This window comes from Sphingomicrobium sp. XHP0239, from assembly GCF_039555325.1.
In the GTDB taxonomy this organism is placed as follows: Bacteria; Pseudomonadota; Alphaproteobacteria; order Sphingomonadales; family Sphingomonadaceae; genus Sphingomicrobium; species Sphingomicrobium maritimum.
On record NZ_CP154608.1, the window covers coordinates 1,117,866 to 1,232,039 of the forward strand.

Annotated in this window: 111 protein-coding genes, 1 tRNA gene and 1 pseudogene (2 of these 113 running past the window's edge); 44 read left to right on the top strand and 69 right to left on the bottom strand. The window is 62.8% G+C overall.

The window, feature by feature from the left end:
• A protein-coding gene (locus WJT74_RS05660; RefSeq protein ID WP_343347871.1) for an ABC transporter ATP-binding protein crosses the window boundary here: on the bottom strand, positions 1-344 show its start. 529 nt of this gene lie to the left of the window's left edge; the window shows 344 of its 873 coding nt (coding positions 1-344); its start codon is at positions 342-344; the stop codon falls past the left edge of the window.
• Positions 345-509: 165 nt separating this feature from the next.
• Between WJT74_RS05660 and WJT74_RS05665 the strand changes: the two genes are divergently transcribed.
• Positions 510-1,454 carry an NAD(P)H-dependent flavin oxidoreductase gene (locus tag WJT74_RS05665; RefSeq protein WP_343347873.1) on the top strand — a complete coding sequence of 315 codons (945 nt, stop codon included), beginning with the start codon at positions 510-512 and terminating at the stop codon, positions 1,452-1,454.
• On the opposite strand, the gene WJT74_RS05670 is transcribed toward WJT74_RS05665, so the two are convergent.
• The 4 genes from WJT74_RS05670 to WJT74_RS05685 all read right to left on the bottom strand — a co-directional run bounded on the left by WJT74_RS05670 (position 1,443) and on the right by WJT74_RS05685 (position 3,811).
• Positions 1,443-1,877 carry an acyl-CoA thioesterase gene (locus tag WJT74_RS05670; RefSeq protein WP_343347876.1) on the bottom strand — a complete coding sequence of 145 codons (435 nt, stop codon included), beginning with the start codon at positions 1,875-1,877 and terminating at the stop codon, positions 1,443-1,445. The two genes, WJT74_RS05665 and WJT74_RS05670, sit on opposite strands and share 12 nt — an antisense overlap.
• Positions 1,874-3,019: an iron-containing alcohol dehydrogenase gene (locus WJT74_RS05675; protein WP_343347879.1), complete on the bottom strand. Its 1,146-nt coding sequence runs from the start codon at positions 3,017-3,019 to the stop codon at positions 1,874-1,876. The genes WJT74_RS05670 and WJT74_RS05675 overlap by 4 nt, the downstream gene beginning before the upstream one ends.
• Positions 3,020-3,029: 10 nt before the next feature.
• Entirely contained in the window at positions 3,030-3,539 is a 510-nt protein-coding gene (locus WJT74_RS05680; protein ID WP_343347881.1) for a DUF1465 family protein, read from the bottom strand.
• Between the two features lie 74 nt (positions 3,540-3,613).
• Complete coding sequence (locus WJT74_RS05685; RefSeq protein WP_343347883.1) at positions 3,614-3,811, bottom strand: DUF465 domain-containing protein; 198 nt, start codon at positions 3,809-3,811, stop codon at positions 3,614-3,616.
• Between the two features lie 136 nt (positions 3,812-3,947).
• Here WJT74_RS05685 and WJT74_RS05690 point away from each other — a divergent pair, with 136 nt between their 5' ends.
• A complete protein-coding gene (locus WJT74_RS05690) occupies positions 3,948-4,103 on the top strand; it encodes a YdcH family protein (RefSeq protein WP_343347886.1) in 156 nt (51 codons plus the stop codon).
• Between the two features lie 87 nt (positions 4,104-4,190).
• On the opposite strand, the gene dksA is transcribed toward WJT74_RS05690, so the two are convergent.
• The gene (gene dksA, locus WJT74_RS05695) at positions 4,191-4,658 is read right to left on the bottom strand and encodes an RNA polymerase-binding protein DksA (RefSeq protein WP_343347889.1); all 468 of its coding nucleotides are present in this window, start codon (positions 4,656-4,658) and stop codon (positions 4,191-4,193) included.
• Between the two features lie 264 nt (positions 4,659-4,922).
• Here dksA and surE point away from each other — a divergent pair, with 264 nt between their 5' ends.
• Positions 4,923-5,687 carry a 5'/3'-nucleotidase SurE gene (gene surE / locus WJT74_RS05700; RefSeq protein WP_343347892.1) on the top strand — a complete coding sequence of 255 codons (765 nt, stop codon included), beginning with the start codon at positions 4,923-4,925 and terminating at the stop codon, positions 5,685-5,687.
• Here the strand turns inward: surE and WJT74_RS05705 are convergent.
• On the bottom strand, positions 5,684-6,412 hold the full coding sequence (locus WJT74_RS05705) for a metallophosphoesterase family protein (protein ID WP_343347895.1): 729 nt from the start codon (positions 6,410-6,412) through the stop codon (positions 5,684-5,686). The two genes, surE and WJT74_RS05705, sit on opposite strands and share 4 nt — an antisense overlap.
• A 144-nt stretch (positions 6,413-6,556) precedes the next feature.
• Here WJT74_RS05705 and WJT74_RS05710 point away from each other — a divergent pair, with 144 nt between their 5' ends.
• Positions 6,557-7,861, top strand: coding sequence for a UDP-glucose dehydrogenase family protein (locus tag WJT74_RS05710; protein ID WP_343347898.1), 1,305 nt, complete (start codon positions 6,557-6,559; stop codon positions 7,859-7,861).
• Positions 7,862-7,873: 12 nt separating this feature from the next.
• On the opposite strand, the gene apaG is transcribed toward WJT74_RS05710, so the two are convergent.
• The 7 genes from apaG to WJT74_RS05745 form a co-directional block, all read right to left on the bottom strand.
• Positions 7,874-8,293 (bottom strand): Co2+/Mg2+ efflux protein ApaG, encoded by a 420-nt coding sequence (gene apaG, locus WJT74_RS05715; RefSeq protein ID WP_343347901.1) that lies wholly within the window; start codon positions 8,291-8,293, stop codon positions 7,874-7,876.
• 11 nt (positions 8,294-8,304) lie between these two features.
• Entirely contained in the window at positions 8,305-9,042 is a 738-nt protein-coding gene (gene recO / locus WJT74_RS05720) for a DNA repair protein RecO (protein WP_343347904.1), read from the bottom strand.
• A gap of 9 nt (positions 9,043-9,051) precedes the next feature.
• Positions 9,052-10,989: an excinuclease ABC subunit UvrC gene (uvrC, locus tag WJT74_RS05725; RefSeq protein ID WP_343347906.1), complete on the bottom strand. Its 1,938-nt coding sequence runs from the start codon at positions 10,987-10,989 to the stop codon at positions 9,052-9,054.
• A 40-nt stretch (positions 10,990-11,029) separates the two neighbouring features.
• Positions 11,030-11,926 (bottom strand): glycoside hydrolase family 16 protein, encoded by an 897-nt coding sequence (locus WJT74_RS05730; RefSeq protein WP_343347908.1) that lies wholly within the window; start codon positions 11,924-11,926, stop codon positions 11,030-11,032.
• A 77-nt stretch (positions 11,927-12,003) separates the two neighbouring features.
• Positions 12,004-12,717, bottom strand: coding sequence for an aspartate/glutamate racemase family protein (locus WJT74_RS05735; protein WP_343347910.1), 714 nt, complete (start codon positions 12,715-12,717; stop codon positions 12,004-12,006).
• Between the two features lie 83 nt (positions 12,718-12,800).
• The gene (locus WJT74_RS05740; protein WP_343348106.1) at positions 12,801-14,267 is read right to left on the bottom strand and encodes an NAD(P)(+) transhydrogenase (Re/Si-specific) subunit beta; all 1,467 of its coding nucleotides are present in this window, start codon (positions 14,265-14,267) and stop codon (positions 12,801-12,803) included.
• A gap of 173 nt (positions 14,268-14,440) precedes the next feature.
• On the bottom strand, positions 14,441-14,725 hold the full coding sequence (locus tag WJT74_RS05745; protein ID WP_343347913.1) for a proton-translocating transhydrogenase family protein: 285 nt from the start codon (positions 14,723-14,725) through the stop codon (positions 14,441-14,443).
• A 141-nt stretch (positions 14,726-14,866) separates the two neighbouring features.
• On the opposite strand from WJT74_RS05745, the gene WJT74_RS05750 reads away from it, so the two are divergent.
• Entirely contained in the window at positions 14,867-17,179 is a 2,313-nt protein-coding gene (locus WJT74_RS05750; protein ID WP_343347915.1) for an EAL domain-containing protein, read from the top strand.
• Positions 17,180-17,590: 411 nt separating this feature from the next.
• Here WJT74_RS05750 and WJT74_RS05755 read toward each other — a convergent pair whose 3' ends face one another.
• Positions 17,591-18,766 (bottom strand): NAD(P) transhydrogenase subunit alpha, encoded by a 1,176-nt coding sequence (locus WJT74_RS05755; RefSeq protein ID WP_343347918.1) that lies wholly within the window; start codon positions 18,764-18,766, stop codon positions 17,591-17,593.
• Positions 18,763-18,909: an aa3-type cytochrome c oxidase subunit IV gene (locus WJT74_RS05760; protein ID WP_343347920.1), complete on the bottom strand. Its 147-nt coding sequence runs from the start codon at positions 18,907-18,909 to the stop codon at positions 18,763-18,765. Before WJT74_RS05760 ends, WJT74_RS05755 begins: the two co-directional genes overlap by 4 nt.
• Positions 18,910-19,054: 145 nt before the next feature.
• On the opposite strand from WJT74_RS05760, the gene WJT74_RS05765 reads away from it, so the two are divergent.
• Positions 19,055-20,491: a sigma-54-dependent transcriptional regulator gene (locus WJT74_RS05765; RefSeq protein WP_343347922.1), complete on the top strand. Its 1,437-nt coding sequence runs from the start codon at positions 19,055-19,057 to the stop codon at positions 20,489-20,491.
• A 19-nt stretch (positions 20,492-20,510) separates the two neighbouring features.
• Positions 20,511-21,212 carry an SDR family NAD(P)-dependent oxidoreductase gene (locus WJT74_RS05770; RefSeq protein ID WP_343347925.1) on the top strand — a complete coding sequence of 234 codons (702 nt, stop codon included), beginning with the start codon at positions 20,511-20,513 and terminating at the stop codon, positions 21,210-21,212.
• Here the strand turns inward: WJT74_RS05770 and folP are convergent.
• The 9 genes from folP to WJT74_RS05815 all read right to left on the bottom strand — a co-directional run bounded on the left by folP (position 21,209) and on the right by WJT74_RS05815 (position 32,149).
• Positions 21,209-22,285 carry a dihydropteroate synthase gene (gene folP / locus WJT74_RS05775; protein WP_343347927.1) on the bottom strand — a complete coding sequence of 359 codons (1,077 nt, stop codon included), beginning with the start codon at positions 22,283-22,285 and terminating at the stop codon, positions 21,209-21,211. The two genes, WJT74_RS05770 and folP, sit on opposite strands and share 4 nt — an antisense overlap.
• A gap of 7 nt (positions 22,286-22,292) precedes the next feature.
• Positions 22,293-23,444 (bottom strand): site-specific DNA-methyltransferase, encoded by a 1,152-nt coding sequence (locus WJT74_RS05780; protein WP_343347929.1) that lies wholly within the window; start codon positions 23,442-23,444, stop codon positions 22,293-22,295.
• 175 nt (positions 23,445-23,619) lie between these two features.
• Positions 23,620-24,204, bottom strand: a complete 585-nt coding sequence (locus tag WJT74_RS05785) for a ribonuclease HII (RefSeq protein ID WP_343347931.1) — start codon at positions 24,202-24,204, stop codon at positions 23,620-23,622.
• A 19-nt stretch (positions 24,205-24,223) separates the two neighbouring features.
• Positions 24,224-25,429, bottom strand: coding sequence for a bifunctional hydroxymethylpyrimidine kinase/phosphomethylpyrimidine kinase (thiD, locus tag WJT74_RS05790; protein ID WP_343347934.1), 1,206 nt, complete (start codon positions 25,427-25,429; stop codon positions 24,224-24,226).
• Positions 25,426-26,763: a phosphoglucosamine mutase gene (gene glmM, locus WJT74_RS05795; protein ID WP_343347937.1), complete on the bottom strand. Its 1,338-nt coding sequence runs from the start codon at positions 26,761-26,763 to the stop codon at positions 25,426-25,428. The genes thiD and glmM overlap by 4 nt, the downstream gene beginning before the upstream one ends.
• A 22-nt stretch (positions 26,764-26,785) precedes the next feature.
• Positions 26,786-27,463 (bottom strand): NnrU family protein, encoded by a 678-nt coding sequence (locus WJT74_RS05800; protein WP_343347940.1) that lies wholly within the window; start codon positions 27,461-27,463, stop codon positions 26,786-26,788.
• A complete protein-coding gene (locus tag WJT74_RS05805) occupies positions 27,460-28,758 on the bottom strand; it encodes an amidohydrolase family protein (RefSeq protein ID WP_343347943.1) in 1,299 nt (432 codons plus the stop codon). The genes WJT74_RS05800 and WJT74_RS05805 overlap by 4 nt, the downstream gene beginning before the upstream one ends.
• A complete protein-coding gene (locus WJT74_RS05810) occupies positions 28,755-30,158 on the bottom strand; it encodes an amidohydrolase (protein WP_343347946.1) in 1,404 nt (467 codons plus the stop codon). The genes WJT74_RS05805 and WJT74_RS05810 overlap by 4 nt, the downstream gene beginning before the upstream one ends.
• 110 nt (positions 30,159-30,268) lie before the next feature.
• The gene (locus WJT74_RS05815; RefSeq protein WP_343348109.1) at positions 30,269-32,149 is read right to left on the bottom strand and encodes a peptide MFS transporter; all 1,881 of its coding nucleotides are present in this window, start codon (positions 32,147-32,149) and stop codon (positions 30,269-30,271) included.
• 148 nt (positions 32,150-32,297) lie between these two features.
• Between WJT74_RS05815 and WJT74_RS05820 the strand changes: the two genes are divergently transcribed.
• On the top strand, positions 32,298-32,873 hold the full coding sequence (locus WJT74_RS05820; RefSeq protein WP_343347949.1) for a nitroreductase family protein: 576 nt from the start codon (positions 32,298-32,300) through the stop codon (positions 32,871-32,873).
• 61 nt (positions 32,874-32,934) lie between these two features.
• A complete protein-coding gene (locus WJT74_RS05825) occupies positions 32,935-33,285 on the top strand; it encodes a GntR family transcriptional regulator (protein ID WP_343347951.1) in 351 nt (116 codons plus the stop codon).
• Here the strand turns inward: WJT74_RS05825 and WJT74_RS05830 are convergent, their stop codons facing one another.
• Positions 33,286-34,959 (bottom strand): acyl-CoA dehydrogenase, encoded by a 1,674-nt coding sequence (locus WJT74_RS05830; RefSeq protein WP_343347953.1) that lies wholly within the window; start codon positions 34,957-34,959, stop codon positions 33,286-33,288.
• A gap of 47 nt (positions 34,960-35,006) precedes the next feature.
• Between WJT74_RS05830 and WJT74_RS05835 the strand changes: the two genes are divergently transcribed.
• Positions 35,007-35,927, top strand: coding sequence for an L-threonylcarbamoyladenylate synthase (locus tag WJT74_RS05835; RefSeq protein WP_343347955.1), 921 nt, complete (start codon positions 35,007-35,009; stop codon positions 35,925-35,927).
• A gap of 33 nt (positions 35,928-35,960) precedes the next feature.
• On the opposite strand, the gene msrA is transcribed toward WJT74_RS05835, so the two are convergent.
• Both msrA and WJT74_RS05845 read right to left on the bottom strand, forming a co-directional pair.
• Positions 35,961-36,506 carry a peptide-methionine (S)-S-oxide reductase MsrA gene (gene msrA / locus WJT74_RS05840; protein WP_343347957.1) on the bottom strand — a complete coding sequence of 182 codons (546 nt, stop codon included), beginning with the start codon at positions 36,504-36,506 and terminating at the stop codon, positions 35,961-35,963.
• A gap of 75 nt (positions 36,507-36,581) precedes the next feature.
• A complete protein-coding gene (locus WJT74_RS05845) occupies positions 36,582-37,280 on the bottom strand; it encodes a PilZ domain-containing protein (RefSeq protein ID WP_343347960.1) in 699 nt (232 codons plus the stop codon).
• A 130-nt stretch (positions 37,281-37,410) separates the two neighbouring features.
• Here WJT74_RS05845 and WJT74_RS05850 point away from each other — a divergent pair, with 130 nt between their 5' ends.
• Together WJT74_RS05850 and WJT74_RS05855 are read left to right on the top strand one after the other, a co-directional pair.
• Positions 37,411-37,806: a response regulator transcription factor gene (locus tag WJT74_RS05850; protein WP_343347962.1), complete on the top strand. Its 396-nt coding sequence runs from the start codon at positions 37,411-37,413 to the stop codon at positions 37,804-37,806.
• A complete protein-coding gene (locus tag WJT74_RS05855) occupies positions 37,803-38,645 on the top strand; it encodes an EAL domain-containing protein (protein WP_343347964.1) in 843 nt (280 codons plus the stop codon). The genes WJT74_RS05850 and WJT74_RS05855 overlap by 4 nt, the downstream gene beginning before the upstream one ends.
• On the opposite strand, the gene WJT74_RS05860 is transcribed toward WJT74_RS05855, so the two are convergent.
• On the bottom strand, positions 38,603-39,760 hold the full coding sequence (locus tag WJT74_RS05860) for a CaiB/BaiF CoA transferase family protein (RefSeq protein WP_343347966.1): 1,158 nt from the start codon (positions 39,758-39,760) through the stop codon (positions 38,603-38,605). The genes WJT74_RS05855 and WJT74_RS05860 overlap by 43 nt on opposite strands.
• Positions 39,761-39,933: 173 nt before the next feature.
• Between WJT74_RS05860 and WJT74_RS05865 the strand changes: the two genes are divergently transcribed.
• The gene (locus tag WJT74_RS05865; RefSeq protein WP_343347969.1) at positions 39,934-40,518 is read left to right on the top strand and encodes a LuxR C-terminal-related transcriptional regulator; all 585 of its coding nucleotides are present in this window, start codon (positions 39,934-39,936) and stop codon (positions 40,516-40,518) included.
• Between the two features lie 108 nt (positions 40,519-40,626).
• Here the strand turns inward: WJT74_RS05865 and WJT74_RS05870 are convergent, their stop codons facing one another.
• Complete coding sequence (locus tag WJT74_RS05870) at positions 40,627-40,755, bottom strand: hypothetical protein (RefSeq protein WP_343347971.1); 129 nt, start codon at positions 40,753-40,755, stop codon at positions 40,627-40,629.
• Positions 40,756-41,418: 663 nt separating this feature from the next.
• Here WJT74_RS05870 and WJT74_RS05875 point away from each other — a divergent pair.
• Complete coding sequence (locus tag WJT74_RS05875) at positions 41,419-42,084, top strand: endonuclease/exonuclease/phosphatase family protein (RefSeq protein ID WP_343347973.1); 666 nt, start codon at positions 41,419-41,421, stop codon at positions 42,082-42,084.
• A gap of 81 nt (positions 42,085-42,165) precedes the next feature.
• On the opposite strand, the gene WJT74_RS05880 is transcribed toward WJT74_RS05875, so the two are convergent.
• The 3 genes and pseudogenes from WJT74_RS05880 to WJT74_RS05890 form a co-directional block, all read right to left on the bottom strand.
• The gene (locus WJT74_RS05880; RefSeq protein ID WP_343347974.1) at positions 42,166-42,858 is read right to left on the bottom strand and encodes a hypothetical protein; all 693 of its coding nucleotides are present in this window, start codon (positions 42,856-42,858) and stop codon (positions 42,166-42,168) included.
• 124 nt (positions 42,859-42,982) lie between these two features.
• Positions 42,983-43,699, bottom strand: a pseudogene (locus WJT74_RS05885) (M50 family metallopeptidase).
• Between the two features lie 9 nt (positions 43,700-43,708).
• Positions 43,709-44,074, bottom strand: a complete 366-nt coding sequence (locus WJT74_RS05890; protein WP_343347976.1) for a hypothetical protein — start codon at positions 44,072-44,074, stop codon at positions 43,709-43,711.
• Between WJT74_RS05890 and WJT74_RS05895 the strand changes: the two genes are divergently transcribed.
• Positions 44,075-44,530: a hypothetical protein gene (locus WJT74_RS05895; RefSeq protein WP_343347979.1), complete on the top strand. Its 456-nt coding sequence runs from the start codon at positions 44,075-44,077 to the stop codon at positions 44,528-44,530.
• A complete protein-coding gene (locus tag WJT74_RS05900; protein ID WP_343347980.1) occupies positions 44,527-45,540 on the top strand; it encodes a hypothetical protein in 1,014 nt (337 codons plus the stop codon). Before WJT74_RS05895 ends, WJT74_RS05900 begins: the two co-directional genes overlap by 4 nt.
• 29 nt (positions 45,541-45,569) lie before the next feature.
• Here the strand turns inward: WJT74_RS05900 and WJT74_RS05905 are convergent, their stop codons facing one another.
• The 10 genes from WJT74_RS05905 to WJT74_RS05950 all read right to left on the bottom strand — a co-directional run bounded on the left by WJT74_RS05905 (position 45,570) and on the right by WJT74_RS05950 (position 66,036).
• The gene (locus WJT74_RS05905) at positions 45,570-47,630 is read right to left on the bottom strand and encodes a 3'-5' exonuclease (protein ID WP_343347982.1); all 2,061 of its coding nucleotides are present in this window, start codon (positions 47,628-47,630) and stop codon (positions 45,570-45,572) included.
• Positions 47,627-47,989: a hypothetical protein gene (locus tag WJT74_RS05910; RefSeq protein ID WP_343347983.1), complete on the bottom strand. Its 363-nt coding sequence runs from the start codon at positions 47,987-47,989 to the stop codon at positions 47,627-47,629. Before WJT74_RS05910 ends, WJT74_RS05905 begins: the two co-directional genes overlap by 4 nt.
• A 5-nt stretch (positions 47,990-47,994) precedes the next feature.
• The gene (locus tag WJT74_RS05915; RefSeq protein WP_343347985.1) at positions 47,995-51,012 is read right to left on the bottom strand and encodes a site-specific DNA-methyltransferase; all 3,018 of its coding nucleotides are present in this window, start codon (positions 51,010-51,012) and stop codon (positions 47,995-47,997) included.
• The gene (locus WJT74_RS05920; protein WP_343347988.1) at positions 51,012-52,031 is read right to left on the bottom strand and encodes a hypothetical protein; all 1,020 of its coding nucleotides are present in this window, start codon (positions 52,029-52,031) and stop codon (positions 51,012-51,014) included. The genes WJT74_RS05915 and WJT74_RS05920 overlap by 1 nt, the downstream gene beginning before the upstream one ends.
• Positions 52,028-55,036: a BPTD_3080 family restriction endonuclease gene (locus WJT74_RS05925; protein WP_432215235.1), complete on the bottom strand. Its 3,009-nt coding sequence runs from the start codon at positions 55,034-55,036 to the stop codon at positions 52,028-52,030. The genes WJT74_RS05920 and WJT74_RS05925 overlap by 4 nt, the downstream gene beginning before the upstream one ends.
• Positions 55,037-55,100: 64 nt before the next feature.
• Positions 55,101-55,757 (bottom strand): uracil-DNA glycosylase family protein, encoded by a 657-nt coding sequence (locus tag WJT74_RS05930; protein ID WP_343347990.1) that lies wholly within the window; start codon positions 55,755-55,757, stop codon positions 55,101-55,103.
• A 74-nt stretch (positions 55,758-55,831) separates the two neighbouring features.
• Complete coding sequence (locus WJT74_RS05935) at positions 55,832-57,841, bottom strand: ATP-binding protein (RefSeq protein WP_343347993.1); 2,010 nt, start codon at positions 57,839-57,841, stop codon at positions 55,832-55,834.
• 85 nt (positions 57,842-57,926) lie between these two features.
• Positions 57,927-59,258 carry an McrC family protein gene (locus tag WJT74_RS05940; protein ID WP_343347996.1) on the bottom strand — a complete coding sequence of 444 codons (1,332 nt, stop codon included), beginning with the start codon at positions 59,256-59,258 and terminating at the stop codon, positions 57,927-57,929.
• Complete coding sequence (locus WJT74_RS05945; RefSeq protein ID WP_343347998.1) at positions 59,255-62,659, bottom strand: AAA family ATPase; 3,405 nt, start codon at positions 62,657-62,659, stop codon at positions 59,255-59,257. The genes WJT74_RS05940 and WJT74_RS05945 overlap by 4 nt, the downstream gene beginning before the upstream one ends.
• Positions 62,656-66,036 carry a TM0106 family RecB-like putative nuclease gene (locus WJT74_RS05950; RefSeq protein WP_343348000.1) on the bottom strand — a complete coding sequence of 1,127 codons (3,381 nt, stop codon included), beginning with the start codon at positions 66,034-66,036 and terminating at the stop codon, positions 62,656-62,658. The genes WJT74_RS05945 and WJT74_RS05950 overlap by 4 nt, the downstream gene beginning before the upstream one ends.
• A gap of 109 nt (positions 66,037-66,145) precedes the next feature.
• On the opposite strand from WJT74_RS05950, the gene WJT74_RS05955 reads away from it, so the two are divergent.
• Positions 66,146-67,141 (top strand): helix-turn-helix transcriptional regulator, encoded by a 996-nt coding sequence (locus WJT74_RS05955; protein WP_343348003.1) that lies wholly within the window; start codon positions 66,146-66,148, stop codon positions 67,139-67,141.
• Between the two features lie 446 nt (positions 67,142-67,587).
• The gene (locus tag WJT74_RS05960; RefSeq protein ID WP_343348006.1) at positions 67,588-68,835 is read left to right on the top strand and encodes a hypothetical protein; all 1,248 of its coding nucleotides are present in this window, start codon (positions 67,588-67,590) and stop codon (positions 68,833-68,835) included.
• Here WJT74_RS05960 and WJT74_RS05965 read toward each other — a convergent pair whose 3' ends face one another.
• From WJT74_RS05965 to WJT74_RS06045, 17 genes are all read right to left on the bottom strand, one after another.
• Positions 68,836-69,897, bottom strand: coding sequence for a hypothetical protein (locus WJT74_RS05965; RefSeq protein ID WP_343348008.1), 1,062 nt, complete (start codon positions 69,895-69,897; stop codon positions 68,836-68,838). It lies immediately after the preceding gene.
• Positions 69,890-70,534 carry a hypothetical protein gene (locus WJT74_RS05970; RefSeq protein WP_343348011.1) on the bottom strand — a complete coding sequence of 215 codons (645 nt, stop codon included), beginning with the start codon at positions 70,532-70,534 and terminating at the stop codon, positions 69,890-69,892. Before WJT74_RS05970 ends, WJT74_RS05965 begins: the two co-directional genes overlap by 8 nt.
• Positions 70,527-72,512: an AAA family ATPase gene (locus WJT74_RS05975; protein ID WP_343348013.1), complete on the bottom strand. Its 1,986-nt coding sequence runs from the start codon at positions 72,510-72,512 to the stop codon at positions 70,527-70,529. Before WJT74_RS05975 ends, WJT74_RS05970 begins: the two co-directional genes overlap by 8 nt.
• 447 nt (positions 72,513-72,959) lie before the next feature.
• Positions 72,960-74,684 (bottom strand): tyrosine-type recombinase/integrase, encoded by a 1,725-nt coding sequence (locus WJT74_RS05980; RefSeq protein ID WP_343348015.1) that lies wholly within the window; start codon positions 74,682-74,684, stop codon positions 72,960-72,962.
• A 340-nt stretch (positions 74,685-75,024) separates the two neighbouring features.
• Positions 75,025-75,099 (bottom strand) — tRNA-Gln (locus tag WJT74_RS05985).
• A 45-nt stretch (positions 75,100-75,144) separates the two neighbouring features.
• Positions 75,145-77,529, bottom strand: a complete 2,385-nt coding sequence (locus tag WJT74_RS05990; protein ID WP_343348018.1) for a putative bifunctional diguanylate cyclase/phosphodiesterase — start codon at positions 77,527-77,529, stop codon at positions 75,145-75,147.
• A 101-nt stretch (positions 77,530-77,630) separates the two neighbouring features.
• Positions 77,631-78,515, bottom strand: coding sequence for a branched-chain amino acid aminotransferase (locus tag WJT74_RS05995; RefSeq protein WP_343348021.1), 885 nt, complete (start codon positions 78,513-78,515; stop codon positions 77,631-77,633).
• Between the two features lie 51 nt (positions 78,516-78,566).
• Positions 78,567-79,373, bottom strand: a complete 807-nt coding sequence (locus WJT74_RS06000) for a pyrroline-5-carboxylate reductase family protein (RefSeq protein ID WP_343348023.1) — start codon at positions 79,371-79,373, stop codon at positions 78,567-78,569.
• The gene (locus WJT74_RS06005) at positions 79,370-79,867 is read right to left on the bottom strand and encodes a YbjN domain-containing protein (protein WP_343348025.1); all 498 of its coding nucleotides are present in this window, start codon (positions 79,865-79,867) and stop codon (positions 79,370-79,372) included. The genes WJT74_RS06000 and WJT74_RS06005 overlap by 4 nt, the downstream gene beginning before the upstream one ends.
• Before the next feature lie 12 nt (positions 79,868-79,879).
• Positions 79,880-80,158, bottom strand: a complete 279-nt coding sequence (locus WJT74_RS06010) for an accessory factor UbiK family protein (protein WP_343348026.1) — start codon at positions 80,156-80,158, stop codon at positions 79,880-79,882.
• 14 nt (positions 80,159-80,172) lie between these two features.
• Complete coding sequence (locus WJT74_RS06015) at positions 80,173-80,682, bottom strand: TspO/MBR family protein (protein WP_343348028.1); 510 nt, start codon at positions 80,680-80,682, stop codon at positions 80,173-80,175.
• Positions 80,679-81,422, bottom strand: coding sequence for a TlyA family RNA methyltransferase (locus WJT74_RS06020; RefSeq protein WP_343348030.1), 744 nt, complete (start codon positions 81,420-81,422; stop codon positions 80,679-80,681). The genes WJT74_RS06015 and WJT74_RS06020 overlap by 4 nt, the downstream gene beginning before the upstream one ends.
• Positions 81,406-82,536 (bottom strand): endonuclease/exonuclease/phosphatase family protein, encoded by a 1,131-nt coding sequence (locus tag WJT74_RS06025; protein WP_343348032.1) that lies wholly within the window; start codon positions 82,534-82,536, stop codon positions 81,406-81,408. The genes WJT74_RS06020 and WJT74_RS06025 overlap by 17 nt, the downstream gene beginning before the upstream one ends.
• Before the next feature lie 16 nt (positions 82,537-82,552).
• The gene (locus WJT74_RS06030) at positions 82,553-82,921 is read right to left on the bottom strand and encodes a diacylglycerol kinase (RefSeq protein WP_343348115.1); all 369 of its coding nucleotides are present in this window, start codon (positions 82,919-82,921) and stop codon (positions 82,553-82,555) included.
• Positions 82,918-84,843, bottom strand: coding sequence for a 1-deoxy-D-xylulose-5-phosphate synthase (dxs, locus tag WJT74_RS06035; RefSeq protein WP_343348035.1), 1,926 nt, complete (start codon positions 84,841-84,843; stop codon positions 82,918-82,920). Before dxs ends, WJT74_RS06030 begins: the two co-directional genes overlap by 4 nt.
• 118 nt (positions 84,844-84,961) lie before the next feature.
• The gene (locus tag WJT74_RS06040) at positions 84,962-85,426 is read right to left on the bottom strand and encodes a Fur family transcriptional regulator (RefSeq protein ID WP_343348037.1); all 465 of its coding nucleotides are present in this window, start codon (positions 85,424-85,426) and stop codon (positions 84,962-84,964) included.
• 48 nt (positions 85,427-85,474) lie between these two features.
• Entirely contained in the window at positions 85,475-85,843 is a 369-nt protein-coding gene (locus WJT74_RS06045; protein ID WP_343348039.1) for a MerC domain-containing protein, read from the bottom strand.
• A 142-nt stretch (positions 85,844-85,985) separates the two neighbouring features.
• Here WJT74_RS06045 and WJT74_RS06050 point away from each other — a divergent pair, with 142 nt between their 5' ends.
• The 14 genes from WJT74_RS06050 to WJT74_RS06115 all read left to right on the top strand — a co-directional run bounded on the left by WJT74_RS06050 (position 85,986) and on the right by WJT74_RS06115 (position 96,165).
• Entirely contained in the window at positions 85,986-87,020 is a 1,035-nt protein-coding gene (locus WJT74_RS06050) for a COX15/CtaA family protein (RefSeq protein ID WP_343348041.1), read from the top strand.
• A gap of 29 nt (positions 87,021-87,049) precedes the next feature.
• Positions 87,050-87,370 carry a divalent-cation tolerance protein CutA gene (gene cutA / locus WJT74_RS06055; protein WP_343348044.1) on the top strand — a complete coding sequence of 107 codons (321 nt, stop codon included), beginning with the start codon at positions 87,050-87,052 and terminating at the stop codon, positions 87,368-87,370.
• 119 nt (positions 87,371-87,489) lie between these two features.
• Positions 87,490-87,969: a 50S ribosomal protein L13 gene (gene rplM / locus WJT74_RS06060; protein WP_343348046.1), complete on the top strand. Its 480-nt coding sequence runs from the start codon at positions 87,490-87,492 to the stop codon at positions 87,967-87,969.
• The gene (gene rpsI, locus WJT74_RS06065) at positions 87,969-88,535 is read left to right on the top strand and encodes a 30S ribosomal protein S9 (protein WP_343348048.1); all 567 of its coding nucleotides are present in this window, start codon (positions 87,969-87,971) and stop codon (positions 88,533-88,535) included. The genes rplM and rpsI overlap by 1 nt, the downstream gene beginning before the upstream one ends.
• Before the next feature lie 152 nt (positions 88,536-88,687).
• On the top strand, positions 88,688-88,894 hold the full coding sequence (locus WJT74_RS06070; RefSeq protein WP_343348051.1) for a hypothetical protein: 207 nt from the start codon (positions 88,688-88,690) through the stop codon (positions 88,892-88,894).
• Positions 88,894-89,148, top strand: coding sequence for a hypothetical protein (locus tag WJT74_RS06075; protein ID WP_432215236.1), 255 nt, complete (start codon positions 88,894-88,896; stop codon positions 89,146-89,148). The genes WJT74_RS06070 and WJT74_RS06075 overlap by 1 nt, the downstream gene beginning before the upstream one ends.
• The gene (gene gntA / locus WJT74_RS06080; RefSeq protein WP_343348054.1) at positions 89,108-89,830 is read left to right on the top strand and encodes a guanitoxin biosynthesis heme-dependent pre-guanitoxin N-hydroxylase GntA; all 723 of its coding nucleotides are present in this window, start codon (positions 89,108-89,110) and stop codon (positions 89,828-89,830) included. Before WJT74_RS06075 ends, gntA begins: the two co-directional genes overlap by 41 nt.
• Positions 89,827-90,435, top strand: coding sequence for an urea carboxylase-associated family protein (locus tag WJT74_RS06085; protein ID WP_343348057.1), 609 nt, complete (start codon positions 89,827-89,829; stop codon positions 90,433-90,435). The genes gntA and WJT74_RS06085 overlap by 4 nt, the downstream gene beginning before the upstream one ends.
• Positions 90,436-90,488: 53 nt before the next feature.
• On the top strand, positions 90,489-90,893 hold the full coding sequence (locus WJT74_RS06090; protein ID WP_343348059.1) for a hypothetical protein: 405 nt from the start codon (positions 90,489-90,491) through the stop codon (positions 90,891-90,893).
• Between the two features lie 72 nt (positions 90,894-90,965).
• Positions 90,966-91,871: a serine hydrolase domain-containing protein gene (locus tag WJT74_RS06095; protein WP_343348061.1), complete on the top strand. Its 906-nt coding sequence runs from the start codon at positions 90,966-90,968 to the stop codon at positions 91,869-91,871.
• Between the two features lie 42 nt (positions 91,872-91,913).
• Complete coding sequence (locus WJT74_RS06100) at positions 91,914-93,365, top strand: AMP nucleosidase (RefSeq protein ID WP_343348063.1); 1,452 nt, start codon at positions 91,914-91,916, stop codon at positions 93,363-93,365.
• Between the two features lie 63 nt (positions 93,366-93,428).
• Entirely contained in the window at positions 93,429-94,460 is a 1,032-nt protein-coding gene (locus WJT74_RS06105; protein ID WP_343342790.1) for a PAS domain-containing protein, read from the top strand.
• Entirely contained in the window at positions 94,457-94,900 is a 444-nt protein-coding gene (locus WJT74_RS06110; RefSeq protein WP_343342792.1) for a cytidine deaminase, read from the top strand. The genes WJT74_RS06105 and WJT74_RS06110 overlap by 4 nt, the downstream gene beginning before the upstream one ends.
• Positions 94,901-94,983: 83 nt before the next feature.
• Entirely contained in the window at positions 94,984-96,165 is a 1,182-nt protein-coding gene (locus WJT74_RS06115; protein WP_343342794.1) for a GGDEF domain-containing protein, read from the top strand.
• Here WJT74_RS06115 and WJT74_RS06120 read toward each other — a convergent pair.
• From WJT74_RS06120 to WJT74_RS06140, 5 genes are all read right to left on the bottom strand, one after another.
• Positions 96,162-96,950 (bottom strand): thioesterase family protein, encoded by a 789-nt coding sequence (locus tag WJT74_RS06120; RefSeq protein ID WP_343342796.1) that lies wholly within the window; start codon positions 96,948-96,950, stop codon positions 96,162-96,164. The genes WJT74_RS06115 and WJT74_RS06120 overlap by 4 nt on opposite strands.
• 160 nt (positions 96,951-97,110) lie before the next feature.
• Positions 97,111-98,055 carry an isopenicillin N synthase family dioxygenase gene (locus tag WJT74_RS06125; protein WP_343342798.1) on the bottom strand — a complete coding sequence of 315 codons (945 nt, stop codon included), beginning with the start codon at positions 98,053-98,055 and terminating at the stop codon, positions 97,111-97,113.
• Between the two features lie 58 nt (positions 98,056-98,113).
• Positions 98,114-99,403, bottom strand: coding sequence for a NupC/NupG family nucleoside CNT transporter (locus WJT74_RS06130; protein WP_343342800.1), 1,290 nt, complete (start codon positions 99,401-99,403; stop codon positions 98,114-98,116).
• 20 nt (positions 99,404-99,423) lie between these two features.
• Positions 99,424-99,999 (bottom strand): TIGR00730 family Rossman fold protein, encoded by a 576-nt coding sequence (locus WJT74_RS06135; protein WP_343342802.1) that lies wholly within the window; start codon positions 99,997-99,999, stop codon positions 99,424-99,426.
• Positions 99,996-100,988, bottom strand: coding sequence for an adenosine kinase (locus tag WJT74_RS06140; protein ID WP_343342804.1), 993 nt, complete (start codon positions 100,986-100,988; stop codon positions 99,996-99,998). Before WJT74_RS06140 ends, WJT74_RS06135 begins: the two co-directional genes overlap by 4 nt.
• A gap of 115 nt (positions 100,989-101,103) precedes the next feature.
• Here WJT74_RS06140 and WJT74_RS06145 point away from each other — a divergent pair, with 115 nt between their 5' ends.
• Positions 101,104-101,799 (top strand): queuosine precursor transporter, encoded by a 696-nt coding sequence (locus WJT74_RS06145; RefSeq protein ID WP_343342806.1) that lies wholly within the window; start codon positions 101,104-101,106, stop codon positions 101,797-101,799.
• Positions 101,800-101,909: 110 nt separating this feature from the next.
• Positions 101,910-102,194 carry a GNAT family N-acetyltransferase gene (locus WJT74_RS06150; RefSeq protein ID WP_343342807.1) on the top strand — a complete coding sequence of 95 codons (285 nt, stop codon included), beginning with the start codon at positions 101,910-101,912 and terminating at the stop codon, positions 102,192-102,194.
• On the opposite strand, the gene WJT74_RS06155 is transcribed toward WJT74_RS06150, so the two are convergent.
• Complete coding sequence (locus WJT74_RS06155; RefSeq protein WP_343342809.1) at positions 102,191-102,943, bottom strand: SIMPL domain-containing protein; 753 nt, start codon at positions 102,941-102,943, stop codon at positions 102,191-102,193. The genes WJT74_RS06150 and WJT74_RS06155 overlap by 4 nt on opposite strands.
• A 135-nt stretch (positions 102,944-103,078) precedes the next feature.
• On the opposite strand from WJT74_RS06155, the gene acs reads away from it, so the two are divergent.
• From acs to WJT74_RS06195, 8 genes are all read left to right on the top strand, one after another.
• Complete coding sequence (gene acs, locus WJT74_RS06160; RefSeq protein WP_343342811.1) at positions 103,079-104,998, top strand: acetate--CoA ligase; 1,920 nt, start codon at positions 103,079-103,081, stop codon at positions 104,996-104,998.
• 10 nt (positions 104,999-105,008) lie between these two features.
• Complete coding sequence (locus tag WJT74_RS06165) at positions 105,009-105,791, top strand: sulfite exporter TauE/SafE family protein (protein WP_343342813.1); 783 nt, start codon at positions 105,009-105,011, stop codon at positions 105,789-105,791.
• Positions 105,788-106,198: a molybdenum cofactor biosynthesis protein MoaE gene (locus tag WJT74_RS06170; protein ID WP_343342815.1), complete on the top strand. Its 411-nt coding sequence runs from the start codon at positions 105,788-105,790 to the stop codon at positions 106,196-106,198. The genes WJT74_RS06165 and WJT74_RS06170 overlap by 4 nt, the downstream gene beginning before the upstream one ends.
• 70 nt (positions 106,199-106,268) lie before the next feature.
• Complete coding sequence (locus tag WJT74_RS06175; protein WP_343342817.1) at positions 106,269-107,132, top strand: cytochrome b/b6 domain-containing protein; 864 nt, start codon at positions 106,269-106,271, stop codon at positions 107,130-107,132.
• Positions 107,129-107,896 (top strand): molybdopterin-dependent oxidoreductase, encoded by a 768-nt coding sequence (locus WJT74_RS06180; protein WP_343342819.1) that lies wholly within the window; start codon positions 107,129-107,131, stop codon positions 107,894-107,896. Before WJT74_RS06175 ends, WJT74_RS06180 begins: the two co-directional genes overlap by 4 nt.
• A gap of 109 nt (positions 107,897-108,005) precedes the next feature.
• Positions 108,006-108,692, top strand: a complete 687-nt coding sequence (locus tag WJT74_RS06185; RefSeq protein WP_343342821.1) for a hypothetical protein — start codon at positions 108,006-108,008, stop codon at positions 108,690-108,692.
• On the top strand, positions 108,689-109,105 hold the full coding sequence (locus tag WJT74_RS06190; RefSeq protein ID WP_343342823.1) for a phage holin family protein: 417 nt from the start codon (positions 108,689-108,691) through the stop codon (positions 109,103-109,105). Before WJT74_RS06185 ends, WJT74_RS06190 begins: the two co-directional genes overlap by 4 nt.
• The gene (locus tag WJT74_RS06195) at positions 109,102-109,956 is read left to right on the top strand and encodes a DUF3618 domain-containing protein (protein WP_343342825.1); all 855 of its coding nucleotides are present in this window, start codon (positions 109,102-109,104) and stop codon (positions 109,954-109,956) included. Before WJT74_RS06190 ends, WJT74_RS06195 begins: the two co-directional genes overlap by 4 nt.
• A gap of 137 nt (positions 109,957-110,093) precedes the next feature.
• On the opposite strand, the gene WJT74_RS06200 is transcribed toward WJT74_RS06195, so the two are convergent.
• The 3 genes from WJT74_RS06200 to WJT74_RS06210 are packed head-to-tail and all read right to left on the bottom strand — an operon-like array spanning position 110,094 to position 112,752.
• Entirely contained in the window at positions 110,094-110,894 is an 801-nt protein-coding gene (locus tag WJT74_RS06200) for an SDR family NAD(P)-dependent oxidoreductase (RefSeq protein ID WP_343342827.1), read from the bottom strand.
• The gene (locus tag WJT74_RS06205; protein WP_343342829.1) at positions 110,891-112,078 is read right to left on the bottom strand and encodes a zinc-dependent alcohol dehydrogenase; all 1,188 of its coding nucleotides are present in this window, start codon (positions 112,076-112,078) and stop codon (positions 110,891-110,893) included. The genes WJT74_RS06200 and WJT74_RS06205 overlap by 4 nt, the downstream gene beginning before the upstream one ends.
• Positions 112,078-112,752 (bottom strand): SRPBCC family protein, encoded by a 675-nt coding sequence (locus tag WJT74_RS06210; RefSeq protein ID WP_343342831.1) that lies wholly within the window; start codon positions 112,750-112,752, stop codon positions 112,078-112,080. The genes WJT74_RS06205 and WJT74_RS06210 overlap by 1 nt, the downstream gene beginning before the upstream one ends.
• Positions 112,753-112,891: 139 nt before the next feature.
• Here WJT74_RS06210 and WJT74_RS06215 point away from each other — a divergent pair, with 139 nt between their 5' ends.
• Positions 112,892-113,149, top strand: a complete 258-nt coding sequence (locus tag WJT74_RS06215) for a hypothetical protein (protein WP_343342833.1) — start codon at positions 112,892-112,894, stop codon at positions 113,147-113,149.
• A 208-nt stretch (positions 113,150-113,357) separates the two neighbouring features.
• On the top strand, positions 113,358-114,174 hold the start of the coding sequence (locus WJT74_RS06220) for a PAS domain S-box protein (protein WP_343342835.1). 2,600 nt of this gene lie beyond the right edge of the window; only the first 817 of its 3,417 coding nucleotides appear in the window; the start codon lies at positions 113,358-113,360; the stop codon falls past the right edge of the window.

The following is a 114,174-nucleotide window of genomic DNA, read 5'->3' on the forward strand; positions in this document are numbered from 1 at the left end:
GTCTCGACGACCGCCTTGCGATCGCTGGCCGCAATGCCCTTCAGGACCGCCATATGGTCGAGCATCTGATAGGCCGATACGCGCGGATAGACCCCGAAGTCCTGCGGCAGATAGCCGAGGCGGCGGCGCAGCGCGTCGGGATCCGCGATCACGTCCAGATCGCCGAACATGATGCTGCCTTCGCTGGGCGTCTGGAGCGTCGCGATGGTGCGCATCAGCGTGGACTTGCCCGCGCCGTTGGGTCCCAGCAGACCGAACATTCCCTTGGGAATATCCAGCGTCACGTCGTCCAGTGCGCGCGTGCCGTTGGGATAGGTATGGCTGAGATTGGCGATCGACAACATGATAGGCCCCCCGTCTGAATGTCTCGACGGTTATGTGGTGCCCTATTGGGCTAGGACGCTCAAGCCGCGCTTAGACGAATGGGCGGGGGGGAGCCGCGAACGGCGCGGGGCTAGGCTTTTCGCGCCCGCCTGTTATGCGTTGCGAAACGCGACCGAGGAGCCTTCATGAGCCTGCCCCCCATCTTCGACACGCTGCGCATCCCCGTGATCGGCGCACCGCTCTTCATCATCTCGCATCCCGCGTTGGTGATCGCGCAATGCAAGGCGGGGATCGTCGGCAGCTTTCCGGCACTGAACGCCCGCCCCGCGAGCCAGCTCGACGAATGGCTGGCCGAGATCAGCGAGACGCTCGAGGCGCACAACCAGGCCAATCCCGACAATCCGGCGGCGCCCTTCGCGGTCAATCAGATCGTCCATCCGTCCAACACCCGATGGGAGGAAGACCTCAAGCTGTGCGAGAAATACAAGGTCCCGATCGTCATTACCTCGCTCGGTGCACGCGAGGAGCTGAATACGGCGGTGCACGGATGGGGCGGGATCACGCTCCACGACATCATCAACAACCGCTTCGCCAACAAGGCGCTGGAGAAGGGCGCCGACGGCCTGATCGCGGTCGCTTCCGGCGCGGGCGGTCATGCGGGCAATCTGTCGCCCTTCGCGTTGATCCAGGAGATCCGGGATTTCTTCGATGGCCCGCTCTTCCTGTCGGGCGCGATCGCACATGGCGGGGCGGTCCTCGCGGCGCAGGCGATGGGAGCCGATGGCGCCTATATCGGCTCACCCTTCATCGCCACGCACGAAGCGCGGGCGATGGACGACTATAAGCAGGAAATCGTCGACAGCGGCGCGGACGACATCGTCGGCTCGTCGCTCTTCACCGGGGTCTACGGCAATTATCTGAAAGGCTCGATCACCAAGGCCGGGATGGACCCCGACAATCTGCCGGAGAGCGATCCTTCGCAGATGAACTTCGGCGGCGCGAAGGCGTGGAAGGACATCTGGGGGTCGGGTCAGGGCATCGGTCGCGTGAAGGAAGTGATGGGCGCGGGCGACCTCGTCGCGAAACTCGCCGACGAATATGCCGACGCCAGAGCGCGGCTAGCCCGCTAGCGTCTCGTAGGCCGAACGCCAGTCGTCCGGCATCGACTTGGGGCGGCGCGTCCCGGCATCGACGATCACATGGGTGAAATGCCCCTCCGCTGCGGGCGTCGCTGCGCCCTCGGCGAACACGCCGAGATGCCACGTCAAGCTCGATCCGCCTAGACGGGCGATGCGGAGTCCGATCTCGACCTTCTGGGGATAGGCGAGCGGTGCGAAATAGCGGCACCCCGTCTCGACCACGAGCCCGATCGTCTCGCCCGCAATGTCGAGCATGCCGCGTTCGATCATCCACCCGTTCACCGCGCTGTCAAACCAGAAGTAATGAACGCTGTTGTTGACGTGGCCGTAAGGGTCGTTGTCGTTCCAGCGCGTCGCCTGAGGCGCAAAATGACGGTAATAACCGCGCGGACGCGGATCGGGCCGATCGCTCACCACGCCGCCTCGTAAAGGCGGGCGGCGTCGTCCTCATCGATAGGACAGGGATTGTTCACCAGCAGGCGTTGCTGCTTCATCGCCTCGCGCGCCAGCGTCGGGATATCCTCGCGCGGGATGTCGTGGTCGCGCAGCCGCGGCTTCAGACCGCTCGCGACGACCAGTTCCTCGAGCTTCGCGATCAGCCGCTGCGTGCGTCCCTGACTTGCCTCCCCTTCGCAGTCCGGGTCGATGATCGGGGCGAGTTCGGCGTACAGCTCGCGCGCCGCTTCGCTGTTATGCTCCAGCACCGGGCGCAGCATCAGCGCGTTCGAGAGGCCGTGCGGCAGGTGATAAAGCCCGCCAAGGGGATAGGCGAGCGCATGCACCCCCGCGACCGGTGCGTTGGCAAACGCCAGCCCCGCGAGATGCGCACCCAGCAGCATCGCCGCGCGGGCGTCCCGGTTGTCCGGCGTCTCGCACGCGGTCAGCAGATTGTCGGCGAGCAGCTTCAGCGCCTGTTTCGCCAGCATGTCGCTCAGCGGGTTCTTCGCCTTGGCCGATGTGAACGCCTCGATTGCGTGGACCATCGCGTCGATCCCCGTTGCGGCGGTCAGCGCTCGCGGTTTGCCGACCGTCAGCCCGGGATCGAGCGCCGCCCAGGTCGCACCGATCGCGCGGGCGTTGACCCCGCGCTTCTCTCCGCCCTCACAGGTGATGATCGACACGGGCGTGGCTTCCGAACCGGTCCCCGCCGTGGTCGGCACCAGTGCGAGGGGCAGCCCCTTCCCGCTCGCCTGCTCCACGCCCCAGATGTCGTCCAGATCATCTCCCGATCCGATCAGGTAGGCGGCCAGCTTGGCGACATCCATCGGGCTGCCTCCACCGAACCCGACGACGTGGGTGACCGCCGCCTCCGTGCCCATTCGCGTCGCCGCCTCGAGGGTATCGCGCGAGGGATCGGCCTCGACCGCGTCATAGACGTGAACCTCCTGACCAGCGGCCGCCATCGCATCGCGGAACGGAGCGGCCAGGCCGCTCTCGATCATGTGGGTGTCGGTGACGAACAGGCAGTCGCCCTCGGGCAGTGCCTCCGCGAGTCGCGGCGCCACATCCTCGCCGCCGAGGATGACCGGACCCGGATTGAATTGCCATTGTGCCATGGCGGCAAAGCTAGCGGTCGAGGCGTCCGTCCGACAAGTCCTGACGCAACCGCCCCATCAACTCGCGCGCCGGGCTCGGGGCCGCGCCGGGCTCGTGCGCCTGTTCGTCCAGCCGCTTGACCCGCTCGTAGAGATCGGCGCTCTCGCGTATCAGCCGTTGCGCCTGTTCGGGAAAATGTTCGACGAGGGCTTCGTCGAACGGGTTGGCATGGCCCAGGCGCCGCTCGATCACCGCGCTGCCGCCGCGGGCGATCTCCCCCGCCTCGACCGCCCGCTGGGTCAGCAGCCAGGCGACGATATGCATGATTCGCGTCGTGACCTTCAATGATTCGCAGGCGAATCCGACCCGCGCGGTGGCGACCAGCCCGTCGCGATCGACCCGCCCGGCCCCGTCGAAATAGGTCCGCGCCTCGTCGGCCAGCACCATCGCTTCGGTGTAGAGACTGTCGACCAGCCGCGGCGTCAGGCGCAATTCCTCGCCGTCACCCTTGTCGTTCGCCTGGTCCATCCGTTCGCCCATGCCTCCTTATGCCCCTTCAACGCACCGGACCCAAGGATCCGGTCCCTCCGATCCCGAAACGGGACGCCGCACCGTCACGCGATGATATCTGGCGTGGTGTCGTCGGCCAGCGCCGCAATCTCGTCCTTCAGTTTCAACTTCGCCTTCTTCAATCGCGCCAGCTCGAAAAGATCGCTGTTTCCCGCCCTTTCGGCGCGCGCGATTTCGGCATCGAGTCGCCGGTGTTCCGCGCGCATCGCGGCCAGCAGGACGAGAGGATCATCGTCGTTCATCGGACCTTCCTATCGCCAATGCACGGCGCGGTCACCGGCGCCGTTTCCGCGACGAGATTCGAGTCGGTATGGCGACTTTGCAAGTCTTCTGTGGTTTGATCGGTTCATCGACAACGACTCAGCGAAAGGACGTTCGATGGAAAATGCGCATGTCGCGGCTCTTAGCGAAAAGCATCACAAGCTGGACCACCAGATCGAAGTGGAAGAGCATCGCCCCCAGCCCGACACGGCCCTGATCCAGCGTCTGAAGCGAGAGAAATTACGACTGAAAGACGAAATCAGCGAGAGCTGACGCTTCACCGGGAGCGAATGCAAAGAAAAGGGGCCGCGCGATCCGACGATCGCGCGGCCCCTTTGATATTGGATCGGCAAGGAACGCTCAGTCGGTGCGTTCGTCGCGGCTCACGCGCTCGGTGCGCTCGTGCTTTTCCTGCGCCTCCAGGGTCATCGTCGCGATCGGGCGCGCCTCCAGACGCTGCAGCGAGATGGGATCGCCAGTCACGCTGCAATAGCCGTACTCGTCCGAATAAAGCCGACGGATTGCGGCGTCGATCTTCCCGATCAGCTTGCGCTGACGGTCGCGGGTCCGAAGCTCCAGGCTCCAGTCGGTCTCGCTCGACGCGCGGTCGGCGAGGTCGGGTTCGCGAAGGCTGTCGATCTGGAGCTGCGCGAGCGTGGCGCGGCTCTCTTCGACGATGGATTCCTTCCATTCCTTCAATTTCGCGAGGAAATAGGCGCGATGCCGGTCGCACATGAACTCTTCCTCGTTCGAGGGACGATAGTCGTCCTCGAGCGTGATTTCGTCGAATTTCGGTTCGCCGTTCAGGTCGTGAAGCGCCGTCGCCATTCAAACACCCTCCCAAGATCCAGTCCTGATCGTCCAGCGTGCGGGCCATGGCCCGCCCCTGTCGCCAGAGCGATTTTATGTCGGCATTCCCGTTACTTATGGGTGATGCCGATACCCCGCGTGCCCTGTAACTAGTTTTATATCCATTAACAAGCACTGACCTGTGGATAAGTCGGCGGTAGCGGACGACTGTTGCATCGCGGTTTCATGTTTCGCGCGGTCACAAGGCTTGCACCGCGACCCGGCGGCGGCGACAGTCGCTCCATGCGCATCCTTCTTACCAACGACGACGGCATCCACGCCCCCGGCTTTTCCGTGCTCGAGGAAATCGCCGCCCCCTTCGCGAGCGAACTGTGGGCGATCGCTCCGGCCGAGGAACAATCGGGCGCGGGGCACAGCCTCACGCTCCACTCTCCCCTCCGCATCCGCAAGCACGGGGATCGACGGTTCGCGGTCGCGGGCACCCCGACCGATGCCGTCATGCTGGCGCTCGGCCATCTGATGAAGGACAATCGGCCCGATCTCATCCTCTCAGGGGTCAACCGCGGCGCCAATCTGGGCGAAGACGTGACCTACTCGGGGACCGTCTCGGCGGCGATGGAAGGAACGCTCGCAGGCATTCCGGCCATCGCGCTCAGCCAGTGCAGCATGGCGCCGGGCACCAGCGACGGCGTCAAGTGGGACGCAGTTCGCGAATGGGCCCCCAAGGTTCTGGACCGGTTGATCGACGCCCTCCCCCCGCGCGGCACCTTGCTCAACGTGAACTTCCCCCCGCTGCCTGCCGACGAGGTGCGCGGCATCAAGGTGTGCGAACAGGGCTTTCGCGACATGTCGCGGCTGAAGGTCATCGAGCGCAAGGATCCGCGCGGGTTTCGCTACTATTGGTTCGGCACCGGCGAGACGGTCGAGACCCCCGGTCATCGCACCGACCTCGAAGTCATCGCCGACGGCTACGTCGCGGTTTCGCCGCTCCACCTCGACCTCACGCATCACGCCAGCCTCGAGAAATATCGCGGCCTATTCGCCTAGCTCGTCAGAAAATCGACCGCGTCGCCTTCGAGCCGTGCCGCGGTGAGCGTTCCGGACGCGTAGCATCCGGTGTCGAGACCGATGCGGTTCTTCTTCTTCTGGGGTTCCTCGCTGACCGTGTGGCCGTGGACGACGATCAGGCCGTGATCCTTCTTCGACGACAGGAAATCGTCGCGGATCCAGATCAGGTCACGTTCCTTTTGATCCTCCAGCGGGACGCCGGGCCGGATCCCCGCATGAACGAACAGATAGCGACCGATCTTCTTCGAGGTCTTAAGGGTGCGAAAGAAGTCGAGATGCGCGTCGGGGACGTGACGACTGATGAGCTTCTTGACCGACGGCGTATTGAACAACGCCTTCTTGTCGACGCCATAGCTTTCGAGCGTCTGGATGCCGCCATAGGCAAGCCAGCCCAGCGCCTTTCCCTCCAGTGCCTCGAGCATCGCCGCCTCGTGATTACCCTTCAGGAAAATCTGCCTGTCGCCCGGAAGATCGTCGCTCAGCAGCCGTTCGACGACACCCGCGCTGTCGGGCCCGCGGTCGATATAGTCGCCCAAAAAGACGATCGTCGATTTGCCCTCATAGCCATCGAGGTCCTTCGCGATGCGTTTCAGCAACCGCTTCAGCTCCTTGTCGCACCCATGCACGTCGCCGATCGCATACACGCGCTTGCCGGGTTTGAGCGCAGGTGTGGGATCGGGGGTCGAAGACGTGTGTTTGGCCATCGGCCCACCATGCCGACGGCGCGGGGTGCGATCAATGCGTGTGACGGAAGACGACCGACCTTGCCCGGCGATCTTGCCCGCGTGGTCGCCAGCGCGTAGGGCGGGCGCCGACTTGTGGATCGTTCGCTTCCCAGGAGAGCAAAGTTGAGAATCGTCGTTATCGGAACCGGTTACGTGGGCCTCGTTTCGGGCGCCTGTTTCGCCGATTTCGGGCACCAGGTGACCTGCGTCGACAAGGATCCCAAGAAGATCGAGATGCTCGAGGATGGCGTCATGCCGATCTGGGAACCGGGTCTGGAACGCCTGGTCGAAGCCAACGTGACCAAAGGACGGTTGACCTTCACCACCGAACTCGCGCCCGCGCTGCCGGAGGCCGATGCGGTGTTCATCGCGGTCGGCACCCCCTCGCGCCGCGGCGACGGTCATGCCGATCTCACCTATGTCTTCGCCGCGGTGGAGGAACTGGCGCAGGCGCTGAAGCACCCCGTGGTCGTCGTCACCAAGTCGACCGTTCCCGTCGGGACCGGCGACAAGATCGCCGCGATTCTGAAGGAAGAAGGCGCGCCTGAAGGCTGCACCGTTGCCTCGAATCCCGAATTCCTCCGCGAAGGCGCCGCCATCGCGGACTTCAAGCACCCCGACCGCATCCTCATCGGCGCCGATGACGATGGCGCCCGCACGGTGCTGCGCGAAATCTACCGCCCGCTCTTCCTCAACAAGGCCCCAATGCTCTTCGTTAGCCGCCGCACGGCCGAGCTGACGAAATATGCCGCGAACGCCTTCCTCGCGACCAAGATCAGCTTCATCAACGAGATGGCCGACCTGTGCGAAGCCGTCGGAGCGGACGTGCAGGACGTCGCGCGCGGCATCGGGCTCGATAACCGCATCGGTCCCAAGTTCCTCCACGCCGGCCCCGGTTATGGCGGAAGCTGCTTTCCCAAGGACACGCTGGCGCTGCTCAAGACTGCCGAGGAAGCCGGCGTCGATAGCAAGATCGTCAGTGCGGTCGTGAAGGTGAACGACGATCGCAAGAACGCCATGGCGGCGCGCGTCGAGAAAGCCCTGGGCGGCAGTGTGTCGGGCAAGACCATCGCCGTCCTCGGCCTGACCTTCAAACCCAACACCGACGACATGCGCGACGCGCCGTCGATCCCGCTCGTCAACATGCTCTGCGAGAGTGGCGCGACCGTTCGCGCCTTCGATCCGGTCGGTATCGACATGGCGAAGAAGCATATGCCCGACGGCGTGCACTATGCCGAGAATGCCGAGGCGGCGACCGACGGCGCCGACGTCTTGGTCATCGTCACCGAATGGGACGAATTCCGTGCCCTCGACCTCGCCGGCATCGCCGATCGCATGAACGGCAATCAACTGGTCGATCTGCGCAACATCTACGACGCTGCGGAGGCCGAACGGGCAGGCTTCGTCTATACCGGTATCGGTCGGTAGAAACCCGGCGGTTCAGGCGCGCGCACTGTCCAGTTCGAACAGGGGGATGGCGACCTCGAACCCCTTGCCCTCGGCATCGATGAGCTGGAAACTGCCGACCATCGAGCCTTCGGACGTGTCGAGCGGGCATCCCGAGACGTAATCGTGGCTGCCCCCCGGCGCGATCACCGGCATCTCGCCGACCACGCCTTCGCCCCGCACTTCGTGCCGCACACCCAGACCATCCTTGATGACCCAGTGCCGGCTGATCAGTTGCACCGGCTGATCGCGTCCGTTCTCGATCCGCACATGATAGGCCCAGAACCAGCGATTGTCCGCGGGCGAGGATTGCTCGGGCATGAAATTCACGCTGACCCTGACGGTGACGTCGCCCGTCGTCGCCGAATAGGGAAAAAAGGCCTCGAGCGTACCGGAGAGCGGAGTTTCGGTCATCGCCCCCGAGGCTAGGCGAGTCCGGCCGCACGGCGCAAGCGCGTAAGCAGCCGTTCTCTCGCATCGAGCGCTCGTGCCGCACGATCGGTCAGGAGATCGCGCTCGATGAAATGGCCCGAAAGGGTCAGGCCGTCGAGGATCGCGGGCCACTCTCCCGCCCCGCCTTCGAACAGGAACGCGGGCAAGGGCAGCAGCTTGTCGCCATAGGGTTCGGCCGCCCCCCGGCTCACGGCGCGGCCCGAACGGGGGCTGACCGCGACCAAGTCGTCGGCTTCACCCGTCACCGCGCACCCGGACAGGTCGAGCCCGTAGCCAAGTTCGGAGAGCAAAAGCAGTTCGAACCGCACCAGCCCGCTCGCCCATTCCCGCGCCGCGGCCGCACTGGCGACGGCATCGAGCAGCGCGGCGAAGCCGTCGGCGATCGCGGGATAGGGTTGGCGCTCGGGCAGGCTACTGGCGACCAGCGCGCAGCTCCATTCGATCGCCGCCGCAGGGAGCGGCTCGCCGAGGAGCGGCCCGCGCGACACCACCAGTTCGACGCTCGCTTGCGGCAGTTCGTTCTCGCTGCGTGCCGACAGATCGAGACGGACGATGTTTCCCGGCAGGAGAGTCGGCCCCATTCGCCGACCGTGCGCCCCGCGCACATAAGCTGCGACCAGCCCCTCGTTCCGCGACAGGCCGCGCACCACCGCACCACGTTCGCCATGATCGCGAACCGCGACGATGATCGCGTCGAGGCTCAGCCGCATCGGCTCGTCCTACCCGCGCGGATGGAAATAATCGTAGACCTGCCGCGCGACCGCCTTGCTGATTCCCGGCGCCCGCTCGAGATCCTGCAGTCCCGCCGACTTGACCGCCTTGGCCGTCCCGAAATGCATCAGCAGCGAGCGTTTGCGATTGGGGCCGACGCCCGGCACATCGTCGAGGGTCGATCCGGTGAAACTCTTCGCGCGCTTCTGGCGGTGCGATCCGATCGCGAAGCGGTGCGCCTCGTCGCGGAGCCGCTGGAGGTAGAAGAGAAGCGGCGCGTTGGTCGGAAAGGTAATTTCGCGCCCGCCCGGCAAATGGAACACCTCGCGCCCCGCGTTGCGGTCGGGGCCCTTGGCGACACCGACGACCGGCACGTCCTCGACGCCCGCTTCCTCCATGATCTGCATCACGCTCGACAACTGCCCCTTGCCCCCGTCGATCAGCAGCAGGTCGGGCCAGTCACCCTTTTCGCGCGTGGGATCTTCCTTGGCGAGGCGCGCGAAACGGCGGGTCAGAACCTCCTTCATCATCCCGAAATCATCGCCAGGCGTGATGTCGGACTTGATGTTGAACTTGCGATAATTGTTCTTCTTGAAACCCTCGGGTGTCGCCACGATCATCGCGCCGACCGCGTTCGTGCCCATGATATGGCTGTTGTCGTAGACCTCGATCCGCTCGGGCGGGTCTTCTAGTTCGAACGTATCGGCGAGGTCGCGCAGCAGCTTGGCCTGCGTCGTCGTCTCGGCCATCCGGCGGTCGAGCGCTTCCTCGGCGTTGCGGCGCGCCTGCTCGATCAGCTTGCGGCGTGGACCGCGCTGCGGCTGCGTCACCACGACCTTTCGTTCGGCGCGTTCGCTCAACGCTTCGGCGATCAGTTCGTGCTCGGCCGGCAAGTCGTCGACGAGCACGGCCTTGGGCGGCGGCACCTCCTCGTAGAACTGCATCAGGAAGTCGGCCATGACCTCGGCGGGCTCCAGCCCTTCGATATGCGTCGGGAAGAAGGCCCGGTGTCCCCAGTTCTGCCCACCGCGGATGAAGAAGGCCTGCACGCATAGCGTCCCCGCCTTGCGCGCGGCGGCGAACACGTCGGCATCACCCAGTCCCTCGGCATGAATGGTCTGCGACCCCTGGATGTAGGTGAGCGAGCGCAGCCGGTCGCGGTAGATGGCGGCGAGTTCGAAGTCCTGCTTCTCCGCCGCCGCCGCCATCTGCTTGCCGAGCTTGTCCTGGACGCCCGTCGACTTGCCCGCGAGAAACGCCTTCGCGTCGGCCACGTCGGCGGCATAATCCTCAGGACTGATCCGCCCCACGCACGGCCCAGAACAGCGCTTGATCTGATAGAGCAGGCAGGGCCGGTCGCGCCCGCGGAAGAAGCCATCCGAACAACTGCGCAGCTGGAAGATCTTCTGCAGGCCGTTCAGCGTCTTGCGCACCGATCCCGCGCTGGCGAACGGCCCGTAATATTGCCCCTTGGTCCGCCGTGCGCCGCGATGCAGACGCACCTGCGGAAAGTCATGATCCTCGCGCAGCAGGATGAAGGGGAAACTCTTATCGTCGCGGAGCAACACGTTGTACGGCGGACGGAAGCGCTTGATCAGTTGCGCTTCGAGCAGCAGCGCCTCGGCCTCGGTCTGGGTCGTGACGATGGTCATGGAGCGCGTCTGCGCGACCATCCGCTGGAGACGCTTGGAGAGCTGTTTGACCTGCGTGTAGTTGACGACCCGCGATTTCAGCGCCCGCGCCTTGCCCACGTAAAGGACGTCGCCGCGCTCATCGAGCATCCGATAGACACCCGGGCGGCCCGGCAGCGTCCGCACCGTATCGCGGATCGCCTTCACCCCCGCGTCGAGATCGGGCTTGCCCGCCCCCTTGACGGTCGCGGTAGCCTTTTCCTCGTCGAAACGCTCTTTCGCGTCCGGTCTGTCGGGTCGATCCGCCTTGCTCACCCCAGCGAAGATAGGCGGCGCGGCGTGCTTTTTCGAGGGACTATTCGCGCCCCCACACGCGAACCCAATCGACCGCCATCTCCGGTTCGCCGCGCTGGATCGCCTCCAGCGTCGACTGGGGCAGGCCGTAATAGGGTGCGTCGATATTATTGACCTTCGCCGGATAGACGCCGCCGACCGCGAAATTGAGGATGAGATATTTGGGGTTGTCGTAGGACCAGCGCCCCAACTCCTCGATCTCGGGCTTCGTGATCCGCCAGTAGGCACGGTCGTCGACCAGGAAGGTCATGTCGGTCGGTGTCCATTCGACGGCATAGCGATGCCAGCCCGTCACGTCCTCGCCGTCGGGAAAGTAGAAGCGTCTCACCGGTGCTTCCTCGCCCGCATAGCCGGGACCGTGGACGGCGACGCCGATCCAGTCCTTCTCGCCGACATATTCCAGCACGTCGATCTCGCCCGTGTCGGGCCACTGTCCGTTGCCCAGCAACCACCAGGCGGGCCACACGCCGCGGTGATCGGTCATCTTGATGCGCGCCTCGGCGCGGCCATAGGCAAAATCGAACTTGCCCTTGGAGTTGATCCGTCCGGAGACGAAATCGGCCGTTCGGCGCTCCGACTGTTCCGCCCCGGCGCGATACTCGGGCTTGAGCACCAGGACGCCGCCATCGGCGCCCGGCATGGCGGAGCGGAAGGAGATGACTCCCGGCTCATCGACATAGACCTGAAGCTCGTCGTTCACCCAGAAGTCGGGCCCTTCGACGTTCCACTTCGCCCGGTCCAGCGTGCCAGCGTCGAAATCGTCCTCGAACAGGATCGTGCGGGCACTGTCGACCGGCGCGGTCCCGATGATTTCTCCGGCCAGCGGACGCGTGTCGGTGGTGGCGGCACACCCCGCCAGCAGCAGGCTCGTCATTCCGATTGCAAGCGTCCGGATCATGCGGGCTCTCCTTCCCTTGTGAACGTTCACAAGGAATGTGCCCCACGAAATCGCCGCTGTCCAGAGACGCGCAACCCTCAGGCGGGGGCGGCGTCCTTCTCGTCCTCGAGCAGCCAGTCGACCGCCGCCGCCGCATGGATCGCGGTGCTGTCGTAGACCGGAAGCACGTTGGCCCGCGCATCGACCGCCAGCACCAGCTCGGTACAGGCGAGGACGACCCCATCGGCCTTCTGCTTGTCGAGTTCGGTGATCACACTCTTCAACTCGCGCTGGCTGTTGCGGGTCACGATCCCCTTGGCGAGCTCCTCGAAGATGATGCCGTCGACGGTGTCGATCACCGGTTCGGGCAATTCCATCACCTCGAACCCCGCGGCCTCGTAACGCTCGCGCGCGAACCCCTCGCTCATCAGGATCCGCGTCCCCAGCAGCGCGATGCGCTGTCGCTCGTCCTCCTTCAACCGCGCGGTCACGGCATCGGCGATGTGAAGGATCGGCAGATCGGTCGCTTCGGCGACGTCGTCGGCGTAGCGGTTGGTCGTGTTCGACGCGATCAGGATCGCTTCCGCCCCGCCGGCTTTCAGCGCCTCGCCCGCCGCCACGATCCGCCGCCCCGCGCGCTTCTTCTGCCCCGCACGCTGCAACTTGGCGTAGGGCGCCAGGTCGATGCTTTCGATCAGCAGCCGCGCGGAATGGAGCCCGCCCATCCGCCGCGCGACGCCCTCGTTGATGTGACGATAGTAGAGCGCGGTCGAGTTCCAGCTCGTCCCGCCGATGATCCCCAGTTTGCGCACGTGCTGCGAAGCTCCCCTTGCCCCCGCGACCGGGGCAATCCGGCTGGGGGCTTTAACCCAGTAAGCGGTTGAATGATGGCCCCTTAGTCGAGCTTTTTGACGATTTCCTCAACCATTTTCTTGGCATCGGACAGAAGCATCATCGTCTGGTCGCGAAAGAACAGCTCGTTCTCCACCCCGGCATAGCCCGCTCCGCCCATCGACCGCTTGATGAACAATGTCGTGCGCGCCTTTTCCACGTCGAGCACCGGCATGCCGTAGATCGGCGAGGATTTGTCGGTCTTGGCGCTGGGATTGGTCACGTCATTGGCACCGATGACGAAGGCGACGTCCGCCTGCGCGAATTCGCTGTTGATGTCTTCCAGCTCGAACACCTCGTCGTACGGCACGCTGGCCTCGGCGAGCAGCACGTTCATATGCCCCGGCATCCGACCGGCGACGGGATGGATCGCATATTTGACCTCGACGCCCTTCTCCTTGAGCAGATCGACCATTTCGCGCAGGGCATGCTGCGCCTGTGCCACCGCCATCCCGTATCCGGGAACGATGATGACCTTGTCGGCCTGGCCCAACATGAAAGCGGCGTCCTCGGCGCTGCCCTGCTTGTAGGGACGATCGATCGCAGGGCCCGTGTCGCCGCCGCCCCCGCTGTCCTGACCGAAGCCGCCGGCGATCACGCTGATGAAGCTGCGGTTCATCGCCTTGCACATGATGTAGGAAAGGATCGCACCCGACGATCCGACCAGCGCGCCGGTAATGATCATCGCGCTGTTGCCGAGCGTGAAACCCATCGCCGCGGCCGCCCAGCCCGAATAGCTGTTCAGCATGCTGACGACGACCGGCATGTCCGCCCCGCCGATGGGGATGATCAGCAGGAATCCGACGAGAAACGCCAGAACGGTGATCGCGATGAAGAGTTCGGGGGAGGCGAACATCGCGGTCGCGAAGATGCCAGTCAGCACGACGATCGCAACGAGCGTGCCCAGGTTGATGACATGGCGCGCGGGAAGCAGGATGGGCGAACCGCTCATCCGTCCCGACAGCTTGGCGAAGGCGATGACGCTACCGGAAAAGGTGATCGCGCCAATGGCGACGCCCAGCGCCATCTCGATCCGGCTGACCGTGCCGATGGCGAAGTCGGACGTGCCCCCGACGGGGACGAGAAGTCCGAACGCCTCGGGGTTCATGAAGGCAGCCCAGCCGACCAGGACCGCGGCAAGACCGACAAGACTGTGGAACGCGGCGACCAGCTCGGGCATCGCGGTCATCGCGATGCGCCGCGCAATGGTCAGACCGATCGCGGCGCCGATCGCGATCGCGCCCAGGATCGGGCCCAGGACGGACCAGTCGATCTCTGTCCCTTGAATCGTGATTGTGCCGTCGACGACAGGCTCTGTCATGCGACGCGGCAAGTGGGTGACCATCGTCACGACCACCGCGATCGCCATGCCGACCATGCCGTAGGTATTTCCCTTCCGACTGCTCGCCGGGCTCGAAAGGCCGCGGAGCGCAAGGATGAAGCAGACGCCCGCGATCAGATAGGCGAGCATGACCCAGCCGGGCACGGGGACATCGTGTCGCGACAGCGATTCTGCCGTGCCGTCGTACCGGTCGAGCATCGCTTCGCATTGCGCGACGGTGATGTCGGCGGAGCATTCGACCGCGAAGGCGGGTTCGGGCAACAGGATCGCGGCCGCGATGGCAAGGATCAGGAAACGCAGCATCACTTGCGCTCCTTCTTCCTGTACATAGCCAGCATCCGCTGGGTCACCGCGAAGCCGCCGAAGATGTTGATGCTCGCCAGCACGACGCCGACGAGGCCGAGCCATTTGGCGATCGCATTCCCGCTCGCCGCCGCCGCGATCAGCGCCCCGACGATGATGACGCTGGAAATCGCGTTGGTCACCGCCATCAACGGCGTGTGCAGCGCCGGGGTGACCGACCAGACCACGTAATAGCCGACGAAACAGGCCAGCACGAAGATCGACAGGATCGAGATGAAATCCACTTGGGCGCCCCTCCGATTGAACGCGCGACCATGGCAAGGCGCGTCGCACGTGTCGAGGGGCCAGCGACACCGCCGCCGGGCAAGCGGTTAACCGCATTGGGGTTTCCCTTTTGATAACCTTTCTATGGGACAAGCGTCGTCATGGCGACAAATGCCCCCACCCGCCGCGGCGTCGACGACCGCAAGTCGGCTGCCGGCAAGGCCCCCAAGCTGTTCGTATGGACGGTGCTGGCGGCGCTGTTGGTGGGACTGCTGGAACTGGGATTGCCTCTCGACGACGCCGGACGCAGCCTTCGCAACTTGATGCACAAGGAAAGCGCCAGTGGCGATATCGTACTCATCAAGGTCGACAAGGAGAGCCTTGATGCAATCGGTGCCTACAACCCTTGGCCGCGGGAGGTCTTTGCCGAGATCATCGAAGAAGCCAACGCCCTCGGCACGGAGCAGATTTTCTTCGACATGGTGTTTGCAGGAAGATCTTCTTCGGACGACGTTCTGGAAAAGGCCCTGCTTGACGCCCGAAACGTGACCATCGCCGCCACCGAAAACCGTGTCGTGGACGATAGTGTATCGTCGCTGGAGCTTCCGGAAGAACAATTCGAACGCGCGGCCGATCTCGGATCCATCAACGCCTATTTCAACTTCCAGTCCGCAGCGTGGCAACTGGCGTATACAGACCAGATAGGCTCGCGAGCCATCCCGACCTTCGCATCCAAGATGGCAGGCGTCAGAGGCGAGGTGGGGGAAAACTTTCTGATCGATTACTCGATCCAACCCCAGAGCGTCCCGTCGATCAGTGTCGTCGATCTCCTTGAAGGCCGTGTCGATCGCGCCGTGCTGGAAGGCAAGACGGCGATTGTCGGCATCGCAGTGATGCAGTTGGGCGACCAGGTGTACCTTCCGGGGACGGGACGGCGACCGGGCGTCTATGTACAGATTCTAGGGGCGGAAACTTTGAAAAAGGGTCGCCCTATTGATCTCGGCTGGCTACCGGCGGTTATCGTCGGCATTGTTGCGCTAGCAATCGCATGTTGGTCGACCAACGTGGTGACACGTTTCGTCGTTCTTGGCGCCACACCCTTCGCGCTGTTCTTCACGGCGATCGCACTTGAGATGCACCTGATATTCGTCGAGCTTTTCGCGGGTATTTTCGCCGTTCTCGTTGGCCTATCGGTGTTCACTTGGCGCTTCTTCCGCAGCCGAGGATACGTCAACGCTCTTACCAATCTGCCGAATCTCGCCGCGCTCCGCAGCGAGAAAAGCGGCAACGACAAGCCGCTGATCGCGGCGCGGGTCCACAACTTCGCCGAAATCAGCTCGACCCTCAACGCTGATGGCGAGAAGCGACTGGTCGAACAGATTGCCGCGCGTCTGGCGCTGGGGCGCCACAGCGGTTGGAAACTCTACCAGGGCGACGAGGGAATTTTTGCGTGGTTCGTCGATCCTCATACGGCTGTCGCGAACCATCTCGAGGCGCTGCACGCGCTTTTCCGTAGTCCGGTGACCGTAGAAGGACAGCCGTTCGACGTAGCGGTCAGTTTCGGCGTGGAAATGGGCTCGGGACGCAGTCTCGCCAGTCGGCTGAACAGCGCGCTCGTTGCTGCCGACGAGGCCGAGAACGACGCCATCAAGTGGAAGTATCACGACCCCGCACGTCTCGAAAGCACGCCCTGGAAGCTGTCTATGCTGTCGCAGCTCGAGGACGCAATCGAGAACGGCGAAGTCTGGATCGCACTTCAGCCCAAGGTCGAGCTCAAGAACCAGCGCGTCGTCGGCGCGGAAGCGCTCGCGCGGTGGACCCACCCCGAAAAGGGGCCGATCAGCCCGCTCGAATTCGTCGCAGCGGCGGAACAGAGCGACCGCATCGGGAAACTCACCCATTTCGTGCTTGAGGAAGCGGGCAAAGCGGCGGTGCGCCTTCGGCGGATCGAGCCCAAGTTCTCCGTAGCGGTCAATCTGTCCGCCCGTATGCTCAATGATCGCCATCTCACGGGACATGTTCTCTCGATGCTCGATCGATACGATCTCCCGCCCGAGGCCCTGACTCTGGAACTGACGGAAACCGCTGCGCTCGCCGGTACGGGCGCAGACATCGAGTTGCTCTCGCAGCTTCGCTCGATCGGCATCAATATCTCGATCGACGACTATGGTACCGGCCTGTCGACGCTCGACTACCTCAAGCGCGTGCCGGCCAACGAGCTCAAGATCGACCAGAGCTTCATTCGCGCCATGCGCGACAACCGATCCGACATGATCATGGTCCAGTCGACCATTGCCCTTGCCCACTCGCTCGGCCGCACGGTTGTGGCAGAAGGAGTGGAGGACAAGCAGGTCCTCGAGCAGCTCATTCAGCTCGACTGCGATCAGGCGCAGGGCTTTGCGGTGGGCCGCCCGATGACCCTCAAGGAACTCGATCGTCGCCTGACGCGCGAACGCGACCGTCGCGCTGCCTGACCTCTATCCCTAGCGAACACTGTTGACCGTTTCTCGCTGGTAACGACCCGGCGATACGGCAGTTCTTCGCACTCCTTCCTCTCTGCAATCCGCCAATCCGTGAGCACCACCGTGCGGAAACGATCAGCACGCTGAAGTAGGCATTATAGTAAATTCCTTGCTTACCATTCCTATTAAGGTTAATACTGTTCCTGCACTAGGGCATGTCGCCCGCAACTAGGGGACGAAAAATGGTAAAGAAGATCGAAGGCCGTAAAGGCTTCTGGGACTGGGTACTCGGCGGTGGCTGGGGTTCGACCGGCGGCGCTGGCTAAGTCCTCGCTACAATCAAAAGATTGACCCGGCTTCGGTCGGGTTTTTCTTTGCCTTCAGTCGGTTAGCCGACATTGGATCGAGCGGCACACCGCTCGATCATCCCATGGCGCGAAGGCGCTCATGGACGATCTTTCCGCCCTTCGTCAGGCGGATCCCGGCGACGATCTCGTCATCGTCGGGCAACACGAGCCACGGCGAATCACCCGCCGAATCGCTGTGCGCATCCTCTTCCGATTCGGCACTCGACTCCTCGATGAATGCGAGCAGGAAATTGGCGATGTTCCGCGAATAGAGTGCAGCGGCATCGCTCGCGAGCGCGCGCGCGGGCTGTACAGGCCCCATGATCTGGACCCCGTGGCGTTCGACCGTCGCGCCCGCCGTACATCCCTCGACGTTGCCCCCCGCTTCGGCCGCGAGATCGACCACCACGCTGCCCGCCCGCATCGTCGAAAGCTGCGCATCGCTGATCAGCCGCGGCGCCGGCCGCCCGGGAATGAGCGCGGTCGTGATGACGATGTCCTGTTTGGCGAGATGGTTCGAGACCAGTTCGGCCTGCGCCTTGCGATACTCCTCCGAGGTCTCGCCGGCATAACCGCCCTGCCCCTCGCCCTCGATCCCCTCGACATCCTCGACGAAGATCGGCTTGGCGCCGAGCGACTGGATCTGTTCCTTCGTTGCCGATCGCACGTCCGTGGCACTGACCTGCGCGCCGAGCCGCGTGGCGGTCGCGATCGCCTGCAAACCCGCCACGCCCACGCCCATGACGAACACCCGCGCGGGGCTGATCGTCCCGGCCGCGGTCATCATCATCGGAAAGGCGCGCCCGTAGAGATGCGCGGCGTCGATGACCGCCTTGTATCCCGCCAAGTTCGATTGCGAGGACAGGATATCCATCGATTGCGCGCGGGTGATGCGCGGCATCCATTCCATCGCCAACGCTTCGATCCCGGCCTTCGCATAGGCCTCGATCGTGTCGCCGCGCGTCGCTGGCGACAGTGAGCCGATCAGCAGTGCGCCGCTCTTCGCTCCCGCCAGGTCGGCGGGCGGCGGTCCCTGAACGACCAGGATCGCGTGCGCATCGGCGATGGCTTCCTCGCGCGACACGATGGTCGCGCCGGCGTCCTCGAAGGCTGCGTCGGAAAAGCCCGCTCGCTCGCCCGCGCCCCGTTCGACCGCGACCCGCGCGCCCTTGGCGACAAGCTTTCCGACGGTTTCGGGGATGGCCGCGCAGCGCGGCTCGTCCTGCGCTTCCTTGAGGACTCCGAGCTTCATCCGGCGATGATGATCATGACGACGATGACGATCGGAATCACGATATAGATCGACCATTTGAGCAGCGTCAGAAACAGCGACCAGCTCGAATTATGTTCGTCGTAATCCATTTCCGTGGCGGTCGGATATTTCTTCTCGGCCATTGAGGGTCCCTTTTCTGCTGCCCGTCGGCATTTTCGCGCTTCTTCTATCAACCGCGCGGCCCTGCCCACAAGCCCCCACGACACCGCAATCTTAACCGCCCTTTCATCGCTTTGCGTTAAGCCGACGGGAATAAAGGAGACGCCCATGCGCGACGACACGCCCCGCTCGCTGTTGCTTTTGGACTCGGACGCCGACGAACGGCGCCTGGTCTCGAAGGTCGCGCAGCGTGCCGAATGGATGGTGGTGGGCGCCGCCGACCTGTCGACCGCGATCGCGCTGCTGCAGGGGCCGCACGGGCGCGAAGTACGGGCGGCGGTCCTGTCGAGCTGGACGCTCGGCGACGGCTCCGAACGGATCGAGGCATTGCGCGACGTGGCGCCCGACCTTCCGGTCATCGTCCTGGCCGCCGGTGGCGACGTCAGCGTCGCGGTCGACGCGATGCGCGCCGGCGCGAGCGATTTCCTGACCAAGCCCGTCACCCCCGAGCGTCTTCTCGAAGCCCTCGACACCCATGCGGACCGTCGCCGACCCGCGGGCGAGCTGGCACCCATTTCCGAAAAGATCGACGCACCGCTGGAGCTCGAGCAGCTGGTCGGCTCCTCTCCGGGGCTCCGCGCTGCCCAGGCCGTCGCCGCAAAGGCCGCGCGCAACCGCCTTCCGGTGTTCATCTGCGGCGAACCCGGCACCGGCAAGGAAACCTTCGCCCGCGCCATTCACCAGGCAAGCCTTCGCGCCGCTTCTGCGCTCGTCGTACGCGACGCGAAGCTGACCAGCCCCAACGCCATCGACAGCGAACTGTTCGGCCATGCGGAAGGGGCGTTTCCCGGCGCCTTCACCGAGAAGACCGGCGCCCTCGTCGATGCGCATGAAGGCACGCTGCTCCTCAAACATGTGAACCGCCTTCCCCCACGGACGCAGAACCTGCTCGACCGTGCGCTCGCAACGGGCGAGGTGCGCCCGCTCGGCACCAACGGTTCCTCCAGCGTCGACGTGCGGCTGATCGTCACCGCCGAAGGCCCGCTGTCGCTCGACTTCGATGACCGATTGAAGGAGCGGATCGAGGCGACTGCGGTCGTCCTCCCGCCGCTGCGCGAACGTTCCAGCGACATTCCCGCGCTCGCGCGTCACTTCCTCGCCCGCATTGCCGAACAACCGGGCATGCGCCCGCTCGCGATCGACAACGACGCGCTCGCCGTCCTCATGCGCTACGGTTGGCCGGGCAATCTGCGTCAGCTCGCCAGTGTGCTGTTCCGCGCGGCGGTCGCTTGCGAGGGCGCCAGCCTCACCGCCGAGGACTTTCCCCACATCGCGATCCAGTCAAGCTTCACCAAGCGGCGCAGCGACGCGCGACCGACGCTTTCGGCCCACGGTTCCGAACAGGCCCTGCGGGGCTCGGGTCCGGTGACCGTCTTCGACGACGAAGGGCACATCCGCCAGCTGTCGGAGATCGAGGCAGACCTCATCCGCCTCGCCATCGGTCACTATCGCGGACGCATGACCGAAGTTGCCCGCCGGCTCGGCATCGGACGCTCGACCCTCTACCGCAAGCTCGGCGATCTCGGAATCGACACCGCCGCCTGACGCCGCTAGCGAAACGGGCATGACCCGCATCCTCATCACCGGCGCCGCGAGCGGCATCGGCAAGGCCTGCGCCGAACATTTCGATACGGCGGGGGCCGACCTCGTCCTCGTCGACCGCAATCGCGACGCCCTCGCCAAGGTCGCGGGCGAACATGAACATCACATCGCCGATGTCGCCGATGCCGGCTTCTGGTCCCGTCTCGATCCCGGTCCGCTCGACGGGGCGATCGTCAATGCGGGGATCGGCAGCGCCGCTCCGATTACGGACCTTACGTTCGAGGATTGGCGAAAGGTCATGGCGGTCAACCTCGACGGCGCGTTCCTTACCCTGCAGGCGGCGCTCCGGCACGCCACCGAGGAGGCGAGCATCGTCACGATCGCTTCTGCCAGCGGACTGAAAGCGATCCCGCAAACGGCCGCCTACGGAACGAGCAAGGCGGCCCTGATCCACCTGACCAAGGTCGCCGCCGCGGAGGCCGCATCGCGCCGGATCCGCGTCAACGCCATCGCGCCGGGGGGCGTCGACACGCCGATCTGGGACCCAATGGTCGACCCAGCACAGGGCAGGGAGAAATTCATGCGGGCGATGGAGGCGACCGTGCCGATCGGACGCTATGCCCAACCAGACGAAATCGCGCGTCAGGCGGCCTTCCTGATGAGCGAGGCCGCCGCGACCATTACCGGCAGCGTCCTCGTCTGCGACGGTGGGTTCACTCTCTAGACCCGCGGCGTCAGCGCCTGGTCCTTGAGGCCGCGCCAGACCTTCAGCGCCTGGACCGTTTCGGGAACGTCGTGCACGCGAACGATCTGCGCGCCCTGGTCCGCCGCCTTCAGCGCGAGCGCCAGGCTCCCTGCCAGCCGTCGGTCGGCCGGGGCCTCGTTCGACAGCGCGCCGATCATCCGCTTCCGGCTCGCTCCCAGCAGCACGGGACATCCGAGGCCGTGAAACATCGCCAGCTGGTTCATCAGGTCGAGATTGTGCGCGATCGTCTTGCCGAACCCGATCCCCGGGTCGACGATGATCCGCGACCGGTCGATCCCCGCCGCCTCCGCCCGCGCGATCCGATCCTCCAACCACAGCCACACGTCCGCTGCGACATCGTCGTAGGTCGGATTGTCCTGCATCGTCGTGGGATCGCCCTGCGCGTGCATCAGCACCACCGGCACCCCCGCCTTGGCGACCACATCAGCCGATCGTTCGTCCCAACCCAGCGCCGAAACGTCATTCACAAGGTGGACGCCCGCCTCGATCGCCGCTTCCATCACCGCGGCCTTGCGGGTGTCGATGCTGACCGCATTGCCACCGCGCGCCAGCCGCTTGATCAGCGGCACGACCCGGTCGATCTCGTCGCCTTCCCACACGGTCTGTGCCCCCGGGCGCGTGCTTTCTCCGCCGATATCGAGGATCGCCGCCCCCGCGCCCGCCATGTCGGCCCCCGCGAACGCCGCCGCGTCCAGATCTTCGTAAGCACCGCCGTCCGAAAAGCTGTCGGGCGTCGCGTTGATGATCCCCATCACCCGCGGCTGATCGAGCGGAATAGTCCGCTCGCCCAGCATCAGCGGTGGGCGCGGCGCGGTGATCCGCTGCCACTGTGCCGCCATGTCCTCGTCGAAGCGATCCTCGATCCCCTCGACCGGCACCAGATCGCTTCCCGCTCGCCGGTTGGCATCGTCGAGCGCGATCAGCTCGACGCTCGCAAACCACAACAGGCCGCCCGCCAGTCGCGCGACCTTGCCGTCATGCCCGAACGGGGCATCGACGAACCCCGTCGGCCGAAGAATCGTGCGTGTCACGGGCGGCTCAGGCCAGCGCCTTCAGATGCCGCTGCCGCAACGTGTCGAGCGCCACCCAATCGCCGCCATCCTCGACCTGCCAGAAGGTCCAGCCGTTGCAACTCGGCGCCCCCTGCACCGTCTTGCCGACTTGGTGGATGGACCCCTGCACCTCGCCGCAAATGACCGATCCGTCCATCCCGACGACCGCCCGCCAACGGGCCTTGCCGTCCTGGAGCACCGTCCCGGGAGCGATCATCCCGTTCTCGACCAGCTGGCCGAAGGCGACCCGCGGCGCGGCGCGTTTCTCGGCCATGGTGACCATCGCGCTTTCGTCGAGCGGCATCTCCGCCTCGATCCGCTCCTGCGCCGCGGCGATATAATCCTTCTCGCGCTCGATCCCGATCCAGCGTCGGCGCAGCCGCTTGGCGACCGCCCCGGTCGTCCCGGTGCCGAAAAAGGGGTCCAGCACCACGTCGCCGGGCTTCGTGCAGGCCAGAAGCACCCGATACAGAAGCGCTTCGGGCTTCTGCGTCGGATGAACCTTGTCGCCGCCATCGTCCTTCAGCCGTTCGCCGCCCGAGCAGATCGGGATCGACCAGTCCGAGCGCATCTGAAGATCGTCGTTCAACCCCTTCATCGCGCGATAGTTGAAACGATAGCGCGCCTTCTCGCTCTTGGCGCACCAGAGCAATGTCTCGTGCGCATTGGTGAAGCGGGTGCCGCGGAAATTGGGCATCGGGTTGGTCTTGCGCCAGACGATGTCGTTGAGGATCCAGTAGCCGAGGTCCTGCAGGATCGCACCGCACCGGAAGATATTGTGATAGCTGCCGATCACCCAGATCGCGCCGTCGTCCTTCAGGATCCGCCGCGCTTCGGCCAGCCAGTCGCGGGTGAAATCGTCATATTGCGCAAAACTCTCGAACCGGTCCCATTCGTCATCGCAGGCATCGACCTTCCCGCCCTCGGGTCGCAACAGGTCGCCGCCCAGCTGGAGGTTGTAGGGCGGGTCGGCGAAGATCAGGTCCACCGACTTGTCCGGCATGCGGGCCATGTGCGCGATGCAATCGCCCTGCAGGATCCGGTCGAGCGGGAGCGCCCGGGGCTTCGCCTTGCGCCGTTGCGGCTTCACCGCCAGTTCGGGAGCACACCAGGCTTCGATCGGGGTCAGGTCGGTCATGCCCACCGGCGTGAGTCATCGTGTCGCGCCGGTCAAGATTCCGACGCGAATCCAGCCAGATGACGACGCTTTCGCCTGTGGATAACTTTTGGCCGAAACCACAACATCTTGAGTCCGATGCTCCCGGCCGGACTCAACCCCTAGTGGGTGTGGCGCAAAAGACTCGGACCGAAAACTAAAGCAGATGAAGTTGCGCGACCGGCGCGAAACTGCGGCGATGAATGGGGCTCGGACCCCGGCTGCGCAGTGCCTGAAGATGTGCCGCCGTGCCGTAGCCTTTGTGCTGTCCGAACCCGTATCCGGGGTGCACGACCTCATAATTCGCCATCATCTCGTCGCGGCGATGCTTGGCGACGATCGAGGCTGCGGCGATGCACTTCTCGCGCGCGTCGCCGCCCACGATCGCCCGGGCTCCGCCCCACCGCCATTCGGATCGACGTCCGGCGGGAGTCATGTTCCCGTCGATCAGGATTTCCGCCGGATCGCAGCCCAGCGCCTCGCAGCATTGCGCGACCGCCCTGCTCATCGCCAGCATGGTCGCCTGGAAGATGTTGAGCGCGTCGATCTCTTCGACGCTGGCCAGGCCGATGCCATATTTGCATCGCTCCTCGATCCGCCCCGCCAGCACCGCCCGCCGCTCCGGCGACAGCTTCTTGCTGTCGTCCAGTCCGCGGATCGGCTTGCCGCACAGGTGGACCGCCGCCGCCACGACCGGCCCCGCAAGGGGTCCCCGCCCCGCTTCGTCGACGCCGACGATCATGGTCGGATCGCCGACTGCATCAGGCCGGCATTTCCTCCGCACCCTTGCCCATCCGCCACGGCGGATAGCGGCGGTTTTCGCCCGCCTTGTACAGAAACACCGCATTGCCCGCCGGGTCGCGCAACCGCGCCTCGCGCCACATCCACGGCTGTGCGCGCGGTCCATGCTCGAACGGCAGCCCCTCGCGCGCCAGGCGCTCGACCCGCTGGTCGAGATCGTCGCATTCGAAATAGACCGCGAAATTCTCCGCCGTCGGCGCGTCGGGGTCGCACTGCACCGACAATGTCGCGCCGCCACCGGTCTCGAACCGCGCATATTGGTTGTCGGGGCTGTCGACGATCTGCCGCAGCCCGATCTTGGAATAGAATTCGACCATCTTGTCGTAATCGGTTCCGGTCACGGTCAGCTGGTTCATCCGCGGCGGCGCCATGCGATCCGCTTCCCCGACGTCGAGCCGCACCTGGCTGATGCCCAGCGGACCCGACCCCCCGCCGAAGCCCGGCGCCTCGTGCAGCGCCATGCGCACGAACATGCGCGCCCGGTCGATCGATTCGTTCATCGAATGACCCGCGCCCATGAACGTCGCGATCGCGCTCGACAGGGTACAGCCGGTGCCGTGATCGTGGACCGTCTCGATCCGCGTGCCCTGCCAGCTGGTGATATTGTCGTCCTCGATCAGCGCGTCGGCGACCGCCTCGCCCTCCTCGTGTCCCCCCGTCAGCAACACCGGTGCGCCATGCTTGCCGACCAGTTGCAGGGCGGCGGCGATCGGCTCCTCCTCGCCCGTCAGCGCGACGACCTCGGGCGCATTGGGCGTGGCGAGCGTCGCCACTTCGAACAGCTGCGCCAGCGCCTCGATGGTCGCCTCGTCGGCCAGCGCCACGCCACTTGTCGTCACCATGACGGGGTCGAGGATGATGGGGATCTTCCTATCGAGCGACTTCAGCCGATCGGCGATCGCGCGGGTCGTGAAGGCGCTGCCGGTCAGCCCGATCTTGATCGCGTCGACGTCGAAATCGGACAGGACCGCGTCGATCTGCGCCAGCACCGTTTCGGCGGGCACCTGATGGACCGCATCAACGCTCTGCGTGTTCTGCGCGGTGATCGAGGTGATGGCGGTCAGCGGATGCGCGCCCAGCATGGTGATGGTGCGAACGTCCGCCTGGATCCCCGCGCCCCCGCCGCTGTCGCTTCCCGCGATCGTCAGAATGATCGGAATGCTCATGCCACCTCTTCGATCGCGTTGACGACATGGTCGACCCATTTCTCGACCAGCCCCGCATCTTCACCTTCGGCCATCACGCGAACGAGCGGCTCGGTGCCGGACTTGCGGATCACCATCCGCCCGTCCGATGCCAGTGCCGCCTCGGCCTCGCCGATCGCCTTCTTGACGTGCGCGTCGGCCAGCGGATCGCCGCCCGAATAGCGCACGTTCTTCAATAGCTGCGGAATGGTTTCGAACTGGTTGAGGATTTCGCTTGCCGGCCTGCCCCCCGTCACCATCGCGGCCAGTACCTGCAATCCCGCCACCAGTCCGTCGCCGGTCGTCGCATGGTCGGTCAGGATGATGTGCCCCGATTGCTCGCCGCCCACGTTGCAGCCGGTCTCGCGCATCATCTCGAGGACATAACGGTCGCCGACCTTCGCCCGGTGCAGCCCCAGCCCGTGCGCCTCCAGATGCCGCTCGAGGCCGAGGTTGCTCATCACCGTCGCGACCAGGGCATCGCCGCGCAGCTGTCCCCGGTCCTTCAGCGCCAGCGCCATCAGCGCCATCAGCTGGTCGCCGTCGATCAGCTTGCCCTTCTCGTCGCAAACGATCAGTCGGTCGGCGTCTCCGTCCAGCGCCAGGCCGATGTCCGCACCGGTCGCGACGACGGTCTCGCGCATCGTGTCGGTCGCGGTGCTGCCGACGCCCTTGTTGATGTTGGTCCCGTCGGGATTGACCCCGATGGTGACGAGGTCCGCCCCCAGCTCCCACAGCGCCAGCGGCGCGGCCCGGTAGGCAGCACCGTTGGCGCAATCCAGCACGACCTTGAGGCCGTCCAATCGCAGTTCGTCGGGAAAGGTCGACTTGGCGAAATGCACGTACCGCCCGATGGCATCGTCGATCCGCTGGGCACGGCCCACATGCACGGCATCGACCAAATCAGGTTCATCGACGATCAGCGCCTCAATCGCCGCCTCGGCCTCGTCGGACAGCTTGTAGCCGTCGGGCCCGAACAGCTTGATGCCATTGTCCTCATACGGATTGTGGCTCGCCGAGATCATCACGCCCATGTCGGCGCGCATCGAGACGGTCAGCATCGCCACCGCGGGCGTCGGCATCGGGCCCAGCAGCACCACGTCCATGCCCACGCTGGTAAAGCCCGCCACCAGCGCGCTTTCCATCATGTAGCCCGACAGGCGCGTGTCCTTGCCGATCACCACCCGGTGCCGGTGGTCGCCGCGCTGGAAATGCGCCCCCGCGGCCTGCCCGACCTTGAGCGCCAGTCGCGCAGTCATCGGATCGGCGTTGGTACGCCCGCGAATCCCGTCGGTGCCGAAGAATTTCCGTGTCATGACAACGGCGTCTAACCGCCCGCTAGAACCACGTCCACAACCCCACCGGCGCGCGGCCGAGCCAGCCGTGGGCGTAGGTCGCCACGAAGAACAGGATCGTGCCGCCGATCAGCGCGAACATCCCGGGCGCGTGAAAACCGCGCGCGAAGGGAAAGTAGGACGTGTTCGCCTCCCATTCGCTCCAGCTCTCGCCCATCAACCGGCGCTTCTTGATATCCTGCCCCCACGCGCCGCCCAGCGCGGTCACGATGATCGCCAGGCTCAGCACGATGCTCGGCCAAGTCGGATTGACGAGGATGTGCGTCACTCCCCACAGCGCGAAACCCCACATCATCGGATGCCGCGTCGTCGCGAAGACGCCGGTCGCGGGACGGGCCGCATAGGCGTCGGCATCGGGATGCGGCAACGCCGGGTTCTTCACCAAGCTGCCCACGAACGCGATCGACCCGATCCACATCAACAGGCTGCCCACACCCCACATCGGTACCGACACGCCCCACAGCCATGCGGCATCGATCTGCGCAGGCCCGTAGCTTCGCGCCGCCATCACAAGCGTAACGAGGCTGACGATCGAATAGACGGCCGAGAACCCCTTCTCGCCCAGCATCCGTACCATCGGCGTGCGCAGTGGATGGCTCATCGCCAGATGGGTCGCGGCGAACGCGACCGACCAGAAGGCGAGCCACCCGAGCGCGTTCATCGGCGATAGGCGGGCGGAAGGCTCTGCCGCTGGATCGTTCGATAGCGCCGCGCGAGCCGCGACTGGCGCGTCGTCAGGTCCTGCTCCACCCCGTCGATCCACACCCGCTCCGCCGCGCTGCCCAGTTCGAGCGGATCGCCCGACCACAGCACGACGTCGGCTCGTCGCCCGGCGCGGAGTGATCCGATCTCGCCGTCCATCCCCATCATCGCCGCGGGTCGGGAGGAGATCATCGCGAACGCATCGTCCCATTCGACCCCGACGTGACCCGGCAGCCGCTGCAAGGCGACCAGATTGCCCGCCAGCTGACGGCCGTTGCGCGCGTTGCGGTTGAGGAAGTCGGACAGCACCGCCACCCCGACATCGACCCCCGCCGCGCGCAGTCGCCCGATGTTGGACTGGGTCGAGGCCAGCATCTCGAAACTGCCGGGACGGTTGAGCGTGGGTTCGGCGATCACCGGCACGCCCGCCGCTGCGATCCGGTCGGCCACCATCCATCCTTCGGCCGCCCCCATCAGGACGAGGTCGAGCCGCGGAAAGTCCTCGCGCAGCCGCAGCAGGTTGACGATATCCTGCGCGCGGTGAACCGCGACCAGCATCGGCACTTCGCCGCGTAGAACGGGGCGCAGCGCCTCGATATCGGCTTCGAGCAGGAAATCGCCGTCGGGCCGGTCGCCCTCGCGTCGCCCGTCGCGTGCTTCCAGAAGCGCGTCGCGCAGTTCGAGCGCGCTGGCTGAGCGCGATCCGCCCGCCAGCCCCGCGCCGCCCTCGCCCAGATAGACGAGCTGGAAGGCGCGTGGCCGTGTGACGGGGTCGTAATCCTTGGCGGTGTCGATGACCGCTCCCTGCCCCGCGAAGATGCTTTGTTCGGGACCCGGTGCGACGATCGCGCGGGTCACGCCGTCGGCGCGGCTCACCGCGATCGGCTCGGACATCGGATTGATCGACCAGACGACATCGATCGCCGCGCTGTAGGGCGAACCGCCCGCGCTGACGTCGTTCGCGCCGCCGGCACCGCCGTCGACTTCGGCCAGCCCGATGCGGCTGAATCCCGCGACCAGTCCCGGCGTCACCCACTTGCCGGTCGCATCGACGGTGGTCGCCCCCGCCGGCACAGCCACGCTGCCCGCCGGGCCCGCCGCGACGATGCGGCCATTGTCGACGATGACGGTGCCGCCTTCGATCGGCGCCGAGCCGTCGCCGACCACCACTTTGCCGCCGGTGAAGGCGACCGGCTGGGCCAACGCGGGCGAGGCGGCGAAGGCGAGCAAGGATGCGAGCGCGAAACGGATCATTTGACGTCTCCTTCACCGGGCTGGCCGAGTTCGAAATCGCTCACCGGGCGGCGGCTCGGGTCCTGCGCGTCGAACATCAGCGCGCCGTCGATCCACACCTTCGTCGGGCGCGAGTAGATGCTGTAGGGATTGCCGTTCCACAGGACGACGTCGGCCATCTTGCCGGGTTCGAGGCTGCCGGTCTGGTCGAAGATGCGCAGCGACTTGGCGGGGTTGGCGGACAGCCACTGCCACGCCTCGGCCTCGCTGATCTGAATGCCCTGGCGGCGGCCCGCGGCCAGCGCCTTGGCGGCTTCCTGCTGCAACCGCTGGATGCCGTCCGGATCGTCCGAATGAACGATCGCGCACGCACCCGCGGCGTGCACGTACGGCACGTTTTCGAGGATCGCGTCATAGCTTTCCATCTTGAACCCGTACCAGTCCGCCCACATCGACGCGCAGGTCCCCTGGTCGCGCAGAAGGTCGGCGATCTTGTAGGCTTCGACCGCATGCTCGAAGGTCGCGATCTCGTACCCGAACTCCTCGCTCATCTGCAGCATGATCGCCATCTCGTCGGCGCGGTAGCAATGGTTGTGAATCCGGATATCGCCGTCCAGCACGCCGCGCAGCGTATCCATCGTCAGATCGCGGCTCGGCTCGTCGCCGCCGTTTTCCTCATATTCGTCCCATTCGGCGTCATACTCTCGCGCCTCGATCCACTGCGCGCGGGTGACGGCGACGTTGCCCATCCGCGTCGCCGGGCCGCCGCTCTCGCCATAGACGCGCTTGGGGTTCTCTCCGCACGCCATCTTGAGGCCATAGGTCGCTCCCGGGAACTTCATGTCCATCACGCTGCGCCCCGGCACGTTCTTGAGAATGACCGACCGTCCGCCGAACAGGTTGGCGCTGCCCGGCAGGATCTGCAGCGAGGTAATTCCGCCATTCGCCAGCGCGCGCGAGAAACCCGGATCCTGCGGCCACACGCTATGTTCCGTCCAGACGTACGCGGTGTTGGGATCGACCGCCTCGTTCCCATCCGAGTGGCTCTGGGTCGAGGGCGAGGGATAATTGCCGAGGTGGCTGTGCACGTCGATGATGCCGGGGGTGAGGTACATGCCGCTGCCGTCGATCACCCGCGCACCCTCGGGCGCGCCGACGCTGCCCGCCGCGCCGATCGCGCTGACGATCCCGCTTTCCAGGAGGATCGCGCCATTGTCGATCTGCCCGCCGACCCCATCGTAGATGGTCGCCCCCGTGATGAGCGTCGGAACCGAGGGATAGGCCTGGTAGGTCGAGGGATAGGGATTGCGGTCGAAGAAGGTCGGCGGTGCCTTGGCGTCTTCGTTGCCGGTCGTCGCGCAGGCGCCGAGCCCGGCGGCAAGCGTCGCGACGAGCAAAGTGGTGGTGTGCAAGCGAGTCATCTGGGAGCCCCCGTCAGGAATGTCGCCGCTCACCGTAATCGCGGCGGGACAAAAGAAAAGGGCGGAAGCCGCAGCTCCCGCCCTTCGTGTTTCCGATGGGTCGCGACCCGTCAGATATTGCGCCCGGGTTCGTCCCCCGGACCCGGCGGATTGGTCGCCGGATGCAGACCCGCTTCCTGGTTCTCGAGCCCGGCCTGCGCCTGCCCTTCCAGGTCGTCGCCGACATCGTCGTCGCGCAGCGTCTCGAGGTGCATCAGCTTCTTGACGAGGCTGCTGACCAGCATGACGAACACGCCGATCCCGATCGCGGTCAGGCCCATCGTCCAGTAGACACCGAGCGCGCTTTCCCGCGTGATGTCGCCACCCTCGCCCTCGCCCATCAGCGAGCCGAGGAAGCCTGCGACATAGTTGCCGCCAGCCGTCCCGAAGAAGAACGCCGCCATCATCAAGCTCGCCATGTGGCGAACCGACAGCCGGTTCATCGCCGACAGCCCGACAGGCGACAGGCACAATTCGCCGGTCGTCGACAGCAGGTAGAAGAGGAAGATGAACAGCACGGGGACCAGTGCGTCGCCCGCATTGTTCGCGCCCCAGACCAGCACGACGAACGCCAGACCCATCTGGACGATGCCCAGCCCCATCTTGGCGGGCGTCGAGGGTTCGATGCCCTTGCGACCCATCCACTGCCATAGCGCCGCGAAAATTGGGCCGAGCAGGATGATGTAAATGGGGTTGATCGACTGGAACAGCGAGGTCGGAACGCCCGCGCGATCGACGAAACGATCGGTGAACAGGTTCACCGAACCGCCCGCCTGTTCGAACAGGCCCCAGAACACCGGCATCAGCAGGATGAAGAAGATCATCGCGAAGACGCGGTCACGGGCATGGTTGCTGTACTTGCGACCTTCGATCACGCACGCCGCGATCACGAGGCCGAGACCCACCAACGCACCGATGGCGGCGATGGTGTCGCCCCCTTGCGTGGCGATCATGTAGGCCGCGGTTCCGAGCAGCACGAGTACGCCCGCCATGAAGATCGGACGGGTCGAGCCGTCGCTGATCCGACCGCTTTCATCGCCCAAGCGATAGAGCGCCTGCTGCAGGACGTAGCCGAGCAGCAAAATGCCCGAAACGAGCAGGATCCACCCGACCGCTGCCTGGAACTGGATGAGCGCCCAGATGACGAGCACGCCGAGCAGGCCGACCCCGTAGAGCAGCCACTCGAAGTTCATCCCCGCGACCTTCTGCTTCAGCTTGGCCGGAACCGGGCTTTCGCCCTGGCCCATGAGAAGCGGCTTGCCGAGGACGAACACCACGAGGCCGAGCAGCATCCCGATGCCCGCCGCGCCGAAGCCGTAGGCCCAGCCGATGGTCTCGCCGAGATAGCCGGCGATGATCGTGCCCGCCGCGGCGCCGAGGTTAATCCCCATGTAGAAGATGGTGTAGGCGCTGTCGCGGCGGATGTCGGTGCGCGGATAGAGCTGGCCGACGATCACCGAGATGTTCGCCTTGAGGAAGCCCGAACCGACGATGATGAACGCCAGTGCGAGCCAGAAGATGTTGAGCGTGGGATCGTTCTGGTAGCCCGACCCGTCACCTTCGAACGCCATGAAGAAATGGCCGAAAGTGAGGAGGACCGCGCCGAACGCGACCGCCTTGCGCTGACCCAGATACTTGTCGGCCAGCCAGCCGCCGAGCACCGGGGTGATGTACACGAGGCTGGTATAGGCCCCGTAGATAAGGTTCGCGCTGCCATCGGAATACATCCAGTGGCGAACGAGATAGAGGATGAGCAGAGCGCGCATCCCGTAGTAGGAGAAGCGCTCCCACATTTCGGCGAAGAACAGGACGAACAGGCCCTTGGGATGGCCCAGCACTTCCTGCTTGGGCCGCGTGATGACCGCGAGGCCGACCGCAAGGAAGGCGAACAATACGATGGCGGCGATGACGACAATCCAGTCGCCCTCCGCCCATGCGGAAATCGGTTTCAAATCGGTCACTAAGGTCCCTCCCAGTGGACGGCGGGGCGGGTTCATCGCCCGTCGCCATCGAAATGTCATACGCGCGGCACACTAGCGTTTCGTTTCGGTCTGTGAAGCATTTGTTGACGAAAGCTGTGGCGCGAGAGACACGGGCGCGATGGAAACGAACGACACCTCCTCGCTGTTGGCCCATCTAGAGACCCGCCGCTCGGCCCGCCCGCGCGATATCGTGGCGCCCGGACCCGATGCAGCGCAGCTTGGCGAGATCCTGCAACTCGCGGCGCGCACGCCCGATCATGGCGCTCTCGTCCCCTATCGCTTCCTATTGATCGAGGATCGCGAGGCGCTGGCCGACCTGTTCGAGACCGCCTGTTCCGCGGAAGATCCCGATTGCACGCCGTTGAAGCGGCAGAAATTCCGCGACAAGGCGCAATGGGCGCCGACGCTCGTCGCACTGATCGCCGCCCCGATCGAACGGCACAAGATCCCCGTGTGGGAACAGGAACTCACCGTCGGGGCGGTGGGCATGAATCTCCTTCACGCTGTCCACGCTCACGGTTTCGTCGGCGGCTGGATCACCGGCGCGCAAAGCTACGCCCCCGCGGTCGTCGATGCCCTGTGTCGTGGTGGGGAGCGGATCGCGGGCTTCTTCTACATCGGCTCGCCCGGCGAACCGCTGACCGAACGCGATCGACCGGCGATGGACGCGATCGTCTCCCGCTGGCCCTCGTAAAGGCGTCCGCCTGCAACCGGTCGCGATTGCAACTTTATCTGCGCTGCTGTATTAAGCCAGCATGACGCTCGCCAAGACCCCGGAAAAACCCGTCTACGTCCGTATCCGCGAAGAAATCGGCAACGCCATTCTCGTCGGCCAGTACGGCGATGGCGATGCGCTTCCCTCGGTGCGCGTGCTTGCGGGGGAGATGGGTGCCAATCCGCTGACCGTGGCGAAGGCGTATCAGGGTTTTCAGGACGATGGACTGGTCACCGTCAAACGCGGCGTCGGCATGTTCGTCGCCAAAGGCGCTCGTGACAGGCTGCGGGCCGGCGAACGCGAACGCTTCCTCAAGAAGGAATGGCCGGAGATCCGCGACCGGATGGACCGCCTCGGCATTGACGCCGACGACCTCCTCACCGGCGCCTGATCAACCCAGCGCGTCGGCCTCGACCGCATAGAGCAGGTCCGCCCCCGCCCCCGCCGATGCGCCCAGCCCGAACGCTTCGGGCACGACGGTCGCATTAAAGAAGGCGCTCGCCGCCTTCGTCCGCTCGTCGGCATCGGACGCGTGCGCCAGTTTCTCGAGCAGCCAGCCTCCGACCATCACCGAACACATTTCCAGGAACGGAGTCGCGCCCGCCAGCCGGTTGTCCGGCTCGGCGCCACGCAGCATCGCCGCCGTCTGGTCCACCGCGTCGGTCAGCGCCCGCATCCGCTCGTCCTCGGTATCGGCGCGTATGTCGGCGACCAGCCCGTCGAAGGCGAGCCCGCCGTCCATGTCCAGCTTGCGCCCGACCAGATCCGCTGCCTGGATGCCGTTGGTACCTTCGTAGATCGGCGCGATCCGTGCATCGCGCAGGAACTGTGCCGCACCCGTTTCCTCGACATAGCCCATGCCGCCATGCACCTGGATGCCGAGGCTGGCGACCTCGCATCCGACATCGGTCGACCAGGCCTTCGCCATCGGGGTCAGGACGTCGCCGCGCATCCGCATCTGCTTGTCGCCCGCTGCGCCCCAGTCGAGACAGCCGAAGGTGTAATAGCAAAGCGCGCGTGCCGCATCGGTCAGCGCCCGCATCCGCATCAGCATCCGGCGCACGTCGGGATGTTCGGCGATGGCGCTGGCCGCCCCCGCCCGGGCACCCTGCTTGCGTTCCGCGGCATAGGCGACCGCTTTCTGCGTCGCGGCCTCGGCGATGCCGACGCCCTGGAGGCCGACGTTCACGCGCGCATTGTTCATCATCACGAACATGGCCTTCATTCCGCCATGCTCGGGTCCGATCATCCAGCCCTTCGCGCCGCCCTCGTCCCCATATTGCATGATGCAGGTGGGCGAGGCGTGGATGCCCATCTTTTCTTCCAGCTTTGTGCAGACGACGTCGTTGCGCGTACCGTCGGGCAGCACCTTGGGCACCAGGAACAACGAGATGCCGCGCGTGCCCTGCGGCGCGTCGGGCGTGCGGGCGAGCACCAGGTGGATGATATTGTCGGCAAGGTCGTGCTCGCCATAAGTGATGTAGATTTTCTGACCCGAAATCAGCCAGTTGCCTTCGCCGTCCGGTATCGCCTTGGTGGTCAGCGCCCCGACGTCGCTCCCCGCCTGCGGCTCGGTCAGGTTCATCGTCGCGGGCCATTCGCCCGACACGATAGGTGCGAGGTAGGTATCCTTCAGCGTGTCCGATCCATAGGCTTCCAGCGCCTCGATCGCCCCCAGGCTGAGCATCGGACACAGCGCGAAAGCGATGTTGGTGGCGTTCAGATTTTCCATCAGCGCCGCCGACAACGACAGCGGCATTGACTGACCGCCATATTCCTCGGGCGCCGACAGGGTCATCCACCCCCCTTCGACGAATTGCTGATAGGCTTCGCGAAAGCCCTCCGGCATCGTGACCACACCGTCGTCGAGCTTCGCGCCGACCGTATCGCCTTTCTCGCGCAACGGCAGGAACTCACCGACCGCAAACTGCGCCGCACCCTCCAGGATCGCCTCGACCGTGTCGGCGTCCGCACCCTCGAACCGATCGCTCTTGGCGAGCTCGGGAAGGCGAACGACATCGCGCAGAATGCGGGCCTGGGTGGCGACCGGAACGGAGAATGACATTCGAAATCCTTCACAAAGCGGGTTGCGGACTGCATAGCGCGCCGATCATGGCCCCGCCACTCCCGACCGAAATCCGCCCCGCCGACAAGGACGGCATCGAACGTGCGGTTCGTTTGCTGGAACAGGGCGCGCCGGTCGCGGTGCCGACCGAGACGGTCTACGGCCTCGCCGCAGACGCGACTGATTCCATGGCCGTGGCGCGAATTTACAAGGCGAAGGGGCGGCCCGACTTCAATCCCCTCATCACGCACGTTTTCGATATCGAGGCGGCGCGGCGGCTGGCTGTGTTCTCGGACGAGGCATTGGAATTGGCGGATGCGCACTGGCCGGGGCCGTTGACCCTTGTCCTGCCGCGGCGTCCAGACACGGAAATTTCTGAGGTCGTAACCGCGGGCCTCCCGACCATCGCGATCCGCGTGCCCGCGCATCCGGTGATGCGCGCGTTGCTCCATCGCTTTGGCAAACCGCTGGCGGCGCCGAGCGCCAACGCCAGCGGGCGCATCAGCCCGACCCAAGCGGGCCATGTCGCGCACAGCCTGGCGGGCCGCATCCGGCTGATCCTCGATGGTGGATCGACCGATGCCGGGATCGAGAGCACCATCGTGGCGGTGTCGGGCGACAAGCTCCGGTTGCTACGCCCCGGCCCGATCGACGTGGAAGGCGCCACGCAAGCGTCCGGTGATGCGATCGAAGCGCCCGGACAATTGCCGAGTCATTATGCGCCACAAAAGCCGATCCGGCTCGATGTGTGCAAGGCCGCCGAGAACGAAGTTCTCATCGGCTACGGCGATGTACGAGGCGATCTGTATCTGGGAGCAGACCCGGTGACCGCAGCATCGCGCCTGTTCGCCCTGCTGCATGAAGCCGACGAGGCCGATGCCGAGCGCATCGCCGTCGCCCCTATTGAGGGCGAGGGTCTGTCGGCCGCGATCCGGGATCGGCTCAAACGGGCTGCCACTCCGCGCTGATCCTCAGCGACGACGACATTCGCCGAAGAGGCCTTAGGCCCCCACGCCGTCCTTCACCTTTTCCGCGAAGCTCTTGCGAAACTTGCGCAGCTTGGGATCGATGATCGCCATGCAATAGGGGTTGGTGCGCCCATTCTGCGCATAATAGTCCTGATGATAGTCCTCGGCCGGATACCAAGTGTCGTCGGGTTCGATGGTCGTCACGACGCGTCCGTCGAGCTTTTCGTTCTCCGCCGCGATCGCTTGTTCGGCGACGGCGCGCTGTTCGTCGTCCTGTGGGAAGATGGCGCTGCGGTACTGCGTCCCGATATCATTGCCCTGTCGGTTGAGCTGCGTCGGGTCGTGTGTCGCGAAGAAAATCGCGAGCAAATCCTCGTACGAGATGACATCGGGATCGAACGTCACCTTCACCGCCTCGGCGTGGCCGGTGTCGCCGCCGCAGACCTGGCGATAGGTCGGATTGACGACTTCGCCGCCGATATAGCCGCTTTCGACGCGTTCAACGCCGATCACGTCGAGGAACACCGCTTCGGTGCACCAGAAGCAACCGTTGGCGAGGATGGCAGTTTGGGTGGACATGGCAATTGGTCTCCTATCTTGCCCTCAAGATAGGATGCGCCACGCGGCAGAAAAGGGTCAGCGCGCCCGGTAAGACTAGCTGTAGCTGGCTTTCAGACTGGCCAGCTCGAGCCGCTTGGCCATCCATTCGGCCAGTTCCTCGAATTCGAGCGGACGATCGAAGACGATCCCCGCGCGGCGATCCGAATACCAGCGGATCTCGCCCTTGATCGGGCGCAGGCTTTCGACGACCACCACCACCTTCTGGCCGAGGCAATATTCCTCGATCGGTTCGACCTTCATCCCGCCCAGCGAAATATCGTGAACGTCGACGGTGTAGTAGAGCTTGCCGATCCGGACATTGGCCTTGCAATCGACGTGCAGTCGCGGCGGACGCGGGCGAAAGCCGTGGCGCGGCTTGCGACCGGCAAGCATCTCGCCGAGATCGATGTTCTGTTCGAACTTGAAGCCCGCCGTGCCCTCACGGGTCCAGACGACCTTGCCCGGGATCATCTGCGAATTCAGCTCGAGGCTCACGATGTCGCCGACTTCGTAGGCATTGGTCACCTCGGCCATCAGCCCACCCGCGGACAGGTTGCGGACCCGGACCAACTGTTCTTTGCCGGACTGGTCGACGCATTTGGCGACCCGCAACATGGGCATCACTCGCTCGTCGATGCGGCGCTCGACGGGGCGCGGGACTTCGGTCGTCAACGAGAAGATCGTCGATTCAAAAGCGAGATTGTCCTGCCCGAAAGGGCGGTTTTGGCGTCGGCGGATGAACGAGCCCAGCATCCGATACTCCTGTCAGGAACCTATCAGTCGCTGCACCCTATCGTGCCCGAGGTTAAAAAGACGTTTCCTCTCCGAGACTTCCGCGCTAGTGTTGGTTATCGATGCGTTAACCACGAGCAAGAGGAAGCGAATGACGGCACGCCCGCCCCGGCTGCTCCTGATCGACGACGAGCCCGCGCTAGCGCGCTTTCTTGCCGATGCCGCGCGGATCAGCGGTTTCGAGCCGGAAATTGCCGTCGATCACCGCGATTTTCGCGAGCGGTTCGGCGCACAGCGACCCGACATGGTGGCGATCGATCTCGGCATGCCGGGGATGGATGGGATCGAATTGCTGCGTTTTCTCGCCAGCGAAAATGCCGATCAGCCGGTGATGATCATCTCCGGCTTCGATGAGCGCATCATCGACACGGCGTTCCGATTGGGCGAGGAACTGGGTCTCACCATGGTCGGGCCTGTTACGAAGCCGGCCCGGCTGGACGCGCTCGAAGCCTTGTTCGACAGCGTGCGCGAACGGCTGGCGGCGTGAGCCCGGTCGTGGGTAGCGACGACAAGACCCTTCTCGGCGGTTTCGAACGGGCACTCGTCGAGGACCGGCTGACTCTCGTCTATCAGCCCAAGATCGATCTTTCGACCGGCGCGCTGCTCCGGGTCGAGGCGCTCGTGCGCTGGGAAGACGAGACCTATGGCGCCGTTCCGCCGGCCCGCTTCGTGCCGCTTGCCGAACGTCACGGTCTGATCGACCCGCTGACCCATTGGGGTCTCGATGCGGCCTTCACGCAATGGAAGAGCTGGCGCGATGCCGGGATCGATACCGGTCTTGCCTTCAACATTTCCGCCATCAGCCTCAAGAAACTGGGATTTCCGGATCTCGTCGAGCGCAAGTGCGCCGAGCACGGGCTGCCGGTCGAGAAGCTGGTGCTCGAGCTGACCGAGAGCGCGACTCAGCCGCTCGTCATGCTGATGGACACGCTGACCCGTTTTCGGATCAAGGGCATCGAGCTGGCGATCGACGATTTCGGTGCAGGCTATTCCAGCCTGATGCACCTTCGCCAGCTGCCCTTCACCGAGCTCAAGATCGATCGGTTCTTCACCAACGATGCGGTGCGCTCGCGCGAGAGCCGGGCGATCATCCGCTCGATCATCGGACTGGCGCACGATCTCGGGATCAGGGCGACGGGCGAGGGCGTGGAAAGCGATACGCAGCTTCACATGCTGCGGGCCGCGGGGGCCGACATCGCGCAGGGATACCGGATCGCCAGACCTTTGGCACCGCGCGATCTACCCGCCTGGATCGACCGCTGGAGGCACGAATGGAATGCGCTTCAGTCGGACGGCGAGGACGATCCCAGCGCCGCGCTGATCTGATCGTCGTCGAGCCCGGCAGCGCGTAGCACCTCGCGCGCGCCATCCTTACCAGCGCTTCGCGCAAACGGTTCGGGACGCTCTCCATAGCGCGGCACAGGTGCTGGCGCCCTCCCCTTCCCCAACAGTGCGAATGCCCCTCGCTCTCGATGCTGCGGATGACGATCGATCTCGTCGATGGCCGGAACGAGCGTGACACAGGCATCCTTGCCGGCAAACGCTTTTTCCCATTGGCTCGAGGGTTCCGCGCCGATGCGCTCCTCGATCACCTCCGCCTGCTCGGACCATCTCGACTTATCGTCGTTCGCGAACAACGGGTCGGACTCCAGCCCGAGCGTCTTCAGGAATTGCCGCCGAAACTGCGGTTCGAGCGCACCCACGGCGATATATTGACCGTCCGAACAGCGGTACGTGCGATAGAAGGGAGCGCCGCCGTCCAGATGGTTGCTCTCCGGCTCACCAGACCATTCACCGATCTGCGACAGACCGAACAGCATGCTGCCCACGAGTGCAGTGCCTTCCGTGATTGAGGCGTCGATGACCCGACCCTTCGACGCTCCCCCGCGCACTTCCAGCAGCGAAGCGAGCATGCCGAAACACAGCATCATGGCGCCGCCCGCATAGTCGGCGATCAGGTTAGCCGGCGGTACCGGAGGGTGGTTCCTGGCCCCCATTCCCCGCAGCAAGCCCGACATGGCGAGGTAGTTGATGTCGTGCCCCGCCTGCTGGCTCAGCGGTCCGGTCTGGCCGTAGCCCGTCAATCGACCGATCGCGAGCCGGGGATTGATGGCCTGCAACTCGGCGGGGCCGATGCCGAGCGCTTCGATCCGTCCCGGTCGATACGGATCGATAAGGGCGTCGGCGTCCTTCACCAGTGCGAACAGCGCCGCGCGGGCGTCCTCGCGACGGAGGTCGAGAGGAAGATCGATGCGACCGCGTTCGACCGGATCTTCGGGGAGCTTCAGCCGATCCGCGCGCTCGATGCGGATGATCCTCGCCCCGTGGTCGGCAAACATCATCGCGGCGAAAGGAGCGGGCCCGATACCCGCCAGTTCGATGATCGTCAGATCCTGAAGAGGCCCTGCCATCGTCGAAGTAATGACGCGGCTTTCGTCCAAGTCAAATCCGCTCTTCGTACCGACATGGCCGCCGCCGCCCCGCTCCGGGTCTTTTCAAGGCGTAAGGAATTACCCATATTGATACCGTGAACGACCAGAATCCCAGTGGTGGCGCTCCGCGTCCGACGCCTTCTCCGACCGTCGCGCCCGAAAAAATTGCGCCGGCGGCATCCGTGACACGGCTGATCGAATCCAGCCCCGTCGCTTCGGTCATCTCGGATCCGCGCCTCAAGGACAATCCGATTGTCGCCTGTAATGACGCGTTCGTCGAATTGTCGGGGTATGATCGCAAGGAGATACTGGGCCGGAATTGTCGCTTTCTGGCCGGCCCCGGAACGGAACCTTGGCTGTCGGAAACGATCCGCGAGGGTGTCCGCGAGCGGAAACCCGTGCTGGTGGAGATTCTCAACTACAAGAAGGACGGAACACCCTTCCGCAACGCGGTCGTGGTTGCCCCGATCTTCGACGATGACGACGAGCTGGAATATTTCCTCGGGTCTCAGGTGGAATTGTCGGACAATTCGCCGGGACCGTCGACATCGCGCCGCATCCAGAGCGCCGAAATGGTGAAGACGCTTTCACCCCGCCAGCGCCAGGTGATGCAGATGGTTGCTTCGGGCCTTCGAAACAAGCAGATCGCCTACGAACTCGGCCTGTCGGAAAAGACCGTGAAAATGCACCGCGGTCTGGTGATGGAGAAGCTCAACCTGCGGACCAGTGCCGACCTCGTCCGGACGGCGGTCGAAGCGGGCATCTGATCGGTCGGAACGGAGCGCCTCACTTTTGCGCTACTGCGTGCTCCGCCAAAGAGCTGAAAGTCATGATGGGAGGCGGAATTGCTCCGTCCCATTTCAAATTGTGACCGATCAGTCGGTCGACCGGGGTAGATTGTCGCGCACGACCTGACAGCGTGCCCGCAGTCGCTGTGGAATCCGGATTTCCGCTTTCTTGGGCGGATCGAACTGGGCGGCTGCCACGCGTTTGCAAATTGTCATTTTCTCTCTCCCTTGCCCTCTCAAAGATTCACGAGGTGGGGAGTTGCGCTTATCCGTTACGGGCACGACGAGACGTGTGAAATGTCGGAAAAGGCGAGAAAGATTAGGATACATGCCGGCCTAACCGGTGGGTCTCGATCTGAACAAAACGTTTGTCGACGAAACAATCTTTCAACGTTGGAAAGGAAAATGGCTGGGGTGCCAGGATATGCAGCCCCAGCCCCTCGCGGGGATAAGGTGAGCGGATGCCCCTCATCGCGAGATCGAGGAGACCTCTCATAATGGCGTGCATCGGCTTTACAGAATCACGCTTCTTTTAGGTTCGAGCAGACTTAACATCCGCCTTTCCCCTCTTCAGCCTTCCTTGGCGGACGCCGCTTCGACCGTCTGGCAGCGTACCGCTCGTCCTAAAGGTGTTGAGCCAAGCCTTTGCCTGCAAAAGCTTCGAGGTTGAGTTGGACAGTGGTCGCGCAGTTTGATCAGCGCGGCAGACCAAAGGAAATTCATTGTCGAGCGGATCATGTTGCGCGGCGCGAAGATCGCTTTCTGAGGCCTTGGCAACGCTAGCAGCCGAGCGCGCCTCTTAAACCATGCAAGCCTGAACACTTAAGAAAGTGCTCGACGTCTGTTCTCACGCGATGCTTCGCCTGCCATGCTTTGAACATGACGAAGCTCGTAATTGCGAACTGGAACGTCGAATGGGCGACCTCGCGATCTCAAAGGGGGAAGGCAATCAATGCCATCCTCTCCAAGGAGTCTCCGGATCTCGTATGCCTGACTGAAGCCAACTCCTCCTTTTTTGATAGCGAACACGTCATCGAGGCCAGCGTGGACTATGGATATGAGCAAGACGGCGACCGGCGGAAGGTTATCCTCGGCTCCAATCGACCCTGGTCCAACGTCACCCGCGGCGAAGATCTCGCCCTTCCGCCGGGCAGGTTCGTTGCGGGCACCACCGATACGGCTTTCGGCCCCGTCCATGTCATCGGGGTGTGCATTCCCTGGCGCGACGCGCACGTGCGGACGGGGCGCCGGGATCGACGGCCGTGGGAAGAGCATCTTCTGTTTCTGAAAGGCCTTGAGCCATACCTAGCCGACCGGACGGGCCGCACGATCGTAGTCGGCGACTTCAACCAGCGACTTCCCCGGCGCCGACAGCCCGCGGAGGTGCATGAAGCCTTGATGCGCTGCTTCGGTCCCCATTGGAAGGTTGCCACCGAAGGACTGACAGACGCTGCGGATCCCACGCTATTGATCACCTCGTGGTCGGCGATGAGCTTCGCGCCGATATATCGGGCGTCCTGCCCGCTACGAACGGAGCGGGCTTAAGGCTGTCCGACCATTTCGGTTTCACCGCCGCAATCACCGAGGCTCAGCAGCCGCGCTGATCTAACGTGCGCCCCGGCGCGTTCAGGCGAACGGATCATCCGTCCGCCGCGAGGCGAAGCGCTCAACATGCTGCCGAAGGCGGTCTTTGGACGCCGGCTCGTGGGACGACGCTTCGGCCACGCGCCGTTCGCAATCGGCGGCAACCCGCTCGAGAAGATCGATCAACTCGGTCAGCCGTCGCGATCCCCGCTCCTCCGGCATTTCTCGTGCTTCTGCGAGGTCCTGGCGGATCAAAGTCGGCACATGCCGGTTCGCCATCCGCTGCACCTCCATCGCTCCGAGATCGAGGCTTCGCCCCTCGCACCACCGCGAAGCTCTCTTCATGCTCTCGCGCACGACGCTGATCCGTGCGGCGCTTTCGGGCATCACTGCGATCAACCGGTCCCAAGGATCGCGTGAAAATGCCCAAGGGGTCGGTCGTTTCGGAATGGGCGGTAGCTCCGGCGCCACGACCTTCCGATCCTCGACGGCCGGGACCGGCAGGCGTGCGATGATCAGAAACGAGAGCGCGAAAACCGACAGCGTTACAACGAACGGAATCCAGCCATCCTCGTCCCCGGTGGGCACAAACGAAACGGCCAGCATACCCCCCACGATCGCGAGAACAGTCGAGAGCACGATGACCTTGAACCAGTGCAATGCGGATTGCAGCAACGGCCTAGCGAAAAAGAAGAAGAAAACGGCGAGCGCCGCCAGAGTCCACCATAGAGCCATTCGGAAACGTTAGGAGCGCACATCGGACCGGTAAAGTCGGACGACTCCTTGGCGCTCTGCTGGGCGCATCCTCAGTAACTTTTACCGCTCGTGCGATATGGCCTGAAGCTAAACCGCCCGCGTCTCAACGCCGAAACACCGCCTTGAAGCTCCACGCCATCAACGCGAGGATCGCCAAACTGATCAGCGTCCCCCAGACCCAGTAGGGCAGCAGCAACTGGTCGGCGATCGCGCCCGTATCGGATTGATGCATCGTCCCGCCGACATTCCCTCCGTCGCTGAAGAGATAGCCGAACTGCTGCCAGGCGCTGATGCAGGCTTGGATGCCGAGCAACTGCACCGCCATGCGCTGGACGTTGGGTGTACCGCGGCGTGCCAACAGGAGGATCAGGGCACCCAATGCTGGCAGCACGAGCCAGCCGGTCACCGACCGCACCCAGATGACCGTAGTCACGATCAAGGCGGCGCCAAGAAGGGTCAGCCCCGCGCGCGATGCGGTCGCCTTTCTGGAGGAGATGATGAGCAACGATCCGGCCAGCGCCGGCCCTATGGGACCGCTCGCCGCGATGAACGCATCGGTCACTCACCAGCCGTCCGCAGGACGCAACAGCCGCGCATACCCCGAGCCGTCGGGAAAAATGACGAGGTGATCGAAGCGCGAGCCCGTCACCATGGCAGCAATCCCGTGCCCCATTTCATGAAACCAGGTGGCGAGGATCGTGAAAGGGTAGAGGATCAGGCTCCCGATAGCGGTCTGCCACAACAAGATCGAAACAAGGCCAATCCCCAGCAGCGTGAAGACCTGGCCTTTTCGGGAAACAGGCATAGGAGAAGCGATCATTCGTTCGCCCTAATCGTTCAGCATCCGCACGGCCATAGGCCGACAACGCATAGAATGTCGCCGCCGACCACCCAGAAATGCTGCGAATTCTCGTAATCGTTTGACGCCCCGTGCTGCTTCCATCAGGTCAGTGACCGGGGGAGTATGCTTCATCAACGCCATCATCTGACGAACCGCCTGCACGAATGGCGAGAGCGGCGATACGAGGCAGCGGCGCTCGAGCTGCAGCAACTTGCCGCCGACCTCGTTACCGATATCACCGCCGAGATTGCCTTCCTGCCGGACCGCGCCCTCCTGCTGAAGCAGGTCGGCTACATCAAGCGACGGGTCGTGAGAGAAATCGACGCAGCCGCGAAGGCTACGATGGAGCGTCATGTGGCCAAGGCGAACGAGGAGCTGCGCTTGCTCGCCGAAGAGATGCTCGCATGGCAGTCTTCACGAGCCGATCATCTGGATGCGGAAACCTTGCGAGCGCTCGGCGACGTTGCGTCGGCTGCGGCGCCGCTCGCGGGTGATCTCGCTGTCACCGCGTCGCTCTCGAGTCTTGCGAAGGTCGCGAGCGCCGGCATCCTCGGCTTGGGTGTCGCCCCTTTAATCAGCTGGCCGGCCGTCATCGTGGGCGGGACGGTGGCATCGGGCCTTCTCGCGACAGGCGTCATCAGGGCCAATCCGCTGGCAGCCAAAGCGCGCCGCCGTCTCGTCGAAGCAACGCGCGACACCATCGTCGCACATCTCCTCACCGGCTCGGAAAAGCAGCCTTCATTGTTGCGACAGTATGGCGACATGCTCGATCGAACGGTCGAAAACGCAAGGGGTCCTGATCGAATATGATTGAACACATCGTCACGCGCGCCATTCCCGCCGCCGCACAGGCCGGCCTGCAGAGTGGAGAGCTGTCGCTGTTCGGGTCGGTCATTCGCCACGCCAGTTCGGGCCAGATCGCCTACCATCTCCAAGAGACGGGCGCGGTCGCAAAATTCCTCGCATCCGCCAATCCGCTCGGCGGCATTGGTAAATTCGCTGAGGTTGCCGCACAACTGGGCGGCGACATGATGCTCTACCGACAGGGTCAGCAGATCAAGGAATCGGTCGAACTCGTCCTTGCTCAGCAGGTCACCGGGCTCGCGCTCTCCGGTGCAGCGCTAGGCGTTTCCGTCCTCGGCTTTGCGGCCTTGTCACGAAAGATCGGGAAGATCGATTCGAAGATCGACGCGCTGGCGGCCGGGCAGGACGCCATATTGAGCGCGGTCGAGGATCTGCGTTCGGCAACAGTCACGCAGGATCTCGTCGATCTCAAGACGATCGCGCAGCAATGGGAAGAGAGCTGGTCGCTGTCCTCGCCCGCCGCGCAATTGGAGCGAGTGGCTGATGGCGGGCACCGGCTCGCCAACCGTTTCCACGAACGCGCAATGGTGAGCCTGACGCAGCACGGCGACGTCCTTGCCGCGTCTCCCCTTCTCGATGCGCACGGGCTGGCCCAGGCCACCCGTATCGCGGCAAGGCTCGCTTCCGACGAAAAGGCCGCCGCCATCGCCGCCTCGCACGACGCGATGCTGCAATATGACGAGCTCGTCGACCATGCGAATGCCACCCGCGGGGCGATCGAACATCTCGGGCAGGAGTGGGACGCGACGTCGGCGGAGGGGCGCGAGGCACTTCAGCGACAGCTTGCCGACCGTCGCCACATCGCCACCGCCCTCCGAGACCGTGCCGACGCAACGGATGCGACGAGCGACCTGATCAAGCTTCTCGCCCAGCGCTCGGCGAATGGACGCGCGTTTCTCGAGAGGGCTAGAGCCGAGGAGGAAGCGCCCTTCCTACTGATCGAGGCGTCAAACTAATTAGGCGCTCTGGTAGTGCTGGACAACAGTCAGCGAAATGACCGCAGGTCGTCCAGAAACTCGCTTCCCGGCGCGACGCCGGTCACCAGCAATTGATCGCGGGCGCGGGTGCAGGCGACGTAGAGTAGGTGTCGCTCGGTTTCGAATGCGGCTTCCAATTCGCCAACATCGCCAATTGCATCGAAACGCGATGGGTCGGGGATCACATCCTCGTCGCAAGCCATCACTGCGACCGCGGGGAATTCGCGCCCCTTGGCCTCGTGCATCGTGACGACGCGAACGCCTCCGTCGTCGTATCCGTTGAAGCCTGCCTCTTTCGCAGCAGCACGCGCCCGATCGAACTGATCGCGACTGCGCACGAGGATCGCGATGTCGGAGGGAGCGATGTCGTCGCGGACACAGGCCTTCAAGAAGGAGCCGACGGCCAACGCCTCGTCCTCGACGCCGTCGAAAAGGCGAATGTCCGGCTCGGGTCCATCGAAGACGGACATGGTGCCTCGCCTTCCTTCCTCCACCCCGTCCATGTCGGTGATCGACGGCGGGAGAAGCCTGTCTGCCATCGCCCTGATCTGGTGGGATGTGCGGTAATTGACCTTGAGCGAGTGGCTGCGTCCGCGAATGTCGAGCCCGAGCTTCGCCCAACTGAACGGTAAGCGGAAGATCCGTTGCCCGATGTCCCCCGCCAAGAAGAGCGCGTCCCCAAGATCCTGCCCGGCCTGGGCCAGAAAGCGCACCTGCGCCACGGTCAGGTCCTGCGCCTCGTCGACCACGACATGGTCGAACGGCAACCGACCTCCCCCCTTTATCCATTCGGTGACGCGGCCGAAGATCATGGCATTGGTCACGAGATTGCGTTTCCTGAGGCACTCCCGCACGTAATCGAAGACGCCCCACGCCGCTTCACGCTGGGCCGCGCCCAATCGAGTGCGACGACCGACGCGAGGAATCACCGCATAGCTTTCCTCGTCGACGACTCCCCACGCGTCCACCAGCTCGGTCCATTCCTCGAGAAGGAAGGTCTCGGTCAGACCGCCACCGAGGCCCGCATCCTTCGCAGCACCGATCATCGCCCGGATTTGCGAGGGCGTCGCGCGATTGGGATGACCACACAACCCGGTGTAGAGTTCGCTGGCAGCCTGATCGAGCGTTCGCACCGTCATGCGCTCCCTCACCGCGGTTCGCGACTGCGTGAGCAGATCGAGCTTCGTGGACAAGGACGCGGCGAGATCTTTGGTGAAGGTCGTTACGAGGACCCGGGCATCCGAATTCGCTTCCGCAAGATGAACCGCGCGATGCAGCGCGACGATGGTTTTGCCCGTCCCCGCAGACCCCGTGACGCGCGTCGGTCCCGTCACCGGGCGTGAGACTAGGTCCCTTTGCGCCGGATGGAGGAAGACCGCCCATTTCTCGAACGGCGCATCCAGCGCGGCCTGCAATTCCTCGATATTGTCGAGCACGCGGAAGCGGCGCTGTGCGTCGGGATGTGCGAACGGGTTCTCGCCCGCATCCACAGGCTCGACGACATGGTCCTCCAGCTTTCCGCCTGTCGCAAAATCATAAAGCGCCTCCGCGGCCTCGGCGGGCAGACGGTCGAACAGCCCATCGACTTCGGCCGCGGCCATCGCGCGCACCGCTTCGAGCCAGTCGCGCGGAACGCCGACATCGAGCAACTGATCGTCGCTCAGGGCCCAAAACGGCTGCTCCGTCGCGAACTCAGGACTGGCGACAGGCTGGTCGGCAACGCTGGTCGGATTCTCCGTTCGCTCGACAAGCTGGACGATCTGCATCGCCCCGGTCCGCTCGTGCGGGACGATTTTGCGCCGTTCAGCCCAGCGGTACGCATCGTCGTGATGTCCGACGTACGCCAGCAGATTGTCCTCGCCGTCGCGTCGCAGGATGATGCGAAGGTCGCGGCTGACCCGCGCGGACCAGAGGTTGTCGTCGCCGGCGCGCTTGATCCGCTCAAGACTAAGCCCCCCGCCCTTTGGGTCAGTCATCAGATCGAAGGTCGTGATCTTGACCTGCTTCTGCTCCTGATGACTCAGCTTGCCGAGGGCATCGGCGAAGGTGGAAGAATAGAGGAGGGTCACGTCTTCCGCGGCTCCTCGACAACTTCATCATCCGGAAATGTCGAAGCTTTTCGAGCTGCCTGTCGTGCTTGCTCGGCGAGGCGCAGATCGCTTCTGGGTTTCTCAAGCGCCGCACGCGCCTTCTTCACGCGCTCTTCGGCCTCCTTCACCAACTTGTTCGATTGCGCTCGCCACTGAAAAACTGACAGACCTGCGCGGCGCGCCTTCTCAATCGTGAGGAAGCCTCTAAATTTATCAGTCTTTTTGCTGGCTTTTTTCTTCCTTTTCTTCTCGATTTTTCCACGCGCCAGTCGCCCTAGCCCTACGAAAGACCCGTGTAGCCCGGCCCAGCCGGAGCCCCCAACGCGGCGCTTCTTCACCCCCTCTAAACCTCCAGCACCTTCATCACCTCGTCGCCGAGATGGTTGACCACCTTCACCGCGACCCGCCCGTCGCTCGGCCGCTCGAACGGCCGTGACCGCGTCCGGTTGAGGCTTTCCCACGCTTCCTGGTCGATCTCGGCCTTCAGCGTGGTCTTCAGCGCCTTGTACGGATCGTTCGCGCCCGGGAAGTAGGCGTGGCGCACGAAGAAGCTCTCGTAATTGTAGTCCGTGTCGATGAACCACACCGCGATGTCGTCCGCGTCGCCGCTCTCGATTTGGCCGCCCTTGTACATATCGACGCCCATCACCTCGATGCTGACCATGCCCTCGCCCTCGTCGTGCACGGCGATGTCGGGCTCGCCGAACACGGTGAATAGGTTGCCTGCACCGGTGTTGGCGAGGTCGGGCATGTGGAGGTCGGGGTTGATGCGCGCCTGCAGCACGGTGAGCGGACCCATCTTGGTGAGCTCGCCCGCATGCGCGTCGAAGTTGAACGCGGCAGCGATGAGAATGTCGAACCCGGCGTCGCAGGCTTCCTTCGCCGCGGCCACCAGCGCGGGGCGCGACACGGTCCCATATTCGGGTCCGACGAAGATGGCGGCACGGCGCGTCGGCCGGTCGCCCGAATTGGGAAATTTCCCAACTTCCTCCTCGCCGTCGCTCTCCGCCTCGTCGAGCGATCGCTGCACGACCGTGCCCTCGGCGACCACGAATTCGCCCGGCCACAGCTTCATCGTCTCGAAGACGAGCTTGTCGGCCTTGGCGCGCTGCTGCACGCCCGAGCGCTTGAGATTGTCGAGCACCATCTCGGCAAAGTCGGCGCGTTCGCCGCTTTCGCCTTTCTTGGCCCTGCCCTCGGCCGCCTCGATCTCGTCGAAAAGGCTGTCGTCCACGTCCACGGCGGGGACGCGGTGGGGGCTGAGGCTTTCGACCGTGAACGGGCCGGCCACGCGGACGCGGCTCTTGTCCTCGTAAGGCTGGTCGTAGAGATATTCGGTGTCCGCCTTGGCGGCGATGCTGGCATCGATTTCCTGCTGACGTTCGATGCGCAGCTTCCACCATTCGGCGTGAAGCTTCTCGCACTCCGGGTCGTTCCAGGGATCGACCGGATGTTCGGGCAGCGTGTCGAGAGTGTAGTCGCGGCCCAGATCCTCATTCAGCTTGCCGAGCCACTTTATGCGAACGGCATCTGAGCCGGGACCGCGCGCCTTCTCCAGCGCCTTCGCGGCATCGTCAGGCCACGGCGCGCCGGGTTCGCGCGGCATGGTCCATTCCTCGAAGCGCGGCCGGTCGGGGTCGGAGCCGTCGCGGCCGCGCATCGCGTTGATCTCGGCGCGCAGGGGTTCGAGCTTTTCCTGATACTCCTCCCAGATCGTGTCGATCTCGGCATTGTTGGCGATACTTTTGAGTGTGATGTGCGGCACGCGCTTGTAGACGAAGCCCTGGCGGATGCGGCCCTGTGTCGGCGTGTCGCGCGGCGGGGTGCGGGTGATCTCGCCTTCCTTCACCTGCCCCTCGCGGCTGTCGGCGAGCAGATACCAGGGATAGCGTGCGCCCATGATCCGCGCCCGGGCGAGCGCGAGCGCGACCCGGCTCGTGTCGATCGTGATCCACCGCCGCCCCCACTGCTCGGCGACATAGGCGGTGCTGCCCGAGCCGCAGGTCGGATCGATCACTAGGTCACCGGGATCGGTTGTCATCAGGATGCAGCGTTCGATTGCGAGGTGAGCAGTCTGAACGACGTAGACTTTCTCGCCACCGAATTGGTTTTGACCGACAGTATCCGTCCACACATTAGCAATGGGAAAAACAGGATTGTCTTGAAGTCTACGAAGCTGACCGAGTCCCTTTCCTGCTTGGACGACGCGACCCGCGAGCATCAAGCGGGCCATACCCTGTTCAGTCGTGCCCCACCATCTCGGCTCCGATCGATATTTCTTTCCTCGAAAATTAATGTCGTAGCGCGAGCCGGGGCCAGGTTTTGTAAGGTCGCCCACTCCAGCAAGTTCGCCGTCGGTGATATTCTGAGGATCGTTACGTTCGTCACGAGTGGCTGCTCGGATCACTCCATCTGAAGCTAGAACTTTGGTCAATCCGGTAGCGCCCTGTTCCGGCGTTTTATTCAACATTAGCTGGCGATATTTGATGCGGTCTTTCTCTTTCGCATACCAAACGATGTAATCATTAGCAGTAGGAAGGAGGTTAGCGCCAAACCCGGAATTCTTGTTGAAGCTGATTAAACTGACGAAGTTCTCGTCCCCAAATACCTCGTCCATTAGCGCTCGGACCCGGTGGACGTTCTCATCCGAGATCTGGACGAAAACGCTGCCGCTCTCGGTCAGCAGGTCGCGCGCGACAGTCAGGCGGTCGCGCAGATAGGTGAGGTAGGAGTGGATGCCGTCCGCCCAAGTGTCGCGGAAGGCTTTCACCTGCTCAGGCTCGCGCGTCAGGTGATCGGCCTTGCCGTCCTTCACATCGCGCGATGTGGTGGACCACTGGAAGTTAGAGTTGAACTTGATGCCATAGGGCGGGTCGATATAGATGCACTGCACCTGGCCCTTGAGCCCCTCGCGCTCCGCCAGCGATGCCATCACCTTCAGTCCATCGCCCAGGATCATGCGGTTCGACCAGTGCTGGTCATGCGCGTAGAACTCGGTCCGCGCCTCCGGATCGACGCCATTGAAATCGGCGAAGAGATCGCCGAACAGCCCGGCCTCGTCGTCTGCTTCGTCGCGCTGGCTGGCGCGCTTCAGGTCTTCGATCAGCGCCTTGGGATGAATCTTCTCCTGGATATAGAGCGGCGGCGCCTCGACCACGAGGTCCGACCAGTCCGCCACATCCTTCCCCCGCCACACCAGCTGCGGATCGAGATCGCGATTGCGCCGCTCGTAAGCGACCTCGATCGGCCGCTTGACCTCGGCATCGACGAAGGTCTCGAGCTCCGCCGTCGGCGCGTTCTTGCGGGTTGCCTCGTCGTGCGTGAGGGTTTCGACGGTGAGGGGTTTCTTGGGCTTGGGCATTATTTGCGGTCCTGCGGCGCGCATTTGTGCGTGATTTCGAGTTCCTCGATCAATCGGCGATGATCCTCCTTCAGTGGGTCTTCCGTCACTAGTGCGACCTCGATTAGCTTGCCCTTCAAACTAGGCATTGCTTCAGAAACCGCCCGATATTTCACGCATTGAAATATCCCGCGATAATGTTCGGGATCCCCGCAAAACCGCGGTTTGACCTCAACAAGCCATAGCGTGTCAGCAGTTTCCAAGAGCACGTCGGCGACGTCTGCAGAGTCCAATCGAAATTCTGGCTCCGCTTCAATGCAATGCGGTTCGCCGGTCACAAATTCGGGGTTATTTTTGACCCACTCCTTGAGGTTGCGATGCGCATCGCTTTCGCCGCGTGGGTCGTAACCGTACGGCTTTCCGCCGGAATCGATCTTCAGCTTTGAATGATTAGGCGTGGCAAGTTTGTCCGGGTCGTCAGCCCACGAGGCGGCTTCAGAAATCGATACTTGTTTCTGCAGCCAATCGAGCATTTTGCGACGCGACAGCTTTTTGTCTTCGGAATCTTTGGCGTTGCCTCCGTTAACGTAATAGATGCCGGTCGATCCAATTCGATGTCCCACTGGGAGCTGGAATTTCTCTCGCTCATCCAATGGGATCAAAGCGGCGTGTTCGCTCACCAAGCTGAATTTGTATCGGTCGGCTCCTTTAATTGTGGGGAACGACGGATCGCCGTCATATTCCTTCCGCACCTCATATGGCACGATACTCGCACCTTCATACCAACCGACAAGTCGTAGCCTCGATCTATCGTCCGGCTTCGACACGAGAAAGACCGTCCATTTTTGGTCCGTCTTGTTCGCCAGAGATTCTGTACTGCGGAGATAGGCGTAGTAGCGCCCCTCGTGTGGTTTAAAGTTGAAAGCCTCAACCCCGGTGCCGTGATCGCGCACATAGCCATGGCTGCTCTTGACCGGTGTGCCGCCATAATCTTCCGACCAGCCGATATTCGCGATGATCACATTCTCCCACATGCTCATGCCCCCACTCCATCCATCCAGTCCTGGATCACCCGCTCGAATTCGCTCTGCATCGTCCATTTCTCGGTGAATTCGGCGAAGGCCCAGCGGCCCATCGTGCCGAGCGTATTCACCCCCGGCACCCAATAGGTGCGCATCGTGTCGGCCTTGTCCTTCGCATCCTCGTTGCGGAAGCCCTTGATCTCGACGACCACATGTAGCGGATCGTCCGGGCCTTGGCCGTCGTCGACCTTCAGGATGAAGTCGGGCCGATAGCGGCGCGCCTCGCCGCCGGCGCGATAGGGCACCTCGAAGCCGAGGTTGTGGTTCTTCACCCAGGCGAGCACGCGCGGATGTGCATCGGCGACGCGGCAGAACTCCAGCTCCCAGTCGCTGTCCGCGATCGCATAGTTGACGTGGCACTTGGGGCCCGTCTGGTAGCGGTCCTGACTGGTGTTGAAGCCGACATGCCGGGTCGAGCCCTCGCGATTGTAGGGGTCGAGCATGGCGATGACGCGATTGCCGCCCTCCTCGCCGCGGTGGATCGCCTTCTTGATGCGTTCCGCCACCCGGTCGGCGATGTCGTAGTAGAGCAATTGCGCAGGCTGCGTGTCGCCCTTCAGCACCAGATGGTCGGCCATCCAACGACGGACGATCTTGCGCATCTCCATGACAAGCGAGGGGTTCGCGATCTCGCCGTCTTCGGTGAAGTGGCGCTGGACGAGACGGTTCGCGAGCTTGAAGACGATTTCGGTCTGCCGCTTCATCGAGAGATGGTCGAGATTGAAGTCCGCCGTCTCGCCGATGATCCCCGAGTTCACCGTCTTGGTCGCGCCCGCCAGTTCGGGTGTCAGTTCGAGCGTGGAATCATCGTTGAATTCTGCGCTCAGCGTGTCGCGCGGCAGTTCGGTGCGATAGCCCTCGACCCGCGGGAAACGGATCTCGACGTCGTCGCGCTCGGGGCTGATCGCCTCGACGCGCACCATCGGCGGCGGCGGGGTGATGTTCGCCTGGACGGGCTGAGCGGTGAAGTCGAACGGGATGCCGAAGATGTCGGCATATTCGACCGCGAACTTGCCCTCCGCATCGGCTTGGTACGACACGCGGCGCAGCGCTCGCCCGATGACCTGCTCGCAGAGGAGCTGTGTCCCGAACGCGCGGACACCAAGGACGTGGGTGACCGTATTCGCGTCCCACCCCTCGGTGAGCATCGAAACGGAAACCACGCAGCGAATGTTGGCACCCAGTTGCCCCGGGCGCCCGACGGTATTCATCACCTCGCGCAGGATCGCCGTGTCATCGATCTTCTCGGCCGCGGCTCGGTCGCCGGTGCGCTGGACGAACTCCTCCTTAAATCGTTCAATCTCACTCTGTGCGGCGTTCTTGAACTCCGCACTGATCGCCTCGCCGCTGTCGATCTGCTGACTGTCGATCAGAAGCGTGCGCATCAACGGAAGCTCCGTATCGTCCGGTGCGTAGTTTCGGAAAAGCTCGCACTTCCCTCGCTGGAGCGTCCGGTTCCCGTTTTTGTCCTCGACCTCGTAGCCCGCGATGTAATCGTGGACGAGCTTACTAGTCGCCGTGTTGTTGCAGACGACGATAAAGACGGGTTCGACGTTGAGGCCGGCGGCTTTCCAAGCATCGAAGGTCTTCACGTAATGGCCGTAGAGCGCGTCGATCGCAGACAGCAGCTCGTTGGGCAGCTTCTGAGGATCATCGAAGCCCGACTTGCCGCGCCCCTTCTTCGGGAGCTTCTTGCCAATATGCTCCCACAGGTCGCGAAACATCGGCATGTCGCCATGCTCGACGTTGTCGACGATCGGCACGCGCGGCAGCTTCACGATGCCGCACTCGATGGCGTCCATCAGGCTGAAGTCGCTCATGACCCAGCCGAACAGCGATCCCTCGCGGTAGCCCGAGCCTTTCAGGAAAAATGGCGTGGCCGACAGATCGTAGACCATGTTGATCCCGAGCGTGCGTTTGACCGCCTCGAGACCGCTGATCCACAGCCGCGCCGCCTCGTTGTTCTCCTTCGCTTCGGCCTTCTCGTCGCCCTTGAGGGTCTTCTCCTCCTCCGCCGTCAGCGGGCGCTCGCGGTAGCAGTGGTGTGCCTCGTCGTTCAGCACGACGACGTTTTTCATACCCAGCAGCGGTCCTGCCACACGCCGCAGCATCGCACCGTCGCTCTCGGGCTTCGTGACCGTATTCAGCGCCGCCTGCTGGACCTTGTTGAGGCTGACCTCGTCCTTCTTCTTGAACGAGTGATAGTTCGTGATGACGATCTTCGCCTGCCCCAGGTCGCGGAGCATGTCCTCGGGCACGAGTTGGCGGTGCGCGTAATAGCTTTCGGGGTCATTCGGTTGCAGCACCCGCAGCCGATCCTTGATGGTGATCCCCGGCGCGACGATGAGGAAGCCCTTGCTGAACTTCTTGGCGTTCGGATGGCGTACCGCGTTCAATGTGTGCCATGCGATCAACATCGCCATCACCGTCGTTTTCCCCGCCCCGGTCGCCAGCTTGAGCGCCATCCGCATGAGGGCCGGATTGGAAGCGGCATTAGCGGCTTCTAGGTGCGTCCAGAACCTACGGCCCTGCGCAGAAGTCTTAGGGGCAACCTCGGTTAGCCAGATAACCGTTTCGACCGCCTCGATCTGGCAGAAGAAAGGGGGAAGAGGCATTTCGCCGGACCGCCAATGCCGAAGCAGCCGGGCGGTAGTGGGCGTTACATGCCACTGGCTTTCCGACAATGTCCTCCAACTGGCGACAGCCGACCGAATTCCGTTGATGACTTCGGTCGGATTATATTCCTGACCGCCCTCACCGAGAAGAAAATCGCCCTGTTCCGCCGAAGCATTCCTGCCTCGGCGGGTCCTCGCCTTGGGAATAGGCGTCGTGAGGTCGCTTTTTCGTCGGCCGGGCTCGATAATTCCAGTCGGCTGACCACCCTCGCCGAGATGCCAATGCCGGTCCGGCAGCGCATAGGGTGAGTTGAGGATCGGCGATTGAAAGAACTCTTCACTACTCATTCGAATACTGCCCCCCAACTTCGGCGTGGAAGATAACCCGCTTTTCGATGACGACGCAAACGATCTAGCGCTTCATCGACGCGAACGACGCTGCTTCCTTAAATAGTTTTTCGACGTCTTCGCTCTGGCCATTATCGCGGCCGAAGATGCCGTATCGACTGGGATGGGGCATGGCGAGGATGCGCTTGCCGTCCGGACTGTCGTAGACATCGATGCTGGCATTGCCCCAGCCCGTCGACATTCGAGCGACCCATTTCGCTTCCATGAGCTCTGCAAGATACTGCGCGGGCATCTTCCCCATCGTGATGAAGAGCTGCGCCGGGGAAATGCCCAGCACCCAAGTCCAAAGCTTGCGCGCCGTCTCGATCGCCGCTTCGCGATTTTCGAGCTTATCCCATGTCGGCGAACGGAATGGCACGAATTGCGCGCAGAGCACGTCGTCCTCGGCCAAACCGAGGAGCTCATGCCAGCGATGAATCTGCTTCTGGAGCGGGTTGTACGTATCTCTCGCGCCCCACCTTTCCGAGAAATAGGTATTCTTCTCGCTGTCCCAGTGTCGGCCATATTGAGAGGGATCGCCGCCGCCACCGGGGTTCAGCCCGACAATGGCGACCTTTGCCGACCGAAGTGCTTCCTCGGGCGTCCCCATGAACGACCAGCCAAGCTTATGGCCTTGATCCTCATAAGCCTTTTCGATGACGTCCTTTGAAAATTCTTTCACTTTCTATCCCCTTTATTCTTGTCATTCGTGATCGAGTGGAATCATGCCGTAAAGCGTGCGCGCCGGACACTAGATCAATTGGAAAGCCGCTGTGCCGCTTCTTTGGCTAGCCATCCTGCGATGACGTCAGGGTCGCGTTCGCCAAGAAGCGCTGCTCGCCTTCGGACCACATCGAAATCTCCCGGCGTCAGCGACGCCGCAAAATGGCCGGTAGTGGGAAGGGGTTCGCCAGTCATGCGCCTGAACAGCGTAGCGCTCTGATCGACATTGAGGCTGTCAAACGAGACACGCAGCGCGAAGCGCCGCTGGCTGGCCGGGTCGAGCATGGTCGCAAGATTGGTGGTGGCGACGAACGGGTGCTCAAGATCCTCCATCTGCCGGAGCAGCTCGTTGGTCTGCGAGCGTTCCCAGCTACGATGCGCAGCCCTTCGATCGGCGAGGAAATCGTCGGCCTCGTCGATGAGCAGCAAACTTCTCGATCGCCTCGCCTCCGCGAACGCATCGGCGATGGCCTGCTCGGTACCACCGACATAGCAGTCGAGGAGATCTGACCCGCGCTTTTCGATGAGGTCGAGCCCCAATCGTCGCGCGAGGAAGCGGGCGTAGGCGCTCTTGCCGGTGCCCGAAGGTCCGGAAAGCAGCATGCTCCACCCCCGCGTCGATGAGTGCACCAGCCGGTCGCAGAGCGAACGGAGGTCGATGTCCGCGTTGGAGAGGTCAGGGTCAAAATCGAACAACTGTTCACGATATCGCGGGCGGCGGCCGGTCGTCGCCAACATCATCTCCTCACCGGCGAGGATGGCGTCTTTTGCATTACCGCCAATGCGCGAGGCCGTCTTCATGGCGCCAGCGACGATCGCCGGCGTGACGTCGAGTTGCGCAAGTTGCGCAGCCTCGTCTTTATGCAGTGGGATGCCCTCTGAGCGGCTGACCTGAAGGGCAATCCGCTCTCGCTTCGAGCGCGAAGGCTTGTCGAATCGAATAGCCAGGGCCATGCGACGAATGATCGACTCCTCGATGGCACGGGTCTCGTTCATGATCCATATGAGTGGCACCTGCGGGCGATCGACAAGGTTATTGAGCCACATCTTGGATCGTTTCGCAGGAAACCCGCCGCCCAAGATCAGGACGTCATCGGCCTCATCGAAGATCAGCAGATGATCGTTCGATCCTCCGGTGATCGCTTGCAGCGTTCTGAGCTCCTGCAATCGATCCCTACGGTCCGGCTCCTCTCCATTGGCGTCGGTCTCGCCCACAAGGATCGGACGTCGACCCACGTCTTTCGCAATCAGTTTCGCGAACTCGGTCTTTCCCGTGCCGGGCGGTCCGTAAAAAAGCAGCGATGCGGGAGCGCCGCTGGCGACGATGCGCCGCACGAGCGAGGCAACATCGCCGAGGTGATCGAAATCGGAAAAATCCAAATTTGTCGGATCGACCTCAGGCAAGAGCAGGCGTTTAAGATCAGTTTTCCGCGAGATCCCGGATCGGGCGACGCGGATCAGAAGATCCGACGTGCGGATTTCTCCATCGCCATACTTACCGATCAAGCCAGCTTGCACCAACTTCGATGATGACGCCACGCAGCGTTCGAACTCGGTCGCAGACAGCCCGACCAAAGGTGAGATCGCTGCAAAATCTGCGGAACTCTGACGCCCGGATTTTCCGAGTGCTTCGAGCAGCTCCTCCCAGCGTTGATCGATGGCTGAACGCGCTAGGACAAGCGCGATACGTGTGGAGGCCTCATCTGCGCCGACCATTTGGCACAGCGCCGTAATTCCCAATTTCAGTGGGCTTTTACGCAATGGTCGTCGCGGCGCCGGGCGAGCAAATCGTTTAGCAATTGCTGGCCGATCATTGGGCGCAATGGCATCCAGATCGAAGTGGGGTGCATCCGGGTCGGAAAGGTGAGAAGCATAAACCCGCAGCAGTTCTTCGGCCGACTTCCGCAGGCGCGTTTCTGAAAGGTGTCGAACGGCCGTCACCCACGCGTTTCGAAACGCCTCGAACTCGAGGTCAACTTCGTTCGGCGCGGCCTCTCCGGGAATGCGGTCGGCTACTGTTGATTGGAAATTCTCGGTCTGCATTCAAACGGAATACAATGGTCATACGACATATTCGGTCGGATCAATTGAAACCGTCGGGTGCCTGCAAAGAGAAATCGTTATCGCACTAACTAGCCTCGCAGTCCGCCCAATCGCGGGCTGCATGGTCTGTTGTCACCAAGGGCCGTGTCAGCGAATGAAGCGCGGAGACGATCGCATCTTCACTAGCGGCAATATCCAGCGTTCCGATCGAAAGCCGGTCCGCCCCACCGACGATGCCGAAACCCCTCTGCATCCGCGACCCTGAACCCGGGTCGGCAGGATACAGCAACATCAGTTCTTTCGTCCGGTAGAGCCGTGCATAGGCCATCAGCTGGTAGACATCGCCCTGCTGGATCCCGCGCTTGCGGTCGGTCGGCTCGCCGAGCTTTTTCCACTTGGTATCGATGATCGCGACGATCTCGCTCCCACGGTAGAGAATGAAGTCGGGCTTCGTCTGGAAGAGGTTGCCTCTCTCGAGATGCTCGCCTGTGTGATCGCCTAAGCAGAAAGCGCGCCCGCCCTGTTCGGTCACGCTGATGTCCGTCCCCGCCCACGCTTGCCGGAGCAGCGCGCCGACATAGGCCTCGAACAGATCGTTCATCGGAAACAGCAGGGTGATGCCTGCCTTGCCTGGCGCGTGGTGGGTCGCCTGCCAGTCGCGGCGAAGCAGCAGTTCGGCGAGATCGAGGAGACCTTTCCAGCGACGGTTCGTGCGGTCGATCTGCACCTCGTCCCACGGCAACATCGACAGCGGCTTCAACTCGATGTCGGCGAAGGCGTGACGAAGTTCGGAAAGTCGCCGCTGCGTCTCGAAACTTCTTGCGTGGTGGGCGAGCGAGGTCACTGCGGCGGCCATGATCTGCATGAGCGGAGTGTTGGCGTCGAGTTCGTCGAAGCAGCACGCCAGTCGATCGGGCCGGACGGCATGATGCGTGAATTGCCGAGCCACATCGAGCCGGCCCCGGAGCGCTACGAGGTCGTCGTGATGGCCTTGGTAACGCCGCGGGAGCCCGCGCCGTACTTCGCCGAGAAGCTGGTCGGCGAACACGCGGATGATGATGTCGAGCAGCGTCTCTCCCTGGCGCGCAAGATCGGCTGTAGCCCCGATCGAAAGATCGAGACCCAGCGCCACCTGCAGCATCCGCAACAGCCGGGAACGGACGTTGGCAGCGTCCTCGTCCGCAAGATCGGGGTCGACCTTCGGAAGGATCTCGAGGCTGCACCCCTCCGCAGCGATGACCCCCACCATCTGACGCGCACTCAGTTTCGTGTGGAGATCGACGAGGACATTCGTCCCTTCTTCGTGCGCGCAGGGATGCGCCCTCGCCGCGGCGAGCAGGGCGTCAGCCTGCGAACGCGTGAAGCCGCCTTCGCCGACCGGCCTATTCCCCCACTCGCGAACGCTGAGGTGCGTCATCCTTCGAGCTGGGCTTGCGACGCAGCGTCCGACAAGCCCGCGAGCTTGCGGTAAGCATCGACGTCGAAGCTGTTACGGACGCTCCAGCGTTTCCGGTCCCCGACGTCATTCATTCCGGGTGGCGCTTTGAGAGCAGCTTCTTCGATAAAGCCATCGCCCAACACTGCGTGGATGCGGCCGAAGTCCTCGAAGAAATACTCCTGCAAGAGCGGAATGACCTTGCGCCGTATGACATCGTCGATCGCCGCTTTGTCGCGGCTCCCATCGCCCATGAAGAAAGCGTGACCGATCGAATGTTCGCGGTCGAGCAGGAATTCGATCCGGGCATTGATCGTTTCCAGCACCTTACGAAGCGGGATGCCGCCAACGTCCTCGGGAAGCAGGCTCGGGTCCGGCGCGACTTCCTCGAACTGGAAACGTCGCCGGAGCGCCGTGTCGAGCAGTGCGATCGAGCGGTCGGCGGTGTTCATGGTACCGATGAGATGGAGGTTGGCAGGAACGCTGAACGAGCGTTTCGAATAGGGCAGCGTCACGCTCAGAGCATTGGCCATGCCAGCGCGTTTGTCTGGTTCGATCAGGGTAATGAGCTCGCCGAACACCTTCGAGATGTTCGCGCGGTTGATCTCGTCGATGATGAGAACGTGCGGAAGCAGGTCGCCCTCCTCGCCATCGTTCTCGCCGCTGTTCATCAATCGCTCGAGCGCCGCTTCATTGAGCTGCGATTTGGGAAGCGGATAGATGGTGTCGAGGCTAAAGCGCTTGTCGGGCATGAGCTCGCCCACCGGCAGCCCTTCCGCATCGCTCCATAGCCATCGGACCGCACGCCGATGCGAATATTTCCCTGAGCTGCGCGGTGCATATTCGTAGGGTCCTTCGACAAGACCGATGGCACGGAAGGCATTAAGGCCCTTCGTTACGACCACCACATCTCCAATCGAAAGCTGGTTACGGAAACGGTCCGGCGACTTCACCACCCCGTGCCGGACGGAGATATCTTCATCGGGCGCACCGGCTCGCGCGACTTCGAGAATAGCCTCTTGATCGTCGAACCGAGGGTCGCTCCAGTCGGCATTTCCAAAGCCCAATAGGAGCACGGACTGCTCTAGCGCTTCTTCGAACACCCACTCGCTGTGCGGATCGTTGGATTGCCCGAGCGACATTTTGAAGACCTGTCGGCCATCAAGCGTGAGGCGATCCCCGCTCCGCTTGACCCGCCGCGCGGCGCGTTCTGCAATGCGATGGAAGACTCCACTCTCGGCCTTGAGGCGAAAGCCCTGCGATGCCCCATCGTCGCCCTCGGCGATGTCGGGTCGCAACCCTTCAATGAAATCCTCGTATCCGAACGACTGGTGAAAGGTCACAAAGTCGATCTGGCGGCTGTCGATGAGTTCGCGATATCGCGTCATCAGCGCGGAGCGCCGCTCTTCCTGCGTGTCTCCCGAAGGCACGTCCCCGTCGCAAAGGCGGACAGCCTCCGCCGCGGTCCGATAGGTTTTCCCGGTGCCCGGCGGGCCGTAGAGAATGAGGTTTGTCGGCTTCATCGTGATGTCTTTCTCGTGCGTGCTCGGGAACAGGCGGTCGCGCCAATAGGGTTGGGCGAGGAACCATTCGATGTCCTGCTCCTCACCTTCCAGAAGGAAACGGCGCAGGCGATCGGCAGTCTCGTTCTCGCCGGGGTCGGACAGCCGCCAAACCGTGCCGTTGTTGGTGTAGAGGTACCACGTGCGGGCCTCCGCCCACTCCTCCCAATCCACCCCGACCCGAACACCATCTTCGCTAACCTCCGTGATGGTCCCCAACGCCGTGAACCGCATCCCACTCACGCGACCGCCATTGGCGTCAAACGGGAGATCGTCGGACTGGTGAAAATAGTGACGCATCGCGATGTGGTCGCCGACCTGCATCGCCCGCATGCGGTCGTTATAAGCGCTGCCGCTATCGTTCAGCAGGCTCCATTCTTCGCGCTGGACGAAGCGCGTCGTCCCGTCTTCTTCGCCCGAACGCGCCGTCACGATCCACAGCGGCGTGTCGTCGAGAACGCCCGGCTCGCCGAGCCGCGTGCTGCATGCCACCCAAATGAAACCCTGGACGTCCCACAGATCGCGCGGCTGCCAGCCCCACTCGTCTCGCATGATGACGAAGAGCTCTTCGGCTTTTGCGGTCGCGCGGGCAAGTTCATCTGCAGTGAGCGGCGACCAACCAAACAGCCGCTCGTCTTCGAGCGCGAGAAAAAGATTGGTGAACCGGTCGGTGCGAAGACCGATCGCCCGCGCAGGATGCGTGAGCGCGGCAACCAGCGTCGGGATGGTCCGGCTGTCGCTGTACGGATTGCTTTTCGCGCTGGCGAATGCGGGCTCCCAGGTTCGCTCGACGAACTCGATCACCGCCGCCTGAGGGTCCTCGCTCAGCGCGATATCGGCAGCCGCTTCTTCGAGCAGCCCCGGATGATCGCGACGACGATCCCTCAGACCATTTGCCATTCGCCAGCCGAGCAGATTGCTTTCCAGCCCGCCGTCGCCTGCGATCAAATCGAGCAGGCGCCCGCCAAGCGCGCGCCTGTCATTCGACAGGGTCTTCACCGCCTCGGCCGCGGCGTCGATCAGCTTGCGCTTGTAAGCGTCCTCTTCCTTGGCGAATTGTTGCGAACCGGGAAAGCCGCCGGAGCCTTCAAAGTCAGGAAACTTCTTAAGAAAGCGCCGCTTCAATCGAATTAAAGCGTCGTCCTTACCGGCGGCGGCAGGCCATAATCCTTCACGAGTTGGATTGTTCGGCAGCCAAGCTTCGATTGCGTCCCGCCTTGCTTCCAACATAGCCTCAAAGGCTTCAGCATCTTCCCTAGTGGCACGAAAAAGGCCGTCTAAACCGAGGCTATCTGCCTGATGGTTAAATTCAATCGTCGGTTTGGAAGCGTGAAGAGCCCCCACTGTTCCGCGAGCGATCACCCCATTTTCTGAAAAGCGCCCCAGTCGTATTTGGGGGATGTTCGTTCGGTACCAGTCAAGACCTACGGAATGCGCTGCCCTCGCCATCCGACAAAAGTTCTTCGTTGTGTCTTCGTCCCACTTTTTGCGCCGGGCGTGAAAATAATCGCAGCTATCGAAGCGGGCCAATAGCTGTTCATCTGATAACTGCGAGTTCGATGTATCGTTGACGAATGCCCTGTAATATCGAAGCGACTGCCTCAGATGGTTACGCTCGCCTTCGTTACCCAATTCGGCAGGAAGCGATGCTGGATCGGCTAACCTTTGTGCCACCTCATCGATACGGCTGTCGGTGATTAGCTCATCCAAATCGCCAAAATGGCGATCAATTTTGCGCAGTTTGCTCAACTGTGTGGATATCGTGCTGTCCTGCAAACGCCGAACATTCTTCATCCAAACTCGAAATTCTTCTTCCCTCATCGGGTCCCCTCTCCGACCGCCCATGCGAGCGTATTCAGTAATTGCAGTTCTTCCACGCTGTCGGCGTTGAGATCGACGAGGCGCGGATTCATCACGAATATCGACAGGATCCGTCCCCGGCTCACCGCAACATTCAACCGGTTCTTCGAATAGAAGAAATCGGTGTGGCGCGGCAGATCGTCGGGGCTCGATGTCGTCATCGAGACGATTACGACCTCGGCCTCCTGACCCTGGAACTTGTCGACCGTTCCGACGCGTGTGCCATGAGGAAGGCGCGCCTTCAGATGGTTCACCTGCGCGTTAAAGGGCGCGACGACGAGAATATCCTGCAACCCGATCTCGCCCACCGTGCCGTCGCGGCCCGTGAAGTGCGTGCCGATCAGCTCGTCGATCAGCCCGGCGATGCGCTCGGCTTCCTCGGCGCTGACCTGGCTGCACCCCTCGTGATCCATCGCCGAGATGCTGAGGCCATGCGGCTTGAGCGCATCGTCCTGCCAGTCCTCGACATGCAGCCGCCGGTTCGCGCAATCGGGATGCGCTTTCAGTCGGCCCTCGTAAACCGCATCGGAAATAAAGCGGCAAAGGTCGGGATGCATTCTCCAGCTCGTGTCCAGCAGGATGCCGCGATCGGACGCGACGGTCGCTGCGCCCTCGAGATAATAATCGAGAGCGGAAAGCCCACTTTCGCCGGGATGCGCGCCCTGGACAGGCTGGGGTAGCTGCATCTGATCGCCGACCAACACGAGATTTCGCGTCGATCCCGCCATCGCGACCATGTTGCCGAGCGAGACCTGCCCCGCCTCGTCGATGAAGAGGTAGTCGAGCTTCCCCTCCATTTCTTCCCGCGCGAACAGGAACGCCGTGCCGCCGATGAGGGCGTAACTCCCCTCTTCGATGTCCTTGTTCTGGTCGGTCCAGCCGATGTTCTCGCCATCGAAGCGCGACTCTTCGTTCTGCGCGCTCGCCTTCTTGATACCGTCGAAGAACACCCCGCGTTCGGCGGCGACGTCCTCGACTTTCTGAAGCAGGTTGTCGATCGCCTTGTGGCTGTTCGAAGTGATGCCGATCCGCTTGCCGTCCTCGATCAGCGAGACGATGACATGGGCGCTGGTAAAGGTCTTCCCCGTTCCCGGCGGGCCCTGAATGAGCAGAAGGCTATCATCGAGATTGCGCGCGTTGCGCGTTGTCGCATCGACAAGGCTTTCCTCGTCGCGAACGAGGGCTCCCTCTGTAGCGACCTCAAAGCGCGGCTTATTCCGTCGAAGCAAATCCATCAGCGCCGCAGAGCCGCCACCAGCCGCAAGCGCCTCGGCATTCCGCAGCACGCCCATCGCGAGTACCTTGTCGGGGATCGGCCAGCCCGCGATTATCGCACCATCTTCGGGGAAATCGCCGGCGGCAACGCCGCGCTTCACCTCGACCCAGCCATTTTCTATATCGAGATCGAAGATGGTCCCCAACGTCTCCATCGAAGGCGCGTGCAGGACACCATCGCCGGGACGCAGTTTCGTGTCCTGTTTGGGAGACACCGAATAGCGCGCCACATATGAGCGCTTTTCGGTGCGGATCCAGTCGCCACCAAAGGGCTGCAATCCTCCGATGCATTCAAGATCGTCGAGCCATTCGTTTTCGCTTGCGTCGCACCGATCAAAGACCGCCCACAGCGCCGGCTTCTTCGCGCGATGGTGGAAGTCGACCAGATGCGCGAGGGTCTCCCCGACGCCGCCCGCCAGTCGCTCGGATGTGCGCAGGCGCTCGCGGAGACGCTCCTTGCGCAATTCCAGTTCGTTTCGCTCCTCGACCTTGGCGAGATCGACTTCGCCGCGCCCTTCCTTGACCCACCAGTCGAGATCGTCACGTCGCTGGTTGAGCAACCAGTCGCGCAGCCCCTCGGTGTTGACGCAATCGACGCGGTTGTAGTCGAGAATGTTCTCGAGGATGGCGTCGCCTGCGGCCGTGCCCTGCGCCTCCTTCCATCGGTGATAATAGACGATGGAAGCGCCCGCGGTGGCGACGTCTTCTTCGCGTGCCGGCGCAAAGAACTTCTCGAGCGACTTGAGGCTCATGTCGCGCTTCGAGGTCCGGATAGCATGCCGCGCGATGGCGTAGAGATCGACGAACTTTTCCGCGCGCAGAAGATCGTCGACCTCCTGTTCGCGCGAGGCGAACGCCGTTGCGAGACGCCGAAGTGCTGTGATCTCGTAGTGCGCGTAGTGATAGACGTGCGCTGCGGGATGATCGCGAAGATGCGCCACGAAGAAATCGACGACCTTCTCGAAGGCAGCGCGCTCTGCCTCGCGGTCGTGCGCCCAGTGATGAATGAATTTCGCCCTCCCCTGCTCGTCGCGCAGGTGGATGCCCCAAAGATACTCAAGGCCGCCGGGGTGATGCGGATCGCCCTCAAGGTCGAAGAAAAGGTCCGCCGGATCCGGCTTGGGGAAGCGCAGGAAGCCGCGGTCCTCGGCTTCGGGTAGTGCCTCGACAATCGCCGTACCGTTTCGAGCTTCTTCGAGCTGCAACTGTGCCTGCCGCAGCAGCTTTGCAAACATTGCATCCGCCAGCTTGGGAATGCGGCGCGAGGGATCGGCCTCGGCCAGCGCCGTCAGGGTGTCGATCCCGGCATCACGCAGCTTCTTGATCTGCGGCCGGCTCATGCCCGCGACACGCGACAGGTGGTCCGCCTCCTCCCATCCTTGCGCGCAATAATCACGCCATCCGCACAGGCCGCACGCCGAGCAGGGCTCTCCGGCTTCAAGCGATGGTGACCGATCGAGGCTGTCAACGAAAGCGAGATAGCGCTGCTGCGCTGCTTTTACGCTGTGGTGGAAGTCCGCCGCCGCGAAGGAACGCCGACTATTGTCGCCGAGGACGACATGGAGCCGCTTCGGCGCGCAACCTTGCGCGTCTTCGACCATTTGCGCGTAGAGCGAGAGCTGGATGAGATGTTTTGCGCGCGGCTCGCGGGCGAGTTTGGTGTCGACAGGCTCGTAGCTCCAGCTTCCGAAATCCGAAGGGGTGTCGACCCGCTCGAGAAAATCGATGTGGCCGATCCAATTATCGTGACGAAGAGTCGCCTGGAAGATGACATCGATGCCCTCCCGCATCGCGTCGATAGTCGCAGCGATCCGGTCGTCGAGCGAGCCCCTTTCGGGGATTTCCGAGACGTTGCCGTTCGAGCGGCATTGCTTGAGGTAGGCAGCCTCATGATCAAGGCCGGCCTGCGCAAGCAACTCCATTTCCTCGTCGTCCGAAACCGGATCGGGCAAGACGGCTGGGTCAAGCCTCTTCGCCATCGTGAGCGCGATGGATCGCGGGCAGCCGAGATAGGCGTTCAGATCGCTCGCCGAATGAATGATGTGGTCGTCAAAGATACGCATGACGTGCAACTACCCCCTCGATGCGACAGAAACGGTCGCATCTTTCGCTTGTCACTATGATAAGCGTGCGACAGTATCGAGCAAGTTAATCGGGGTTGGGGGGGCCGACATGACATCGCCGCGAAAGATGCCATTACGGCGCGCCCTCGACCTCATCCGCGAACTTGGAGCTTCGAGCGAAGGTCTGACGCTCGACGAGATGGCCGAGAAACTGGGCCAGACCCGACGCTCGGCCGAACGGACCCGTGATCTCATTGCCGGGGAGTTCGAACTCATCGAAACGCGCGATGGCGAAGGTCGCAAGCGCTTCCGCATCCCCGACATTCCGCAAGTCTATCTGCGCCCGAGCGCCATCGAGATCGCCGCCTTGGAAGCGGAAGTTGCGGCGCTAAGGCGAAAGGGTAGCGGTCAGGCAACGGTCCTCGCCCAATTGCTCGGCAAGCTGAACGGTCTCCTCCGCGAGGACGAACGCATCCGCTTGGCCCCCGACCTTGAAGCGCTGCTCAGCTATCAGCGTTCCTTTGTCGGCCCGGGTCCGGCGCTGCCCGCCACGATCGAGGCTCAGACACAGATTGCCACCGCGATGATGGCAGGTGCCTGCATCGAATTCACCTACACCAAGCCCGAAGGACAGCCTGCCTGGCGGCGCGTCAGCCCATGCGGCCTTCTGCATGGCCCCACCACCTATCTCGTCGGAATGATGGACGACCTCGAACCGCTCCTTTTTCGCGTCGATCGCATGTCGGAGGTTAAGGTCAGCGACCGGATGGCAACGGTGCCCGCCGAATTCGATTTAGATGAGTGGCTCGCGCGGGGTTTCGGCATCTGGCGCGGTGACATGCATGACGTGATCCTCCGCGTCCTCCCCCATGCCGCCGACAAAGCACGAGCGTGGCGTTTCCACCCCAAGCAGCAATGCGAGGAACGAGACGATGGGAGCCTCGTGATAACATTCTCTGCCAGCGGGCTGCGCGAAATGGCCGAGCACCTGTTCACTTGGGTCGGCGACATCGTGATTGAAGCGCCCGACGCCCTGCGCGACGAGATGAACGAGCGCCTTAGGAATGCTCGGGCGATGGTCGCGCCGAGAACGGCACTTCTTTGAGGCCGATCGACAGTTTTGAGGCTGTGACTGCTTCTGGGCCGACTGCGGACTTTCTGCTTTTAGACAGCCTTCTCCAAAAACGGACTAGGCGCCCATGGGAAGAAAATTCATCATCGCGGGGAATTGGACAATCGCGTCAGAGAATTTAGGTTTCCTCGAGCGAAATCGGCTCGCTGATTGTTTGGATTTGAGCTTTTGCCGTTGCTCAGGTGGCCTCGGGTCAGCAAGACCTTGGTGCAGTCGTCTGGCAAGACGTTCCGCTTTGAATGTTGGCCTGAAAAGCGTACCAAAAGTGGAATATTTACATTTATGGTGTGCACCATGTGGTGTTTGCACACTGCTTTTTGGGGTTCTCTATGCCAGCCGCAGTCACTCCCTTGAGTCCACGGTTTCTACACCTTGATTCGTTGAAGGCCTCGCCCCGTCCCGTATCGATGAAGGAATGGTTGGCTGATCGCCGGCCAGAATTTCTTTCGACCAATAGTGGTGCCGATCCCGTTGCATTTCAGACTTGGCGCAACTTCAAGGAAGCCTTTGCGCCCGAGCTTATTGCGCAAGCATATGAGGAAACGTCATCCTCTTTAGGTCACGAAGTCACTTCAGCCATTGATCCGTTTGGGGGTTCCGGCACGACCGCTCTCGCTTCGCAATTCCTAGGCGTTCATCCAACAACCATTGAGGTAAATCCTTATCTTGCGGATCTCATTGAGTCGAAGCTGGTTAGCTACGACACCGAGCGCCTGCTGGCAGATTACCAGCGGGTGTTGCAGAACTTCTCGGATCTAACGGCAAACCAGTTTCCGGAGGCGCCAAAGACCTTTGTGGAGCCGGGACACAAGGACCGCTACATCTTCTCGCACAAAGTCGCGTCTAGGCTTGCGGGCCTGTTTGCGGCTGTCGCCGAGATAAGAGACGTAAGAAATAGGAGACTGATGCGTGTCCTCCTTTCATCGATAGCTGTCGATCTTAGCAATGTGGTCGTGAGCGGGAAGGGCCGCCGGTATCGCCGAGGCTGGCAGGATCGCACGATATCAACTTCAGATGTGATGGCGGCTTTCGATGACGCTTTTTGCCAAGCCGCTTATGACATTAAAAGGTTCGAGCGTCGCAAGTGTGTCGATTATCGATTGCTTCGAGGAGATTCCCGAAAACTTATTCCTGCTAATGGCGAGTACGACATGGCCGTATTTTCGCCGCCCTACCCAAACAGCTTCGACTACACAGACGTATACAACGTAGAGCTTTGGGCAGGTGGCTATTTTACCAGCGCTGAGGCGAATAAGGTACTTCGCCACAAGACCCTGCGAAGCCATGTTCAAATCGCAAGGTCGTTCTACGCGAGTGAATTGCCTTCAGAGAAACTCAAAGTGGTCGCGGCGCAGCTGGACGGCGTCCGAGAAGAACTCTGGAATAAGCGCATCCCCGATATGGTGATCGCATATTTCGCTGACATGCAACGCGTGATGAGCAAGCTCTCATCTTCGCTTGTGCGAGGAGGGCGGATGTACGCGGTGGTGGGAGATAGCCGCTATCAAGGTATACAGATTCCGGTCGCCGAGATCCTAATCGAGATTGCCTCGCCCTTGGGCTATAACCTTGTTGCAAGCGAACCTTTTCGCTCCATGAGGGCATCACCTCAACAGGGCGGTCGAGCAGAGTTAATCGAGTCGTTGATCGTCATGGAAAAACGGTGATCATCCATCGCTGTTACGCTTTCGAGAGGCTCTAGCGCTTCGGTAAAGAAACCACCGCCACAGCCTGATCTCATTATCATTCGCCTCCTCAAAGATATCTTCAAAGGTAGCCTCATCCCCAAAATCTGATCCACGCATGTCATAGCAACAAAGAGCCGATTTGTTGGCGTGAAGCGCTTCGCGAAATCTAATCGCTTGGCTCAGCCCCTCTTCGACAGCTTCTGCTACTTTAGAAGCAGGCACTTTTTTATTTCCCGAAGTTTTTTCGCGCAGCGCCTTCAATTCAAGTTGCCAATGGGGCTGCAAATAATTGCCCCCTATCGGCCTTACGCGTTTCTCAAGAATGTATACGTCCGCCCTGCCCTCAGTATTGGGGACTTCTGGCCTTACCTGAAAATTCGCTCCAAAGTGGCCATTAAGGTGGCGGACCAATTCACCTTGTATAACTTTCTCAGTATTCTCCACAGGTACACCTTTTGACGCCTCGGACCACACTCTGGACTTGTTGCCTTCTGCGGCGAGTTGCGGTGTTCTAAGTGCGGTTTCGTAAAAGCCGTCCAGTACTTCCTTTAATTTCGTATCTTCTATCTCTGTTTCGAAAAAGAAAACCTCATTGAGCAGATCGGGGTTTGCATAACCTTCCCGATAAAGGAGCGTTATTGGCTCCTCACCTCGCCAATCAATCACCAGCGTAGGCAAACTCTCAAAACCAAATCTCGAAACAAGTGCCTCAAGATCCTTCTGTTCCCCTGCTTCGATTTCTCGGCAAAATGTTTGGCCAATCCGACTGTTCGTAAGAATGAGGTGGCCCGAAATTGGATCATGCCCATTGCGGAGAAGTGAGTTAGCGGGCCAGTCAGTTTTCATCGCAGGCAAGGAATCACTGAGAATGAAGACAGTGACTCCGGCTTTTTCTCCTTGCTCACGTCGCGCGTTGGCGAGCTTCGACGCGGCGTATAGAAAGTTCGCTATGAGCTCTCCCGCAAAGGTTGGTGGAATCAAAACCTCGTCAACGACGCTCTGAATCTCACCTATACTTACGCCGCCTGTGCCCCTATCCATAGGCGCGCCTATCCAACAACCTCAGGTAAAGCGCCATCGTTTCAGAGGGTGTATATGTAACTCCTTCCGGTGCAAATTGTTGGAAGGCGTAAAGAGTGTTGGCGGTGGGATTTTCCAGGGGAGATACAAATTCTGCGAAGTCCACAACTCGGTTAATCGAAACCGCAGGGTCAGTCCAAGATGCATCCTCTTCCGCAGCTTCGTCTCTCTTATCGTTTTCAATTAGCGCGAAAGCGAAGGCTAATTCCTGCAGAAAGTGAAACACCTTCTCTTCGTCGGGAAACACTCGAAGCGGCTGCAAAATCTGATCCGCTCCTTGAGGATTTAGATAATAAGTAGCGGCCAGAATCGTGGGGTCGGAGGAGTCTGCCAGCAAAGAGCCAATTTGAATGATCCCCTGACCAACGCAAAAATCCACCGCCTCTGCCACAACCAACGATTGCGGGCCACGAACTTCCTTCAAAACAGAGCCTTCGATTGGAGCTACTCCCCATTGGGGAGAAAGGACGTTCGCCAAATATATAAAGGCTTGCAAATCTTCAGAGGCGACAGGTGTCAAGCCAGCACGCTCCAGAGCGTACATTGCCTGAACGATCCTCGCCAATATCGGGACGTCGAGATCATGAACGTCATGCATCTGAAATGATCTCGTGCAGCTTCTCCATATATTCAGGCTTTAAGGAATCTAGTGCCGCAGTTGGTTTTGCTTGATCAATCAGGTTGACGATCCGCTGCCACTTCTCTCCTTTTTTGTAGTTCGAAAGCAATTTGGGGATAAGGCCGCCCTCGACGATGTTGCAGGCTAGTATGATGTTGTTCTCATCTAGCGCGGCGAAGCTCGCGAAAAGCGCTCCCGCCCTTTCCGCAAAAATTGCATCTACGCTCCCCTCTGGCCCATCAACGACAAGAGTTGCACCATCACCACCGATCACGGTGAGCAAAGCCATGCGAAAAATGATGTCCAAATAGAGGCGCTGGGAGTACGATACCTGATCCTCAGTTCGGCGGATATACTGGCCTAAAGTGGCTCCGGAGGTGAGTTCAGTTTCGAACGCAGGAAAGGATAGCTTTCGACCGGTCTGGCCTATCTTCACGTTTCGAGGTGAATAGACTAGTCTGACCTTCTCAGCGAAAAACGGGGCTGCAGTTTCGTCAAAGACCTTTTCGATTTGGACGCGGATTGTCTCGACCGCTGCGGAAACTTCGTCGAGGAGAATGGCAATTCGGCTCTCAGCCTCGGCTCTTTCGCTCTTGAATTCCTCAACTTGTCGAATAAGCGCGTCAATACGATTTTCTTCCTCTCGCATTCGCTCTTTGTCGTCCGCTGGCAGTTGGCGGACTAACCGCCGTATCTTAGTGAGTGATTTCTCCTGCGCGTCCTTATATTTTTCGGTCTCAGCCTCTAATTTATGGACCTGACCGCTTAGATTGGCGAAGTTGCTTCGGTGGACGTCTAGGGCACCTTCTGCCTTCTCAATCCCCTTATGGGCATCGCTCACTTGCGAACGCCACTCTTCACCGAGGTCTAGGCCATTGTCGGGCAACGATTTGACGTTCGCGCAGACTGGGCATTTCCCTGCCTTCACGCGCTTTTCAATCTTATCCGCCTGCGCCTTTGCCTCGTGTCCGCAAGCCAAACAGAACCCATCGGAAAAGAGCTTCAAATAGATGTACTGAAGGCTAAGATCGAGACCTGCAAACGCCTGACGGATAGATTCAAACTTTAGTTTCTCATATTTCGCAGTCTGGTTCAGAAGATCTGCTTCGGACCTCTTCAGCTGTAGGCGGATGTTATCTCTTTCATCCTTAAGCTGCTCCAACTCCTCCGAAATTTCGCTTAATCGTGCCTCTACATTTTCAAGGCTAGCGCGCTCGGCTCTGAGTTTGGCTCTTGTGTTGTTCGCATTCTTCAGATTCTTGAGCTTCTTCTCCTGGCTCTTTCTCATCTTGTGCAGGACCGCGCCTAGATTTCGCGCAGAACTGTCAGCCGAGATAATCTCTTGCTCTAACTCGCGAAGCTGTGGTGCTAACTTGGGAACCAAAAGGCCGCGAAAAACCTCATATTGAGCTTCAACGTTCCAAATGAGAGAGGTCTGACTCTCAAGGACAAAGGTGAGATATTCGAGGACCCTCACAACGTCATCGAAAGATCCAACCCCAACAGATTCTGCCAAAGCGAACTGGTAGCTCCCTTCATCCGTAAAAGCTTCTGCGTTGCCATTCTTTAGGCGACTTGCTTCGATGAGGGACAGGTCTGCAAGGTCACGGGTTACAGTGAACTGGTCTTCACCCACCTTGCAAGTGATCGTGGCCACCGCGTCAGCGGCTGCATCTGCGACCCTAACCGCAAACATCCGTTTGTTTGCTACCTGTAGATCGTTTCGTTGGCCGGCAAAGCCTGCCGGACGCAGTCGGACGTTGCCAGAAATCATCATCCGCATCAGCAGAAGCAAAGTGCTCTTACCGAGGCCGTTTACTCCGAGTATCAGCCAAGGACCGTCATCGAAGGAAATCTTCAGCCCCTCGCCGTCGACCTCGCCGGGATACAAATGGTAGTCGCATACGACCAAACTGCTTATTTTGGGAAAGTTTATGGAAGCAGTAGCCTCGCTCATTTAGGGGCGCGCCCTTTGTAACTGAACGACCTAAAAAGCTGTAAGCGTGCACACCAAATAGTCATGATAGTTCGTCATTCCCCCTCAGCGATTCATCCAATCGTCTTGCCGTCTGATTGTCTAGTCATATTTCGCTCGTAGATCGGAGATGTCACCAAAAACATAGGATCATGGCCCCGACGAGGCCTCAGCCCGCCAACCCAGCGCGAGCAACGTACATCTGGTCCAATGGTGTTCACCGGCCCTAAGCTTTCAACGTTATAGAAAAGAGCACTGTGAACGAGAGTGGCCTGAAGAGTCCAACTTATAAAGAAAAGGCTGCTTTCACGCATCGCGTCTTTGACAATAAGCGTCCGGAAGTAGGGCGCATTCCCGTCATTCGACCATGCATGCCCGAGCCGCAGCGAACTCTGATCTCACCGGCGGACCCTGTCTTATCAACATCGCTCACCAGCCCCGTTCAAGATTGGTCGTGTCGATGGGAGAGCATTCGAGCGTCGGGACATGGCCCCGGAAAATCGGCATATTCAGCTGCGCAGGCTCGAGATGGGCGGTCAGAGCAGGCAGAAGCTTGATGTTATCCAGCATTTTGATGAGCTCGGCGTCATTGACGTAGCGTTCATCCGTTTCGCTCTTTCCGGCATGGCCCAGCATGTCGGCCCGTTCTTCGGAGAAGACACGAGCGCGTTTCAAGCTTGCACCGAACCCGTGGCGGATGCCGTGAATTTCCGCATCGGGGCTCAAGCCCCCGCGACGCCGAAAGTGCTTCCAACAGAGATCTAGAAATTGATCGCCAAAGCTTTCCGATTTGTTCGTTGGTCGCAGCTCGGGGAAGAGAGCCTTGTATCCACGCGTCTGCGCCTCGCGGACGAAATCGATTAAGCCAAGACGGATCATCTCGGGATGAAGAGGGAGATATCTGCGGGATGCGCCATTCTTGATGGGCCCGTTATGCGAAACGCGGATCGCGACGAATGGGATCTCATGATCGAGCACAAAGTCACATGGGCATAGCTTGCAGGCCTCTTCGCGCCGCAAACCCCAGTACCAGATCAAAATAGGGATCCAGTAGAAGAAGTCGTGGACGATCGTCCTTCCGGCCTTGAACCGCCGATTGAGCGTTCCCGGACCTTTACCACCAGCATGGGCGGCCGAACCAGTGAACGTCGGCAGCCTGAAAAGCGTCTCGAGATCCGATCGGCAAATCGAAGGGCGCTCGTCTCGCGCGCGCGTGTTTCGATCCGTGTCGGGCTCTCTCAAGATCGATAGATCGATTTGTGGGACCGTATAGCCGGCACCCTTGGCCCAAGCTAGAAGCGTCGAAATGCCAGTAACGTCACGATTGAAGGTCTTCGTGCTGGGGCCGGCGCCCTCATCGATGCCCTCGCTCTCACCATCCGCAATCTCAGAGAGAATCAGACGGGCTTCGTCCGGATCGAGCGGGCTGAGCTTGCTCACGATGAGACGACGCTTCTCAAAGAATGTCGATATCGTCCGTTGATTGATCTGGCTCAAGGGCACGTCGCCCATGAGAAGGACGAACAGGCTGCCAAGCGATCTCCTCTGCCGCGCGGTCTTCGCCGACCATCGCTTACGCTTTAGCTTCGCTTTCGACGCGAGCACCGCGACGTCGAAGAGATTGGGATCATCACGACTGCTCTGATCAGGCTCCATCGGCGTAGCGACCGGCTGTTCGGGAACGAATTGCTCTGTGGGGAACGCCGAGGCCGGGGGCGCCATATTGGGCGAGCTCTGCGGCCGAGCGAACCGAGATGTTGGTCCAAAACCCTGTGCCGACGCATTGGCGTCGAGGCAGGCATCGCGATACGGCTCGAAAAGTGCCCTGCGAAGCGTGCGCGCGAGCGCCTCGTAGGGCTCAAATCCCAATTCGCGCAGCCAACCGTTCACCCACCGACGATTGATGAACTCCTCGCCCTCTTCAGCGAGCCCGATGACGGCTTTCAGGTTCTCGACCCGCTTCGGTCCCCAGCGAGCGATGAGATATTCTTCTTCGGCTTGCGTCAGTGGCTGATCGCTGCCCAGTTCCAAGCAGCGATGATAATAATCCGCAAACGCTCGGTTGGCCGTAAAATGCATATCGGCATGTCGCGGCGTCTGGCGCTGCTGATCGATAAAGAACGCCAGCTTTTCATCATAGGCGACCCGCAACACCTACTGAATGTCGCTCTCTGATAGGCGCGCGTCAGCCGCCCTGATTTTCTTCTCGAGCATCGTCTGGATTTCCCCCGTGGATGCGGTCAGCAAAGCCCCCCTGCTGATCGCCTCCGATTTATGGTACGTTTGCAAGGATATACGGAAATCGAGGGGTCGAAAAGCGGATATTGAAATCTTGCGGCGCCACCAGAAGCAGCGACCGCGCAGGTAGATGTTGGGATGTCTCGACATGGTCGTGACCCTTTTCCGAAGGGGCACAGGAGGTGGCACACCCCTGGGGGCATTCCTCCGCGGCCGGCGGTGATTTGCCAGCGATATCGGATAATTAGTCGAGAAGTGGCTGGGGTGGCAGGATTCGAACCTGCGCATGGCGATACCAAAAACCGCTGCCTTACCGCTTGGCTACACCCCAGCAATGCGCGCGCTTATAGCGCGACGCGCGAGCATGAAAAGCCCGTCAGGCCATGATATCGCCGCGTCTGGCGTCGAGGTCGACGATATTTTCGCCCAGCATTTCGGGACGACCGAAAAGGAATCCCTGCAGGCTGCCCACGCCCAGCTCGCGCATGATGTCGGCCTGCGCCTGCGTTTCCACACCCTCGGCAGTGGTTTCGATCCCGAGCCCGTGCGCCAGCGCCAGGATGGCATGGACGATGGCGACGCATTGCTGGTCTCCGGCCGCCGCCGCCCGGACGAAACTCTGGTCGATCTTGATCTTCGAGAAATGCGCCCGCGAAAGGTAACCGAACGAGGAATAGCCCTTGCCGAAGTCGTCGAGAACCATGCGCACCCCGAGACCGCGCAACCGCTCGATCGAAGCGAGCGTGTCGGGATCGTCTCCCAGAAACACGGTCTCGGTCACTTCCAGCTCCAGCCGATGGGGATGGAGGCCCGACAGCGCCAGCGCATTCACGACCGTCTTGGCAAGACTGGCGCCGGTCAGCTGCGCAGCACTGATGTTAACCGCAATGCGCACCTTGTCCTGCCAGCGCGCTGCCTCTTGGCACGCCTCGCGGATGACCCAGTCGCCGATCTGATGGATGAGACCGGCATCCTCGATGATGGGGATGAAGCGATGCGGAGGAATGGCGCCCCTCTCGGGATGGTGCCAGCGCAGCAGCGCCTCTCGCCCGACGACGTCGCCCGTTTCGGCATCCACGATGGGCTGATAGGCCAGCCGCATGTCCTGGTTCTTGAGCGCGTCGCGAACATCGTTCTCGAGCAGGCGATGATCCTCTGCCTCCTCCAGCATCGTGCGGTCGTAGAAAGCGAAACCGCCCCGGCCCGACCGCTTCGCGCTGTAGAGTGCAAGGTCGGCGGATCGCATGATCTGGCCCTCGCGCTGTCCATCCTGCGGACCGACCGCGATCCCGATGGTGGCGCCGACGTTGATGTTCGCAGCGCCGACGACGACGCTGCGCGAGATTTCGCTCACCACATTCTCGGCGAGGCCGCTGAGCGAATAGCGATCGAGATCGCCCTGCCAGACGATCGCGAATTCATCGCCGCCCAGGCGCCCCACATGACCGTCCTTGCCGACCACGCTTTCCAGCCGCTTGGCGATCTCGCACAAAAGCGTGTCGCCGATCGCATGGCCGAGCGTGTCGTTGACGAGCTTGAACCGATCGAGATCGACCAGCATGAGCGCGCATCCCGCCCGCCCCTGCGCATCGCCGAGCAGGCTTTCTTCCAGCAACTCGCGGATCAACAGGCGATTGGCGATCCCGGTGAGCGGGTCCGAGCGTGCCGCCCCGAGTGCATCGGCGTTCGCGATGCGGGCCTCGGTCACGTCGGAAGCGACGCCCTTCCACCCCAGCAGTCGCCCGTTCTCGTCGTAGTGGGGCCGACCTGACAGCGACCACCAGCGATCGGTCCGAACCTGCGGAACCACGACGTCGCGAAAAGCAACATTGTCGCGCAGATTAGTGAATAGCTGTCGCACTCCGCTCGACATGTGCTGATACCGACCGTCGGGATCGATGAATCTGGTGGCGGAGATTCCCACAATCTGTTCCGGCCGGATTCGGATCGTCCGCGCCAGCTGATGGGAAATCCGGGTGAAGGCGAGGTCCGCGTCCAGCTCCCACATGCCGCCCGATCCGGGCGCGTCGAGTTCGCGCAGAAGCTCGACCAGTTCGCCCATCTCGGAGAGTTCCATCTGGCTGCGGGTCTGGATGAACAGCTCGCGTGCGATGACGACGACGACGGTTGCCAGCGCGGCGCCATAACATGCGGTCAGCGCACCGAGCGCGGCCATGTTGACCTGCCACGCGATCGCAAGACCGCCGATCGTGAGGATCGTGGTATAGGCGATCGCCGCCGGCGGGACGTAGACGAGCAAGAAGGATCCCGTGCTGATGAGCACGACACCCAGCGCGGCGAGCATCAATTGCTGGAAGGGCGGAGCCTGGCCGAACCACACGAACGCCGGAACGAGCCACAGGATCGTCAACATCGCAGTGCCCAGAGTCGCGGTCGCGAACGTGGCCGGATGTTCGGCCCTGTAGGTATGATCCTTCACCAGCTTCGTATGGCGCCGGATGAACATGGTGGCGAACAAGGCGCTGATCGCCAGCCAGATCGCGAGGTGAAGGGCGGGAACGAACGGAAAGAGGATGATCGTCGTCAGGCCCGCGACCGCAAAATTGCCCGACATCACGCGCGGACCATAGCGGAGGAATTGCATCACCTGCCGCGCCCGCACCGCGGAGATCATGGGAGATCGAGGGCGGCGCAGCGAAAGCAGGTCGGCGAGCGAGAAATTGGCCGTGCGCGAATGGTCGGCCCGTCCCCCCGCTTGCCCGGTCGTCGAAGCCGGAATGGTGCCTTCCCGCAAAACCATTGTTCGGAGAACTCGCCCCTGTCTCAACGAATACGCGTCTCACCGCCTAATAGAACGGGTGAGTATCAAGATTTGGTTAGAATCTCAACGCGCTGATAAGTCTAGCGATTCTTCGCTCGTTGATGGACCAGATCGTCATAGTCCTGACGCAGTTGTCGCGATATGTCGCCGGGCGTGAATGTCCACGGACCCGCCTCGCGGACGAACGTCACTTCCGCGGCGCTTCCCGTCAGGAAGAATTCCTCGAACGTGGCCAGTTCCTCCGGCCAGATGCGTTTTTCGACGACTTCGATTCCGCGCTGTTTGGCCAAGTCGATGACCGTGCGACGCGTGATTCCGTTCAAGAAGATATCGGCGATCGGCGTGTAAAGCGTTCCTTCGCGAACGAAGAAGGCATTGGCACCCGTCGCCTCGGCCACGCGTCCTTCCCAGTCGAACATCAACGCATCGTCGTAACCCCGCCCCTCGGCGTGATGCTTCGACAAGGTGCAGATCATGTAGAGACCCGCTGCTTTCGCATGGACCGGGGCGGTATGCGGGGCCGGGCGGCGATAGGGCGCGATGTCGAGGCGAATGCCCTTTTCCGCCTTTTCCTCGTCGAAATACTTGCCCCATTGCCACGCCGCGACCGCCATGTGCGGCTTGGTGGCCTGCGCGCTGACCCCCATCTGCTCCGAACCGCGCCAGGCGACTGGGCGGACATAGGCATCTGTCAGACCGTTGGCTTCGAGCACCGCATTGCAGACATCGTCGATTTCCTGGGCGCTCCACGGCAATTCGAAGCCAAGCATCTTCGCCGATGCGCGCAAGCGTTCCGAATGCTCGGTCAGCTTGAAGATGGTGCCGTTATAGGCGCGCTGTCCCTCGAACACGCTGGATGCATAGTGCATCGCGTGGGTGAGGATATGGACGTTCGCCTTGCGCCACTCGCGCATTTCGCCGTCCATCCAGATGTAGCCGTCGCGGTCGTCGTACGGTTGAACCATGGGCGTCTTTTCTCCTGATGCGCGGGGAGTAAGCGCAGCATGCGGCAGCGGTCAACCGCGTGCGGCAGCGGCCATCTCTTCGGTGCGACATCGTGCCGCCTCTACCGTACGTCGGACGAGGTCGAAAAGCGCGCTGTCGTGATCCAGAACGTCGAGCCCGGCCTGCGTCGAACCGCCTGGGCTGGCAACGCGACAGGCCAACTCATCGAGCGGTTCTCCCGACGCCAGCGCCATTCGCCCAGTACCGCCGATCGTCTGCAGCGCGGCGCGGCGCGCAAGACCGGGCGACAGGCCGAGGCGCTCGGCCTCCTCGATCATCGCGGCCGCGAACCGGGCGACGTAGGCAGGCCCCGACCCCGCAACGGCGCTGATCGCGGTGAGATCGTCTTCCCGTTCCCCCCAGATGCCGACACCGAGCGGTGCGACATAGGCATCGACCGTCTCGCGGACTTGCTCGTCGGCATCGTCGCTATAGAGACCCACGACGCCTTCGCCCTCGCTGACCGGAAGATTGGGCATCAGCCGGACGATGCTTCGCGCGTCGGGGAAAAGGCGACGCAGCGAGACGCATTCCACCCCCGCCAGGATCGACAGGACGATGGTCCGATCGCCGACAACGGATCCGAGCCGCGATGCGACGTCTTCGACCTGATGCGGTTTGTGACCGAGCCAGCAGTGCGAAATATCACGATCCGGAAGCTTGCTGCGGACGGAGACGCCCTCGATCGTGCGCCCGCTCGGCGAGAACACCGTCAGTCCCGAAAGATCGGTCCCGGCCTTGCGCCACCCCTCGACCATCGCCCCGCCCATATTGCCGCAGCCGACGAACCAGCTGTTGGCGGGAAAGAGCCGGCTCACGCCTCCCCGGCCGTGTCGATCAGGGCCGCCTGGATCGCTTCGCTCGGGCTCTTGTCGCCCCACAGCACGAACTGGAACACAGGGAAGAAGCGTTCGCATTCCTCCAGCGCCGCTTCGCTGATGCCTTCTGCGGTTTCGAGCGGGACCGTCTCGTCCGCACCGACCAGAACCGCATGGCGAAAGGCGATGACGCCCGGCCCCGGCCAATATTCGAAATGGCCGAGCCAGAGCTGCTCGTTGATCATGCCGAGGGCTTCGTAGATCGCCGGTTTCTTGTCGGTGACAACCTTGATGTCGGGAAAGGCGAGGAACTGCAGCACCTGGTCGTCGGGGCGCCAGACGGCACGCAATTCGTACTGCGACCAGCTACCGCTGGCACTGGCGATGACCTCGCCGTCGCCCAGTCGCTCCGACGCCCACCCACGCGCATCGAAATAGGCCGCGAACATCTCGATCGGCGCGCCTTCGAGCGTTTCCTCGCTATGGCTCGACATGGCGACCATCCCTTATTTGCGAGGCGAGGATTTCGTGGCGGACGGCTTGGTGGAGACGGCGTCCATGGCGTCGAGACGCGCTTTCAACTGCTCGTTTTCCTCGCGTGCCTTGACCGCCATCGCCTTGACCGCTTCGAATTCCTCGCGGGTGACCATATCTTCGGTCCAAACAAGGTCGCGAAGCCGTTCCTTGAAACCCGCCTCGGCCTCGCGGCCCATGCCGGCGAACGTTCCCGCCGCACCATTCACCACCTTGGCCAGATCGTCGAAAAACTTGTTCTGCGATTGCATGCGTATCGTCTCCGTCAGCCGAACAGCGGCTGCGCCGCGTCGGGATTGAGCGCCACGATCGCCCGATTGAGCGAAAAGGCGAAGATGAGCCACGCAAGATAGGGCAGCATCAGCGCGCCCGCTAGGGGGGAGAGGCCGAAGAAGCGTCGCGTCGCCAGCGTGGCGAGGACCAGGATCGCGACGATATGCCATTGCGCGATATCGATCGCCCGGGCGCCGAAGAACACGTAGCTCCACGCAAAATTCAGGAGAAGCTGCACGACGAACAGGACGATCGCAGTACGCCGCGTCCGGCTCGGTGGATGCGCGAGGATGATGGCCAGTGCCAGTCCCTGCAGCGCATAAAGGATCGGCCAGACGATCCCGAACGCCGCGCCGGGCGGTTGAAACGAGGGCTTATCGAGCGCTTCGTACCATCCATCGGGACGGAAGAAGTAGCCCGACAGGCTCCCTGCCACCACGATCAGCGGCACCAGCCAGATCGCAAATTTGCCGATCGCCTTCCATTCCGGCTTCTCGCTCATCTCTTCTCCTTCCTCGCTCCGAGCAGAAATTCGACATTCCCCTCGGGCCCCGTAATCGGACTTTGCTCGACGCCCGCAACGGCCCAGCCCTTTGATTCGACCCAGACCGCAGCCTCGCGGCATACCCGATCGTGAACGGCCGGATCGCGGACCACGCCGCCCTTGCCTACCTCGGCGCGCCCCGCTTCGAACTGCGGCTTGACCAAGGCGATCAGCATTGCCTCCGGCGCGGCGAGGTCGAGCGCGGCGTCGAGGACCTTCGCAAGACCGATGAAGCTGGCGTCGCACACCACCATCTGCGGTGGCTCGTCGATCACTTCGGCGGTGAGCGAGCGGGCGTTGGTTTGTTCGTGGACGACCACGCGCTCGTCGCTCCGCAGCTTCCACGCTAACTGATTGGTCCCGACGTCGACCGCATAGACCTTGGCCGCTCCGCGCGTCAGAAGGACATCGGTGAAGCCGCCCGTCGAGGATCCGACGTCCAACGCCGTCAGACCGGTCACGTCGAAGCCGAAATGGCTTAGGCCATGATCGAGCTTCATTCCTCCCCGGGACACCCACGGATGCTCTTTGCCGCGGACTTCGAGCGGCGCGTCGGGTTTGAGCGCCTCGCCGGCCTTGGTGATCTTGCGCTCGCCCGTGAAGACGGTGCCCGCAAGGATCAGCGCCTGCGCTTTCGACCGGCTTTCCACCAACCCGCGCTCGACCAGCAACACATCCGCCCTAATATTTCTCGCCATCGACTTCGGTCGCTTCCTCGCGCCGTCCTTCTTCGAGCTGCTCGCTCGCCTCTTCCTCGCCGTCGGGATCGGCGGTGGGTGTAACCATACGCGTCTGCGCCTCGGTGACGAGGCACACGGTGAAAGAGACGGGAAAGTGGTCGGAACCCGCACTTTGATGTCGGTCCATCGCCACGAGCCGCCAGTGCGGACTCAAAAACACATGATCGAGCGGCCAGCGCATCAGAGGCCAGTTGGCGTTGAAGGTCGGCATGAGCTTGCGCCCCACCCGCGGATCCTGCGTTCCCGACACCTCCGCGAACATGCGCGTCGTCTGCGACCAAGCCACGTCGTTGAGATCGCCCATGACGATCGACGCCCCGCCCTCGCGCCGCGCGTCACGCCCGACCAGAACCAGTTCGGCATCGCGCTCGCCCGTATCGTCGCCTGGCCGCGGAGGTTCGGGGTGGATGGCGTAGACGAGAACCTCGCTACCGTCGCGCATGGTCACCGTGGCGTCGATCGAGGGAATATCGTCCTGTACTCGGTACAGGATCTCCCCCGTCATCGGCAGCTTGGAATAGAGGTGCATCCCGTAGCTGTTCTCGAGCGGAACGGCGATGCGATGCGGGTAGTCGGCGTGGAGCGGCTGCATCGCCTCTTCCCACGCCGCATCGCTCTCGGTCAGTAGCACGACGTCGGCATCCACCGCCCGGATTTCCGCCAGCATCTCCTCGTAGCGATCGTTTTCGATCAGGACGTTGGCGCCCATCAGCGACACTTGCCGATCGGACGGACAGTTTTGCGCGGTCTTCACTTCGTTCGGATAGAAAAAGAGGAAGCGTGCTGCGTGAAAGAACTGCCACCCGGTCGCGACGACGAGCAGCGATAGGATGAACAAGGATCGTCCTCGCCGTGGATCAGGGGTCATCACGGCGTAGAGGACGGCGACGACCAGTCCTGCAAATCCGAATTGCATGCGCGGATAATCGAGGACGCGGATGAACCACAAATCGGTCTGCCAAGCAGGCAGGAAAGCCGCGATCACGAGAAGGACAGCGACCAATCCGATCCCGCCGACCACCCAGCGGCGCCAGCCTTCGTAATGCGGACGGGAGGTACCGTTCAGCGCCATCGGACCGCTCGGCTTGTCAAAATACGTACGGCCAAAACAGGACTACCCCGCCGACAAGTGCGGTCACGTTGCTGATCAGCACCGCCGCCGACGCGACATCCTTTGCTTTGCCGATCATCGGATGGTGGTCGAGCGTGACGGCGTCGGCGGTTCGCTCGATCGCGGTATTCACCGCTTCGGCAAACCAGGCGAACCCGATGAAAATGATGACCAGCACCCAGTCGAGCCGCTGCAGTTCGACCGTCACGCCCAAGGCAATCGCGGCCAGCGACGTGACGGCGTGAAACCGGGTGGTGGGCTCCTCTCGCCACAGCGTTGCCAGCCCTTTCAGTGCGAACCGGAACGCCTTGAGGCGTCCGATCAGCGAAAATCGTCGCTCGCTCAGGCGCGGGCACCTTCGTGCGCGCTGACATCGTTGCGCTGTAGCGCGGTGAGAACCGTTTCGACAATATCGGGAGCGGTGAGTTTGGCCTCCTCATATTGCTTCTCGGGGGAGTCCTGATCCTGGAAGGTATCGGGAAGCCGCATGGTCCGGATCTTGACTCCACTGTCAGTCAGCCCCTCGTCGCTGGCCATCGTGAGGACGTGGGCGCCAAACCCTCCGACCGCTGCTTCCTCGATCGTCACCGCGACTTCGTGGCGCGACAGGAGGTCGCGAATGAGCGCCTCGTCGAGCGGCTTGGCGAACCGCATGTCCGCGATCGTGACGCTGAGACCCTTGGCCTCCAGCATGTCGGCGGCCTTCTTGCATTCTTCCATCCGCGCGCCGAGGCACATCAGCGCGACGGTCTTGCCCTCCTTGACGATCCGGCCCTTGCCGATTTCGAGAAGTTCGGGCTCGTCAGGAATATCGACGCCGGTGCCTGCGCCGCGCGGGTAGCGGACCGCGATCGGGCCGTCGTCATGGGCCGCCATCGTGTGGACCATCTTGGTCAGTTCGGCCTCGTCGCTCGCGGCCATCACGACGAAGTTGGGGAGGGTGCAGAGGTACGCGAGGTCGAAGCTTCCGGCATGGGTCGATCCGTCGGATCCGACCAGTCCCGCCCGGTCCATCGCGAACCGGACCGGCAAATTCTGGATGGCGACGTCGTGAACGACCTGGTCGTAGGCGCGCTGGAGGAAGGTGGAATAGATGGCGACGAAAGGCTTCGCGCCCTGCGCCGCAAGCCCCGCCGCGAAGCAGACGCCATGCTGTTCGGCGATGCCGACGTCGAACATGCGGTCAGGAAAGGCCTGTTCGAACGCATCCATGCCCGTCCCACCCGGCATGGCGGCGGTGATGCCGACGATCTTGTCGTCCTTTTCGGCCGCCGCGATGAGTGCGTTGGCGAACACCTTGGTATAGCTTGGCGGGCCGCCGCTCGACTTCTTCTGTTCGCCCGACACGACGTCGAACTTGGCGACGCCATGATATTTGTCGGCGGCATTTTCCGCCGGCTCGTAGCCCTTGCCCTTGACCGTCCTCGCATGGACGAGGATCGGACCTTCCTTCGCGTCGCGGACATTCTCGAGAATCTCGACGAGCGTCACGACGTCGTGCCCGTCGACGGGGCCCACGTAATAGAAGCCCAGCTCCTCGAACAACGTGCCGCCGGTGACCATGCCGCGCGCATATTCCTCGGCCTTGGACGCGGTCTTGGTCGCTCCTGCACCGAGGCGCCGGAACAGCCGCTTCGCGAAATCGCGGGTCTTCAGGTAGGTATCGCTCGAAACGAGGCGGGCGAGGTAGTGCGACAGGCCGCCCACGGGAGGCGCGATCGACATGTCGTTATCGTTGAGGATGACGACCAAACGATTGCCCGCCTGTTCGGCGTTGTTCATCGCTTCGTAGGCCAGACCCGCGCTCATCGCGCCGTCGCCGATGACCGCGACGACACGGCCGTCGCGGTTCGAAAGCTTGTTCGCGACCGCAAAACCGACCCCCGCGCTGATCGAGGTAGAGCTGTGCGCCGCGCCGAAGGGGTCATATTCGCTTTCGGACCGCTTGGTGAAGCCCGACAGACCCCCGCCCTGCCGGATGGTGCGGATCCGGTCGCGGCGACCCGTCACGATCTTGTGCGGGTAGCATTGATGGCCCACGTCCCAGATTAACCGGTCGTTCGGCGTATCGAACACGTAGTGGATCGCCACCGTGAGCTCGACGACGCCAAGCCCCGCGCCCAAGTGGCCGCCCGTCACCGAAACGGCATCGACCATCTCGGCGCGCAGTTCGTCGGCCAGCTGCTTCAGCTGCTTCTTCTCGAGCTTGCGGATATCGGCGGGATACTGGACCTGGTCCAGCAGGGGCGTATCGGGGCGCTGTGTCATGGGTCCTGATCCTAGCGTTGGGTCAGGGACAAGTCATTACCTTCTTGCGCGATCGCGGCCGCCACTGTTTCGCATGGGTCCACGCGCGCCTGAGGACCCCTAAAGGTAGGAGCGCAGGCTAGTCCGCGCACTCTCCACAAGTGCCGCGCACTTCGATGACGGGACGCTTGGGCTGGAATCCCGTGCCCGCCGCCATGTCGCGCAGTCCGCCCGACAATTTGTCATCGTCGACGTGCGTCGCCTTTCCGCAATCGTCGCAGATCAGGAAGATGCAATCGTGAAGGCAGCCCGGATGCTCGTTCGCAATGTAGGCATTGGCGCTTTCCACGCGGTTGGCGAGGTTGGTCGATACGAACAGATCGAGGATGCGGTAGACGCTGTTAGCCGCGACCCGCTTACCTCGCGCCTCGCCGACTTTCTCGGCGATGTCGTAGGCGGATGCGGGCTGATCGAAGGTCGCGAGCGCGTCGAACACGTGCGCGCGCATGTCCGTCCACTGTTCGCCCGCGGCCCGCATCTGTTCGCCCGCAGCAACGCGAAGGTCGTCGCCCGAATGCGCACTATGATCGTGATGCCTGGCCATGCGGACGATATAAGAGGTCGTTCCGACCCCCGCAAGCGTACCCGCGCGCTAGTCGCGCGCGATGCTGTTGAGGCGGTGGCCGAGGGCAAGCAGCCCGACGCCCAAAAGCGTTGCCAGGATCTCGCTGCCACCATGCGGGAGCGACAGCGCTCCCATCATCACGCCGAGACCCATGCCGCCGACCGCGCCCGGCATCATGTAGCCATGTTCGCTGATACCGCGGCCGATGGCGAAAGCGCCGATGATGACGGCGAAACCGAGCCCGACTTCATGCAGAAGATCGGATCCGAAGATACCGCCGGCGCTCGCCAGAATTGCCACCAGGACGGTCGTGACGACGCAATGCACCGCGCAAAGGGTCGAAAGGCCGATCCCCAAGCGGTCGAGAAAGCTGGAATTGCGCAGAAGCGTCGTCATGGCTCGCCATATAGGCCAAACGGGTGCGCGATACAATATCACATTTCATCTTTTTCCGTTTCGCAGGATGGCCGCGAGGGCCGAAGGCTAAGTCCTTGGTTCCTCTTTCCAAAGGCGATGGCCGGCGGCATAGGAGCCGGCGATGAACCGCTCCGCTTCCTTTTCCGCCGCGACCGCCCGACCGCTCGCGCTCGCCAACTGGCTGTTTGCCGTGGCCGCCTTCGTGTTCGTCATGGTGGTGGTCGGCGGGATCACGCGACTGACCGAAAGCGGGTTGTCGATCACGCAATGGGACCTCGTGACCGGTACGCTGCCGCCGCTGACGGAAGCGAAGTGGCAGAGCGAATTCGCGCTGTATCGCGAGACCACCGAGTATATCGAGGTCAACGGACCCGCCGGCATGGATCTTGCGCAGTTCAAGCACATCTATTTCTGGGAATGGTTTCATCGCTTCCTCGCGCGAATGGTGGGGGTCGTGTTCGCGCTCCCGCTCGTCTGGTTCTGGGTGAAGAAGGCCATCCCCAAAGGGTACAAACCGCGCCTACTCGCGCTGCTGGCACTGGGTGCCAGCCAGGGGGCGCTGGGGTGGTACATGGTGCAATCGGGTCTGATCGGACGGACCGACGTGTCGCACTTCCGCCTGTCGATGCATCTGTTGACCGCGCTTTTCATTCTGGCGGGACTGGTCTGGACCGCGCTCGATCTACGGCGGCTTGCGGCTCGCCGCCGACGAGCAACCCTGCAGACCTTCGCGCTGCCGGTGGCGATCGTCCTGTTCGTCCAGCTCCTGCTCGGTGCATGGGTCGCGGGGCTGAACGCTGGATACATCACCACCGAATGGCCCCTGATGAACGACGCGTTCTGGCCCGCGGGGATCGACTGGGCGCGGGGGGCGTGGTTCGCGCTGACGCATGATCCGTATCTCATCCACTGGCTGCACCGTTGGTTCGCCTTCGCGGCGTTGGGCGCCCTCATCATGCTCGCCATCCGCGTAAAGCCCCGCGACCGGCGCGCCAGCAGCGCGCTCCATGCCACCGTGGGCATCCAGATGCTGCTCGGCATCGCGACCGTCCTGTCGGGAATGAACATCGTTCTCGCAGTTTTGCACCAGGCAAACGGCGCCCTGCTCGTCGCGAGTGTCGCATGGAGCGCTCATGTGCTAGGACGGCGCGCATGATAGACCCGTCCCCCTGCAGTGTTTTCATCATGTGTTCGACCCTCGGCGAGGCGCAGCAGATCGCGCGCACGCTTGTCGAGGAACGCCACGCTGCCTGCGTGAACATCCTCGGCCAGGCGAAATCCATCTATCGCTGGGAAGGCCAGATCGAAACGGGTGCCGAATTCCCGATTATCGCGAAGACGCGCATGGACGCCGCCGACGCCTTGATCGCACGGGTACAGGCGATGCACGGCTATTCCAATCCGGCCATCACGGTTTGGCCGATCGCCAAGACGCCGACGGAATATGCCGATTGGGTGGCGGAAAATTCGGGCCCACGAGGCGACGTCGGCAGCGATCTGGTATAATAATACCCGCCAGCAAACGCGCGGATTGCTTGACTTAATCGCACCTTTCCATCATTAGCGCGCCCAACGGCGGGGGCCGGATGCCCTCGCCTTTCGTTTTTTTGACAGGAGATCAGGGCATGAAGGCGCTGATGAAGACGACCAAGCCGGCCAAGCCGCACGAGGTCGAGAAGAAATGGCATCTCATCGATGCCGAAAACCTGGTCGTTGGGCGTCTCGCCAGCGAGATCGCGAAGCTCATTCGCGGCAAGCACAAGGCAAGCTTCACGCCGCACGTCGACAATGGCGATCACGTCGTGGTCATCAACGCCGACAAGGTCCGCTTCACCTCGGACAAGGCGAACAAGAAGATCTACTACAAGCACACCGGCTATGTCGGCGGGATCAAGGAAACGACCCCGGCGAAGATCCTCGAGGGCAAGTTCCCCGAGCGCGTGCTGGAAAAGGCCGTCAAGAACATGGTCCCGCGCGGGCCGCTGGGCCGTGCGGTCATGAAGAACCTGCACCTTTATAACGGCACCGAGCATCCGCACGATGGCCAGAGCCCCGAGGTCTATGACTTCGGCTCCAAGAACCGCAAGAATAAGGTGGGCGCATAATGGCCGACGAAAAGAAGGGCCTCGACGCGCTTGGCGAACTGACCAAGCAGCAGCAGGGCACGACCAACGAAGAAACCGTAACCGCTCCCGAGAAGACCGAGAGCGCCGCTACGGAAGAGGAAACGCCGAAGGCGCCCGAGCAGGAGCCCGCGCCGCTTCGCGAGCAGGAAATCGACGACCTGGGCCGCGCCTATGCGACCGGTCGACGCAAGGATGCCGTCGCGCGCGTCTGGCTCAAGCCGGGTTCGGGCAAGATCACGGTCAACGGCCGCGACCAGGGCGTCTATTTCGCCCGTCCGACGCAGCGCCTCGTCATCAACCAGCCGTTCGGCATCACCGATCGTGCCGGCCAGTATGACGTGATCGCCACCGTCAAGGGCGGCGGCCTGTCGGGCCAGGCCGGTGCGGTCCTTCACGGCATCGCCCAGGCGCTGACCCGCTACGAGCCGGCGCTCCGCTCGACGGTCAAGGCCGCTGGCTTCCTCACGCGCGACAGCCGCGTGGTCGAGCGTAAGAAGTACGGCCGCGCCAAGGCTCGCCGCAGCTTCCAGTTCTCGAAGCGCTAAGCGAACGAGCACCAGAACGAGAAGAGGGCCGTCCGGGCGACCGGGCGGCCTTTTTCGTTTGCGAGCAGACCGTTAACAAACATCATGGTGAATATCCGGAACATCGGTTCGGGTTCGCGAGCTTACTTCGGTAGACTTTCCGGAGTAGAATCATGCCCTTCACCATCGCCGAGCGGGAGCGCGCCGCTCTTTTCGAACCCGACACCCCTGAAGACGCCGAGAGGGCATCCAACGACGATACCGTCGAACGCGCGGAGGTCTTCGACGCCGAAGGCATCTCGAGCGAGCGGCAATGCGCCTATTTCGGGTGCGACGAGCAGACGTTGCACCGACTTCACGCCCGGGCCGCCGCGCGCTGATGTTCACGCAGCTGAACCCGCCACTTCCCATGGATGTGGAAGGAAAAGGCCCGGGGCAGGCATGCGGGGTCATCGACTATGGTGCCGAACATCATCTGATCTGGGTCGTCGCCCTCGACGACGGCGGCGAGATATGGTGCACGCCCAATCCGAAGGCCCGGATGCAGACCAACTGGACGATGGATCGGCATCGGGAACGCCTCGGCAGCGGCGATGTCGCGCCCCATCCGGCGGCCGCACGCACCCGTGGCTGAGTTGCCGCGGACAGAGCCCTCCTCGCCCTTGTCGAACCGGTTTCGCCAGCGGATCGAGGCGAACGGCTATCCCTGCGTCGGCGCCAAGGGCGCGTTGTCGCGCGATCAGATGACCTTCTACGAGGGCCGATCGATCGCATCCGCATGGGACGATGTGGCCCTGTCCCGCGATCTCGCCATCTTCGCTCGCGAATATGTGCGCCTCCGCCCTCTTTTCTGCACCTTCGTCGCGGCCTTTCCCGATAGCCCGCCGCTCGACGAGGCGGCGTTCGAAAAGGCGGTATGGACACGCATCGCCTCGCTGCAGGCAAAGGACGAGTGGCTCGGCTACGACTATGACGAGAATGTCGACGAGGACCCCGCCAGCCCGCAATTCTCGTTGAGCTTCGGCGGGCAGGCGTTCTTCGTCGTGGGCATGCACCCGGCTGCCAGCCGTCCTGCCCGGCGGTTCGACTGTCCTGTCATGGTCTTCAACCTGCACGATCAGTTCGAACGGCTGCGCGAGGATGGCCGGTACGAGAAGATGCGCGCGACCATTCTGGAACGCGACCGGGAAGTGGCGGGTTCGATCAATCCGATGCTGACACGGTTCGGCGAACAGTCTGAAGCCCGGCAATATAGCGGGCGCGCGGTCGGCCCCGACTGGAAATGCCCTTGGCCGGGGCGGGAGAACAAGCAATGAGCGACGACAGCCTGGTGACAGAGAACCGCATTCCTCCGCAAAGCGGCGCCGCCTTCGAACTTCGCAAGGGCGATCGACTGGTCGTGATCGACCCGGAAGGAGAGCAGGTCGCCGATCTGTTGGCGTTCAATACCCATGATCTGGACGAGGTGATCAGCAACGGGCGGACGTTCGATTACGCCGACACCATCTATCTGACCAAGGGCGCGACCTTGTTCTCCAATCGGTCGAACCCGATGCTGACCATCGTGGAGGACGATGTCGGTCGGCACGATTTCCTGCTCACGCCGTGCAGCCGCGATACGTTCGATCGGCTGTACGACGATATCGACGACGATCGGCCCGGATGCTTCGGAAATCTCGCCGCCGTGCTCGCTCCCTACGGGATCGAGCCCGACGCCATCCCCTGCGCCTTCAACTGCTTCATGAACGTGCCCGTCGATGGCGAAAGCGGGCGTTTCACGGTCGAACCGCCACTGTCGAAGGCGGGCGACCGGTTGGTGTTCGAGGCACAGATGGACCTGCTGATTGGCCTCACTGCCTGTTCGGCCCCCAAGTCCAACAATGGATCGACCAAGCCGATCGACTTCGCGATCCTTAGCTGACCGCTGGTCGAACGACTCTGGACCGACGCGCGATTGGGCTTATGCTGTCGATCATGAAGTATCTCGCCCCCCTCGCAGCGCTGACGCTGTTCGCCGCCCCTGCCCATGCGCAGGATATTGCCCCCGCCGACGCGATCGGCACATGGGAAGGAATGCTGGAAATTCCGGGCATGCCGCTTCGCTTCGTCATCGATCTGTCCGACGAGGATGGCGACGGCGCGCTTGAGGCAATGGCCTACAGCCCCGATCAGGGGGGCGGCGGTCTGCCCGTCAATGGCGTTGCCCTCGAAGCCAATGTCCTGACCATCAACATTCCCGAAGTGAGCGCCTCTTACGAAGGCACCTGGAACGGCGAGGCCTTCGTTGGCACCTTTAAGCAGGGCCCGGGCGAACTGCCGCTGACCCTCGAACGCTCCGACTGGAGCCCCGATGCCGAGGCCGCTTCCGGCGACGACTGAAAGCGTCCGGCCGACACCGCCGTCCGTGAACGTCTGGCGGAACTGGTTGCTGACAAGCCCGGGTATGTCGCCGTGGCCGCGCGGTTCGACGCGAATGGCGCGGCGCAGACCTTCGCTGTCGGCGAAGCGGACGCCGAGACACGATTCGAGATCGGATCGATCACGAAGCTCTTCACCAGCCTTCTCCTCGCGGACATGGTGCTGGCCGGGGAGGTCGCGCTCGACGATCCGGTGACCGACTACCTGCCCGACGGAGCCTTGGCGCAGGCACCGGGGATCACGCTGCGCATGTTGGCACGGCACCGGAGCGGGCTGCCGGGTCTGCCTTACAACATGTTCGTGGGCGGGTCGGCCTTCGCGCCAGACCAGGCAAATCCCTACTCGGAGTTCGACGAGGCCGCGTTTCTGGAATGGGTCGAAGGCGTCGAGCCCGATGCGGAACCGGAAGCCGAGTTCGCCTATTCCAATGCCGGTTTCGCGCTGCTCGGGCAGGCCCTCGCCCGCGCGGCGGGGCAACCGTACGAGACGCTGCTCATTGAGCGGATCGTGCGACCGATGCAACTCGGACAAACCGACTTCCAGAAGGACGGTCTGGTCACCGCCTACGCGAACGGAGATGTAACGCCGCCGTGGGACCTGGCCATGCTGGCACCCGCGGGTGCGCTGGTCTCCACGCTTGAGGACATGATCGCATTCGGTCGCATCATTGCCGATCCGACCGAACGATGGGAACGCCATGTCGCGATGATCGCCGCCGATCCGGTCGCCGCGATGGGCCAGGCCGAGATCGGCCTCGGTCTGATCCAGGTCGATGTCGGTCAACAGACCTTCTGGCTGCACAACGGAGGAACGGGCGGCTTCTCCACCTCGCTGTGGGTCGAGCCCGGTACGGGACGCGGCGCGGTCGTCCTTCTCAACAGCATGGACGAGCGATCCGAACCGATCGCGATGTGGATGTTGCGCCGGACGCGATCCTGATCCTCTTGCGCCTCGCCCCGTTTCGGGTCAGGACGCGCGCCCATGACGAATGAAGACGAGATCGACGGCCTCCTCGATGAGCTTGAGGCCATTTACGAGAAGAGTGTCGCCAATCTTCATGCTGCCCTCGGCGCCTATGCGGCCGATGGCGAGCGGCCCGGCGAGGATGCGCGGCGCGGGGGACTGTTCGCCTATCCCGAGCTGCGAGTGGATCACGACCCGCGCGGCGAAGTACCCGTTCCCGGCCGCGCCTTCGCGCGCCTCAACACCCCCGGAACGTACATCACTTCGGTCGCGCGCCCGGCGATGTTCCGTGCCTATCTGAAGGAACAGCTCGCGCACCTCGTGCGAGACTATGACGTGACCGTTTCGGTCGGGCGAAGTCATAGCGAGATCCCCTACCCCTTCGTCCTCGACCAACTCGACCTCGACCTGTCGGGAATTTCGTCGTCCGAACTGTCGCGCTGGTTCCCGTCGACCGATCTCGAGCTGATCGGCGACGAGGTCGCGGACGGCGTGTGGGACTTCTCGCTTCACCCCAGCCGCCCGCTCGCGTTGTTCGACGGGCCGCGGACCGACTTCAGTCTCGCCCGTTTGAAACATTACAGCGGAACCTCCCCGTGGCATTTCCAGCGTTACGTGCTGTTCACCAACTATGTCCGCTACGTCGACGAATTCGTACGCTTTGCCATCGACGAGTTGCGCCGCGACGACAGCCGGTTCGTCGCCTTCAGCGTGCCGGGAGGATATTACGAGCGTGGCCAGCTGACCGACGCCGAGGCGCAGATCGCGGCGGGGACGTGGCGGCGCCACCAGATGCCAGCCTATCACCTGATTGCGGAAGACGGTGAAGGGGTCAGCCTCGTCAATATCGGCGTCGGCCCGTCCAACGCCAAGACGATCTGCGACCATATCGCGGTTCTCCGGCCCGAGGCATGGTTGATGATCGGCCATTGCGGCGGGCTCCGGCCCAGCCAGACGATCGGCGACTATGTCCTCGCCCACGCCTACCTTCGCGACGACCATGTGCTCGATGAGATGCTGCCGGTGGAAATTCCCATCCCCGCCATCGCGGAGGTCCAGACTGCGCTCTTCAATGCCGCGATCGATGTCACGGGCGAAGGCGAGGACGAGCTCAAGAAGCGGCTGCGAACCGGTACCGTCGTCACCACCGACGATCGCAACTGGGAATTACGCTACACCCTGTCCGCGATGCGCTTCAACCAGAGCCGTGCGGTCGGAATCGACATGGAAAGCGCCACCGTCGCCGCACAGGGTTATCGGTTCAGGGTTCCTTTCGGCACGTTGCTTTGCGTCTCCGACAAACCGCTGCACGGCGAACTGAAGCTGCCGGGACAGGCCAATGCCTTCTACGAAAAAGCGATCAGCCAGCACCTTCGGATCGGCATCGCCGCACTCGAACATCTGCGGCACGAAGGCGACGGCCTGCACAGCCGGAAACTGCGGAGCTTCGACGAACCTCCGCTGCGCTGACGCTTGCCATCGGGCGCGGCAATCTGCCATGACTTTGCCGAAGGATTGCTTGGGGACAGCGGAATGAAAGAGGGCGGCGGGCGGCCGAAGAGTATTGCCGAGACCATCGAGAGCCGGTCGTTCGGCGATCTGCCCTTCTCGATCTGCATTACCGATCCGAATCTCGAGGACAATCCCATCGTCTATGTGAACGATAATTTCGTTCGCGTGACGGGCTACAGTTCGCATATGGCGATCGGGCGTAACTGCCGTTTCCTGCAGGGCGAGGACACCAACGAGGCGGATCGCGACCGGCTGCGCACCGCGATCACCGAAGGGCGCGAGGTGAGCGTCGATATCCGCAACTATCGCGCCGACGGCAGCCCGTTCGTGAACCGCCTGCTGATCTCACCTTTGCACGACGATGATGGCGACCTCAGCTTCTTCCTGGGCATCCAGCTAGAACATGACGGATCGGGAGAGCAGGAACGCCGCGCCGACGAACTCGACAAGTCGCTTCGCGAGGTACAGCACCGGGTCAAGAACCATCTTCAGCTTCTGCTCGGCCTTATTCGCATGGAATCGCGCAAGACCACCGATCCCAAGGCCAGCCTCGATATTCTGGGTAACCGGGTCGAAGCACTGAACCTGCTCTATCAGGACTTCGCCAAGAGCGGCACAGGCAAGGGTCAGACCGTGGGTCTGGGTGCCTACATCAGCCGCGTGGCAAGCGCGCTCAACATGCTGGACGGACATCGCGATATCGTCGTCAACATCGAGGTGGAGACGTTCGAGGCCAGCATCGATGCCGCAAGCCATGTCGGGTTGCTGGTTTCCGAACTCATGACCAACGCGCTCCAACATGCGTTCGACCCCGACGAGCAGGGGCGGATCGAGATCCGTCTTCGCGACGGCGGGGACCATGTCCTTCTCGAAGTGGACGACGATGGACACGGCCTGCCCGATGACAGCGACTGGCCCAAGAAAGGCAATCTGGGCGCGCGGATCGTGCGCGATCTCGTTGCCTCGCTGAAGGGTAAGATCGAGGTGAACAGCAGTTCCGATGGCACGGTCGTCGGAATTCGCATTCCGAAACGCACGCTTCGCGAACGGTGAGCACCGATAAGCTGATTGCCGCGGCTCGCGACGCCGCGCTGCGTGCCTACGCTCCCTACTCCGGTTTCTCGGTCGGCTGCGCCATCGAGAGCGTCGACGGCGATATCGTCACCGGCGCCAACCTGGAAAACGCCTGTTACCGGCTTGGTCTGTGTGCCGAACAGAGCGCGCTGACCGCGGCGCAACACCGCTTCGGGCTGGCCCGTGTCGCTCGGATCGCGGTCGCGGGCGGAGACGGATCGGGCATCGCGCTGGCGGGGGATCAGCCGGTCATGCCGTGCGGCGGCTGTCGGCAGGCGATCCTCGAAGCCTCGCACGTCGCCGGCCGCGATATCGAGATTCTTGCGGCATCCGGCGATGGGCAGCAGATCGAACGGCGCACGATCCACGGCCTCCTCCCCGACGGTTTCGGGCCGGACAATCTTCAGGATGGCGAATAGACGTCAAGGGTGGCACCATCGCGGACCTGCCGCGTTGATGAGGCGAGTTCCCGTGTCGAACCAACCGAAAGCCATTCCCACCCATGGCACCAACCGTCAGTCTCTTTGCACTCCAGCTGGGCGTGTTCGTCTTTCTGGGCGTCAAGATGGCCGCAATTCACCTGGCGCTGGGCCGCCAGAGTGCGCTGGGATGGTTGATGGGCGGGCTCTTGATCGCGATCGGACAGTCGCTTGCGTTCAGCGTGCTGTCCCCGTCGCGCTATGAAATTCTCGTCGCGTTCGTCGGAATGCCGCTGTGCTTCTATGCTGTCAGTCGCTCGATCCGCCTGCTGACCGGACAGCACCAGACGCATCGAACATTCTGGCTGATTGTCGCTGCGGCGACCGGTCTTGCCGCCACGTTACTGCTCGCGGGCGCTCCCTATCTCATTCCCGGTGTCATGCTAAAGACGACGCTGGCCGCGGTCGCAGTCGAATGCGCGTGGCGCCTGTGGCACGCCGAGACCCGCCATCCGCTCGATGCACCGCTGATCGCCTTGCTCGTCGGCATTTCCGGCTATTACGCCTATCATGTGCCTCACTGGCTGCTGTCCCATTCGCTGGCCACGCCGGACACGGCGTTCGTCTTCTCGCCCGCGCACGACATGTTCCTGACCGCGCTGGGCGCGATGGCCAGCCTCATCGTCCTGTTCCTGATGTGGCGAAGCCTCTCGCAGCTCATGGGTCAGCTGCTTCGTCGTTCGACCCGCGACGACGCCACCGGCCTCTACCGCCGCGATGCCTTCATGGCACGTGCCGAGGACGCGCGCGGGCGCAGAGGCGTCGTCGCGTTCTGCGATATCGACAAGTTCAAGCGCATCAACGACCGGCTCGGCCATGCGGCGGGGGATCGCGTGATCGCCGATCTTGCGTTCATGCTTTCGGCGACCTCGCCGATCGCGGGACGAATGGGCGGCGACGAATTCGCCATCCTGCTGCCCGACATGGATTGTCGTTCGGGCAAGCTGATTCTCGACCGGTTGCGCCGCCAGTTCGGGGAGGCCGACCACGCCCTTCCCTCCACCCCTCCGGCCGAAACGACGATCAGCTTCGGGATCGCCTGCTATGACGCCGACGAAGCGCTGTCGGTCGCGCTGGGCCGCGCCGACCGCGCGCTCTATGCCGCCAAGCGAAAGGGACGCAACTGCGTGGTCGTCGACAAGGGGCGTTACGACGTTGCACCGATCGCCGAACCGCGAATGCCGGTAAAGGGCCTTCTCGCCTAGACGAAGATCGCGATCTGCTGGCGCCCGATCGCGAGGCAATCGCCGTCAGCGCTCCACAATTTCATGTCCTGCGTCGTCATGCCGCGTGAAGCGCGATCCGCCTCAGCTCGCGCCAGAAACCAGCCGTCCATGTTGTCCGGGATCGTCAGAATGTCGATGTGCCACGTCACGCTCGATAGCGGTCCCATCACCGGAAAACGGACGATCGCGGCGGGAGGCGGGGCATCGGCAATGGCGAGAAGCGCAGTGACGGGATCGACGCCCGGTGGTTCGGTAAAGCGGGTCCAGACCGCCATCATGGGATCACCACCGGTCCCACCCTGCTGGCCGGCGCCGAGGCGCATGTCGAAATTGCGAGTGAAGCCGGGCGCACGGCCATCGCCTTCGGGGAAAAGCGAGCGCGAGCTCTCGGGATCGTCGGCGTCGGTGATCGGCGGCGCTCCGATCGTCACCCCGCTGTCACGCGGATGGGCAAAGACGAAACTGGCGCGCAGCACGGGACCGTCGTCCCCCACCGCCTCGACCGCCACCATCGTCGTGGAGCGCCCCCGCCGCAGCAGACCGGGAAGAAAATGGAGTTTGCCTTGCGCGGGGCCGACGAAAACGCATTGCGCACTGACCAGCGGTGGCAGATCGTCGAAGTAACGTCGGGCCGCCTCGTACGCGAGCGCGAGCGTCATGCCCCCGTATAGCGTGCGCCCCTGCGCCCATTCCTCGGGCGCATCGATGGTGTAGCGATCGCCGTCCCGCCGCAACTCTGCGATACTCTCCGACAAGCGGGCCATTCTTACTTCTCCTTTTGCGGTCCGATTTGATCGACCGGTTGTCCGGGGGGAACGGACTATTCGGGCTCGGATCGAAAAAAGGCATTCATCGCGGCGCGATAGGCCGTCTCCGCCACCGTATGCGCGGTCGCCACCGCGATCGAGGCGAAAAGCGCCAGCGTCATGCCAGCTTGATCTCGCGAAGCCGCTCCATCAGGTAATCGTGGCTATTGATGGGCTCCCACTGCGGCTGTTCTCCTGCGGGAACGGTGCTCGGCAGCGCCTCGATCGTGAAGTCGGGTCGGAAGTGCAGGAAGAAGGGCATCGAATAGCGTGCCTTGCTCGCCCGCTCGGGCGCGGGATTGATGACCCGATGACTGGTCGATCGAAGCTTGCCGTTGGTCAGTCTTTGCAACATGTCGCCGATGTTGATGACGAGTTCGCCGGGCTTGGGCAGCACGTCCAACCATTCGCCATCCCGGGTCTGCAGCTGAAGTCCCGCTTCCTCGGCGCCCAGAAGCAGCGTGATCGTATTGATGTCTTCATGGGCGCCGGCGCGGATGTGCTCGCCGGTCGGCTCGTCTTGCGGCGGATAGTGCAGGAGCCGCATCACCGAATTCCCCTCCCGCACGCTGTCGAGGAACCAGTCGGTGTCGATGTCCAGATAATCGGCGATGGCGGCCAGCACCTTGCGCCCAGCCGCGTCGAAGGCGTCATAGAGTTCGAGAAAGGTCTCGCGGAAACCCGCGACTTCATCGGGCCAGACGTTGGGCGGCATCACCTCGGCGAACCGATGACCCTCGGGCAGTTCGCGCCCGACGTGATAGAATTCCTTCAGATCGTGGGCCTTGGCACCCTTGGCGGTTTCGATCCCAAAAGGCGTGAGGCCGCGCGCGCCACCCATACCCTCAATGAAATATTGCCGCTTCACCTCTTCGGGGAGCGCGAAAAATTCCTTCGACTTCTCCTCGGCCCGTTCGATCAGTTCCTGCGGAATCCCGTGATCGCGGACGATCGCGAACCCGTAGGTGACGAAACTCTCGCCGAGTTCGCGAGAAAAAGCGGGATCGTCCGCTTGAGACAGGCTGACCGAAGCGACGGTGTCGGACGTGATCGTGGCGTTCATGAGACGTTTCCTAGCGCCGCGGGTCGGGGCGCGCAAATCCGGTGCGAAGGCAGGCAGATCAGAGGCTGAGCAACAGACCCGCCAACGCCGCGCTCATCAGGTTGGCGAGGCTGCCCGCCGCCAATGCGCGGAGGCCAAGCCGAGCGATGGTGGGGCGCTGATTGGGCGCGAGGCCGCCGGTCACCGCCATCTGGATCGCGATCGAGCTGAAGTTGGCGAAGCCGCACAAAGCGAAGGTCACGATCGCCACCGTGCGAGGCGAGAGGCCCTCCAGCCCGCCGAGTTCGATAAAGGCGACGAATTCGTTCAGAACCACCTTGGTCCCGAACAGACCGCCCGCGACATTGGCCTCGTCCCACGGCACGCCGATCAGATACATAATCGGCTGGAACAGGTAGCCGACGATCTGCTGGAAGGTCAGGCCCTCGACCCCGAACCAGCCGCCGACACCGCCCAGGATACCGTTCGCCAGGGCGACCAATGCGACGAAACTCAGCACCATTGCAGCGACCGCGACGGCGAGCTTCACGCCGGTCTGCGCGCCCATCGCGGCGGCCATGATGATGTTGGCCGGCTTTTCCTCGCCCTCGTGGGGATCGACCTCGTCGACATGGTCCTCGAGCGCCGCAGTGACCCCGTCGCCAGGCGCCTTCTTCAGCGCCACGTCGGCGCCTTCGCCTTCGACGATGACGCGCGGATCCGGCATGATGATCTTGGCCATCAGGATGCCGCCCGGCGCGCTCATGAAAGCGGCGGCGAGCAGATATTCGATGTCGATCCCCATCGCTGCGTAGGCAGCGAGAATGGTTCCGGCGACACCCGCCATTCCCACCGCCATGATCGTAAACAGCTGGCTGGGCGCCAGATTGGCGAGATAGGGTTTGACGACCAGCGGGCTTTCCGACTGGCCCACGAAGATATTCGCGCCGCTGGCAAGGCTTTCGACCTTGGTGATCCCGGTGATTTTTTGGAGCCCGCCGCCGACCCATTTGATGATCAGCTGCATCACGCCGACATGATAGAGGATCGCGATCAGCGCGGCGAAGAAGACGATTACCGGAAGCGCCGCGATGGCGAAGCTGTTGCCGCCGATTTCGGGGTCGGCGATGGGACCGAAGATGAATTGCGTGCCCGCTGCCGAGTAGCCGAGAAGCGCGGAAACGCCCCCCGCCATCCACTCAAGCGCCGCCGCACCGCCGTCGGTCGCCAGCACGAGCGCCGCGATCGCAGCCTGTAGCGCGAAAGCCGCGCCGACGACCCGAAGCCGGATCGCGCGGCGGTCCGTCGACAGCAGCAAGGCGAGCAAGAGGATGACCGCGATACCCGCGATACTCATCAGGATTTGCATGTGTCGCCCTCCCCGGCGCTCTACCAGACCATGCCTTGTTGGCGCTTCGTCGCCGCGGCGTCCAGCTTCTCGATCGCTTCGACGGGATCGTGTGCCATCAACAGCTGGTCCCGCCGGTCGGCGCTCATGAATCCCTCGTCGCGAACGGTATCGCAGAAGGACGCGAAACCGTCCCAGAAACCATCGACGTTGAGGAGGCAGAAGGGCTTGGCGTGATAGCCGAGCGCGTTCCACGTCCATGCTTCCATCAATTCGTCCATCGTCCCGATTCCACCCGGAAGGCACACGAACGCATCCGTCAGTTCGGTCATCTTGGCCTTGCGTTCGTGCATCCCCGGCACGGGATGGAGTTCGGTCAGGCCCTGGTGCGCGACTTCGACGTCGACAAGACTTTGCGGAATGACGCCATAGACCTTGCCGCCCGCCTCCAGCACGGTGTCGGCGACGATCCCCATCAGCCCCAGCTTGCCGCCCCCGTAGACGAGGTCGATACCGCGCGCGGCCATCGCCTCGGCCAGTGCGACGGCCATTTCGCGATAGGCGGGCTTCTCGCCCGCCTGGTGGCCGCAATAGATGGCAATCCGCCGGAGCGTCACAGGTCGATCCGTTTGCCGAGGTCCGCACCGGGACGCGCGCCGTAATGCGAAATGACCTCCGCGGCGGCGATCGCGCCGGTCTGCAAGGATTTCTCGAGATCCGCGCCCTTCGCCCGCGCTACGAGGAAGCCGGCCGCAAAGAGATCGCCCGCTCCGGTAGTGTCGACGATCCGGTCCACAGGTGCAGCCGGAACCTTCACCGCCCGGCCGTCCTGCCATGCCGCCGCGCCATTCGGGCCATCGGTCACCACGATGGTAGGAACCGACAAACGAAGCGATGCAACGGCCGTATCGGTATCGTTCGCTCCGGTAAGCATGCGCACCTCGTCGGCATTGCAGAAGAGGATATCGACACCTCGGCCGTTGATCATTTCGAGGAACGGATCGCGCCGCTCGGCGATGCAGACGCTTTCGGAAAGAGTGAAGGCGACTTCCCGCTTGGCTTCGTGCGCGATCCGCCGCGCCGCCATCATGGCCGCACGGGGCTTTTCCGGTCCGAACAGATAGCCTTCGAGGTAGAGGATGCCACTTTCGCGGATCAGATCGGGGTCGATCGCGTCGGCCGACAATTCGTGGCTGGCGCCCGGGGCGGTGTTCATCGTGCGCTGCCCATCAGGCGTCACCAGTATCAGACAGCGTCCCGTCGGTAGACCTGCTTGTGGATCGAGCGGAGGGGTATCGAAGGCGACGCCGAGCGATTTCAGATCGTGCGCGAAGATGCCACCGAACTGATCGTCCGCAACCTGGCCGATGAAGGCCGCCTTGCCACCCATTGCGGCGATCCCGGCCATGCTGTTGGCCGCCGACCCGCCCGAATGTTCCTCCGCCACGCCCATCTTGGCGTACAGTGCGTCGGCCTGCGCCGGGTCCAGCAGCTGCATCGATCCCGCGGGAAGGTGATTTTCCGTCAGGAACGACGGATCGCAAGGCGCGATCACGTCGACGATGGCATCACCCATCGCCACGATATCGAAGCGCGTGTCGCTCATTCCTGCTGCGCCCCCTACCCCGGGATGAAGAGAAGCGCCGTCGCTAACGGCGCCCCTGCGGGGCGTCAATCAAAAGCCTTTCCTTTGCCGCAACGAGACGGCAGACAATCGCGCCATGACCGACCAGCCGCATCGCCCCGCCCCCGTTTCCATCCCCAAGTCTCTTTTCGCACTCGCCGTCTTCTACGGCGGAATGGTGTGCATCGCGGGCGTGTTCGCGAACAAGCAGGTCGAATTGTTCCCCGTGCCCGGGTTCGGCACCTTGGCAGTCGAAGCAGGGATCTTCGCATTCCTCCTGTTGGTGGTGACAACCTCGGCGGTGACCGAACTGTTCGGCGCGACGACGGGGCGGCGGATGGTCTTTCTCGGCTTCGTACCGCTCTTGGTCGCCAGCGCGCTGACGGTCTTGATCCTCGCGCTCCCCGCCGCACCCGAGATGGAGGCGGAGCGGCTTTCCGCTTTCAATCTGCTGCTCGCCTCGACCCCGCGGATCTGGCTCGGAGGGATCGTGGCCTACGGTATTTCGACGCTTCTCAACGTCTGGATCTTCGACCGGATGCGGCGTGCGGGCGGACGGCTTCTGTGGCTGCGCAGCGCGGTCGCGGGGATGGTCAGCCAGGCGCTCGACACGCTCATCTTCATCTCGATCGCCTTCTACGGGGTCTTTCCGATCGCCAACCTGATGGCCGGGCAGATGCTCGCGAAGGTCGTCCTTTCGGCGATCCTGTTCCCCCCGCTGATCTATCTGATGGTCGGACTGGCGCGCCGGCTCGATGCGCCGACCGCCGAACGGGCATCCGTCGCTGCATAGACCGCCACGAATTTTCTCACAGTGATCGCCGCGCTCTCCGAGTGGAGTTCGTAGCGGTCATTCGGCACGCCGCGGGCAACCTTCCCGCCCGCCCAACGGTTGCGCGGTGCATGGACATCCAATTTAACGAAGAAAACGGCCGTGGCCGCTGGCACCTCCAACCGAAGGACAGCGACGAAGCGGCCGAAATGACCTTCAGCCGTACCAACGACAAGCTGATCATGATCGACCATACTTACGTGCCGCCCGCAGCGCGCGGCCAAGGCCTCGTCGAGAAACTCGCCGAGCGCGCCTACAAGTATGCGAAGGAAAAGGGCTGGAGGATCGCCCCCGTCTGTCCCTTCTTCAAGGCCGAGGCGCAGCGCCACGGCTGGGACGACATCGTCGAGGGCTAACGTACCAACGCGAAGGTCAGCTGTAGCGACACGCTCTCGCCGATGTCCGCGCCGATCCCACCCCCGCCGGGAGCCGGCGGCGGCGGCGGCGGAGGCGGCGGAGGCGGGGCGCCCACCGCGCTTCCCGTTACCCTGATGGGACTGCGATTGGTCGATGCTCCGACCCCCACTTCGACGAGCCGCGCTCTCGAAAAGCCGAAGAGCCGCGCATATTCGTCCGCTTCCTCGCGGGCCCGTTCGACGGCGCGCTCGCGTGCTTCGCGGCGCAGCCCCAATCGATCCTCGAAGTCGAAATAGGGCCCGTTGACATCGTTCGCGCCGGCGAGGGTCACGTCCTCGATCATTCCGACGATGTCGAGAGTGAGCGGTGCTTCGACCTGTACGGTCGAAGTCGCCTGAAAACCGCGGTCGATGTAGTCCCGAGTGTCGGGATCCCGCTCGCGCCAACGACCCAGAGAGATCGTCCGCGTATCGATGTCCTCCGGCTCGACCCCGGCTGCCACGATTGCGGAACGGATGGCCGCGATGGTGCGTGTTGCTTCTGCCATCGCGTCGCTGGCGTTCGCACTCTGCGCCAACACGCCGATATTCAACCGCACGATGTCGGCGGGCGTCGTCACGGTTTCGCTGACATTCAGCGACAGGAGCGGCGTCTCGAGCGCCTGCGGCAGTTGCGCCTCGACCGATTGCGCGAGAGCGGGCGCCGGAAGGGCGAGCGTCAGGGCCAATGTGGTAACGAGAAGTCGCATGCCGTCGTCCTTTCGCGGGTAATTCGGTACTCAACTTACCTGTCGATCCGCCCGTCGCAATCCCCTTGCCGTCCATCCGCCTTCCGGCGCGACCCGACCATGCTATGCTCGCCCCGAATTTCAGGAGAGACAGGCATGATAGTCCCGCCCCCCATCAGCTCTGACGCTCATATCGATGCCGATCGGTACGACGACATGTATCGCCGTTCGATCGGGGGTGGCGATGCTTTCTGGCTGGATCAGGCAAAGCGCCTCGACTGGGCGACCGAGCCGACCAAGGCGGGCGACTGGTCGTTCGATCCCGTCGACATACGCTGGTACGAGGACGGCATCCTCAATCTCTGCCACAACGCGGTCGACCGTCACGTCGAATCCGGACACGGCGATCAGGTCGCGATGCTCTTCGAACCCGACGATCCCGCCGACGAGGTCCGCCGCCTCACCTATGCCGACCTCCAGCGCGAGACGGTCCGCTTCGCCAATGCGCTGAAGGCGATCGGCGTCACGAAGGGATCTCGCGTCACCATCTACATGCCGATGACTCCCGAAGGCGCGATCGCGATGCTCGCCTGTGCACGGCTGGGCGCGGTGCATTCGGTGGTATTCGGCGGCTTCTCGCCCGATGCGCTCGCGGGACGGATCGTCGATTGCGACAGCCGGTTCGTCGTCACTGCAGATGCCGGAAGACGCGGTGGCATGACCGTTCCGCTGAAGGCCAACGTCGACGCTGCCCTCTCGCGCGACGGTGTGGACGTCAGCGGCGTCCTTGTCATCCGCAATACCGGCGAGCCGATCGACTGGATCGAGGGTCGCGACCAATGGCTCCACGACGCCGCGTCCGATGCACCCTGCCCTTGCGAGCCCATGCACGCGGAAGATCCGCTTTTCATCCTCTACACGTCGGGATCGACCGGGAAGCCAAAGGGGGTCGTCCACACCACCGGCGGCTATGGCGTCTGGGCGGCCATGACATTCGAGCTGACGTTCGACTATCGCGAAGGCGAGATTTACTGGTGCACCGCGGACATCGGCTGGGTCACGGGGCATAGTTACATCGTCTACGGCCCGCTCATCAATCGCGCGACCAGCCTCCTGTTCGAGGGCGTGCCCACCTGGCCCGACGCAGGCCGTTTCTGGCAGGTCGTCGCGAAGCACGGCGTGAACAGCTTCTACACTGCCCCGACCGCCATTCGCGCACTGATGCGCGAGGGGGACATGCACGTCACGAGGCACGACCGCTCCTCGCTGCGCGTCCTCGGCACGGTCGGCGAGCCGATCAATCCCGAAGCCTGGCGCTGGTATTACGAGGTCGTCGGCGACGAGCGTTGCGCGGTGGTCGATACTTGGTGGCAGACCGAGACCGGCGGTCACATGATCACGACCCTGCCCGCCGCTCACGCGATGAAGCCCGGCAGCGCGGGCCTTCCCTTCTTCGGCGTGCAGCCGGAAATGTTCGACGCCGACGGCAATATCCTCGACGGCGAAGCCGAGGGTAATCTCACCATCGCCGCCAGCTGGCCCGGACAGGCGCGGACGGTCTACGGCGATCACGAACGCTTCGTGCAAACCTATTTCAGCGCCTATCCGGGTCGCTATTTTACCGGCGACGGCTGCCGCCGCGACGCCGACGGATACTATTGGATCACCGGCCGCGTGGACGATGTGATCAATGTTTCGGGCCACCGAATAGGGACCGCCGAAATCGAAAGCGCACTCGTCCTCCACCCCAAGGTTGCCGAGGCCGCCGTTGTCGGCTTTCCCCACGACATCAAGGGTCAGGGTATCTACGCATACGTCACGTTGAACGCTGACGTCGCCGCCGACGACGACCTTGCCGCCGAACTGACCCGCCATGTCCGCAAGGAAATCGGTCCTATCGCCACGCCCGACCACCTCCACTACGCCCCCGGTCTTCCCAAGACCCGTTCAGGAAAAATCATGCGCCGCATCCTTCGAAAAATTGCGGAGGGCGACACGTCGAACCTCGGCGATACGTCGACCCTCGCCGATCCGCAGGTGGTCGAGCAATTGGTCGCCGGCGCGCCGACGCGCTAGGCGATTCGGCGTGATCGAATGGTGGGATATTGCGACGGGCCTGTTTTCAGGCGCGCTGGTCGGCTTCACACTAGGACTGATCGGCGGCGGCGGATCGATCCTCGCGGTGCCGTTGATGGTCTACCTCGTCGGCGTGCGCGAACCACACGTCGCGATCGGAACGTCTGCGCTCGCCGTTGCCGCGAACGCGGCACTTGGGCTCGGCGGCCATGCACGTGCGGGCAATGTCCAGTGGCGCGAGGGGCTGGTCTTCGCCGCCGCTGGGGTAATTGGTGCAGCAGGCGGCTCGACGCTCGGAAAGGCATTCGACGGACAGGGGCTGCTCTTCCTCTTCGCCATCCTGATGATCGCCATCGCCGTTCTCATGCTGAGGCGCGGCGATCGCGGAAGCGGACAACGCGCGAAATTCGAGCCGGTCCGTCTGGCACTGTTCGGTCTTGGTGCTGGCGCACTCTCGGGTTTCTTCGGTATCGGCGGCGGCTTCCTGATCGTCCCGGCGCTCATCGCCGCCAGCGGGATCGCGATGCTCGGCGCGGTCGGGACCAGCCTCGTGGCGGTGACGGCCTTTGGACTGACCACCGCCGTCAATTACGCCCTGTCGGGGCTTGTCGATTGGTCGCTTGCGGGCCTCTTCATCGCGGGCGGACTGCTCGGTTCTACCGCGGGCACGCGCGCCGCCCGTACGCTCTCGGCCAAAGGTGCCCTGACCAAGGCCTTCGCAGCGATCATCATTCTCGTCGCGCTCTACATGCTCTACCAGAGCGGCACCGAATTGCTGGAGCGCCGCGCATGACCGTTACCGTGCAAGCAACTTCCTTCGATCCCGGTGAAGCTCTCGCTGCCTTCCTTCCTCGGGCGGGCGAAGGCGCGGTCGCGAGTTTTGTCGGTACCGTGCGCGGCGACGGCATCGATATGCTGACGCTGGATCACTATCCGGGCTTCACCGAACGCGCGCTCCAGACGATTGCCAGCGAGATCCGCGAGACCTTCGCCTTGACCGCCGTGCAGATCATCCATCGCTACGGTACGATGACCCCAGCCCAACCCATCATGTTCGCCGCCACCGCCGCCCCTCACCGCCGCGCAGCGCTCGACGCGCTCGACACCCTCATGGAACGGTTGAAACATGATGCGCCTTTCTGGAAGCGCGAAACCGGTCCCGATGGCGATCGCTGGCTAGAACCGCCGCCCCGCCTCTGACCCGCGAAGCGTGCGGCGCAATACGACGCGCCGCTGGATAGGGTCTTCGTGATCGGATAGGGATAGGGGCATGACGGATAGCAAGACGGTTCGACCGGGAGACGTGGTCAAGCGACATCGGCTATCGACGCGGCTGTGGCACTGGACCAACGTGGTCGCTTTCTTCGTCATGCTGATGAGCGGATTCATGATCTTCAATGCCCATCCGCGGCTCTACTGGGGCTCCTACGGTGCGAACTACGACACGCCCTGGTTGGTCATCGACGACGAGAACGGGCGCGGTTTCGTCCAGGTCGGATCGGTCGATATCACGACCACCGGAGTGCTCGGCGTCTACGACGACAAGGAGGGCGTCACTCGCACCCGCGCCTTCCCGTGGTGGGCGACAATTCCCTCCGGCTATTCGCTGTCCGAGGGGCGGCGCTGGCATCTGGCCTTCGCGTGGATCCTGTCTTTCTCGCTGCTGGCCTACACGATCGTGTCGCTGGTGAACCGTCATTTCCAGCGCGACCTGAAATTCCGACGGAATGAACTCAGCCCGCGGCACATCTGGCAAGACATCAAGGATCATGCCCGCCTGCGCTTTCCGACCGGGGCTGCGGCGCTCGACTACAATGTGCTTCAGAAATTGAGCTATGCGGTCGTGCTGTTCCTGTTCCTGCCCGGCATCATCCTCACGGGCCTCACCATGTCGCCGGGGTTCAATGCGACCTTGCCCTTCCTCCTCGACCTGTTCGGCGGACGACAGTCGGCGCGTTCGTTGCACTTCATCTTCGCGTTCGCGCTGCTCGGTTTCTTCTTCGTCCATGTCGCCATGGTGGTAGCCGCGGGGCCCATCAACGAAATCCGTTCGATGATCTCGGGACGGTTCCGGATCCCCGGTCGAAGCGAGCAGCCAGACCGGCGCGACCCCCTGCCGGAGGCCGCCGAATGAGCGACCGCCTGATCAGCCGCCGCAAAATGCTCGTCGGCCTGTCCGCTGCAGGCGGCGGATTGGCGCTGTCGGGATGCGACGCGCTCAATGAAGATCCCACGTTCAATCGCTTTCTCGATCAGTTCGAAAAGCTGAACGAGGGGTCGCATCGTCTCCTTACGGACCGCTTGGCGCTGGCGCGAGAATACCGGCCCGAGGACCGATCCCCGGTGTTTCGAGTGAACGGAACCCGGACGGTCGAGAATGACAGCTACCAGCGGCACCTAGCCGAGGGCTTCGCTAACTGGAGATTGCGGGTCGACGGCCTCGTCGAGCGTCCCTTGTCGATCTCGATGGCGCAGCTGAAAGGTTTGCCGCAGCGCACCCAGATAACCCGTCACGATTGCGTGGAGGGATGGAGCGCGATCGGTCAGTGGACCGGACCGCAACTCGGCCGTATTCTCGACATCGCGGGACTTCGGGACAGTGCCAACTACCTGCTTTTCCACTGCGCCGATCTCTATGGAAACGACCCCTACTACGAGACCATCGACCTGATCGATGCCTATCATCCGCAGACCATCATGGCCTGGGTCCTGAACGGCGAGGCATTGCCCGAAGGAAACGGTGCCCCCGTACGGCTGCGGGTCGAACGGCAGCTTGGTTACAAGCACGCGAAATTCGTGATGCGGATCGAGGCGATCGAGGATTTCCGGCGCATCGCGGGGGGCCGTGGCGGCCTGTGGGAAGATCGCGCCAACTACGAATGGTACGCGGGCATCTGATCCTCGCAACCAGCGCCGAACGCGCACCGCCGTTCGTCGCAAGGCGTTTGGCTCGAAAAAGCGACCTGTCGTCTAACTTTTGTTAGAGCACTGAAAAAAACGGGCTTTTTTGCTGCTCACGGAACTATGGGCGGCTTCTCTTGCTTCGTCTCATGGGGGGCGATTTGAACAGGAGAGCGTAATGACTCAACAAGCCCCGCCATACGATCGAACAAACCCCGAAGGTGCGAAGCGCGATATCGAACGGGACGCGCACGACCTGAAAGAGACTGCCAAAGAGCAGGCCGAGGGCCGCGCCCGGCAGGAAAAGGACCGCATTGCTTCGGGCGCCCGCTCGGCATCTTCGGCCATTCAAACGGCTGCCGATGAAATGCGGAATGACGGCGATACGCCCGACTGGCTCGCATCGGCTTTCTCGAGCGCCGCTCGCCAGGTCGACGACGTTGCCAGGCGCGTCCAGGACAAGAGCCCGCGTGAACTCGCCGGAGAGACGCGCCGTTTCGCGCGTGACAATCCCACCGCCTTCCTCGCCGCCTCCGCCGCTGTCGGCTTCGCGGCCGCACGGTTCCTGAGAGCCGGTGCGGAAGAGCATGAGGATATTCCGCTCGGCTCGAACAACCGACAGTCCCGCGATCAGGATTTCGACGAACCGCTTCAGACCCGTATGTCGCAGCGTGTCGGCGATCGCGACGACGACTGGGGTCGCGGTGCCATCGGCACGACCGCACCCGATCGACCTGCGGCGACGCCCGTTGGTGGCACGCCGTCGGTGAAGACGCCGGGTGGTTCGCGATGAACCCGGAACCACGACACGATGAGAATATCGTCGATCTGGTCGGAAAGCTGAGCAGTCAGAGCGCCCATCTCGCACAACAGCAGATCAACCTCGTTCAGGCGGAAATGCGCGAAACTTCGCGCGACATCAAAGCCTCGATCGGTGGGATGATGGGAGCCGCCGTGCTCGGTATTGCCGGCCTCGGCGTCACGCTCATGGGCATCGCCTATCTTATCGGCGATGCGATGGGCGATCGCGATCTGGCGACGTTGCTGGTCGGTCTGGCGACCCTGCTGATCGCCGGCATCGTCTATGCCTCTGCCAAGTCGAAACTGGACAAGAGCAACCTTGCGCCCACGCGGACGATCGAGACGGTCGAACGCGCCCCCGACGCGGTCGCTCATCCCCACCAACACGAAGGAACCGCATCATGAACACGACAGACACCCACGATCCGGACGCGATCGAAGCCGACATCAAGCGCACGCAGGACGAAATGGGTGAAACGGTCAACCGGATCGGCGACCGGTTCACGCCCCGCAACCTGTTCAACGAACTGCTCGACAAGGCAGACGAGAACGGGATCGATGCTCGCTATCTTCTCGACGGCGCACGCCGCAATCCGCTGGCGCTTGGCCTAATCTCTGCCGGGACAATCTGGCTGATCAGCGATGCCGATGCCAAGCCGTCGGCCTTCACGTCCAACAAGTCCAAGACGAACTTCGACGACGACCAAGCCTGGGGCGACACCTACGATCCCGATCATCGCGGCTACGTCGATCACATGTCGCGCTTCGAGCGTCGTCAGGACGAGGACGAGCTTTCCTACCAGCGCCGCCGCGACGAGCATCGGGGTTCCTACCTGCTGATCGAGAGAAACCATGACGAGGACGATCATGCCTATCGTCAGAGGTTGAACGACGCGACCGACCGCATTCGCGAGAAGCGCGACCAGTTTGCGTCGGCGGCACGTCAGCGGGGTCACGACATCGCCGAGGGCGGTCGCCACGCGGCGGAAAAGGGAAAGCAAGCCGCCCGCCGCGGCAAGGAAGCCTTTTTCGACAATCCGATGATCGGTGGACTGATCGCCGCAGCAGTCGGAGCGGTGGCAGGCGCTGCTGTTCCCTCGACCCGCACCGAGCGCGAGTATCTCGGCGACACGGGTCGGAAGGCAATCGACCGCGCCGAGGACAAGGCGATGGATGCCGAACGCCAGGCCATGCAGAAAAAGGACGAAATGGTCGAACGCGCCGACCGTAGGATGGAAGAGGCCGGGCCCGCTTAGGGACCAACCCACATCCTCAGAAGCCGAAGGGCCGGTAGCGACATAATGCGGTCGCTACCGGCCCTTTTTTTCATGCTCCCGGCTCTCGGCAGAAGCGATGCGGTGGGGCCAAAGGCGTCTCGCCACGGCCTAACCCGTCAGTCCTTTTCGACAGCCGGTTTCATCATCCGGCGATGCACCTTCGCCATCAGTTCATCCGGAATGATTCCGGCGGCAGCGAACTGCAACTTGTTGAGGAAGCCGCTGACCTCCTGCGTTTCGCCGTCCAGCATCGCCTGATAGCCGTTGCGAGCGACCTTTTTCGGATCGGCTTTGGGCGCATCGTCCATCCCGCCCCCATCGAGGTCGGCGCGCTCGAAAAATTCGGTGTCCGTCACGCCGGGAAGCAGGCTCGATACCGTGACATCGCTGTCCCGCATTTCCTCGGCAAGACCGACGACAAAATCGTCGATGAACGCCTTCGTTGAATTGTAGGTGAGATTGAAGGGTCCCGGCATGTCACCCACGATGGACCCCGTAACGAGGATGCGACCATGGTTGGCTTGCAGCATCCGCCGCCCGATGCGGTGGATCAGGGAGATCGTGCCCGTGACGTTCGTGTCCAGAACCTTCTTGATCGAGGGCCAGTCGGTTTCGAGAAACTTGCCCCCCTGCCCCTGTCCGGCATTGGCGATAAGGGCATCGACCGGGCGTGACCCGATCGCCTCCATCAGTTCGTCGATCCCCTGTTCGGTGTCGAGGTCGGTACGAAGGGTCTCGATCTCCGTCGCACCCCCCTCCCTCGCGGCTGTAACTCCGTCGTCTAGCGGCCGATCCGCTACCAGCAACAGGGCGACACCGTCCTCGCCGGCCCGACGTGCCAGTTCGAGACCGATGCCACTCGAGGCACCCGTGATGACGGCAAAGCCGGTCAGCCTGTCGATCTTGTTCTTGCTCACGAGACAGTCTCCATTCCGGGCTTGAGGACGACCTTCGTCCATTCGTTCTGCTTCGAACTGAAATTCTCATAGCCCTTGGCCGCATCTTCGAGAGGCAGATGGTGAGAGATGAGGAAGGTCGTGTCGATCGTCCCGTCCTCGATCTTCTCCAGCAGGTCCTTGGTATACTTCTGGACATGGGTCTGGCCTGATCGGACCTGCAGACCCTTTTCCATGAGCGCCCCCAGGGGGAACTGGTCGGTCATTCCGCCATAGACGCCAGGAATCGAGACCCTCCCTCCGCGGCGACAGGCGAGGATGGCCTGTTTGAGCGCGCTCGCGCGATCCGCGCCGAAGCCGACCTTCTGCTTCACCACGTCGAGCATGTTGTCGATGCCGAAGCCATGCGATTCCATACCCACAGCATCGATGACGGCATCGACACCGATTCCGCCCGACATTTCCATCAATGCTTCGCGCACATCGACATCGTGGAAGTTGAGGGTGTCGGCCCCCAGTTTTTTCGCGAGCTCCAGACGATGAGGGTAATGGTCGATTGCGATGACCTTGGAAGCGCCCATAGTGATCGCCGACTGGATCGCGAACAGTCCGACCGGGCCACAGCCCCAGACGGCCACGGTATCGTCGGGCTGAATCTCGGCGTTCTCCGCGCCCATCCATCCGGTAGGAAGAATGTCGGATAGGAACAGGACCTTGTCGTCGTCCAGATGGTCGGGGATGACGATCGGGCCGACGTCCGAGAACGGGACGCGCACATATTCCGCCTGCCCTCCCGAATAGCCTCCGGTCAGGTGCGAATAGCCGAACAGCCCGGCCATCGCATGGCCGTACAGCGTCGCCGACATGTCCTGCTTCTCCACGGGATTCGAATTGGAGCAGCAGCTGTATTGCTGGACCGCGCAATGAAAGCATTGTCCGCAACTGATGGTGAAAGGAACGACGACGCGCTGCCCTTTCTTGAGCGTGCTGTCCGGTCCCGTCTCGACAACCTCGCCCATGAATTCGTGACCCAGGACGTCGCCCGACTGCACGCCCGGAATGACGCCATCATAAAGATGGAGGTCGGAGCCGCAGATGGCGGTGCTCGTCACCTTGAGGATGGCATCGCGGGGATTGACGATCTCGGGATCCGAGACGGTTTCGACGCGGACGTCCTTTGTGCCTTGCCATGTCAGTGCGCGCATCATCCGTTCTCCTGCTGCTTGACGGATCGCTGTTGATCCTTGGTTCGCGCCGAGGTCGCGATTTCGCCCGTTTCCATCAGCATCTTGAATCGTTTGAGGTCGTGGCGGGCCTGAATGGCGGGTTCGCGAAGGAACAGCTTGGCGACGCCGCGGCCGAGAACACCGGCGGGCGGGTCGTAGGCGAGATCGATCCCGACCCGAGTGCCCCGATCGCCGGGAGCATCCTCGAACGTGACCTTGCCCGAAGTCGTGATGTCGGATCCTTCGACCGATTTCCAGGCGATGAACTCTCCGTTCTTTTCGCCGGAAACGACGGTTTCTACGTCCACCGTCTGCCCCGCGGGTGCGCGGATCACCCAGACGTTACGATCGCCGCCTTTCGGTTCGATGCGATCGAGGTTCTCCATGAAGGAGGGCAGGTTCTGAAAATCCCGAAAATAGTCGAACAACTCCTGCCGATCCTTCCGGATCGTGACGCTACGCCCGACAAGGGCGAGATCGCCGTCTTGGTTGCGTCGAGCGAAACGAGGGGCGTCTCCGGAGCCAGACCTAGACGATCTCAGCTTGGAAGCGCCCACCGCCGCTGCGCCGGCAGCGACCGCCAGCCCGGCGATCGCGCCGACGGCAAGGCGAACCTTCTCACGCTTTTCCTTGTCCGTTTCCCTGTCCGACATCTCGACCTCCTTCTTCTGTTCGAAGAGTCAGCGCATGCGCTCCCCAGGCCGTTCCGCAGACTGATCGAGGTTTACCGTTTCTTCGAGGCGCCCATTCGCTTTTGGCATTAGGTATACCGCTCAGCCAAAGGAGATTGAGATGGACGGCCCCGTGGAATGGATCGCATCGATCGGTGCGATCGTGGCGGCCCTGATGATTGCAATCGATCACAGCCGGAAAATGACCGGCTACGGCTTCCTGCTTTTCGTCGGTGTGAGCGTTTTGTGGATCTATTCCGGACTGACGGGTGGTGGGATGCCGTTGACCGCAATGAACATCGTCCTCTTGGCGATCAACGGCTGGGGCGTATGGCGCTACCTCTACAACGAGCCGAGGAAAGCCGTCGGTCCGAACTAGAGCGAGGTTGTCCGAATAAGTTCGGATCGACTGCCAACTATCTGAATACGAGTGATCGATATGGCACTGTATCCACACGGCGGCGGCAACGACTTCTCAATCCGGGTGGGGGTCCGTAGACGGACTGCTCAAGAGCGTTCCGTTCGAAAGTCAAACCATGACTGATTCCAAATCTATCGAACCGTCTGCCCAAGGGCGTCAGGGTGCCGTGGATCGGGAATTTCCCATCGACGGAGGCGAGATGGGGCGGCGGATCCGCGCTTTCGACTGGAACTCCACCGCCTTGGGTGAACGGGCGAGCTGGCCGGTAGAGCTGAAGACCCTGGTAGAACTGATGTTGGGGTCGAGCCAGCCGATGTTCGTGGTATGGGGCAGCGAGCGCATCCTGCTTTTCAATGATGCCTACTGCGAGATCCTCGCGAACAAATCCGACACGGCCCTTGGGCGCGACATCCTCGAAGTGTGGGAAGAAATCCGGGAGGACCTCCTTCCGATCGTCGAGCAGGTCCTGCGTGGCGAAGCGGTCCAGAACGACGATATCGAACTCTGGATCGATCGCCGAGGGTATCGGGAGGAAACGCATTTTTCCTTCTCCTACACTCCCGTTCGCGACCACACCGGCCAAGTCAGGGGGTTCTTCTGCGCTTGTCAGGAGACCACGAAACAGGTCGTCGTCGAGCGTGCCCTTCGCGAAAGCGAGGCAGACGCGCGCGACAATGCGCACCGGGTCCAACTCGCGCTCGACGCCGGAGCCATCGGGGGGACGTGGTTCTGGAACCTCGAGACCGATTGCATTTCGGTCGACGAGGCCTTTCTCACTGCCGTCGGCCTCGATCCCGACCTCGATCCCGACCTCGATCGGGATGCCTTGCGATACGAGGACTTCGTCAAGACCGTTCATCCCGAGGATAAGGCCGACGTCGCGGCCGCGATCGAAAGAGGACTGGAGAAGGGCGGATCCTATGCCATCCAGTATCGCGTTCGCCGCCGCGATGGTCGCTATTACTGGATCGAAGCGAACGGGA

Bases quoted from the DNA above. Each gene is read 5' to 3' on its own strand.
- WJT74_RS05665 (WP_343347873.1), top strand. From the start codon at position 510: ATGAGCCTGCCCCCCATCTTCGACACGCTGCGCATCCCCGTGATCGGC.
- WJT74_RS05675 (WP_343347879.1), bottom strand. From the start codon at position 3,019: ATGGCACAATGGCAATTCAATCCGGGTCCGGTCATCCTCGGCGGCGAG.
- WJT74_RS05680 (WP_343347881.1), bottom strand. From the start codon at position 3,539: ATGGGCGAACGGATGGACCAGGCGAACGACAAGGGTGACGGCGAGGAA.
- WJT74_RS05685 (WP_343347883.1), bottom strand. From the start codon at position 3,811: ATGAACGACGATGATCCTCTCGTCCTGCTGGCCGCGATGCGCGCGGAA.
- WJT74_RS05690 (WP_343347886.1), top strand. From the start codon at position 3,948: ATGGAAAATGCGCATGTCGCGGCTCTTAGCGAAAAGCATCACAAGCTG.
- dksA (WP_343347889.1), bottom strand. From the start codon at position 4,658: ATGGCGACGGCGCTTCACGACCTGAACGGCGAACCGAAATTCGACGAA.
- surE (WP_343347892.1), top strand. From the start codon at position 4,923: ATGCGCATCCTTCTTACCAACGACGACGGCATCCACGCCCCCGGCTTT.
- WJT74_RS05705 (WP_343347895.1), bottom strand. From the start codon at position 6,412: ATGGCCAAACACACGTCTTCGACCCCCGATCCCACACCTGCGCTCAAA.
- apaG (WP_343347901.1), bottom strand. From the start codon at position 8,293: ATGACCGAAACTCCGCTCTCCGGTACGCTCGAGGCCTTTTTTCCCTAT.
- recO (WP_343347904.1), bottom strand. From the start codon at position 9,042: ATGCGGCTGAGCCTCGACGCGATCATCGTCGCGGTTCGCGATCATGGC.
- WJT74_RS05730 (WP_343347908.1), bottom strand. From the start codon at position 11,926: ATGATCCGGACGCTTGCAATCGGAATGACGAGCCTGCTGCTGGCGGGG.
- WJT74_RS05740 (WP_343348106.1), bottom strand. From the start codon at position 14,267: ATGCTCGCCTATCTGATCGCGGGCGTCTGCTTCATCCTTGCGCTCCGC.
- WJT74_RS05750 (WP_343347915.1), top strand. From the start codon at position 14,867: ATGGCGACAAATGCCCCCACCCGCCGCGGCGTCGACGACCGCAAGTCG.
- WJT74_RS05755 (WP_343347918.1), bottom strand. From the start codon at position 18,766: ATGAAGCTCGGAGTCCTCAAGGAAGCGCAGGACGAGCCGCGCTGCGCG.
- WJT74_RS05760 (WP_343347920.1), bottom strand. From the start codon at position 18,909: ATGGCCGAGAAGAAATATCCGACCGCCACGGAAATGGATTACGACGAA.
- WJT74_RS05765 (WP_343347922.1), top strand. From the start codon at position 19,055: ATGCGCGACGACACGCCCCGCTCGCTGTTGCTTTTGGACTCGGACGCC.
- WJT74_RS05770 (WP_343347925.1), top strand. From the start codon at position 20,511: ATGACCCGCATCCTCATCACCGGCGCCGCGAGCGGCATCGGCAAGGCC.
- WJT74_RS05780 (WP_343347929.1), bottom strand. From the start codon at position 23,444: ATGACCGACCTGACCCCGATCGAAGCCTGGTGTGCTCCCGAACTGGCG.
- WJT74_RS05785 (WP_343347931.1), bottom strand. From the start codon at position 24,204: ATGATCGTCGGCGTCGACGAAGCGGGGCGGGGACCCCTTGCGGGGCCG.
- thiD (WP_343347934.1), bottom strand. From the start codon at position 25,429: ATGAGCATTCCGATCATTCTGACGATCGCGGGAAGCGACAGCGGCGGG.
- glmM (WP_343347937.1), bottom strand. From the start codon at position 26,763: ATGACACGGAAATTCTTCGGCACCGACGGGATTCGCGGGCGTACCAAC.
- WJT74_RS05800 (WP_343347940.1), bottom strand. From the start codon at position 27,463: ATGAACGCGCTCGGGTGGCTCGCCTTCTGGTCGGTCGCGTTCGCCGCG.
- WJT74_RS05805 (WP_343347943.1), bottom strand. From the start codon at position 28,758: ATGATCCGTTTCGCGCTCGCATCCTTGCTCGCCTTCGCCGCCTCGCCC.
- WJT74_RS05810 (WP_343347946.1), bottom strand. From the start codon at position 30,158: ATGACTCGCTTGCACACCACCACTTTGCTCGTCGCGACGCTTGCCGCC.
- WJT74_RS05820 (WP_343347949.1), top strand. From the start codon at position 32,298: ATGGAAACGAACGACACCTCCTCGCTGTTGGCCCATCTAGAGACCCGC.
- WJT74_RS05825 (WP_343347951.1), top strand. From the start codon at position 32,935: ATGACGCTCGCCAAGACCCCGGAAAAACCCGTCTACGTCCGTATCCGC.
- WJT74_RS05830 (WP_343347953.1), bottom strand. From the start codon at position 34,959: ATGTCATTCTCCGTTCCGGTCGCCACCCAGGCCCGCATTCTGCGCGAT.
- WJT74_RS05835 (WP_343347955.1), top strand. From the start codon at position 35,007: ATGGCCCCGCCACTCCCGACCGAAATCCGCCCCGCCGACAAGGACGGC.
- msrA (WP_343347957.1), bottom strand. From the start codon at position 36,506: ATGTCCACCCAAACTGCCATCCTCGCCAACGGTTGCTTCTGGTGCACC.
- WJT74_RS05845 (WP_343347960.1), bottom strand. From the start codon at position 37,280: ATGCTGGGCTCGTTCATCCGCCGACGCCAAAACCGCCCTTTCGGGCAG.
- WJT74_RS05850 (WP_343347962.1), top strand. From the start codon at position 37,411: ATGACGGCACGCCCGCCCCGGCTGCTCCTGATCGACGACGAGCCCGCG.
- WJT74_RS05870 (WP_343347971.1), bottom strand. From the start codon at position 40,755: ATGACAATTTGCAAACGCGTGGCAGCCGCCCAGTTCGATCCGCCCAAG.
- WJT74_RS05875 (WP_343347973.1), top strand. From the start codon at position 41,419: ATGACGAAGCTCGTAATTGCGAACTGGAACGTCGAATGGGCGACCTCG.
- WJT74_RS05880 (WP_343347974.1), bottom strand. From the start codon at position 42,858: ATGGCTCTATGGTGGACTCTGGCGGCGCTCGCCGTTTTCTTCTTCTTT.
- WJT74_RS05890 (WP_343347976.1), bottom strand. From the start codon at position 44,074: ATGACGCTCCATCGTAGCCTTCGCGGCTGCGTCGATTTCTCTCACGAC.
- WJT74_RS05900 (WP_343347980.1), top strand. From the start codon at position 44,527: ATGATTGAACACATCGTCACGCGCGCCATTCCCGCCGCCGCACAGGCC.
- WJT74_RS05915 (WP_343347985.1), bottom strand. From the start codon at position 51,012: ATGCCCAAGCCCAAGAAACCCCTCACCGTCGAAACCCTCACGCACGAC.
- WJT74_RS05920 (WP_343347988.1), bottom strand. From the start codon at position 52,031: ATGAGCATGTGGGAGAATGTGATCATCGCGAATATCGGCTGGTCGGAA.
- WJT74_RS05925 (WP_432215235.1), bottom strand. From the start codon at position 55,036: ATGAGTAGTGAAGAGTTCTTTCAATCGCCGATCCTCAACTCACCCTAT.
- WJT74_RS05935 (WP_343347993.1), bottom strand. From the start codon at position 57,841: ATGCAGACCGAGAATTTCCAATCAACAGTAGCCGACCGCATTCCCGGA.
- WJT74_RS05940 (WP_343347996.1), bottom strand. From the start codon at position 59,258: ATGACGCACCTCAGCGTTCGCGAGTGGGGGAATAGGCCGGTCGGCGAA.
- WJT74_RS05945 (WP_343347998.1), bottom strand. From the start codon at position 62,659: ATGAGGGAAGAAGAATTTCGAGTTTGGATGAAGAATGTTCGGCGTTTG.
- WJT74_RS05950 (WP_343348000.1), bottom strand. From the start codon at position 66,036: ATGCGTATCTTTGACGACCACATCATTCATTCGGCGAGCGATCTGAAC.
- WJT74_RS05955 (WP_343348003.1), top strand. From the start codon at position 66,146: ATGACATCGCCGCGAAAGATGCCATTACGGCGCGCCCTCGACCTCATC.
- WJT74_RS05965 (WP_343348008.1), bottom strand. From the start codon at position 69,897: ATGGATAGGGGCACAGGCGGCGTAAGTATAGGTGAGATTCAGAGCGTC.
- WJT74_RS05970 (WP_343348011.1), bottom strand. From the start codon at position 70,534: ATGCATGACGTTCATGATCTCGACGTCCCGATATTGGCGAGGATCGTT.
- WJT74_RS05975 (WP_343348013.1), bottom strand. From the start codon at position 72,512: ATGAGCGAGGCTACTGCTTCCATAAACTTTCCCAAAATAAGCAGTTTG.
- WJT74_RS05990 (WP_343348018.1), bottom strand. From the start codon at position 77,529: ATGGTTTTGCGGGAAGGCACCATTCCGGCTTCGACGACCGGGCAAGCG.
- WJT74_RS05995 (WP_343348021.1), bottom strand. From the start codon at position 78,515: ATGGTTCAACCGTACGACGACCGCGACGGCTACATCTGGATGGACGGC.
- WJT74_RS06005 (WP_343348025.1), bottom strand. From the start codon at position 79,867: ATGTCGAGCCATAGCGAGGAAACGCTCGAAGGCGCGCCGATCGAGATG.
- WJT74_RS06010 (WP_343348026.1), bottom strand. From the start codon at position 80,158: ATGCAATCGCAGAACAAGTTTTTCGACGATCTGGCCAAGGTGGTGAAT.
- WJT74_RS06015 (WP_343348028.1), bottom strand. From the start codon at position 80,682: ATGAGCGAGAAGCCGGAATGGAAGGCGATCGGCAAATTTGCGATCTGG.
- WJT74_RS06020 (WP_343348030.1), bottom strand. From the start codon at position 81,422: ATGGCGAGAAATATTAGGGCGGATGTGTTGCTGGTCGAGCGCGGGTTG.
- WJT74_RS06025 (WP_343348032.1), bottom strand. From the start codon at position 82,536: ATGGCGCTGAACGGTACCTCCCGTCCGCATTACGAAGGCTGGCGCCGC.
- dxs (WP_343348035.1), bottom strand. From the start codon at position 84,843: ATGACACAGCGCCCCGATACGCCCCTGCTGGACCAGGTCCAGTATCCC.
- WJT74_RS06040 (WP_343348037.1), bottom strand. From the start codon at position 85,426: ATGGCCAGGCATCACGATCATAGTGCGCATTCGGGCGACGACCTTCGC.
- WJT74_RS06045 (WP_343348039.1), bottom strand. From the start codon at position 85,843: ATGACGACGCTTCTGCGCAATTCCAGCTTTCTCGACCGCTTGGGGATC.
- WJT74_RS06050 (WP_343348041.1), top strand. From the start codon at position 85,986: ATGAACCGCTCCGCTTCCTTTTCCGCCGCGACCGCCCGACCGCTCGCG.
- cutA (WP_343348044.1), top strand. From the start codon at position 87,050: ATGTGTTCGACCCTCGGCGAGGCGCAGCAGATCGCGCGCACGCTTGTC.
- rplM (WP_343348046.1), top strand. From the start codon at position 87,490: ATGAAGGCGCTGATGAAGACGACCAAGCCGGCCAAGCCGCACGAGGTC.
- rpsI (WP_343348048.1), top strand. From the start codon at position 87,969: ATGGCCGACGAAAAGAAGGGCCTCGACGCGCTTGGCGAACTGACCAAG.
- WJT74_RS06070 (WP_343348051.1), top strand. From the start codon at position 88,688: ATGCCCTTCACCATCGCCGAGCGGGAGCGCGCCGCTCTTTTCGAACCC.
- WJT74_RS06075 (WP_432215236.1), top strand. From the start codon at position 88,894: ATGTTCACGCAGCTGAACCCGCCACTTCCCATGGATGTGGAAGGAAAA.
- gntA (WP_343348054.1), top strand. From the start codon at position 89,108: ATGTCGCGCCCCATCCGGCGGCCGCACGCACCCGTGGCTGAGTTGCCG.
- WJT74_RS06085 (WP_343348057.1), top strand. From the start codon at position 89,827: ATGAGCGACGACAGCCTGGTGACAGAGAACCGCATTCCTCCGCAAAGC.
- WJT74_RS06090 (WP_343348059.1), top strand. From the start codon at position 90,489: ATGAAGTATCTCGCCCCCCTCGCAGCGCTGACGCTGTTCGCCGCCCCT.
- WJT74_RS06100 (WP_343348063.1), top strand. From the start codon at position 91,914: ATGACGAATGAAGACGAGATCGACGGCCTCCTCGATGAGCTTGAGGCC.
- WJT74_RS06105 (WP_343342790.1), top strand. From the start codon at position 93,429: ATGAAAGAGGGCGGCGGGCGGCCGAAGAGTATTGCCGAGACCATCGAG.
- WJT74_RS06115 (WP_343342794.1), top strand. From the start codon at position 94,984: ATGGCACCAACCGTCAGTCTCTTTGCACTCCAGCTGGGCGTGTTCGTC.
- WJT74_RS06120 (WP_343342796.1), bottom strand. From the start codon at position 96,950: ATGGCCCGCTTGTCGGAGAGTATCGCAGAGTTGCGGCGGGACGGCGAT.
- WJT74_RS06125 (WP_343342798.1), bottom strand. From the start codon at position 98,055: ATGAACGCCACGATCACGTCCGACACCGTCGCTTCGGTCAGCCTGTCT.
- WJT74_RS06130 (WP_343342800.1), bottom strand. From the start codon at position 99,403: ATGCAAATCCTGATGAGTATCGCGGGTATCGCGGTCATCCTCTTGCTC.
- WJT74_RS06140 (WP_343342804.1), bottom strand. From the start codon at position 100,988: ATGAGCGACACGCGCTTCGATATCGTGGCGATGGGTGATGCCATCGTC.
- WJT74_RS06145 (WP_343342806.1), top strand. From the start codon at position 101,104: ATGACCGACCAGCCGCATCGCCCCGCCCCCGTTTCCATCCCCAAGTCT.
- WJT74_RS06150 (WP_343342807.1), top strand. From the start codon at position 101,910: ATGGACATCCAATTTAACGAAGAAAACGGCCGTGGCCGCTGGCACCTC.
- WJT74_RS06155 (WP_343342809.1), bottom strand. From the start codon at position 102,943: ATGCGACTTCTCGTTACCACATTGGCCCTGACGCTCGCCCTTCCGGCG.
- acs (WP_343342811.1), top strand. From the start codon at position 103,079: ATGATAGTCCCGCCCCCCATCAGCTCTGACGCTCATATCGATGCCGAT.
- WJT74_RS06170 (WP_343342815.1), top strand. From the start codon at position 105,788: ATGACCGTTACCGTGCAAGCAACTTCCTTCGATCCCGGTGAAGCTCTC.
- WJT74_RS06175 (WP_343342817.1), top strand. From the start codon at position 106,269: ATGACGGATAGCAAGACGGTTCGACCGGGAGACGTGGTCAAGCGACAT.
- WJT74_RS06180 (WP_343342819.1), top strand. From the start codon at position 107,129: ATGAGCGACCGCCTGATCAGCCGCCGCAAAATGCTCGTCGGCCTGTCC.
- WJT74_RS06190 (WP_343342823.1), top strand. From the start codon at position 108,689: ATGAACCCGGAACCACGACACGATGAGAATATCGTCGATCTGGTCGGA.
- WJT74_RS06195 (WP_343342825.1), top strand. From the start codon at position 109,102: ATGAACACGACAGACACCCACGATCCGGACGCGATCGAAGCCGACATC.
- WJT74_RS06205 (WP_343342829.1), bottom strand. From the start codon at position 112,078: ATGCGCGCACTGACATGGCAAGGCACAAAGGACGTCCGCGTCGAAACC.
- WJT74_RS06210 (WP_343342831.1), bottom strand. From the start codon at position 112,752: ATGTCGGACAGGGAAACGGACAAGGAAAAGCGTGAGAAGGTTCGCCTT.
- WJT74_RS06215 (WP_343342833.1), top strand. From the start codon at position 112,892: ATGGACGGCCCCGTGGAATGGATCGCATCGATCGGTGCGATCGTGGCG.